General features: G+C 71.8%; 98 protein-coding genes, 2 tRNA genes and 1 riboswitch. Of the genes, 46 read left to right on the top strand and 54 right to left on the bottom strand.

Going from position 1 to position 115343, the window contains the following annotated elements:
• Positions 1-177: 177 nt before the first annotated feature.
• Together IE260_RS29700 and IE260_RS29695 are read left to right on the top strand one after the other, a co-directional pair.
• Complete coding sequence (locus IE260_RS29700) at positions 178-1908, top strand: LCP family protein (RefSeq protein WP_189877404.1); 1731 nt, start codon at positions 178-180, stop codon at positions 1906-1908.
• A 77-nt stretch (positions 1909-1985) separates the two neighbouring features.
• Positions 1986-3602, top strand: coding sequence for an LCP family protein (locus tag IE260_RS29695; RefSeq protein WP_189877402.1), 1617 nt, complete (start codon positions 1986-1988; stop codon positions 3600-3602).
• A gap of 6 nt (positions 3603-3608) precedes the next feature.
• Here the strand turns inward: IE260_RS29695 and IE260_RS29690 are convergent, their stop codons facing one another.
• A complete protein-coding gene (locus IE260_RS29690; protein ID WP_189877400.1) occupies positions 3609-4655 on the bottom strand; it encodes a glycosyltransferase family 2 protein in 1047 nt (348 codons plus the stop codon).
• A 192-nt stretch (positions 4656-4847) separates the two neighbouring features.
• Here IE260_RS29690 and IE260_RS29685 point away from each other — a divergent pair, with 192 nt between their 5' ends.
• Together IE260_RS29685 and IE260_RS29680 are read left to right on the top strand one after the other, a co-directional pair.
• Positions 4848-6356, top strand: coding sequence for an LCP family protein (locus IE260_RS29685; protein WP_444545574.1), 1509 nt, complete (start codon positions 4848-4850; stop codon positions 6354-6356).
• 97 nt (positions 6357-6453) lie between these two features.
• The gene (locus IE260_RS29680; protein ID WP_189877398.1) at positions 6454-6807 is read left to right on the top strand and encodes a four-helix bundle copper-binding protein; all 354 of its coding nucleotides are present in this window, start codon (positions 6454-6456) and stop codon (positions 6805-6807) included.
• A gap of 45 nt (positions 6808-6852) precedes the next feature.
• On the opposite strand, the gene IE260_RS29675 is transcribed toward IE260_RS29680, so the two are convergent.
• Positions 6853-8139, bottom strand: a complete 1287-nt coding sequence (locus IE260_RS29675) for an LCP family protein (RefSeq protein WP_189877396.1) — start codon at positions 8137-8139, stop codon at positions 6853-6855.
• Positions 8140-8258: 119 nt separating this feature from the next.
• On the opposite strand from IE260_RS29675, the gene IE260_RS29670 reads away from it, so the two are divergent.
• Positions 8259-8825, top strand: coding sequence for an acyl-CoA thioesterase (locus IE260_RS29670; protein WP_189877394.1), 567 nt, complete (start codon positions 8259-8261; stop codon positions 8823-8825).
• Positions 8826-8897: 72 nt separating this feature from the next.
• Here the strand turns inward: IE260_RS29670 and IE260_RS29665 are convergent, their stop codons facing one another.
• Positions 8898-10055: an acyl-CoA dehydrogenase gene (locus IE260_RS29665; RefSeq protein WP_268254947.1), complete on the bottom strand. Its 1158-nt coding sequence runs from the start codon at positions 10053-10055 to the stop codon at positions 8898-8900.
• Positions 10056-10253: 198 nt separating this feature from the next.
• Between IE260_RS29665 and IE260_RS29660 the strand changes: the two genes are divergently transcribed.
• Positions 10254-11597 carry a UDP-glucose dehydrogenase family protein gene (locus IE260_RS29660; RefSeq protein WP_189877392.1) on the top strand — a complete coding sequence of 448 codons (1344 nt, stop codon included), beginning with the start codon at positions 10254-10256 and terminating at the stop codon, positions 11595-11597.
• Positions 11598-11708: 111 nt separating this feature from the next.
• On the opposite strand, the gene IE260_RS29655 is transcribed toward IE260_RS29660, so the two are convergent.
• The gene (locus tag IE260_RS29655) at positions 11709-12215 is read right to left on the bottom strand and encodes a CGNR zinc finger domain-containing protein (RefSeq protein WP_189877390.1); all 507 of its coding nucleotides are present in this window, start codon (positions 12213-12215) and stop codon (positions 11709-11711) included.
• A gap of 92 nt (positions 12216-12307) precedes the next feature.
• On the opposite strand from IE260_RS29655, the gene IE260_RS29650 reads away from it, so the two are divergent.
• Together IE260_RS29650 and IE260_RS29645 are read left to right on the top strand one after the other, a co-directional pair.
• Positions 12308-12667 (top strand): VOC family protein, encoded by a 360-nt coding sequence (locus IE260_RS29650; protein WP_189877388.1) that lies wholly within the window; start codon positions 12308-12310, stop codon positions 12665-12667.
• 18 nt (positions 12668-12685) lie between these two features.
• Positions 12686-13078, top strand: coding sequence for a VOC family protein (locus IE260_RS29645; RefSeq protein ID WP_188178704.1), 393 nt, complete (start codon positions 12686-12688; stop codon positions 13076-13078).
• An 11-nt stretch (positions 13079-13089) separates the two neighbouring features.
• Here the strand turns inward: IE260_RS29645 and IE260_RS29640 are convergent, their stop codons facing one another.
• Positions 13090-14217 carry a dipeptidase gene (locus tag IE260_RS29640; RefSeq protein WP_189877386.1) on the bottom strand — a complete coding sequence of 376 codons (1128 nt, stop codon included), beginning with the start codon at positions 14215-14217 and terminating at the stop codon, positions 13090-13092.
• Positions 14218-14473: 256 nt separating this feature from the next.
• Entirely contained in the window at positions 14474-14833 is a 360-nt protein-coding gene (locus tag IE260_RS29635) for a MerR family transcriptional regulator (RefSeq protein ID WP_189877384.1), read from the bottom strand.
• 54 nt (positions 14834-14887) lie between these two features.
• Between IE260_RS29635 and IE260_RS29630 the strand changes: the two genes are divergently transcribed.
• Positions 14888-16027, top strand: coding sequence for an alkene reductase (locus IE260_RS29630; protein WP_189877382.1), 1140 nt, complete (start codon positions 14888-14890; stop codon positions 16025-16027).
• Here IE260_RS29630 and IE260_RS29625 read toward each other — a convergent pair.
• The 3 genes from IE260_RS29625 to IE260_RS29615 are packed head-to-tail and all read right to left on the bottom strand — an operon-like array spanning position 15976 to position 18820.
• Positions 15976-17154 (bottom strand): dipeptidase, encoded by a 1179-nt coding sequence (locus tag IE260_RS29625; protein ID WP_189877380.1) that lies wholly within the window; start codon positions 17152-17154, stop codon positions 15976-15978. The genes IE260_RS29630 and IE260_RS29625 overlap by 52 nt on opposite strands.
• Positions 17155-17159: 5 nt before the next feature.
• A complete protein-coding gene (gene purE / locus IE260_RS29620) occupies positions 17160-17684 on the bottom strand; it encodes a 5-(carboxyamino)imidazole ribonucleotide mutase (RefSeq protein WP_189877379.1) in 525 nt (174 codons plus the stop codon).
• A complete protein-coding gene (locus tag IE260_RS29615) occupies positions 17681-18820 on the bottom strand; it encodes a 5-(carboxyamino)imidazole ribonucleotide synthase (RefSeq protein ID WP_189877377.1) in 1140 nt (379 codons plus the stop codon). Before IE260_RS29615 ends, purE begins: the two co-directional genes overlap by 4 nt.
• A gap of 155 nt (positions 18821-18975) precedes the next feature.
• Here IE260_RS29615 and IE260_RS29610 point away from each other — a divergent pair, with 155 nt between their 5' ends.
• Positions 18976-19575, top strand: coding sequence for a GtrA family protein (locus IE260_RS29610; protein WP_189877375.1), 600 nt, complete (start codon positions 18976-18978; stop codon positions 19573-19575).
• 37 nt (positions 19576-19612) lie between these two features.
• Here the strand turns inward: IE260_RS29610 and IE260_RS29605 are convergent, their stop codons facing one another.
• Both IE260_RS29605 and IE260_RS29600 read right to left on the bottom strand, forming a co-directional pair.
• Complete coding sequence (locus IE260_RS29605; RefSeq protein WP_189877373.1) at positions 19613-20887, bottom strand: sensor histidine kinase; 1275 nt, start codon at positions 20885-20887, stop codon at positions 19613-19615.
• A 69-nt stretch (positions 20888-20956) separates the two neighbouring features.
• Positions 20957-21634, bottom strand: coding sequence for a response regulator transcription factor (locus IE260_RS29600; RefSeq protein WP_048819934.1), 678 nt, complete (start codon positions 21632-21634; stop codon positions 20957-20959).
• A 523-nt stretch (positions 21635-22157) separates the two neighbouring features.
• On the opposite strand from IE260_RS29600, the gene IE260_RS29595 reads away from it, so the two are divergent.
• Positions 22158-23654: an oligopeptide:H+ symporter gene (locus IE260_RS29595; RefSeq protein WP_189877371.1), complete on the top strand. Its 1497-nt coding sequence runs from the start codon at positions 22158-22160 to the stop codon at positions 23652-23654.
• A gap of 680 nt (positions 23655-24334) precedes the next feature.
• Here IE260_RS29595 and IE260_RS29590 read toward each other — a convergent pair.
• Positions 24335-24949, bottom strand: a complete 615-nt coding sequence (locus IE260_RS29590) for an ATP-binding protein (RefSeq protein ID WP_189877369.1) — start codon at positions 24947-24949, stop codon at positions 24335-24337.
• 236 nt (positions 24950-25185) lie between these two features.
• Positions 25186-25563: an STAS domain-containing protein gene (locus IE260_RS29585; RefSeq protein ID WP_189877368.1), complete on the bottom strand. Its 378-nt coding sequence runs from the start codon at positions 25561-25563 to the stop codon at positions 25186-25188.
• A gap of 238 nt (positions 25564-25801) precedes the next feature.
• Here IE260_RS29585 and IE260_RS29580 point away from each other — a divergent pair, with 238 nt between their 5' ends.
• The gene (locus IE260_RS29580) at positions 25802-26728 is read left to right on the top strand and encodes an RNA polymerase sigma factor SigF (protein ID WP_189877366.1); all 927 of its coding nucleotides are present in this window, start codon (positions 25802-25804) and stop codon (positions 26726-26728) included.
• 203 nt (positions 26729-26931) lie between these two features.
• Positions 26932-28509, top strand: a complete 1578-nt coding sequence (locus IE260_RS29575) for an RICIN domain-containing protein (protein WP_189877364.1) — start codon at positions 26932-26934, stop codon at positions 28507-28509.
• A gap of 19 nt (positions 28510-28528) precedes the next feature.
• Here the strand turns inward: IE260_RS29575 and hutI are convergent, their stop codons facing one another.
• From hutI to hutU, 4 genes are read right to left on the bottom strand one after another with little or no spacing between them, the layout of a single operon-like run.
• A complete protein-coding gene (gene hutI / locus IE260_RS29570) occupies positions 28529-29704 on the bottom strand; it encodes an imidazolonepropionase (RefSeq protein WP_189877452.1) in 1176 nt (391 codons plus the stop codon).
• A gap of 53 nt (positions 29705-29757) precedes the next feature.
• The gene (locus IE260_RS29565) at positions 29758-31131 is read right to left on the bottom strand and encodes a formimidoylglutamate deiminase (protein WP_189877362.1); all 1374 of its coding nucleotides are present in this window, start codon (positions 31129-31131) and stop codon (positions 29758-29760) included.
• Entirely contained in the window at positions 31128-32345 is a 1218-nt protein-coding gene (locus tag IE260_RS29560) for an allantoate amidohydrolase (RefSeq protein WP_189877360.1), read from the bottom strand. The genes IE260_RS29565 and IE260_RS29560 overlap by 4 nt, the downstream gene beginning before the upstream one ends.
• On the bottom strand, positions 32342-34006 hold the full coding sequence (gene hutU, locus IE260_RS29555; RefSeq protein ID WP_189877358.1) for a urocanate hydratase: 1665 nt from the start codon (positions 34004-34006) through the stop codon (positions 32342-32344). Before hutU ends, IE260_RS29560 begins: the two co-directional genes overlap by 4 nt.
• A gap of 125 nt (positions 34007-34131) precedes the next feature.
• Between hutU and IE260_RS29550 the strand changes: the two genes are divergently transcribed.
• On the top strand, positions 34132-35586 hold the full coding sequence (locus IE260_RS29550) for a type III PLP-dependent enzyme domain-containing protein (RefSeq protein WP_373303424.1): 1455 nt from the start codon (positions 34132-34134) through the stop codon (positions 35584-35586).
• 337 nt (positions 35587-35923) lie between these two features.
• Here the strand turns inward: IE260_RS29550 and IE260_RS29545 are convergent, their stop codons facing one another.
• From IE260_RS29545 to IE260_RS29535, 3 genes are all read right to left on the bottom strand, one after another.
• Positions 35924-36508, bottom strand: a complete 585-nt coding sequence (locus IE260_RS29545) for a hypothetical protein (protein WP_189877354.1) — start codon at positions 36506-36508, stop codon at positions 35924-35926.
• Between the two features lie 104 nt (positions 36509-36612).
• Positions 36613-37479: a MurR/RpiR family transcriptional regulator gene (locus IE260_RS29540; RefSeq protein WP_189877352.1), complete on the bottom strand. Its 867-nt coding sequence runs from the start codon at positions 37477-37479 to the stop codon at positions 36613-36615.
• Positions 37476-38984: an aromatic amino acid ammonia-lyase gene (locus IE260_RS29535; RefSeq protein ID WP_189877350.1), complete on the bottom strand. Its 1509-nt coding sequence runs from the start codon at positions 38982-38984 to the stop codon at positions 37476-37478. The genes IE260_RS29540 and IE260_RS29535 overlap by 4 nt, the downstream gene beginning before the upstream one ends.
• Before the next feature lie 141 nt (positions 38985-39125).
• Here IE260_RS29535 and IE260_RS29530 point away from each other — a divergent pair, with 141 nt between their 5' ends.
• The 6 genes from IE260_RS29530 to IE260_RS29505 all read left to right on the top strand — a co-directional run bounded on the left by IE260_RS29530 (position 39126) and on the right by IE260_RS29505 (position 44292).
• The gene (locus IE260_RS29530; protein WP_189877348.1) at positions 39126-40157 is read left to right on the top strand and encodes an ABC transporter ATP-binding protein; all 1032 of its coding nucleotides are present in this window, start codon (positions 39126-39128) and stop codon (positions 40155-40157) included.
• Positions 40154-40795 (top strand): ABC transporter permease, encoded by a 642-nt coding sequence (locus IE260_RS29525; protein ID WP_189877346.1) that lies wholly within the window; start codon positions 40154-40156, stop codon positions 40793-40795. Before IE260_RS29530 ends, IE260_RS29525 begins: the two co-directional genes overlap by 4 nt.
• Before the next feature lies 1 nt (position 40796).
• A complete protein-coding gene (locus tag IE260_RS29520; protein WP_189877345.1) occupies positions 40797-41459 on the top strand; it encodes an ABC transporter permease in 663 nt (220 codons plus the stop codon).
• 9 nt (positions 41460-41468) lie between these two features.
• A complete protein-coding gene (locus tag IE260_RS29515) occupies positions 41469-42401 on the top strand; it encodes an ABC transporter substrate-binding protein (RefSeq protein ID WP_189877342.1) in 933 nt (310 codons plus the stop codon).
• Entirely contained in the window at positions 42402-43793 is a 1392-nt protein-coding gene (locus IE260_RS29510; RefSeq protein WP_189877341.1) for a purine-cytosine permease family protein, read from the top strand.
• Positions 43794-43869: 76 nt separating this feature from the next.
• Positions 43870-44292: a hypothetical protein gene (locus IE260_RS29505; RefSeq protein WP_189877451.1), complete on the top strand. Its 423-nt coding sequence runs from the start codon at positions 43870-43872 to the stop codon at positions 44290-44292.
• Between the two features lie 449 nt (positions 44293-44741).
• Here the strand turns inward: IE260_RS29505 and IE260_RS29500 are convergent, their stop codons facing one another.
• Positions 44742-46139 carry a cystathionine beta-synthase gene (locus IE260_RS29500; RefSeq protein ID WP_189877339.1) on the bottom strand — a complete coding sequence of 466 codons (1398 nt, stop codon included), beginning with the start codon at positions 46137-46139 and terminating at the stop codon, positions 44742-44744.
• A gap of 160 nt (positions 46140-46299) precedes the next feature.
• Here IE260_RS29500 and IE260_RS29495 point away from each other — a divergent pair, with 160 nt between their 5' ends.
• The 3 genes from IE260_RS29495 (at position 46300) to IE260_RS29485 (ending at position 49802) form a co-directional block, all read left to right on the top strand.
• Entirely contained in the window at positions 46300-47325 is a 1026-nt protein-coding gene (locus IE260_RS29495) for an SGNH/GDSL hydrolase family protein (protein ID WP_189877337.1), read from the top strand.
• Positions 47326-47510: 185 nt separating this feature from the next.
• The gene (locus IE260_RS29490; protein WP_189877335.1) at positions 47511-48731 is read left to right on the top strand and encodes an acetyl-CoA C-acetyltransferase; all 1221 of its coding nucleotides are present in this window, start codon (positions 47511-47513) and stop codon (positions 48729-48731) included.
• A 288-nt stretch (positions 48732-49019) separates the two neighbouring features.
• Positions 49020-49802: a hypothetical protein gene (locus IE260_RS29485; RefSeq protein WP_189877333.1), complete on the top strand. Its 783-nt coding sequence runs from the start codon at positions 49020-49022 to the stop codon at positions 49800-49802.
• Between the two features lie 19 nt (positions 49803-49821).
• Here IE260_RS29485 and IE260_RS29480 read toward each other — a convergent pair whose 3' ends face one another.
• Positions 49822-50133 carry a hypothetical protein gene (locus tag IE260_RS29480; RefSeq protein ID WP_189877331.1) on the bottom strand — a complete coding sequence of 104 codons (312 nt, stop codon included), beginning with the start codon at positions 50131-50133 and terminating at the stop codon, positions 49822-49824.
• A 103-nt stretch (positions 50134-50236) separates the two neighbouring features.
• Here IE260_RS29480 and IE260_RS29475 point away from each other — a divergent pair, with 103 nt between their 5' ends.
• Positions 50237-50467 (top strand): DUF4287 domain-containing protein, encoded by a 231-nt coding sequence (locus IE260_RS29475; RefSeq protein ID WP_189877329.1) that lies wholly within the window; start codon positions 50237-50239, stop codon positions 50465-50467.
• Positions 50468-50548: 81 nt separating this feature from the next.
• Here the strand turns inward: IE260_RS29475 and IE260_RS29470 are convergent, their stop codons facing one another.
• The 3 genes from IE260_RS29470 to IE260_RS29460 form a co-directional block, all read right to left on the bottom strand.
• Positions 50549-51460, bottom strand: coding sequence for a Bax inhibitor-1/YccA family protein (locus IE260_RS29470; RefSeq protein WP_189877327.1), 912 nt, complete (start codon positions 51458-51460; stop codon positions 50549-50551).
• A gap of 152 nt (positions 51461-51612) precedes the next feature.
• Positions 51613-52788 carry a 4-hydroxybenzoate 3-monooxygenase gene (locus tag IE260_RS29465; RefSeq protein ID WP_189877325.1) on the bottom strand — a complete coding sequence of 392 codons (1176 nt, stop codon included), beginning with the start codon at positions 52786-52788 and terminating at the stop codon, positions 51613-51615.
• A gap of 184 nt (positions 52789-52972) precedes the next feature.
• A tRNA-Leu gene (locus IE260_RS29460) sits at positions 52973-53056 on the bottom strand.
• A 407-nt stretch (positions 53057-53463) separates the two neighbouring features.
• Here IE260_RS29460 and IE260_RS29455 point away from each other — a divergent pair.
• Together IE260_RS29455 and IE260_RS29450 are read left to right on the top strand one after the other, a co-directional pair.
• Positions 53464-54234 carry an ABC transporter ATP-binding protein gene (locus tag IE260_RS29455; RefSeq protein WP_189877323.1) on the top strand — a complete coding sequence of 257 codons (771 nt, stop codon included), beginning with the start codon at positions 53464-53466 and terminating at the stop codon, positions 54232-54234.
• A 44-nt stretch (positions 54235-54278) separates the two neighbouring features.
• On the top strand, positions 54279-56807 hold the full coding sequence (locus IE260_RS29450; protein WP_189877321.1) for an ABC transporter permease: 2529 nt from the start codon (positions 54279-54281) through the stop codon (positions 56805-56807).
• Positions 56808-56871: 64 nt separating this feature from the next.
• Here the strand turns inward: IE260_RS29450 and IE260_RS29445 are convergent, their stop codons facing one another.
• The 14 genes from IE260_RS29445 to IE260_RS29380 all read right to left on the bottom strand — a co-directional run bounded on the left by IE260_RS29445 (position 56872) and on the right by IE260_RS29380 (position 73840).
• Positions 56872-58173: a class I SAM-dependent methyltransferase gene (locus IE260_RS29445; RefSeq protein ID WP_189877319.1), complete on the bottom strand. Its 1302-nt coding sequence runs from the start codon at positions 58171-58173 to the stop codon at positions 56872-56874.
• Between the two features lie 208 nt (positions 58174-58381).
• Positions 58382-59764: an NAD(P)/FAD-dependent oxidoreductase gene (locus IE260_RS29440; RefSeq protein WP_189877317.1), complete on the bottom strand. Its 1383-nt coding sequence runs from the start codon at positions 59762-59764 to the stop codon at positions 58382-58384.
• Positions 59765-60186: 422 nt separating this feature from the next.
• Positions 60187-61128: a Ppx/GppA phosphatase family protein gene (locus tag IE260_RS29435; protein WP_189877315.1), complete on the bottom strand. Its 942-nt coding sequence runs from the start codon at positions 61126-61128 to the stop codon at positions 60187-60189.
• Positions 61125-61715 carry a DUF501 domain-containing protein gene (locus tag IE260_RS29430; protein WP_229881407.1) on the bottom strand — a complete coding sequence of 197 codons (591 nt, stop codon included), beginning with the start codon at positions 61713-61715 and terminating at the stop codon, positions 61125-61127. Before IE260_RS29430 ends, IE260_RS29435 begins: the two co-directional genes overlap by 4 nt.
• A 29-nt stretch (positions 61716-61744) precedes the next feature.
• Positions 61745-62224: an FtsB family cell division protein gene (locus tag IE260_RS29425; protein WP_189877313.1), complete on the bottom strand. Its 480-nt coding sequence runs from the start codon at positions 62222-62224 to the stop codon at positions 61745-61747.
• Between the two features lie 118 nt (positions 62225-62342).
• Positions 62343-63623 carry a phosphopyruvate hydratase gene (eno, locus tag IE260_RS29420; protein WP_188181619.1) on the bottom strand — a complete coding sequence of 427 codons (1281 nt, stop codon included), beginning with the start codon at positions 63621-63623 and terminating at the stop codon, positions 62343-62345.
• Between the two features lie 254 nt (positions 63624-63877).
• The gene (locus IE260_RS29415) at positions 63878-64594 is read right to left on the bottom strand and encodes a transglycosylase family protein (RefSeq protein WP_189877311.1); all 717 of its coding nucleotides are present in this window, start codon (positions 64592-64594) and stop codon (positions 63878-63880) included.
• A 3-nt stretch (positions 64595-64597) separates the two neighbouring features.
• Positions 64598-64764: riboswitch (cyclic di-AMP (ydaO/yuaA leader) on the bottom strand.
• A 182-nt stretch (positions 64765-64946) separates the two neighbouring features.
• The gene (locus IE260_RS29410; protein WP_189877309.1) at positions 64947-65966 is read right to left on the bottom strand and encodes a LysM peptidoglycan-binding domain-containing protein; all 1020 of its coding nucleotides are present in this window, start codon (positions 65964-65966) and stop codon (positions 64947-64949) included.
• 144 nt (positions 65967-66110) lie between these two features.
• On the bottom strand, positions 66111-67418 hold the full coding sequence (locus IE260_RS29405; protein ID WP_373303423.1) for a cytochrome P450 family protein: 1308 nt from the start codon (positions 67416-67418) through the stop codon (positions 66111-66113).
• 61 nt (positions 67419-67479) lie between these two features.
• On the bottom strand, positions 67480-68508 hold the full coding sequence (locus IE260_RS29400; protein WP_189877307.1) for a nucleoside triphosphate pyrophosphohydrolase: 1029 nt from the start codon (positions 68506-68508) through the stop codon (positions 67480-67482).
• A gap of 76 nt (positions 68509-68584) precedes the next feature.
• Complete coding sequence (locus tag IE260_RS29395; protein ID WP_189877304.1) at positions 68585-69232, bottom strand: SurA N-terminal domain-containing protein; 648 nt, start codon at positions 69230-69232, stop codon at positions 68585-68587.
• Between the two features lie 148 nt (positions 69233-69380).
• Entirely contained in the window at positions 69381-70874 is a 1494-nt protein-coding gene (pkaE, locus tag IE260_RS29390; RefSeq protein ID WP_268254948.1) for a serine/threonine protein kinase PkaE, read from the bottom strand.
• Between the two features lie 38 nt (positions 70875-70912).
• Positions 70913-71545, bottom strand: coding sequence for a hypothetical protein (locus IE260_RS29385; protein ID WP_189877300.1), 633 nt, complete (start codon positions 71543-71545; stop codon positions 70913-70915).
• 120 nt (positions 71546-71665) lie between these two features.
• Positions 71666-73840 carry an N-6 DNA methylase gene (locus IE260_RS29380; RefSeq protein WP_189877298.1) on the bottom strand — a complete coding sequence of 725 codons (2175 nt, stop codon included), beginning with the start codon at positions 73838-73840 and terminating at the stop codon, positions 71666-71668.
• A 193-nt stretch (positions 73841-74033) separates the two neighbouring features.
• Between IE260_RS29380 and IE260_RS29375 the strand changes: the two genes are divergently transcribed.
• Together IE260_RS29375 and IE260_RS29370 are read left to right on the top strand one after the other, a co-directional pair.
• Complete coding sequence (locus IE260_RS29375; protein ID WP_189877296.1) at positions 74034-74711, top strand: Rv1352/Rv1906c domain-containing protein; 678 nt, start codon at positions 74034-74036, stop codon at positions 74709-74711.
• Between the two features lie 72 nt (positions 74712-74783).
• Entirely contained in the window at positions 74784-75584 is an 801-nt protein-coding gene (locus IE260_RS29370) for a LolA-like protein (RefSeq protein ID WP_189877294.1), read from the top strand.
• A gap of 12 nt (positions 75585-75596) precedes the next feature.
• Here IE260_RS29370 and IE260_RS29365 read toward each other — a convergent pair whose 3' ends face one another.
• Both IE260_RS29365 and IE260_RS29360 read right to left on the bottom strand, forming a co-directional pair.
• A complete protein-coding gene (locus IE260_RS29365) occupies positions 75597-76340 on the bottom strand; it encodes a GNAT family N-acetyltransferase (protein ID WP_189877292.1) in 744 nt (247 codons plus the stop codon).
• A 50-nt stretch (positions 76341-76390) separates the two neighbouring features.
• A complete protein-coding gene (locus IE260_RS29360; protein WP_189877290.1) occupies positions 76391-77161 on the bottom strand; it encodes an HNH endonuclease family protein in 771 nt (256 codons plus the stop codon).
• A 135-nt stretch (positions 77162-77296) separates the two neighbouring features.
• Between IE260_RS29360 and IE260_RS29355 the strand changes: the two genes are divergently transcribed.
• Positions 77297-77497 (top strand): antitoxin, encoded by a 201-nt coding sequence (locus IE260_RS29355; RefSeq protein ID WP_189877288.1) that lies wholly within the window; start codon positions 77297-77299, stop codon positions 77495-77497.
• Between the two features lie 72 nt (positions 77498-77569).
• Here the strand turns inward: IE260_RS29355 and mfd are convergent, their stop codons facing one another.
• The 3 genes from mfd to IE260_RS29340 form a co-directional block, all read right to left on the bottom strand.
• Positions 77570-81124 (bottom strand): transcription-repair coupling factor, encoded by a 3555-nt coding sequence (mfd, locus tag IE260_RS29350; RefSeq protein ID WP_189877286.1) that lies wholly within the window; start codon positions 81122-81124, stop codon positions 77570-77572.
• Between the two features lie 245 nt (positions 81125-81369).
• Entirely contained in the window at positions 81370-83937 is a 2568-nt protein-coding gene (locus IE260_RS29345; protein WP_189877283.1) for an ABC transporter permease, read from the bottom strand.
• Positions 83934-84722, bottom strand: coding sequence for an ABC transporter ATP-binding protein (locus IE260_RS29340; RefSeq protein WP_189877281.1), 789 nt, complete (start codon positions 84720-84722; stop codon positions 83934-83936). The genes IE260_RS29345 and IE260_RS29340 overlap by 4 nt, the downstream gene beginning before the upstream one ends.
• 454 nt (positions 84723-85176) lie before the next feature.
• On the opposite strand from IE260_RS29340, the gene IE260_RS29335 reads away from it, so the two are divergent.
• The 3 genes from IE260_RS29335 (at position 85177) to IE260_RS29325 (ending at position 89000) form a co-directional block, all read left to right on the top strand.
• Positions 85177-86673, top strand: coding sequence for an MFS transporter (locus IE260_RS29335; protein WP_189877279.1), 1497 nt, complete (start codon positions 85177-85179; stop codon positions 86671-86673).
• Between the two features lie 231 nt (positions 86674-86904).
• Positions 86905-87393, top strand: a complete 489-nt coding sequence (locus tag IE260_RS29330; protein WP_189877277.1) for a DUF485 domain-containing protein — start codon at positions 86905-86907, stop codon at positions 87391-87393.
• Entirely contained in the window at positions 87390-89000 is a 1611-nt protein-coding gene (locus IE260_RS29325; protein WP_189877275.1) for a sodium/solute symporter, read from the top strand. The genes IE260_RS29330 and IE260_RS29325 overlap by 4 nt, the downstream gene beginning before the upstream one ends.
• Positions 89001-89035: 35 nt before the next feature.
• Here IE260_RS29325 and IE260_RS29320 read toward each other — a convergent pair whose 3' ends face one another.
• The 3 genes from IE260_RS29320 to IE260_RS29310 form a co-directional block, all read right to left on the bottom strand.
• Complete coding sequence (locus IE260_RS29320) at positions 89036-89920, bottom strand: coiled-coil domain-containing protein (protein ID WP_189877273.1); 885 nt, start codon at positions 89918-89920, stop codon at positions 89036-89038.
• 239 nt (positions 89921-90159) lie between these two features.
• Positions 90160-92844 carry an SUKH-4 family immunity protein gene (locus IE260_RS29315; RefSeq protein WP_189877272.1) on the bottom strand — a complete coding sequence of 895 codons (2685 nt, stop codon included), beginning with the start codon at positions 92842-92844 and terminating at the stop codon, positions 90160-90162.
• Positions 92845-92852: 8 nt separating this feature from the next.
• Positions 92853-93842, bottom strand: coding sequence for an SMI1/KNR4 family protein (locus IE260_RS29310; protein ID WP_189877270.1), 990 nt, complete (start codon positions 93840-93842; stop codon positions 92853-92855).
• 288 nt (positions 93843-94130) lie between these two features.
• Here IE260_RS29310 and IE260_RS29305 point away from each other — a divergent pair, with 288 nt between their 5' ends.
• Positions 94131-94661, top strand: a complete 531-nt coding sequence (locus IE260_RS29305; protein ID WP_189877268.1) for a YwqJ-related putative deaminase — start codon at positions 94131-94133, stop codon at positions 94659-94661.
• A 40-nt stretch (positions 94662-94701) separates the two neighbouring features.
• Positions 94702-95196, top strand: a complete 495-nt coding sequence (locus IE260_RS29300) for an SUKH-3 domain-containing protein (RefSeq protein ID WP_189877266.1) — start codon at positions 94702-94704, stop codon at positions 95194-95196.
• A gap of 20 nt (positions 95197-95216) precedes the next feature.
• On the opposite strand, the gene IE260_RS29295 is transcribed toward IE260_RS29300, so the two are convergent.
• On the bottom strand, positions 95217-96527 hold the full coding sequence (locus IE260_RS29295; RefSeq protein WP_189877264.1) for a sensor histidine kinase: 1311 nt from the start codon (positions 96525-96527) through the stop codon (positions 95217-95219).
• Positions 96528-96837: 310 nt separating this feature from the next.
• Between IE260_RS29295 and IE260_RS29290 the strand changes: the two genes are divergently transcribed.
• From IE260_RS29290 to IE260_RS29265, 6 genes are all read left to right on the top strand, one after another.
• Positions 96838-96909: transfer RNA gene (locus tag IE260_RS29290), tRNA-Gln, on the top strand.
• Between the two features lie 123 nt (positions 96910-97032).
• Positions 97033-98481 (top strand): bifunctional UDP-N-acetylglucosamine diphosphorylase/glucosamine-1-phosphate N-acetyltransferase GlmU, encoded by a 1449-nt coding sequence (gene glmU, locus IE260_RS29285; RefSeq protein WP_189877262.1) that lies wholly within the window; start codon positions 97033-97035, stop codon positions 98479-98481.
• Between the two features lie 134 nt (positions 98482-98615).
• Positions 98616-99590, top strand: coding sequence for a ribose-phosphate diphosphokinase (locus IE260_RS29280; protein ID WP_189877260.1), 975 nt, complete (start codon positions 98616-98618; stop codon positions 99588-99590).
• A gap of 204 nt (positions 99591-99794) precedes the next feature.
• On the top strand, positions 99795-100391 hold the full coding sequence (locus IE260_RS29275) for a 50S ribosomal protein L25/general stress protein Ctc (RefSeq protein ID WP_189877258.1): 597 nt from the start codon (positions 99795-99797) through the stop codon (positions 100389-100391).
• Positions 100392-100472: 81 nt separating this feature from the next.
• Positions 100473-101075 carry an aminoacyl-tRNA hydrolase gene (gene pth, locus IE260_RS29270; RefSeq protein WP_189877256.1) on the top strand — a complete coding sequence of 201 codons (603 nt, stop codon included), beginning with the start codon at positions 100473-100475 and terminating at the stop codon, positions 101073-101075.
• Positions 101076-101117: 42 nt separating this feature from the next.
• Positions 101118-101630 carry a hypothetical protein gene (locus IE260_RS29265; protein ID WP_189877254.1) on the top strand — a complete coding sequence of 171 codons (513 nt, stop codon included), beginning with the start codon at positions 101118-101120 and terminating at the stop codon, positions 101628-101630.
• 77 nt (positions 101631-101707) lie between these two features.
• Here the strand turns inward: IE260_RS29265 and ppc are convergent, their stop codons facing one another.
• Entirely contained in the window at positions 101708-104443 is a 2736-nt protein-coding gene (gene ppc, locus IE260_RS29260; RefSeq protein WP_189877252.1) for a phosphoenolpyruvate carboxylase, read from the bottom strand.
• Between the two features lie 290 nt (positions 104444-104733).
• Here ppc and IE260_RS29255 point away from each other — a divergent pair, with 290 nt between their 5' ends.
• On the top strand, positions 104734-105744 hold the full coding sequence (locus IE260_RS29255) for an acyl-CoA desaturase (RefSeq protein WP_189877251.1): 1011 nt from the start codon (positions 104734-104736) through the stop codon (positions 105742-105744).
• Positions 105741-106415: a TetR/AcrR family transcriptional regulator gene (locus IE260_RS29250; RefSeq protein WP_189877249.1), complete on the top strand. Its 675-nt coding sequence runs from the start codon at positions 105741-105743 to the stop codon at positions 106413-106415. Before IE260_RS29255 ends, IE260_RS29250 begins: the two co-directional genes overlap by 4 nt.
• Before the next feature lie 24 nt (positions 106416-106439).
• On the opposite strand, the gene IE260_RS29245 is transcribed toward IE260_RS29250, so the two are convergent.
• On the bottom strand, positions 106440-107255 hold the full coding sequence (locus IE260_RS29245; RefSeq protein ID WP_189877247.1) for a trans-aconitate 2-methyltransferase: 816 nt from the start codon (positions 107253-107255) through the stop codon (positions 106440-106442).
• A gap of 127 nt (positions 107256-107382) precedes the next feature.
• Between IE260_RS29245 and tamR the strand changes: the two genes are divergently transcribed.
• Positions 107383-107880 (top strand): MarR family transcriptional regulator TamR, encoded by a 498-nt coding sequence (gene tamR / locus IE260_RS29240; protein ID WP_189877245.1) that lies wholly within the window; start codon positions 107383-107385, stop codon positions 107878-107880.
• 58 nt (positions 107881-107938) lie between these two features.
• On the opposite strand, the gene IE260_RS29235 is transcribed toward tamR, so the two are convergent.
• Positions 107939-108712: a LuxR C-terminal-related transcriptional regulator gene (locus tag IE260_RS29235; RefSeq protein WP_189877244.1), complete on the bottom strand. Its 774-nt coding sequence runs from the start codon at positions 108710-108712 to the stop codon at positions 107939-107941.
• Between the two features lie 298 nt (positions 108713-109010).
• On the opposite strand from IE260_RS29235, the gene IE260_RS29230 reads away from it, so the two are divergent.
• A complete protein-coding gene (locus IE260_RS29230; RefSeq protein WP_189877242.1) occupies positions 109011-109466 on the top strand; it encodes a GNAT family N-acetyltransferase in 456 nt (151 codons plus the stop codon).
• A gap of 22 nt (positions 109467-109488) precedes the next feature.
• Here IE260_RS29230 and galK read toward each other — a convergent pair whose 3' ends face one another.
• Genes galK through galT form a run of 3 tightly spaced genes read right to left on the bottom strand, consistent with a single transcriptional unit; the run spans position 109489 to position 112701 of the window.
• The gene (gene galK, locus IE260_RS29225; protein WP_189877240.1) at positions 109489-110652 is read right to left on the bottom strand and encodes a galactokinase; all 1164 of its coding nucleotides are present in this window, start codon (positions 110650-110652) and stop codon (positions 109489-109491) included.
• 28 nt (positions 110653-110680) lie between these two features.
• Entirely contained in the window at positions 110681-111643 is a 963-nt protein-coding gene (gene galE / locus IE260_RS29220; RefSeq protein WP_189877238.1) for a UDP-glucose 4-epimerase GalE, read from the bottom strand.
• Positions 111640-112701: a galactose-1-phosphate uridylyltransferase gene (gene galT, locus IE260_RS29215; protein WP_189877236.1), complete on the bottom strand. Its 1062-nt coding sequence runs from the start codon at positions 112699-112701 to the stop codon at positions 111640-111642. The genes galE and galT overlap by 4 nt, the downstream gene beginning before the upstream one ends.
• Positions 112702-112879: 178 nt before the next feature.
• On the opposite strand from galT, the gene IE260_RS29210 reads away from it, so the two are divergent.
• On the top strand, positions 112880-114568 hold the full coding sequence (locus tag IE260_RS29210) for a sodium:solute symporter family protein (RefSeq protein ID WP_189877233.1): 1689 nt from the start codon (positions 112880-112882) through the stop codon (positions 114566-114568).
• A gap of 21 nt (positions 114569-114589) precedes the next feature.
• Positions 114590-114895, top strand: coding sequence for a hypothetical protein (locus IE260_RS29205; protein WP_189877231.1), 306 nt, complete (start codon positions 114590-114592; stop codon positions 114893-114895).
• The last annotated feature ends 448 nt before the right edge of the window (positions 114896-115343 follow it).

Below are 115343 nucleotides of genomic sequence, written 5' to 3'. Positions count from 1 at the left end.
CTGTTGTAGGGACGTGGAATTTGTCACCGGCGTCGTTCGACGCTGAACTTGGCGGATAGTGTGAACGCTCCAGTGCCCCCGCCGCGAGGTCCGCCCTGGCGTCGCGCACTCGTAGACCCTTACCGAGCACCTTCCGGCGAAGGTGCCGCGTGGCCCCGACGGAGGATTCGGACGACCGTGGACGCGCAAGGCCGTGGGCGGGCGGACAACATCGACCCCGCAGACCAGTGGGTGCTCAATCCGAACACCGGCGAATACGAACTGCGACTGCCTTCTTCCGCACCGCAGTCGGCCGTCCCGTCCCCCCGCAGCGGTGCCCCCCGCGCCACCGGCAGCACCGGCGGCCGGGCACGCGGCCGTGGAACGCCCGCGCCGGGCCGTGAGGTCCCGGCCCAGCGGCGGCGCCGTGCGGCCCCCGAGGAGCCCCCGCCCGGGCGGCGCGGTCGGCGGCCGGTGAAGAAGAAGTCCAAGGGCAAGAAGGTCCTGCTGTGGACCGGCGGCACCATGGCGTTCGTCGTCCTCACCGCCTGCACGGGCGGCTACCTCTACCTCAAGCACCTCGAGGGCAACGTCTCGACGACGGACGTCGGCAGCGCGGGCAGCAGCAGCTTCAAGAAGGACGAGGCCTTCAACATCCTCATCATCGGCACCGACAAGCGCACCGGCGCCGGCAACGAGGGCTACGGCGACAAGGGCAGCGTCGGGCACGCGGACACCACGATCCTGCTGCACGTCGCCAAGGACCGCTCCAACGCGACCGCGCTCAGCATCCCCCGCGACCTGATCGTCGACATCCCCGACTGCCCGACCACGCAGGAGGACGGCACGAAGACGGTCGTCCCCGGCTCCAGCGGCGTCCGCTTCAACACCAGCCTCGGCGAGAGCGGCCGGGACGCGGGCTGCACCATGCGCACGGTGAAGGAAGCGACCGGGATCCAGCCCGACCACTTCATGATGGCCGACTTCAACGCGGTCAAGACGCTGACCACCGCCGTCGACGGGGTCGAGGTGTGTGTGGAGCACGCCGTCGACGACGAGAAGTCCAAACTCAAGCTGCCCGCGGGCAAGTCCAAGGTCGAGGGCGAGCAGGCCCTCGCCTTCGTCCGTACCCGGCACGCCTTCGGCAACGAGGGCGATCTGGACCGCATCAAGGTGCAGCAGCAGTTCCTGGGTTCGCTCATGCGGAAGATGTCCTCCAGCGACACCCTCACCAGCCCCAGCAAGCTGGTGAAGCTGGCCGAGGCCGCGACCAAGGCACTCACCGTCGACAGCGCCATCGGCAACGTGGGCACCCTCAAGGACATCGCCCTGGAGCTGAAGAAGGTGCCGACGAAGAACATCACGTTCACCACGGTGCCCGTGAAGGACAACCCCGCCGAGAAGGTCAAGGCGACCGTCGTCGTCAACGAGGCGACCGCCCCCCAGGTCTTCGACATGATCAAGAACGACATCTCCTTCACCGAGGTCAAGCAGAAGCAGAAGAAGGAGGCGGCCGCCGTCGCCGCCCGCCTCAAGGGGGAGAAGTCCGACCCCGCCGAGGTCCGCGTCCGCATCCTCAACGGCGGTGCTCCCGCCGGCAGCGCCCAGAAGGAGCTCGCCTTCCTCCAGACCGAGGCCGGCGTCACCAAGTCCGAGAACGCGGGCAACGCTCCGGCGGAGGTGGCGAAGACGACCCTGGAGTACGACCCCGCCCAGGCCGACGAGGCCCGCCGTCTCGCCGACATCCTCGGCCTGTCCGGCTCGGCCATGAAGCCCGGCGAGAGCGTCACCAACGCCCAGGGCCTGCCCACCATGACCCTCACCCTCGGCAAGGATTTCAAGGGCGCCGGAGTCAAGCTCAACGCTGCGTCGATGGAGACGCCGGACGTGGAGAAGTCCACGGCCGACAAGGTGCAGTGCGCCAGTTGACCTGACGGGCCCGTCGTACGTCTCACAGAACGGGCGACGGGCCCGCGCCGTGGTGCAGGGGTGGGGAGGACGCGGAAGTGACGCGGAGCAGTGTGCAGGTGGAGGACGCGCGGCCGGACGCACCGGCCGCCGGGGAGCGGGACGACGCCGCCGAGAGCGCCGGCGACGGCGAGAGCGGGGGTGACGGCGGCAGAGTCCGGCCGCGGCGCGGGCGCCGCGCGCTCCGCTGGACCGCGGTGGCCCTCGCCGTGCTGATGATCGGCACGGCAGGCGCCGGATACCTCTACTACGAGCATCTGAACGACAACATCAAGAAGGACGAACTCAACCTCGGCGACCACAAGGTGGCCGAGCCGACACCGAACGCCGCCGGCCAGACCCCGCTGAACATCCTGGTCATCGGTTCGGACGCCCGGGACACCGAGGAGAACCAGGAACTCGGCGGCGCCCGCGAGACGTTCGGCTCCACGCCGCTCGCGGACGTGCAGATGCTGGTGCACCTGTCCGCCGACCGCAGCAACATGTCGGTCGTCAGCATGCCTCGGGACACCCTGGTGAAGATCCCGAAGTGCACCGACCCGGACGACGGCAAGGTCTACCCCGCGAGCGAGGGGCGGGTGATGACCAACCAGAGCCTCGGCCACGGCGGTCCCGGCTGCACGGTGGCCACCTGGCAGGAGCTGACCGGCATCCACATCGACCACTTCGTCATGGTCGACTTCGCCGGCGTGGTGTCCATGGCGGACGCCGTCGGCGGTGTCCCGGTGTGCGTGGACGCCAACATCCACTCACGCGACGGCCAGGGACACGGCTCCGGCCTGAAGCTGGAGAAGGGCACGCACCCGGTGAAGGGCGAGCAGGCCCTGCAGTGGCTGCGCACCCGGTACGGCTTCGAGGACGGCAGCGACCTGGCCCGCGCCAAGGCACAGCACATGTACATGAGTTCGATGGTCCGCGAGCTGCGCGAGAACGCCACCCTGAGCAACCCGGGCAAGCTGCGCAGGCTCGCCGAGGAGGCCACCCGGGCGCTCACCGTGGACCCCGGCCTGGACACCGTCAAGAAGCTGTACGACCTCAGCGCCGAGCTGCGGAAGGTGGAGCCGGAGCGCATCACCATGACCACGATGCCCAACCGGTACGTGGGTGCGCGCGTGGAGCCGACCGAGGACGCCGAGCAGCTGTTCCGGCTGGTGCGCGAGGACATCGCGCTGGACGGCAAGGACGCGAAGAAGGAGAAGGACCCCGACGAGAAGTCCGAGGTCTCGGACGACCCGGCCGCCGCCGACGGCGAGATCGCCGTCCAGGTGCGCAACGGCACCCGCACGGACACGCAGGGCGCGGCACGCGAACGCGCGAACACGGTCGCCGGGCTGCTGGTGGACGAGGGGTTCGCCAGGGCGGTGGCCGACCCCTCCGTGCTGCCGAGCGAGGAGCGCACGATCGTCCGCTACCCGAGCGCCGACCTGGAGGGCGACGCCCAGCGGGTCGCCGAGTCCCTGGGCATCCCGCTGAGTTCCGTGCGGCGCTCGACCGACGTCTCGGGGGTCACGCTCGTCGTGGGAGCCGACTGGCGCGAGGGTACGGCCTACGAGCCGCCCGTGGCGGACGACCGCACCCCCGAGTCGGCGGACGCCCTCAACGGCGCGGACGAGGCCGCCTGCATGCACGTGAACCCGGCGTTCACCTGGTCATGACGGTCGTCAGCGGCTGCCGGCGGTGTCGGCGTCCGGCCGGACCGCCGGGCGCCGGCTCGCGATCACCTTGCGGGCCAGCGACCGCGGGCTGGTGAGGAAGCCCCACCCCCACGACATGTGCATGGTCGCCAGCGCCACGGGGATCTGCGCCCGCGCCTTCCACGACAGCCCCTTGCCCGCCGGGACCGAGCCGGCGGCGATCGCGGCCAGGTAGCCGCCGGGTATCACGAAGCCCCAGGGGGTCAGCGCCGCGCCGACCACGATCCCCGCCGCGATCGCGCACACCGCGGTCGGCGGGGCGAGGTAGCGCAGGTTGATGGAGCCCGAGTGGTAGCGGGCCACGACGTGCCGCCAGCGGCCGTAGTCCTTGTACTGCTTGGCCAGCGCCCGCACGGAGGGCCGGGGACGGTAGGACACCCGCAGCTCCGGCGAGAACCAGATCAGCCCGCCGGCCTCGCGGATGCGGAAGTTCAGCTCCCAGTCCTGGGCGCGGATGAACTCCTCGTTGTAGCCGCCCTGCCGCTCCAGCGCCTCGCGGCGGAAGACACCCAGGTAGACCGTCTCGGCGGGGCCCGCCTGGCCGCCGGTATGGAAGGCGGCGTTGCCGACGCCGATCTTCGAGGTCATCGCGGCGGCGACCGCGTCCTCCCAGGCGTTCTCGCCCTCGGCGTGCATGATGCCGCCGACGTTCTGCGCGCCGGTCTCCTCCAGCAGGCGTACGGCCGTGGCGATGTAGTTCGGCGACAGCATGCCGTGACCGTCGACGCGGACGACGACCGGATGGCGGGACGCCTTGATCGCGGCGTTCAGCGCGGCGGGGGTACGGCCGGTGGGGTTCGGCACGGTGTGCACGCGCGGGTCCTCACGGACGAGTTCGGCGGCGATCTCGTCCGTGCGGTCCGTGGAGGGACCGAGGGCGATCACGACCTCCATCTCGCCGGCGTACTCCTGGGCGAGGATGGCGCGGACTGCTCCGCGCAGGTGCCGTTCCTCGTTGAGGACGGGCATGATCACGGAAACTGCGGGGTACCGCACGTCGGACTTGGCGTTCATCGGTGCTCACGTTACCGCGAACGGGGGACACCGGTGCGCGCCGCGGGGGCCGCTTCCCCGGGCCGCAGATCGTATCGGCCTACGGTGCTCACGGATCCCACGTCCGGCCAGAGGGCCTGCCTGGGGATGCCCCGTGACGCCACGGGGAATCCCCAGGCAGGCCCTGGATGCGTCCTCGCGGAGGTGCCCCCCTTGCCCATGCCGCCCCGCTCCCCCCGGGTCCCGGTCCCGACCGCCGCGGGCGGCCCCCCGCCGCAGCGGGGCCGCCCACGGCCGTCCGGCCGGTCGCCCCGGCCCCCCGTACGGCGGAGGAAGCCGCGCTGGGCCATGCGGGCGGTGACCGCCCTGTCGGTGGTGGTGCTCGCCTCGGCCGGCATCGGACACGCGGTGCTCTCCGGTCTGGACGCGGACATCACCCGGGTCGACGCCTTCAAGGACATGAAGAACCGGCCGCAGGCCGGGCACGGCATGAACGTGCTACTGGTCGGCACCGACGGCCGGGACCGGATCAGCGAGGAGGAGCGGCGGAAGTACCGGCTCGGCGGCGCGCCCTGCCACTGCACCGACACGATCATGATCGTGCACATCTCGGAGGACCGGGAACGGGCGAGCGTCGTCAGCCTGCCGCGCGACTCCTTCGCGATGACACCCGCGCACACCGACACCACGACCGGTGAGCAGCACGCCGGACATCCCGTCAGGCTCAACGCGGCCTATGCCGAGGGCGGCCCGCAGCTGACCATCCGCACGGTCGAGAACATGACCCGCGTGAAGATCGACCACTACGTGGAGGTCGACTTCACCAGCTTCATGAAGACCGTCGACGTGCTCGGCGGCGTGCGGATCTGCACCGCCCATCCGCTGAAGGACTCCTACACCGGACTCGACCTGCCGGCCGGAACGCACCAGCTGACGGGCGGGCAGGCGCTGCAGTACGTCCGGGCCCGCCACCTCGACGGGGCCGCCGACCTGAGCCGGATGAGACGCCAGCAGCGCTTCCTGGCGGCCCTCATCGACCGGGCGACGTCCTCCGGGATCCTGCTGAACCCCATCAGGTTCCGGGACGTGACCCGGGCGGTGCTGGGCTCGGTGCGGGCCGACAAGGGCTTCGGGACCGACGAGATGCTGGCCCTCGGCCGGGCGATGCGGAACTTCTCGCCCTCCTCCTCGGAGTTCATGACCGTGCCCGTCGGACAGATGGGCCACGTCGTCAAGGGCGTCGGCTCGACCCTGAAGTGGGACCCCGCGGGGTCCGAGCGGCTCTTCGCGGCCCTGCGTGAGGACGAGCCGCTGGCCGCGCACCGGCCGCCGCCGGCCGAGCCGGCCGAGCGCGTCCCGGTGGACCCGAAGCAGATCCGCGTCCAGGTCGAGAACGGCACGGACACGGCCGGGCTCGGCAGGCGGGTGGACGACGCCCTCGCCGCGACCGGGTTCCGCACCACCCGGGTACCGGTGAACGCGGTCGACCGCGCGGTGGAGCGGACCGTCGTCGCCTACGACCCGCGCTGGGACCGCTCGGCGCAGTCGCTGGCCGCCGCCCTGCCCGGCAGCGAGCTCAGGCCCGTGACGGGCCAGGGAGCGACACTGAAGGTGATCGCGGGCGCCGACTTCAAACAGGTCCGCAAGGTCCGGCCCGAGGAGCCGCCGCAGGAGGCGGGGACGGTGGTGCGCGGCGACGAGGTGGTCTGCGGCAAGCCGTGACGGCGGCCGCGGCCGGCTCCCCCGTGGCGGAGTCGCCCGGACGGGCGTACCACGGAAGGACGGGGCCGATGTGCCCTGTCACCCCCGAGGAGGCACCATGCAGCCCACCACCGCCATGAGCAAGGAGATGCAGGACTGCGTCAACGCGTGCATGTCCTGTCACAGCGTGTGCGAGGAGACCATGAGCACCTGTCTGCAGCGGGGCGGCCAGGCCCAGATGCAGATCATGCGGGCGCTCCTGGACTGCTCCGAGACGACTCGCATGTGCGCGGACATGATGATGCGCCTCTCGCCGATGGCCGGCGAGATGTGCGCCCTGTGTGCCCGGGCCTGTGACATGTGCGCGGAGGCGTGTATGTCCATGCCGGACGACGCCCAGATGATGCGCTGCGCCGACGCCTGTCGCCGCTGCGCCGAGCTGTGCCGGACGATGGCGGGCGCCACGATGTGACCCGCGATCGCCGGAGGCCGGGGCAAGCCCGGCCTCCGGGCCCGCTCAGTTGCCCGAGACGGTGACCTTCTCGTCGTTCTTCAGCTGCTCCACCAGCGTCTTCACCTTGGCCTTGTCCCACTGGAGGTTGCCGCCGGTGCTGCCCGAGACGGGCATGTTCATCGAGGTGCCGTCGCCGCCGCTGACGCCCTTCATCGCCCAGAACATGTCGGCCAGGTCGAACAGGCCCATGTCCTTGTCGACGATGAGGGAGTCCAGGCCGGCGCCCATGGTCGGGTACAGCTTGAACGGGTTGAGGACGGTGGACGGGGTGGCCACCTGGCTCGCCAGGGCCGACAGGAACTTCTGCTGGTTCTTCGTCCGGTCCAGGTCGGAGCCGGCCAGCGCGTACCGGGTGCGGACGAAGGCCAGGGCCTCCTGTCCGTTCAGGGTCTGCTTGCCCTTCTTGAAGTCGGCGCCGGACTTGGTGTCCTTGATGTCCTGCGGGATGTCCATCTCCACGCCGCCGACCGCGTCGACGATGTTCGCGAAGCCGGCGAAGCCGATCTCGACGTAGTGGTCGATGCGCAGCCCGGTGTTGTACTCGACGGTGCGAACCAGCAGCTCGGGCCCGTCCTCCGCGTAGGCGGCGTTCAGCTTCACGTGCCGGCCCGTGCCCTGGTAGGTCTTGCCGGAGTCGGAACCGACGAAGGTCGGGATCTCCACGTCCGAGTCACGGGGCAGCGAGATCAGCGTCGACCCGTTGTCCCCGGTGTGCAGGATCATCATCGAGTCGGTGCGCTTGCCCTCGGCGGAGCCGGTGTGCAGGTCCTTCTTCTGCTCGTCGGTCATGCCCTCGCGGCTGTCGGAACCGACGATCAGGTAGTTGGTGCCCTCTCCGGCCTCGGGCCGCTCGATGACCTTGGACAGGTCGACCTCGCGGTTGAGCTTGGAGTCGGCCCAGAAGTAGGTGCCGACGAAGGTGACGACCAGCACGGTCACCAGCGTGATCGCCGTCCACTTGATCCGGCGCCGCCAGTTCGGCGCGGGGCGCGGGCCGCCCGGACCGGCACCGGCGGGGCCACGGCCACCGGGGCTGCCGTAGACCTGCCCGGTGTTGTAGCCGCTGTCGTAGCCGTCCTGGTCACCGTAGCCGTGGCCGTCGACGTACGACGGCTGCCGCGGCACCCCGCCGCCGTACGGCGGTGCCGACGGGCCCGGGCCGGGCGGTACCGCCGGACCGCGGCGGACCTGCCGCATCACGCGGGCGCTCTCGGGCCGTGCGCTCGCGCTGCCGCGTCCGTACCGGTCGCCGCGGTTCTCGCCGGACCATCCCTCGGGCCAATCGTTCATGCGCCCCAGTGTGCAGGTCCCGGCTGTGCCCCATACAAGGGTCGTCGGAAAATAAGGTCAGCGCTGTTGCGAAGCTGACACAAATTACGCCCATGTCGCCTCGGCATAAGGTGGAGGCCATGACAGACCAGGCAGACCAGGCCTCACCCGCCGAGTCGGGAACTCCGGAGATCCCGGGCAAGCCGACCTCGGCATCCCGCACCACCCTCAGCCACATCATGACCCACAGCGACACCAACCTTCTGGGCACGGTGCACGGCGGCGTCATCATGAAGCTGGTCGACGACGCCGCGGGCGCCGTGGCCGGCCGCCACTCCGGCGGTCCCGCCGTCACCGCGTCCATGGACGAGATGGCGTTCCTCGAACCGGTCCGCGTCGGCGACCTCGTGCACGTCAAGGCCCAGGTCAACTGGACCGGCCGGACCTCCATGGAGGTCGGTGTCCGGGTCCTGGCCGAGCGCTGGAACGAATCCGCCCCGGCCACCCAGGTCGGCTCGGCCTATCTGGTGTTCGCCGCGGTGGACGCCGACGGCAAGCCGCGCGCGGTGCCGCCGGTGCTCCCGGAGACCGAGCGGGACAAGCGCCGCTACCAGGAAGCCCAGATCCGCCGCACCCACCGCCTGGCCCGGCGCCGCGCGATCATGGAGCTGCGGGAGAAGCGGGCCGCCGAGGGGTACGAGGACTGACCCCGCGCAGCACGCGAAGGGCGCCCGGGACCGTCGGTCCCGGGCGCCCTCGCTCGTCCGTCGCGTTCCCCGTTACGGCAGGTTGCGCGCCATGACGATGCGCTGGACCTGGTTCGTGCCCTCGTAGATCTGCGTGATCTTCGCGTCGCGCATCATGCGCTCCACCGGGTAGTCACGGGTGTAGCCGTAGCCGCCGAGCAGCTGGACGGCGTCCGTGGTGACCTCCATCGCGACGTCCGAGGCGAAGCACTTGGCGGCGGCGCCCTGGAAGGTCAGGTCGCTGTCGCCGCGCTCGGACTTGGCGGCGGCGGCGTAGGTCAGCTGGCGGGCGGCCTCTATCTTCATGGCCATGTCGGCGAGCATGAACTGGACGCCCTGGAAGTCGGCGATCGGCTTGCCGAACTGCTTGCGCTCCTGGACGTAGCCCTTGGCGTAGTCGAGGGCGCCCTGGGCGATGCCGAGGGCCTGGGCGGCGATGGTGATGCGGGTGTGGTCCAGCGTCTTCATCGCGGTGGCGAAGCCGGTGCCCTCCTCGCCGATCATGCGGTCGGCGGGGATGCGGACGTTGTCGAGGTAGACCTCGCGGGTCGGGGAGCCCTTGATGCCGAGCTTCTTCTCCGGCGCGCCGAAGGAGACGCCCTCGTCGGACTTCTCGACGACGAAGGCGGAGATGCCCTTGGAGCGCTTGGCCGGGTCGGTGACCGCCATCACCGTGTAGTACTCGGAGACGCCCGCGTTGGTGATCCAGCGCTTCACGCCGTTGAGGACGTAGGTGTCGCCGTCGCGGACGGCCCTGGTCTTCATGCCGGCGGCGTCGGAGCCCGCGTCGGGCTCGGAGAGGCAGTACGAGAACATCGCGTCGCCCTTGGCGAGCGGGGTCATGTACTTCTTCTTCAGCTCCTCGGAGCCGGAGAGGATCACCGGCAGGGAGCCCAGCTTGTTCACGGCCGGGATGAGGGAGGAGGAGGCGCACACGCGGGCGACCTCCTCGATGACGATCACCGTGGCGAGCGCGTCGGCGCCGGCGCCGCCGTACTCCTCGGGGACGTGCACGGCGTGCAGGTCGTTCGCGACCAGGGCGTCGAGGGCCTCCTGCGGGAAGCGGGCCTCCTCGTCCACCGCGGCGGCGTACGGCGCGATCTTCGCCTCGGCCAGCGAGCGGACGGCGTCGCGGAGCATGTCGTGCTCCTCGGACGGGCGGTACAGGTCGAAGTCAGCCGATCCGGCCAAGGTCTCTCACGCTCCAAAAAGCAACGATGCTGGCGCTAACTACTGTTAAGTAACCCAAATTTTAGGGCTCGGCCGCTTCGGTGAACAGGTGAGCTTGACGACAGTCGGCCGGCCGCAGGGAAGCTGCCCGCCGAGGCCCCTTCGCATGCCCCGGCTATGCTCGGGCCCGCACCTCCGCCGTACACCTCTGGAGCACCCATGGCCCTCAAGATCACCGTGATCGGCACCGGCTATCTCGGCGCGACCCACGCGGCGGCCATGGCCGAGCTCGGTTTCGAGGTGCTGGGCCTGGACGTGGTGCCCGAGAAGATCGAGATGCTCCAGCGGGGCGAGGTCCCGATGTACGAGCCGGGCCTCGAGGAACTGCTGCGGCGGCATGTCGCGGGGATCGAGGGGTCCAGCGGGCGGCTGCGCTTCACCACCGACTTCGCGGAGGTCGCGGCCTTCGGCGACGTGCACTTCCTGTGCGTGAACACGCCGCAGAAGCACGGCGAGTACGCCTGCGACATGAGTTACGTCGACTCCGCGCTGGCCTCGCTCGCGCCGCACCTGAAGGGGCCCGCGCTCGTCGTCGGCAAGTCGACCGTGCCCGTGGGCTCCGCCGACCGGCTGGCCGCCTACCTCGCCGAGCACGCTCCGGCCGGCGGCGACGCCGAGCTGGCCTGGAACCCCGAGTTCCTGCGCGAGGGCTTCGCCGTGCAGGACACCCTGCACCCCGACCGGATCGTGGTCGGGGTGCGCAGCGAGCGGGCCGAGAAGCTGCTGCGGGAGGTGTACGCGACGCCGGTGGCGGAGGGCTCGCCCTTCGTCGTCACCGACTTCCCGACCGCCGAGCTGGTGAAGACCTCGGCGAACTCCTTCCTCGCCACCAAGATCTCCTTCATCAACGCGATGGCGGAGGTCTGCGAGGCCGCGGACGGCGACGTCGCCAAGCTGGCCGAGGCCATCGGGTACGACGACCGGATCGGGAAGAAGTTCCTGCGGGCCGGTATCGGGTTCGGCGGCGGCTGCCTGCCCAAGGACATCCGGGCCTTCATGGCGCGCGCCGGAGAGCTGGGGGCCGACCAGGCGCTGACGTTCCTGCGCGAGATCGACTCCATCAACATGCGCCAGCGCGGCCAGATGGTGGAGCTTGCCCGGCAGGCACTGGGCGGCGGCTCCTTCCTGGGCAAGCGGGTCGCGGTGCTGGGCGCCACCTTCAAGCCCGACTCCGACGACGTCCGGGACTCGCCCGCGCTGAACGTCGCGGGGCAGATCCACCTCCAGGGCGGCCAGGTGACGGTGTACGACCCCAAGGGCATGGAGAACGCCCGGCGGCTGTTCCCCACCCTCGGCTATGCCGACTCGGCGCTGGAGGCGGTGCGGGGCGCCGACGTCGTGCTGCACCTGACGGAGTGGCGGGAGTTCCGCGAGCTGGACCCGGAGGACCTGGGCGAGGTCGCGGCGGCCCGGGTCGTCCTGGACGGTCGCAACGCCCTGGATCCGGAGGTGTGGCGGCGGGCCGGATGGACGTACCGCGCGATGGGGCGGCCGACGGCCTAGGGCCCGGCGAAGAGGCGGACGCCGGTTCGGCCGAGGCTCAGTCGGCCGAACCGGCGTCCGTCTGCATTGTGCACCACCGGGCGCGTCGGCGACCGGTGAACCCCCGGGGCACTACCCACCCTTGGCCCGGTACCGGCGCATCTTCGCGCGTGCCCCGCACACCTGCATCGAGCACCAGCGCCCCCGTCCGGCGGGACTGCGGTCGTAGTACGCCCAGTGACAGTCGGCGGCCTCGCACGCCTTCAGCCGGGTCCAGGTACCCGCGACCAGGGCCTCGGCGACGGCCGCGGCGACGCGGGAGGGCAGGGGGCGGGCGTCGGCGGGGACGAGCGCGGCGGAGCCGTCGGCCATGTCGGCCGTCAGCACCAGCGGCGCCCGTGCCAGCAGCTCGCCCAGCGGGGTCACCGCACGGTGCGGCGGGTGGCCGGCGTGGGCGAGCAGGGCCGCCCGCAGGGACTCCCGCAGTTCCCGTGCGGCGGGCACCTCGTCCTCCGTCAGCCCGAAACGCGCCCGGCCCTCCGGTGTGTCGAGCCGGTCGCCGCCCGTCTCGATGTCCAGCGTGTTCACCAGGGACTGGACCAGCTCCAGGCCCCCCGGCGCGGGCGATCTGTCACTCATGCTTGCGACGTTACCGCCAATGCGGGAGCATGCAGTAACCGTTACTGGTTACCCGCATCTTGCCGGTAACCGCGGACTTCGAGGAGGAAGTCATGGCTGTCGCCGAACTGGGCGTCGTCGTCCTGGACTGTCCCGACCCCCGCGCCCTGGCCGGTTTCTACTCCGAGGTCCTCGGCGGCTCCGTCGAGGACCAGGGCGAGTGGGTGGACCTGAGGCTTCCCGGCGGTCAGGCACTGGCCTTCCAGGAGGCCCCCGGCTTCGTACCGCCGAAGTGGCCGGCGCCCGACCACTCCCAGCAGTTCCACCTGGACCTGACCGTGCAGGACCTGGACGCGGCCGAGAAGGCCGTGCTGGAGCTGGGGGCGAAGCCGCTGGACACGGCGGACCGCTCGCGGAGCTTCCGGGTTTACGCGGACCCGGCCGGGCACCCGTTCTGCCTCTGCGCCTGCTGACACCGGGAGGACCCTGGCATGGCATCCGTGGCACGTTTTCGTTCCGTCGTCCTCGACTGCCCCGAGCCCCGCGAACTGGCCCGTTTCTACGCGCAGGTCGCGGGCGGCACGCCCGAGGAGGAGGACCCCGACTGGGTGGTGCTCCAGGTGCCCGGCGGGCCGCGCCTGGCCTTCCAGCGCGCACCGGGTCTCACCCCGCCGGAGTGGCCGCGCTCCGACCGCAACGCGCAGCAGTTCCACCTCGACTTCGACGCCGGGTCGACCTGGGAGGAGATCGACGCGGCGCACGAGAAGGTGCTGGCGCTGGGTGCCCGTCCGCTGGACCTGGAGGACCGGGAGAAGAAGGACTTCCAGGTGTACGCCGATCCGGCCGGGCACCCGTTCTGCCTCTGCCGGATCGAGCACGCGTGAGGCGGTGACGGCTAGCCGTCGAGGTCGGCGATCGTCGCCCGCGACGGCTCCCGGCGCAGCTGGGCAGCGCGGGCGGTGAACGCCGCGTCCCGCAGCACGCGCTGGACGTTCCCCCAGGTCAGCAGGGCCACGTCGGACTCGGCCCAACCTCGCCGCAGCAGCTCGGCGATGAGGCGCGGGTAGCAGGAGGCGTCGCCCAGCTCCAGCGGGTGGGCGGCGCCCGTGTCGTACGTGCCGGACAGGCCGACGCAGGCGGGGCCGGCGACCGTGCGGACGTGGTCGAGATGGTCGGCGACGTCGCGGACGGTCGGGCCGGTCTGCTCGGCGGTCAGCGGCACCATGCACAGGCCGCCGGCCGCGCCCAGCTCGACGAGCAGGTCGTCGGGGAGGTTGGCCGGGTGCGGACGCAGGGCACGGGCGGCGGACCGGGTGCACAGCACGGGCGCCTTGGACACGGCGAAGGTGCGCCGGACGGTCTCCGCGGAGGCGCCGGAGAGGTCGGCGAGGACGCCGAGCCGGTTCATCTCACGGACGACCTCCTCGCCGAACCGGGTGAGCCCCGCCTCGCTCGCCCAGCTCGCGCCGGTGAGCGTCAGGACGCGCAGGCCGAGGGCGTGCAGACAGCGCAGGACGCCGAGGCTGTCGCCGAGGGCGGCCGCTCGGGCGGGGCCGGGCACGACGGCGACGCGGCCGCAGTTGCGGGCGTCGGTGGTCTGTCCGGCGTCGTGGGCCAGGCGCAGGCCCTCGGGATGGGTCCGGACGACCGACTCGAGCAGGTCCAGTTGCTCCAGGGTGGCTCCGACGGCCCGGTCGCCGTCGATGCCGTCGGGCAGGTGCAGCGACCAGAACAGGGCGCCGACGTGGCCTTCGCGAAGCCGGGGCACGTCGGTGTCGAAGGAGTACTCGCCGAGTTCCAGGTCGTACGAGGGCAGGGGTCCGAGCACCCGGGGCAGGCCGCAGCAGCCGTCGGCGACCGGGTGGGCGGCGAGCACGGCGTGGGCCCGCGTCAGCGGCTCGTCGTGGTCGGAGACGGGCGCGTACGGCTCGGGCGGAAAGACCTCGGCGGGCAGCCGCACGGACAGGTCGTCGAGCTCGCCGGCCTCGGCGCTGGTGTGCAGGTCGTCCTGGAGATCTGCCATGACGCGGGCTCCGTACGGTCGTCGCGGGTTACCGCCACCGTCGCACGGAGCGCAGGGCGCTTCCTGGTGGGTGGAGCGTTCGGGGGTAGGTGCGTTCGGGCCGCGGCCGCCGCGGTCCTCAAGTCCGACGGGTATCCGCGGGCGTGCCCGCCCGCGTCCGCGGAGAGGGCAGGCGCCCGTCCGGCCGTCGATCAGTCCCACGCCGGCGAACGACCGCCACCGCCCGCCCCGCGGACGACGACACCGGCCCGCCCGTTCAGCGGCCCCGGGCCGCCTCGATCACCTCGTCCAGCGTCTCCCGGGAGCGGACCAGGTCGGCGATCGTGCGGTCGATGCGCTCGCGCTCGGCGGCGAGGTCGGCGACCAGGCGGGGCGTGGCGACGGCCGAGGGGCCGCCGTCGGTGTCCCGCATGCACGGCAGCAACTGCGCGATCTTGCTGCTGGACAGCCCGGCCGCGAACAGTTCCTGGATCCGCACCACCCGGTCGACGGCCGACTCCGGGTACTCGCGGTGGCCGCCGGGCGTACGCTCGGCCGCGAGCAGCCCCTGCTTCTCGTAGTAGCGCAGCGACCGTTCGCTGACGCCCGTGCGCCCGGCCAGTTCGCCGATCCTCATCCGCCGCCCCCAGGACTTGATTCTGACACCAGTGTCAGGTTCTAGCGTACGGACATGTCGCAGACAACAGACCTCTTCGCATCCGCCGCCCTCGGCCCGCTGACCCTCCCCAACCGTCTGGTGATGGCCCCGCTGACCCGCAACCGGGCCGAGGCCGACGGCACCCCGACCCCGCTGATGGCCACCTACTACGCCCAGCGCGCCTCCGCCGGTCTGATCATCGCCGAGGCCGCGACACCCAACGCGGTCGGGCAGACGTACCCCGACATCACCGCGATCCACACCCCGCGGCACGTGGCGGGCTGGCGGCAGGTGACCGACGCCGTGCGGGACGCCGGCGGCCGCATGTTCCTGCAGCTCCAGCACGGCGGCCGGGTCGGCCACCCCGCGACGAGCGGGCTGACGCCGGTGGCGCCCTCGCCCGTGCCGCTCCCCGGGACGATCTTCACGCCGGACGGCCACCGGCCGGCCGTCGTACCGAGGGAGATGACCGTCGAGGACATCCGCGGCACCGTCGCCGACTTCGCGCGCGCCGCCCGGCGCGCGCTCGACGCCGGGTTCGAGGGCGTGGAGGTGCACTCCGCCAACGGCCACCTCCTGCACCAGTTCCTGGCCGCCAACACCAACCGCCGCACCGACGGCTACGGCGGTTCGCTCACCGCGCGGATCCGGTTCACGGCCGAGGTGGCCGAGGCCGTGGCCGCCGAGATCGGGGCCGAGCGGGTGGGGCTGCGGGTCTCCCCCGGCAACACCGTCAACGGCATCGCGGAGGGCGAGACGGAGGAGATCTATCCGGCGCTCGTCGAGCGGCTCGGCGGGCTGGGACTCGCCTACCTGCACCTGGTCTTCGCCGACCCGGACGCACCGGTCTTCCACAGGATCCGCGCCGGGTGGCCGGGGACACTGGTCGCCAACCCGGTGCTCCAGGAGATGTCCGGCCCGGCGATCGAGGAGGCGTCCGCACGGCTGCTGAACGCGGGGGCCGACCTGATCGCCCTCGGCCGGCCGTTCCTCGCCAACCCCGACCTGGTGACCCGGCTGCGCCTGGGCGCGCCCCTGAACCAGGTGCGCGAGCGCTACCTGATGTACGTGGGCGGGGCGACCGGCTACACCGACTACCCCGCCCTCGGCGACGGGGCCGCTCAGCCGTCCAGTGCTTCGAGCGTCGCGTTGGACGGCCCCCGCGTGGCCTGAAGGTCTCGGGCGACGTCCTCGGCGGCGCCCAGCACCCGTACCGCGTTCTTCCAGGTCAGCTTGGCCAGGTCGGCCTTGGACCAGCCACGGTCGAGCAACTCGGCGATCAGGTTCGGGTAACCGGACACGTCGTTCAGGCCGTCCGGGGTGAACGCCGTGCCGTCGTAGTCGCCGCCGATGCCGAGGTGGTCGACGCCGGCGACCTCGCGCATGTGGTCGAGGTGGTCGGCGACCGTGGACACGGTGGCGACGGGGCGCGGGGTGCGCTCCTCGAAGGCGCGGTGGACCTTCATCGCCTCGGGGCTGGTGTCCAGGTGGTGGAAGCCGTGCGCCCGCATGTTCTCGTCGGCGGCGGCCGTCCAGTCCACGGCCGCCTGGAGCACGAACTTCGGCACGAACGTCACCATGGCCATGCCGCCGTTGGCGGGCAGGCGCTCCAGCACGTCGTCGGGGATGTTGCGCGGGTGGTCGCAGACGGCCCGCGCGGAGGAGTGCGAGAAGATCACCGGGGCCGTGGACGTGTCCAGCGCGTCCCGCATGGTCGTCGCCGCCACGTGCGAGAGGTCGACGAGCATGCCCTCGCGGTTCATCTCCCGCACGACCTCGCGGCCGAAGGCCGACAGGCCGCCGACGCCGGGCTCGTCGGTCGCCGAGTCCGCCCAGGCCACGTTGTCGTTGTGGGTGAGCGTCATGTAGCGCACGCCGAGCGCGTACAGGGCGCGGAGCGTGGCGAGGGAGTTGTCGATGGAGTGGCCGCCCTCGGCGCCCATCAGCGACGCGATACGGCCCTCCGCGCGCGCCGCCTCCATGTCGGCGGCGGTCAGGGCGGCACGCAGGTCCTCGGGGTGACGGGCGAGCAGCTGCCGTACGCAGTCGATCTGCTCCAGCGTCGCCGGCACCGCGCCCGGCAGGTCCGAGCGCACGTACACCGACCAGTACTGCGCGCCGACGCCGCCCGCGCGCAGCCGGGGGATGTCGGTGTGCAGGTGGGCGGCCTGGTCGCCGGCGATGTCGCGGGCGTCGAGGTCGTAGCGCACCTGCTCGCGCAGGGCCCAGGGCAGGTCGTTGTGACCGTCGACGACGGGGAACTCCCGCAGCAGCTCGCGGGCCTGGTCCAGTGACGTCATCCCCGTCACTTCCCGAAGCCGAAACCGGCCGCGGATCCCTCGACCTTGGACCGCAGCCGCTTGCCCTTCTCGGTGGCCTGGTCGTTGAGGTCCTGCTGGAACTCGCGCATCCGCGTCAGCAGCTCCTCGTCGTGGGCGGCGAGGATGCGGGCGGCGAGGAGACCGGCGTTGCGGGCACCGCCGACGGAGACGGTCGCGACGGGTACGCCTGCCGGCATCTGCACGATCGACAGCAGCGAGTCCATGCCGTCGAGGTACTTCAGCGGCACGGGCACGCCGATGACCGGCAGCGGGGTGACGGAGGCGAGCATGCCGGGCAGGTGGGCGGCGCCTCCGGCCCCGGCGATGATCGCCTTCAGTCCGCGTCCGGCGGCCTGCTCGCCGTACGCGATCATCTCGTGCGGCATGCGGTGCGCGGAGACGACGTCGACCTCGTAGGCGATCTCGAACTCGTCGAGGGCCTTGGCGGCGGCCTCCATGACGGGCCAGTCGGAGTCCGACCCCATGACGATGCCAACAACAGGGCTCATTCGGTGATGGTGCCTCTCAGGTAGCCGGCTGCGTGACGGGCGCGCTCCAGCACGTCGTCCAGGTCGTCGCCGTAGGTGTTGACGTGGCCCACCTTGCGGCCGGGCTTCACGTCCTTGCCGTACATGTGGATCTTCAGCTGGGGGTCGCGGGCCATGCAGTGCAGGTACGCGGAGTACATGTCCGGGTAGTCGCCGCCGAGGACGTTGACCATCACGGTCCACTTCGCGCGCGGGCGCGGGTCGCCGAGGGGCAGGTCGAGGACCGCGCGGACATGGTTGGCGAACTGGCTGGTGATCGCGCCGTCCATCGACCAATGGCCGGAATTGTGCGGGCGCATCGCCAGCTCGTTGACGAGGATGCGGCCGTCGCGGGTCTGGAACAGCTCGACGGCGAGGTGACCGACGACGTCCAGCTCCTTGGCGATGCTGAGCGCCATCTGTTCGGCCTCGAGGGCCAGGGCCTCGTCGAGGTCGGGGGCGGGCGCGATCACCGTGTCGCAGACGCCGTTCACCTGCCGGGACTCGACGACCGGGTAGGCGACCGCCTGACCGTGCGGGGAGCGTACGACGTTGGCGGCGAGCTCGCGGACGAAGTCGACCTTCTCCTCCGCGAGCACGGGCACACCGGCGCGGAAGGGCTCGGCGGCCTCCTCGACGGAGTCCACGACCCACACGCCCTTGCCGTCGTAGCCGCCGCGGACGGTCTTGAGGACGACCGGGAAGCCGTCCCCCTCCGCCGCGAACGCGGCCACGTCCTGCGGATCGCTCACGATCCGGTGCCGCGGGCAGGGCACGCCGATCGCGTCGAGCTTCGCCCGCATCACGCCCTTGTCCTGGGCGTGCACCAGCGCGTCGGGCCCTGGGCGCACGGGTATGCCGTCCGCCTCCAGGGCCCGGAGGTGCTCGGTGGGCACGTGCTCGTGATCGAAGGTGATCACGTCGCACCCGCGTGCGAAGTCGCGCAGCGTGTCGAGGTCGCGGTAGTCGCCGATGACGACATCGCTGACGACCTGCGCCGCGGAATCCTGAGGAGTGTCACTGAGAAGCTTGAACCTGATGCCCAACGGGATGCCCGCCTCGTGTGTCATACGAGCGAGCTGACCCCCGCCGACCATGCCGACTACCGGGAACGTCACACCCCTAGCGTATCGGCCGCGAGGAGCCCACCGGATTACCGGCCGTTCCGCCGGTCCTCTTCCCGCCCGTGGCCCCCGTCGGCAGGAAGATCGCGCGTGCGGGTGGTTAGCATGACTGGGTTGACGCCAACCGACGGACGGGGGCCTGCACGACCATGGGACATGGTTCCTCGGGGCCTCCAACGGCTCCCCCGGCACCCCGCGGCGCGGTGCGGCAGCGGGTCGACCGGCTGGTCCGCGAGGTCGTGAAGTTCGGCGCGGTGGGCGGCGCGGGGGTTCTGGTCAACCTCCTCGTGTTCAACCTGGTGCGGCACACGACCGACCTGCAGGTGGTGCGGGCGAGCATCGTCGCGACCGTCGTCGCGATCGTCTTCAACTACCTGGGCTTCCGCTACTTCACGTACCGGGACCGCGACAAGAGCGGGCGCACGCGCGAGATGTCGCTGTTCCTGCTGTTCAGCGCGGTCGGGCTCGTGATCGAGAACGGTGTGCTGTACACGGCGACGTACGGCTTCGGCTGGGACAGCCCGCTGCAGAGCAACATCTTCAAGTTCGTCGGCATCGGTCTCGGAACGCTGTTCCGCTTCTGGTCGTACCGCACCTGGGTCTTCCGCGCGCTGCCGGCCCGGGAGCCGGTGGTGCGGGCCGAGTCCTTCCCGGAGCACGAGCAGCCGGCGGCGGTCCCCGCGGCGGACGGCCGCCCCGCCCCCCGTCCCGCCGGAGCGACCCGGGTCGGCGCGGCCCGCAGGCCGTGACCCGCGGTCCAGGGCCCCGCCCGGAGTTCTGCGGCGGCTAGCGGACCGTCTCCCCCGTACCCGTCGACGCCTTCTTCGGCGGAGGGGTGCGGGACAGGAACAGGCCGAACACCGGAGGCTTGGCCTGCAGCAGTTCCAGGCGTCCGCCGTCCGCCTCGGCGAGGTCACGGGCGACGGCCAGGCCGATGCCCGTCGAGTTCCGTCCGCTGATCGTACGCTCGAAGATCCGCGCCCCCAGGTCGGCCGGGACGCCCGCGCCCTCGTCGGTGACCTCGACCACCGCCTGGTTGCCGGTGACCCGGGTGCGCAGGGCCACGGTGCCGCCGCCGTGCATCAGGGAGTTCTCGATCAGCGCGGCCAGCACCTGCGCCACCGCGCCCGGTGTGCCCACGGCCGTCAGGTGCCGCTTTCCGGAGCTGACGATGGCGCGTCCCGCGCTGCGGTAGGCGGGGCGCCACTCGGCGATCTGCTGCTGGATGACGTCGTCCAGCTCGAAGGTGACGGCGGAGCCGCTGCGCGGGTCGCGGGAGTTGGTCAGCAGCCGTTCCACCACGTCCGTCAGACGTTCCACCTGGGTCAGCGCGATCGTCGCCTCGTCCTTCACCGTCTCCGGGTCGTCGGTGAGGGTGATCTCCTCCAGCCGCATGGACAGCGCGGTCAGCGGCGTACGCAGCTGGTGCGAGGCGTCGGCGGCCAGCCGGCGCTCGGCGGTCAGCATCCTGGCGATGCGTTCCGCGGAGGCGTCCAGCACGTCGGCGACCCGGTCCAGCTCGGGGACGCCGTACCGCTTGTGCCTGGGGCGCGGGTCGCCGGAGCCGAGGCGTTCGGCGGTCTCGGCGAGGTCGGTGAGCGGGGAGGCGAGGCGGTTGGCCTGGCGGATCGCCAGCAGCACCGCGGCGACCACCGCCAGCAGCGCCACCAGGCCGATGATCAGCAGGGTGCGGCCGACCTCCCGGGTCACCGAGGACTTGGGCTCCTCGACGAGGACCGTCTCGCCCTCCTCCCCGGTGGCCTCGCCGCGGATGACGTCACCGGTCGGTTCGGTGCCCACCTCGATGACCGGCCGGCCGGGGATGCTGATCTCGGCGTAGCGGTTGCCCTCGACCTGTTGCCGCAGGACGTCCGCGTCGACGGTGCCCGTGCCGAGCAGGCGACTGTCCACGATGCTGGCCAGCCGGGCCGCCTCCAGGTCGACCCGTTCCTGGGCGGTGCTGCTGATCGTCCGGGTCTCGACGATGACCAGGGAGACGCCGAAGACGCCGATCACGACGAGTACCACGGCGAGCGTGGACTGGATCAGTCGACGGCGCATGTCCTCTTACCCGTTGTCACCCGTACTGCCCGTGTTGCCCATCATGCCCGTGACCGGCCCCCCGGGGGCTCAGTTCTTCTCGAAGCGGAAGCCCACGCCCCGCACGGTGGCGATGTAGCGGGGGTTCGCCGCGTCGTCCCCCAGCTTCTTGCGCAGCCAGGAGATGTGCATGTCGAGGGTCTTCGTCGACGACCACCAAGTGGTGTCCCAGACCTCGCGCATCAGCTGGTCGCGGGTGACCACCCGGCCCGCGTCCCGCACCAGGACCCGCAGCAGGTCGAACTCCTTGGCGGTGAGCTGGAGCTCCTCGTCGCCCATCCAGGCCCGGTGCGACTCGACGTCGATGCGCACACCGTGCGTGGCGGGCGGCTGCTGGGGCTCGGCGGCACCGCGCCGCAGCAGGGCCCGGACCCGGGCGAGCAGTTCGGCGAGCCGGAACGGCTTGGTGACGTAGTCGTCGGCGCCGGCGTCCAGACCGACGACGGTGTCCACCTCGTCGGCGCGCGCGGTCAGGATGAGGATCGGCACGGTGTGGCCTTCGGCACGCAGCCGGCGGGCGACCTCCAGGCCGTCCATGCCGGGCAGGCCGAGGTCCAGCACGACCAGGTCGACGCCGCCCTGCATCCCGGCGTCGAGCGCGGTGGGTCCGTCCTCACGCACCTCGACCTCGTACCCTTCCCGGCGCAGTGCGCGGGCCAGCGGCTCCGAGATGGACGCGTCGTCCTCGGCGAGCAGTACACGGGTCATGAGCTGATGGTAGTCCGCTCGGAGCAACGGCCGAGGTGTGATCGACCAGGCCGCTTCTTACCTTCGGACATGCCGGACACCGGTTCCCGGCTGCCCCGTCGACCCCGGTGGGGAACCTGCGGCTGTGAGGTGCCATCCTGGAATGGACCTTCGAAAGATCGTCCGCGGTTCCCTCATCACCTGTGATCCGTGTCTCAAGTGCTTCCATACCGGGCGGTGTCCTGCCGTATGGTGAATCAACGCCTGTAGCACCACGGGGACCTTTGGCGGCTTCGACGCCGAAGGTCTCTTTTGTGTGCGGGCTGGTCCACGGCCAGCCTTGAAAGGAATGACCTGTGGCCGGGCCTCATGACGCGCAGCGACGCGCGCCGAGGCGTGGATCCCGGTGGTCGCCGTCCACCGCTTCGTGATCCGGAGCGGAATCCCTCAGGGCGTGGGGTGGACGGGCGAGGCCGCCGGTGCCGGCCGCCCCCACCGGGCGCGCATCGCCTCATGAGCGCGTCCCGACCAGCAAGGAACGACCATGGCGTCCAGCCTGACGAAGGACTCGGTCCACCCGGGCACCCCCGGTTCCGAGAAGACCTTCTTCGGCCACCCCCGCGGACTGGCCACTCTCTTCATGACCGAGATGTGGGAGCGTTTCTCCTACTACGGCATGAGGGCCCTGCTCCCGCTGTACCTCGTGGCCCCGGGCGGCCTGGGCCTGAGCGCCGGCACCGCCACCGCGATCTACTCGGTGTACCTCTCGCTGGTGTACCTGCTCACGATGCCGGGCGGCTGGTTCGGCGACCGTGTGTGGGGCCCCCGCAAGACCGTCGCCGTCGCGGGCGGCATCATCATGCTCGGCCACCTCACGCTGGCGCTGCCGTCGTCCGGCACGTTCTACGCCGGTCTCGGCCTGGTCGCCATCGGCTCCGGTCTGCTGAAGGCCAACATCTCCACGATGGTCGGCCAGCTCTACGACGGCCCGGACGACCCGCGCCGCGACGGCGGCTTCACCGTCTTCTACATGGGCATCAACCTCGGTGCCTTCGCCGCGCCGCTGATCATCGGAACCATCGGTGAGAACGTCAACTGGCACCTGGGCTTCGCGCTGGCCGCGCTCGGCATGGCGCTGGGTGTGGCCCAGTTCCTGATCGGCAGCCGCAACCTCGCCCCGCACTCCAGCGTCGTGCCGAAGCCGCTGTCGGCCGCCGAGAAGACCTCGACGCTGCGCAAGGCCGCGTTCTGGGCCGCCGTCGCCGTCGTCTTCTACGCCATCGTCGGCTTCTCCGGCCACTACACGCTGAACTGGATCCTGGTCCCGCTGACGCTGCTCGGCGTGATCATCCCGGTGCTGGTGCTGACCCGCATCAAGCGGGACAAGGAACTGGACCGCGCCGAGCAGTCCAAGATGTCCGCGTACATCTGGTTCTTCGTCGCCGCGGCCGTCTTCTGGATGATCTACGACCAGGGCGGTTCGACCCTTTCGATCTTCGCCGACTCCTCGGCCGAGAACAGCGTCTTCGGCTGGGAGTTCCCGGTCTCCTGGTACCAGTCGGTCAACCCGGTCATCATCATGGCGCTGGCCCCGGTCTTCGCCACGCTGTGGCTGGCGCTCGCCCGGCGCGGCAAGGAGCCGAGCACGATCGTGAAGTTCTCGTTCGGCCTGGTCCTGGTCGGCGCGTCCTTCTTCCTCTTCTTGGCCCCGCTGGCGATCGCCGAGGGCGGTCACAAGGCGGCGGCGCTGTGGCTGGTGGCGATCTACTTCGTCCAGACCTGCGGTGAGCTGCTGCTCTCCCCGGTCGGCCTGTCGGTCACCACGAAGATGGCGCCGGTGAAGTACGCCTCGCAGATGATGGGCGTCTGGTTCCTGGCCGTCACCGCCGGTGACGCGACCACGGGTCTGCTGTCCATCGCCGGCGTCGACCTGAACAAGACGGGCATCGTCGCCGCGGAGGCCACGCTCGCCGTGGTCGCCGGTGTCGCGGTGTGGATGTACCGCAAGCGGGTCAAGGAGCTCATGGGCGACGTCCGCTGACGTCTGCCGGTCCGGCCTTGCCGACGGAGGGCCGCCGCATCCCTGGTGGATGCGGCGGCCCTCCGGGCGTTTGCGGGGACGTCCGCGCGCGGGAGAACGCCCGGCAACCCTGCGCGGGCTGCGGCGGAACGGCTCGGGTCGCCCGCCCGGCACCGCGGCAGCCGGCCAGGACCGGGCGTGCGCAAGCCTGACGGCCTTGCGCGACCGCGCAGGCCCGGGCACCCGGCGCGCCCACACCACCGGCCGCCGACCACGGCGTCCCGCACACCGGAACGGGGCGCTCCGGGCCCACGCGTGTGAGGACGGCCGACAACGCCGCTTGGACTCCCGCCGACACGACAACGGCCCCATGAAACGCCGAGGGGCCCCTACGCACACGTCCGGGCCACCACGGTGGCCACCTCAACGGGACGACAGCCAGCCCGGCCCCCGCACGTCCGAAGACGACCGACCACGCCGCAGCACCCCCGCCGACACGACAACGGCCCCACGAAACGCCGAGGGACCCCTACGCACACGTCCGGGCCACCACGGTGGCCACCTCAACGGGACGACAGCCAGCCCGGCCCCGCGCCTGCGAGGGCGGCCGACCCGGTCACGGGACTCGCGCGGGCACGACAACGGCCCCTCGGGATCCCGAGGGGCCGGGCGTTCGTGTGCTGACCGCTGGAGTCGGTGGCCTACGCGGGCGCGCCGAGTTCCGCCCAGACGGTCTTGCCCGCGACGCCCGGGGTCCGTACGACGCCCCAGTCCAGGCAGAGCCGCTGCACGATGAACATGCCGTGGCCGCCGGGGCGCCCGGCGCGGTGCGGGGTGCGGGGTGCCGGCTGGCCCGTGCCGCGGTCGGAGACCTCCAGCCGGATCACCTTCTTGTCGCAGGTGATCCACAGCTCGTCCGGCCCCTCGGCGTGCAGGCAGGCATTGGTGACCAGCTCCGACACGACGAGCAGGACGTCCTCGGCGGCGGCGCGCTGGTCGGCGGTGGCGGAGGGCAGCCAGCCCCAGGCGTACAGCGCCTGGCGGGTGAAGTCCCGGGCGAGCGGGACGACACCGCTCTGACCGTCGAAGCTCAGCCTGCGGACCTGCCGGCCGGCGGCGGGCGCGGACGGCCGGTCCGCGGTCCCCTGGGGCGCGCGGGCAGCCCCGGGGACGGCGGCTTGCCCCGCGGAGACGCCCGCCGCGGGCGGGCCTCCTGCGGGCTCCCCGGTCGCGGGTGCGCCGTCCTCGGACGCCCCGGAAGCGCCGCTGGGCTCCGGACCGCGGTCGCCCGGCGAGTAGGGCCGGGTGGTGCTCATCAGCGCTTCACCTCACCGATTCACCAGTTCACGTTTCAAAGTCGTACACAGTCAGTCACGCCGTACAGGAGTGCGGTCCACCCCGGCGTCCCGCCCGGGCAGCCGACAGGTTCAGGATGTCTCCTGCCCGAGCGGACCGACAGAACACCCCTGTATTGGGCAAGAAACACAGAGCCGGGGACGAACACCGGTCCCAGGGGCCGCACGAGACCCGTCTCCGGCCCGGCGTGGGGCGGTCAGTCGGACTCGTCGGACAGGGCCGCCTCAAGCGTGTCATGGACAGTGAAGACAGCCTCCGCCCCAGTGATCTCGAACACCCGCGCCACCACGGGCTGCATCCCCACCAGGTGCACGCCACCCCCTGCGGCCTCCGCCTTCAGCCGCGCGCCGAGCAGGACGTTGAGTCCTGTGGAGTCGCAGAACTCCAGGCGTGAGCAGTCGACGACGAGGCGGTTGAATCCCTTGGCGAGGCAGTCCTCCAGCGGCTCGCGCAACAGATCGGCGGTGTGGTGATCCAACTCACCCGCCGGAGTCACGACGGCACTGTGGCCCTCTTCCCGCACCTCCACCAGAAGCCGGCCCGACTGTGCGCTGCCGACCGTCCCGCGGTCCATGCCGTCTCTCTCTCCCGGGGTCGTGACTGCTGCTGACGCCCTCGAACACTACGCCTTCCCTACGCCCTTCGACACCCGAACAACCGCACACAAACGGACATACCCACACAGAACACACTTGCGGTGAGCTCGGTAAACCCGGTAGGGCTAGTAGGAACACGTAACCGACACGGCCGGCTTTGGAGGCGCCGCACACCGCAGTGCACGTACTGGCTTCGGCAGCCGTATGCCGAGAACGATGGAGGACATCATGTCACCCCGGCTCGACGGATCGCGTACCCACAAAGCGACGTCGACACCCCCTCCGGAACATCTGGATCCCATCGAGCACCATGACGCGGGCACCGACGTCGACGGCGCCCTCGCCGGGCTTCCGGACATCCCCGCATACGACGAGGTGGCTCCGGCCGACGCCCGGGCCCTGTCCAAGACCCTCTTCGAGCGGCTGGAATCGCTGGAGGAAGGCACCCACGAGTACTCGTACGTACGCAACACGCTCGTCGAGCTCAACCTCGCCCTGGTCAAGTTCGCCGCCTCCCGCTTCCGCTCGCGCAGCGAGCCGATGGAGGACATCATCCAGGTCGGCACGATCGGCCTGATCAAGGCGATCGACCGGTTCGAACTCTCCCGCGGTGTCGAGTTCCCCACGTTCGCGATGCCGACCATCATCGGCGAGATCAAGCGGTTCTTCCGCGACACCTCCTGGTCCGTGCGCGTCCCGCGCCGGCTCCAGGAACTCAGACTCGACCTGGCCAAGGCCGGCGATGAACTGGCCCAGCGGCTGGACCGCGCCCCGACGGTGGCCGAACTGGCCGAGCACCTGGGCCTGTCCAACGACGAGGTCGTCGAGGGCATGGCGGCGTCCAACGCCTACACCGCCTCCTCGCTGGACGCCCAGCCGGAGGAGGACGACGCCGAGGGCGCGCTCGCGGACCGCATCGGATACGAGGACCACGGCCTCGAAGGCATCGAGTACGTCGAGTCGCTGAAGCCGCTGATCGCCGAACTCCCCTCGCGGGACCGGAAGATCCTCTCCCTCCGGTTCGTCGCGGGCATGACCCAGTCGGAGATCGGTGACGAGCTCGGCATCTCGCAGATGCACGTCTCCCGGCTGCTGTCACGGACGCTGGTCCGGCTCCGCAAGGGGCTGACGCTCGAGGAGTGACCGTCACTCGGTGACGTCCGCCCGAGGGGGGCGGTCCGGCCGGACCGCCCCCGTGCTCCCCTCGCAGGGCCGCTTGTTACCCGCGGAAACTCCGGGAACCCCTTTTCTCCCCGGTCCCCTTCCACCACTATGGGCACGCCCAGACCGGCTGGTACGTCAGGACCGGGGGCGGCACGGTGTCGCGGCTGCGAGGAGGCGGGCGGATGACGCGGGGGGACGGGACCGGCGACGGCGACCGGGCCGGGGACGGAACGCACGCCGACGCCTCCGACGCGCGCCTGGCCGAACTGCTGCGCGCCCGGACGCCCACCGCGTACCCGGCGCTCCAGGAACTCCGCGCGCGGCACCAGCCCTCCGTCCTCGCCTACGCCCGCCTGTGCGCCGCCGGCGAGTCGGCGGCGCGGCAACTGGCCGCGCAGGCGTTCACCCTGGCGGCCCGTCAGACCGCCCGGGGCACCGATCCCGGCGGTCCGTGGCGGCACCACCTCCTGTTGCTGACCGGGCAGGTCGCCGCCGAGTGGGCGGCCGACGAACGGGCCGCCGCACTGGACCCGGGCCTGCTCCTCGTCCTCAACGCGGGCGGCACCGGCGACACGGGCGGCCCGGTGCCGACCATGCTCGCGCCGTTCCGCTCCCTGCCGCCCCGGGCCCAGGGCCTGATCTGGTACGGGGTGGTGGACCGGGAGCCCGCGGACCGCACGGCCTCGCTGCTCGGCCTCTCCCGCCATGACGTGACGTACGGCACCGGTCCGGCGCTGCAGGCGCTGGGCCAGGCCTGTCTGCGGTCCCGGCTGGGCGCCTCCGACGACCCCCGCTGCCCGGACTTCCGGCGGCTCATCGAGGAGTCGGTACGGCCCGACAACCCCCGCGAGAGCTCCGACCTGCACAGCCACATGACGACGTGCCCGCACTGCACGGCGGCCCACGAGGAGCTGTGCGCCCTGCGGGACGACCCGCGCACGGCCCTGGCCGAGGGCCTGCTGCCCTGGGCGGGCACGGCGTACGCGGTGCGCGAGCCGGCCGACCCGCACCCGACGTCCCCCGGCGCGCCCGGGCCGTGGCCGCCGTCCCGCCGTTTCGCGCTGGCCTCCGCGGCACTCGGCGTGGCCCTGGCTCCGCTGCTGGTCTTCCTGGTGTCCCAGGGCGGTACGCCGTCCCAGCGGCCGGCGGGCTCGGCGGCCACGCCGTCCGGCCCGCCGCCGGTGACGGTGACCGCGACGGTGTCCGCGGCGCCGCCCGCGCCCTCCCCGCCGGTCTCCGCGTCCCCGTCGGACGCCTCCTCCCCGTCCCCGACCCCGACCCCGACGCGCAGTCCGGCACCGTCGCGCACTGCCCGTCCCACGCCGCCGCCGGCGCGGGACGCCCCGCCGTTCCGGCCGCCGGACGGCTCGTACGCCCAGGTGGTGAACGTCGCCTCGGGCCGGTGCCTGGACATCCGCGACGGCGCCCTGGAGAAGGGCACGGACGTCGTCACGGCGCCCTGCACCTCCTCCCCCACCCAGCTGTGGCGGGTCGACGCCGGGCGCGGGGTGGTCCAGTCGTACGCCGACACCGACTACTGCCTGGACAGCCGCGGCTCCGTGGACCGGGGCGTCGGCATCTGGGAGTGCGACTCCGTCGACGGGCGCAACGGGCAGAACCTCCGGTTCGCGGTGGACGCACGCGGGGTGATCCGCCCGGGCATCGACCCGGAGCGTGCGGTGACGCCGGGCGGAGGCACGTCCGTGGTGCTGGTGACGGAGACGGAGCGGGCCGACCAGCGCTGGCGGGCGGGTTCCTGACCGGGCGCCGGCCAGCCGGTCACACCACCCGCACGCCCCGCCGCCACACCCCGGCGACCAGCGGTACGCCGGGCCGGTAGGCCAGGTGGACGTGGCTCGGGGCGTCGAGGAGGGTCAGGTCCGCGTACGCGCCCGGGGTGAGGCGGCCGATGTCGTCGCGGCGCAGCGCCGCCGCGCCGCCCGCCGTGGCCGCCCACACCGCCTCGTCCGGGGTCATCCCCATGTCCCGCACCGCGAGCGCGATGCAGAAGGGGACGGAGGAGGTGAAGGACGAGCCGGGGTTGCAGTCGGTGGACAGCGCGACCGTGACGCCGGCGTCGAGCAGGCGGCGGGCGTCGGGCCACTCGGCGCGGGTGGAGAACTCGGCGCCGGGCAGCAGGGTCGCGACCGTACGGCTGTTCGCGAGCGCGTCCACGTCGGCGTCGGTGAGGTGGGTGCAGTGGTCGGCGCTGGCCGCGTCGAGTTCGACCGCCAGCCGCACGCCGGGTCCGTGGGTGAGCTGGTTGGCGTGGATGCGGGGGTGGAGGCCCTTGGCCCTGCCTGCGGTGAGGATGGCGCGGGCCTGGTCGCCGTCGAAGGCGCCCTTCTCGCAGAACACGTCGATCCAGCGGGCGTGCGGGGCGCAGGCGTCGAGCATCTCGCCGGTGACGAGGTCGACGTAGGCGGCCGGGTCGTCGGCGAGCTCCGGGGCGACGATGTGGGCGCCGAGGTAGGTGACCTCGTCGGTGTGGCGGGCGGCGATGCGCAGGGCGCGGGACTCGTCGGCGACGGTCAGGCCGTATCCGGATTTGGTCTCGAAGGTGGTGGTGCCCTGCCGCAGTGCCTCCGCGAGGTAGCGGGTGAGGCCCGCCTCCAGTTCCTCGTCGCTCGCGGCGCGGGTGGCGGCCACGGTGGTGCGGATGCCGCCCGCGCCGTAGGGGCGGCCGGACATGCGGGCGTTGAACTCCTCGGTGCGGTCGCCCGCGAAGAGGAGGTGGGAGTGGGAGTCGACGAAGCCGGGCAGGACGGCCCGGCCTTCGGCGTCGAGGCGATTGTCAGTGGCGGGTGCTTTGCTTGATTCACCGGTCCACGCGATGCGGTCGCCGTCGATGACGACGGCCGCGTCCCGGACCAGTCCGAGGGGGGAGTTGTCACCGAGGGAGGGGTCGTTGGTGACCAGCGCGGCGATGTTGGTGATGACGGTGCTGCTGCTCATGGTGTCCGTCTCGTCCTTGGGGATACGGGGTTCGGCGGTCTGCACGTCGGTCCTCATGCGCGCAGGGCGGACACGGCCCGCGCGAGTGCCTGCGGCACGTCGGGGACGAGAGTGTGCGCCCCGTCGCGTACGACGTGCCGCCCGCCCACGATCGTGTGCCGCACGTCGGCCGCCGTCGCGGCGAATACGGCCGTCTCGGCGCCGAGTCTCGGCAGCGGTCCCGCTGTTCTGACCGAGTCCAGCGCGATCGTCGTGAAGTCGGCGCGGGCTCCCGCCTCGATGGTGCCCGTGTCGTCCCAGCCGAGGGCCGCGTGACCGTCGGCGGTGGCGGCGCGCAGCAGGGCGGCGGTCGTCCAGTGGCCGCGGGTGCGGGTGCGCAGGCGCTCGTTCAGCTCCATGGCTCGGGCCTCTTCGAGCAGGTCGATCACGGCGTGGCTGTCGGAGCCGAGGGAGAGCGGGGAGCCGGCGCTCTGCAGGGCGGCGGCGGGTCCGATGCCGTCCGCGAGGTCCCGTTCGGTGGTCGGGCACATGCAGGTGCCGGTGCCGCTGCCGCCGATCAGCGCGATGTCCTCGTCGGTGAGGTGCGTGTTGTGGACGCCGGTGGTGCGCGGCCCGAGGACACCGTGGTCGGCGAGCAGCCGGGCCGGGGTGCGGCCGTGGGCCTCGCGGCAGCCGTCGTTCTCGGCGGTCTGCTCCGACAGGTGCACGTGCAGCGGGGCCCGCCGCTCCTCGGCCCACCGCGCCACGGTCGCCAACTGGTCGGCGGGTACGGCCCGTACGGAGTGGACGGCGGCCCCGATCCGCGCGTGATCCCGTTCCTTGAGAACTGAACAGCGTTCCGCCCACGCCTCGGCCGTCCCGTCGGAGAAGCGGAGCTGGTGGGCGCCCGGGGGTTCGCCGAAGCCGGAGGACAGGTAGCAGGTGTCGAGGAGGGTGATGCGGATGCCGGCCTCGGCGGCGGCCTCGATCAGGGCCTCGCCCATCACGTTGGGGTCGGCGTAGGGGGTTCCGCCGGGGGCGTGGTGGACGTAGTGGAACTCGCCGACGGCGGTGATTCCGGCCAGGGCCATCTCGGCGTACACCGCGCGGGCCAGCTCGTGGTAGCTCTCGGGGGTCAGCCGGTCGGCCACGGAGTACATGACCTCGCGCCAGGTCCAGAAGGTGCCGGAGCCGACCTGGACGGTGCCGCGCAGGGCGCGGTGGAAGGCGTGGCTGTGGGCGTTGGCCAGTCCCGGCAGCGTCAGTCCGCGCAGGATCTCGGCGCCGGGCGGCGGGGCGGGGGTGCCCTGGTGGACGGCGGTGATGCGCCCGTCGCGGCCCGCGGCGGAGCCGCTGACGGACACCGTCAGGGCGACACCCGGCTCGACGTGGGTGCCGAGCCAGGCGTGCTCCAGCCAGTACGTCCGTGTCCGCTCGGTGGTGGTCACGTGCAGGCCAGTCCTTCCAGTACGTCGGCGAGAGCGGTCACCCCGGCCACGCAGTCGTCCTCAGTGGCGGACTCGGCCGGGGAGTGCGAGACGCCGGTGGGGTTGCGTACGAACAGCATGGCGGTCGGGATGCGCCCGGAGAGGATCCCGGCGTCGTGTCCGGCGCCGGTTCCGAGGACGGGCACCTTCAGGTCCGTGTCGCTGCCCAGGATGCGGGCGAGTTCGTCGCGCAGGGCGTGGTCGAACTCGACGACGGGGGTGAAGGACTCGCGTTCGACGTCCAGGTCGACGCCGTGGGCGGCGGCGTGGTCCCGGGCCGCCTTCTGCACCGCGCCGACCACGGTGTCCAGGCTCTCCTGGTCGGCGGCGCGGGAGTCGAGCCAGCCGCGCACCAGGGAGGGGATGGCGTTGACGCCGTTCGGCTCGACGGCGACCTTCCCGAAGGTGGCGACGGCACCGGCGAGTTCGGCCTCCCGGCGGGCGGCGAGCACGGTCTCGGCGTAGCTGAGCATGGGGTCGCGCCGGTCGGCGAGCCGGGTGGTGCCGGCGTGGTTGGCCTCGCCGCGGAAGTCGAACCGCCAGCGTCCGTGCGGCCAGATGGCGCTGGCGACGCCGATGCGGTCGCCCGAGAGGTCGAGGGCGCGGCCCTGCTCGACGTGGAGTTCGACGAAGGCGCCGATGCGGGCGAGCCGGTCGGGGTCGGGGCCGATGGCGTCGGGGTCGTGTCCGGCGGCCTCCATCGCCTGCGGGAGCGAGATGCCGTCGCCGTCGGTCAGGCGGTGGGCCTGTTCGACGGTGAGCTGTCCGGCGGTGAGCCGGGAGCCGACGCAGGCGAGGCCGAACCGGGCGCCCTCCTCGTCGCCGAAGTTGACGATCGCGACCGGCCTGGTGAAGCTCGCTCCCCCAGCGCGCAGTTCGTCCAGCGCCGCGAAGGCGGACACGATCCCGAGGGGTCCGTCGAAGGCGCCGCCGTCGGGCACGGAGTCCAGGTGGGAGCCGGTGACGACGGCGTTGCCCTCGGCCGGGTCGCCGAGCCAGGCCCACTGGTTGCCGTTGCGGTCGACCTCGTGGGCCAGTCCGCGCGCCTCGGCCTGCTGCCGGAACCAGGCCCGGCAGTCGGCGTCGGCGCCGGTCCAGGCGAACCGGCGGTAGCCGCCGGAGGCGGAGCTGCGTCCGATCGGCAGCAGCTCCGCCCACATGCTGTGGAAGCTCAACGCTCGTCACCCTCGCGCATCGGAACCCGCACGCCCCGGTCCTCGGCGACCGACTCCGCGATGTCGTACCCGGCGTCGACGTGCCGGATGACGCCCATGCCGGGGTCGTTGGTGAGGACCCGGCGGATCTTCTCCCCGGCCAGCGCGGTGCCGTCGGCCACGGTGACCTGGCCGGCGTGGATGGACCGGCCCATGCCGACGCCGCCGCCGTGGTGGATCGACACCCAGGAGGCACCGGAGGCCACGTTGACCATGGCGTTGAGCAGCGGCCAGTCGGCGATGGCGTCGGAGCCGTCGAGCATGGCCTCGGTCTCGCGGTACGGGGAGGCGACGGAGCCGCAGTCCAGGTGGTCGCGGCCGATGACGACGGGCGCGGCCAGCTCGCCGCTCGCGACCATGTCGTTGAACCGCTCGCCGGCCTTGTCGCGCTCGCCGTAGCCGAGCCAGCAGATGCGGGCGGGCAGGCCCTGGAAGTGGACGCGTTCGCCGGCCATCTTGATCCAGCGGGCCAGCGACTCGTTCTCGGGGAAGAGGTCGAGGATCGCCTTGTCGGTCCTGGCGATGTCGGCGGGGTCGCCGGACAGGGCGGCCCAGCGGAAGGGGCCCTTGCCCTCGCAGAAGAGGGGGCGGATGTAGGCGGGGACGAAGCCGGGGAAGGCGAACGCCCGGTCGTATCCGGCGAGCTGGGCCTCGCCGCGGATGGAGTTGCCGTAGTCGAAGACCTCGGCACCGGCGTCCTGGAAGCCGACCATGGCCTCGACGTGCCGGGCCATGGACTCGCGGGCGCGCGTGGTGAAGCCGGCCGGGTCCTTGGCGGCGGCGTCGGCCATGTCCTCGAAGGCGACGCCGACGGGGAGGTACGACAGGGGGTCGTGGGCCGAGGTCTGGTCGGTGACGATGTCGATGGGGGCGCCCATGGCGAGGAGCTGCGGGACGAGCTCGGCCGCGTTGCCGAGGACGCCGATGGACAGCGGGCGGCGGGCGTCCCGGGCCTCGGTGGCGAGCTGGAGGGCGTGGTCGAGGGAGTCGGCGCGCACGTCGAGGTAGCGGTGCTCGATGCGGCGGTCGATGGCCCGCGGGTCGCAGTCGACGCAGATCGCGACGCCGTCGTTCATCGTCACGGCGAGCGGCTGGGCACCGCCCATTCCGCCGAGACCGGCGGTGAGGGTGATGGTCCCGGCGAGAGTGCCGCCGAACTTCTTCGCGGCGACGGCGGCGAAGGTCTCGTAGGTGCCCTGGAGGATGCCCTGGGTGCCGATGTAGATCCAGGAGCCGGCCGTCATCTGCCCGTACATGGTCAGGCCGAGGGACTCCAGGCGGCGGAACTCCTCCCAGTTGGCCCAGTCGCCGACCAGGTTGGAGTTGGCGATGAGCACGCGCGGCGCCCACTCGTGGGTCTGCATGACACCGACGGGGCGGCCCGACTGGACGAGCATCGTCTCGTCCTGCTTGAGGGTCTTCAGCGTGCGGACCATGGCGTCGAAGGACCGCCAGTCGCGGGCGGCCTTGCCGGTGCCGCCGTAGACGACGAGCTTGTCGGGGTGCTCGGCGACCTCGGGGTCGAGGTTGTTCTGCAGCATCCGCAGGGCGGCCTCCTGCTGCCAGCCCAGGGCGCTTCGCTCGGTACCGCGTGGCGCTCGGACAGGGCGGGGTCCGGACATGGTCTGCCTCCTGGTGGCTTGCTCCCGGCGGATTGTTACTGCGGTTATTCACATCCTGACTTCATGAATAGAGCTAGTCAATACGTCCGTGTGCCAGCGTCGGCGCGTCGCGAGTGTTTGGCTGGATGCGTCGGGCGGACAGTGACGGGACGGAGGATCGAGTGAGCGACGGCACGGGTATCGGCAGTGACCTCGGCGGCACCGACGGGGAGCGGGCCGCGCGCCGGGACCAGGCGGTGCGGGCGGCCGTGGAAGGGGGCCTCCTCGGGCCCGACGCCCCGGTCGTCGGGCTGCTGGACGTCACCGGGATCCGGGAGTCCGCGGCGGCGCTGCGGGCGGCGTTCGAGGCGGTGACGGCACCCGGGACACCGGTGCTGCACGCCTTCGCGGTGAAGGCGACGCCGCTGGTTCCCGTCCTGCGGCTGCTGGACGAGGAGGGCGTCGGCGCGGAGGTCGCGAGCCCGGGCGAGCTGGCGCTGGCGCGCGCGGCGGGGGTGCCGCCCGAGCGGACGGTGCTGGACTCGCCCGCCAAGACGCCGGGCGAGCTGCGCGAGGCCCTGGCCCTGGGCATCGCCCTCAACGCGGACAACCCGCAGGAGCTGGAGCGCATCGACGCCCTGGTGAAGTCCTCCGGCGGCCCTTCCTCACCCCTGGGCATCCGGGTGAACCCGCAGGTCGGCGGCGGCTCCATCGAGGCGCTGTCGACGGCGACGGCGACGTCGAAGTTCGGGGTGGCGCTGCGCGACGAGGGGGCCCGGGAGTGGGTGGTGCGGGCGTATCTGGACCGGCCGTGGCTGACCCGGCTGCACGCGCACACCGGGTCCCAGGGGATCCCGCTGACGCTGATGGCCCAGGGCGTGCGGGAGACGTACACGCTCGCCGAGGAGATCAACGAACGTGCCGGGCGCCGGCAGGTCGACACGCTCGACATCGGCGGCGGGCTCCCTGTGAACTTCTCCTCGGACGCGACGACACCGACGTACGCCGAGTACGCGCGCGTGCTGCGCGAGGCGGTGCCGGGGCTGTTCGACGGACGGTACGGGCTGGTCACCGAGTTCGGGCGGTCACTGCTGGCCAAGCACGGCACGGTGGTGGCGCGGGTCGAGTACGCCAAGAGCGCCGGGGGCCGGGCGGTCGCGGTGACGCACGCGGGGGTGCAGGTCGCGACGCGGACGGTGTACGCGCCGGGGGCGTGGCCGCTGCGGATCGCCGCGTACGACGGCAAGGGGCGGCCGAAGGAGGGGCCGGCCGTGGTGCAGGACGTGGCCGGTCCGGCCTGCTTCGCGGGCGACCTGTTGGCGGTGGGCCGGTCGCTGCCGCTGCTGGAGCAGGGGGACTACGCGGCGGCGCTGGACACGGGGGCGTACTACTTCGCCCACCACTACGCGTACAACTCGCTGGCGCGGCCCGGGGTGTACGGCTTCGGCCCGGACGGAGCGGGGGGCCTGGCCTTCGCGGTCGTGCGGGAGCCGCAGACGGTCGAGGAGATCGTGGCGGAGTCCGGAGGACCGCACGCATCCGATCTCACGGCCCTGCGACCGGCCCCCCGGCACGAGGGCGCCGCCGGCGCCGGCTCGTGACCGGCCGGCACGACACCGCCCGCGCCCGTCGGTCCGGCGCGGGCACCCGCCACCTGGCCGGAACAGCACAACGCCCCTCCGCCCCGGCGAACCGGCACGGCGACCTTGCGCCTCGACAGCCCAGCGCGGCCGTCATCCACCCGGCCCGACCAGCACGGCCTCATCCACCCGGCCCGACCAGCGCAGCCGTCATCCGCCTCCGTCGGGCCGGCGCGGACGCACCCCGCATCGATGCACGGCGACCCCGCACCGCCTCGATCCGACCAGAACGACGCCGCCCGACCAGCGCAGCCGTCGTCCGCCCCGGCCGAACCGGCGCTGCCGTCACCCGCCCCGGTCAGACCAGTGCGGACGGCTTGCGCCTCGTTCCGCCGGGGGCCGCGTCGCCCGCTGCGACGCCCGTGGTGCGGTAGGCCCTGACCGCCTTGCCCGCCGGGCGGCCGCCGTTCTTCGTGAGCCAGTCCACGCGGACCCACAGCAGGGCGTCCCCGTCCTGCTCGCGGCGGCCGATCCAGGCGGCCTTCAGCCACAGGCCGGCGCCGCAGCCGGCCAGCAGCAGGCCACCGGCGGCGGGTACGGCGAAGGCGCTGCCCAGCACGGCGAGGAAGGCGAGCAACAGCCACCAGCGGTGGCCGCGGCGCCAGGTGCGCACCGACACCGCGCGGTCCTGGAGCACGTCGTGCTTGCCCGCGCGGGCGGCCGAGCGGGCCAGGGCGGCGTACCTCCTGCGCCCCGCGTACGCCACGACGGCCGTCGCGACGACGAACAGCGCGGCCCCGGCCGACAGGCCGATCCGGCGTCCGGTCAGTCCCGGCACCAGCACGCCGATGCCCGCCGCGCACACGCCGAGCCACCACAGCGGTGCCGCCCCCGCCCGTACGACGACGGCGACCCGAGCCAGCCCCTGTCCTCCGCGCGCCACGTTCCTGCCTCCCGTCCCCGGTGTGCGAAGCGTCTGAAAGGTGTGTCAGGGCAGGCACGTTAACGGGACAAGGTGAGACGAGTCTGAGAACGGCGCACCGGCGTTCACTCCACGAACAGCCCCCGCGCCGCCGCCTTCGCGTCGAACTCCTCCAGCCGGGCCTGGGCGTCCGGCAGGTCGTCGCACATCGCCTCCAGCAGCACCCGGCCGAGCAGCATCGGCGCGCAGGCGGTGTCGAAGGCCAGCCCGGTACCGACGGCGGCCGGCAGCAGCAGGTCGGACACCTTGGCGACCGGCGCGAAGGCGGAGTCGGCGACCGTCACCACCGTGAGCCCCGCCTCCTTGCCGTGCGCGAGCGTGTCGACGACCTCGCGGGGATGCCGGGGCAGCGCGAAGCAGAGCAGCGCCGTCGCCCCGGCCCGTACGGCGGCGTCGATACGGTCGTGGATCATCGTGCCGCCCTCGTTCAGCAGCCGGACGTCCGGATGGACCTTGGCGGCGAAGTAGGCGAAGCCGTACGCCTGGGAGGCCGCCGCCCTCAGGCCGAGCACCGGCAGCGGACGCGAGGCGGCCAGCAGCCGGCCCGCCTCCCGCACCGGCCGCGGATCGGCGAGCAGTTCCGCGAGGTGCTTGAGGTTCTCGATCTCGGCCTCGACGGCCTGCTGGTACTCGTTGCACGAAGCCGGGTCCGCGCCCTGTTCGGCGGGCGCCACCTCGCGCAGGTGCCTGCGCAGGGCCGGATAGCCGTCGAAGCCGAGGGCGACCGCGAAGCGGGTGACCGAGGGCTGGCTGACCCCGGCGAGTTCGGCGAGCTCGACGCTGGACAGGAACGGCACGTCGGCGGCCCGCCGCACCATGCTGTGCGCGATCCGCCGCTGGGTCGGCGTGAGCCGGTGCCCCTCGAAGAGCGCCTGCAGCCGCGCGGCAGGGCTGTCGGTACGCCCCTCGGTACGGCTTTCGGTTCCGCTCATGACGTGCTCCCCTTCCAGATGTCCGTGAACCGGTCGAGCAGTTCGGACGCCACCGTCACATCGTGCGTGAGCGGCCGGTCGGCCGGGTCCGCGTCCAGCACCGACTCGGCGAGCTCCAGCGCCCGGCCCGCCGGGAGGTCTGGTTCCAGGCGGAGGTCGCGTTGCCGCAACGCCCGTACGGCGGCCACCAGTTCGCAGCCGACGACGAGTCGGTACGCGCCGCACGCGCGCAGCGTCTGCCGTGCGGCGAGCGAGGCGAAACTGGCCTGTTCCTCGACGCCTCGGGAGAGTACAGCGTGACCGAGCGACGCGGGCGCGGAGAACGCGCGCAGATCGCCGAGGGCGGCGCCGGCGGCGTACTCCAGGATCATCACGCCGGAGGAGGCGGGCTCGTGGTCGGCGAGGAAGGGGCGCAGGCGGGTGTAGGCGGGCTCGTTCAGCGTCGACAGCCGTGACGTGGACAGGCGGGCGACCTGGGTCATGGCGAGCCTGAAGTGGTCCAGGGCGAGGGCGAGCTGCGCCTGGTAGAAGCCGCCGTGGTGGTAGGCCGCCATGTCGTCGGGGGAGATCAGGGGGTTCTCCGCGGCCGCGTTGATCTCCACGACGAGGACCTCTTCCAGGGCGTCGGCGGCGTCGTGCGCCGGGCCGTGGATCTGGGGCAGGCAGCGGAAGCCGTACGGGTCCTGGATCCGGCCGAGCGGTGGGGTGGGCCGGTCGGCGGCACCGATCAGCTCCCGCATCCGCCGGGCGACCTCGGCGGAGCCGCGGTGCGGTCGGGCCGCGTGGACGGGGGCGGCGTACGCCTCGTGGGAGCCGTCGACGGCCAGCAGGGACAGCGCGGCGACGACCTGGGTGGCGGCGAGCAGGCCGCGCAGTTCGTGCAGGGCGAGCGCGGACTGGCCGAGGGTGAGGGCGTTACTGCTGATCAGGGCCAACGCGTCGTTGTTGTCGAGGGGTTGGGGCGTCGGCGCGGCCGGTCCCCGCCACGGGTGCTCCCCGGCGAGCGCCAGCCCGACCTGCGCGAGCGCGGCGATGTCTCCCGTCCCGACCGACCCGAACTCGTTCACGACCGGGTACGCCCCGGACTCCAGCGCCTCGCACAGCGCGGTGACGACGGACGGCCGCAGCCCGGCGCCCCCGGCCAGCAGCTGGTTGGCGCGTACGGCGAGCATCGCGCGTACCTGCCGGGCGGGCAGCTCCTCCCCGATGGCGCCGGCGTGGCTGCGCAGCAGCCTCAGGCCATGGCCGGCGGCCGCATCGGTGGGCACGTCCTCGTTCCGGTTGGCGCCGACGCCGGTGGAGCGGCCGTAGACGCGACCGGTGGCGGCGATCCGGCGGGCGGCATCCCAGGACTCCTCTGCGCGCTTCATCGCCTCGGACCCCGGCACCGGTCGCGCGGCCCCGTCGGCGAGCCGGACGGCGTCCGCGACGCCGAGCCCACGCCCGTCGAGAACGACGAGGCCGGGGGCCACACCCTCCGGGGCGTCCACGATCCGAGACGACATCACGTGCATACCTTCCTCAAATCGGACACATGATCTTGCCCACCGGCCATCCGTAACCGCGGATTAACGCCGGAGCATTGACAAGCTATTCAGACACCAAGAACTCTGCATGACGTTATACAGCCGGGCAAGGGACATCTCATGATCCAGTTCGACGCGGTCCACAAGCTCTTCCCCAACGGCACGACAGCAGTCCACGACCTCTCCCTGGCCCTGCCGGAGGGCGGCGTGACCGTCCTCGTCGGATCCTCCGGTTGCGGCAAGACGACCACCCTGCGGATGATCAACCGGATGGTCGAGCCGACCTCCGGCACCATCCGGGTCGGCGGCAAGGACGTCCAGGAGCAGGACGCCGCCGAACTGCGCCGGTCCATCGGGTACGTCATCCAGCAGTCGGGCCTCTTCCCGCACCGCACGGTGCTCGACAACATCGCCACCGTGCCGCTGCTGCTCGGCTGGGGCCGCCGCAAGGCTCGCGCCCGGGCCGCGGAACTCCTCGAGACCGTCGGCCTCGCCCCCGAGGCCGGCCGCCGCTACCCGCACCAGCTCTCCGGCGGCCAGCAGCAGCGGGTCGGCGTCGCCCGCGCCCTCGCCGCCGACCCGCCCGTCCTGCTGATGGACGAGCCGTTCGGCGCGGTCGACCCGGTGGTCCGCACCCAGCTCCAGGACGAACTTCTCCGGCTGCAGAAGGAGTTGAGCAAGACCATCGTCTTCGTCACCCACGACATCGACGAGGCGGTCCGGCTCGGCGACCGGATCGCGATCTTCCGCACCGGCGGCCACCTGATCCAGTGCGCCGAGCCCGCCGAACTCCTCGCCCGCCCGGCCGACGACTTCGTGGCCGACTTCCTCGGCGCCGAGCGCGGCCTGAAGCTGCTCTCGCTCAGGACCCTCGCGGACGTCCCCCAGGGCGCGGTCCCCGAGGGCGGCACCTGGACCCTCGTCCTCGACGAGGCCCGCAAGCCGCTGCACTGGGCGTCGAAGGACGCCGAACTCCCCGTACGACCACTGCAGGACACCGACTCCCTGCTGTCGGCGCTCAACGAGTCGGTCGCCTCCCCCACCGGCCTGATCGCCCGCGTCGACGCGGCCGGCGTCCTCACAGGGGTCTCCTCCCGCGACGACATCCACGAGCACGCGAACCGGGCGCACACCGAGGTCGTGGCCGCATGACCATCGACTGGTCCTGGATATCCGGCCACACCGACGACCTGACCACCCTGACGGTCTCCCACCTCCAGGCCGCCCTGTCCGCCGTTCTCCTCGGCCTGCTGATCTCGCTCCCGCTCGCGGTGGTCGCCCACCGCGTCCGCCCGCTGCGCGGCTTTCTGCTCGGCCTCTCGAACGTCCTGTTCACGATCCCGTCGATCGCGGTCTTCGTGCTCCTCCTCCCGGTCTCCGGCCTGACCCGCACCACCACGGTCATCGGCCTGACGATCTACACCCTGGTCGTCCTGCTCCGGAACACCGTCGAGGGCCTCGACTCGGTCCCCACGAGGACCAAGGAGGCGGCGAAGGCCATGGGGACGCGCCCGCTGCGCACCCTGCTCACCGTCGAGTTCCCGCTCGCCCTCCCCGTGATCATGGCGGGCGTCCGGATCGCCACGGTCATGTCGATCTCCCTCGTCTCCGTGGCGACCTACATCGGCGACGGCGGCCTCGGCCAGCTCTTCACCGACGGCTTCCAGCGCAACTTCCCGACCCCGGTGATCGTGGGCGTGGTCCTCACCCTCCTGCTGGCCGTGGTGGCGGACGCGTTGCTGGTCGCCGTCCAGTACGTACTCACCCCGTGGACGAGGCGGCGAGCCTGAGATGTACGAACTCTTCAAGAACCTCGGCGGCTGGCTGACCAGCGGCGAGCAGTGGGCCGGACCCGACGGCATCGCCACCCGCCTCGCCGAACACCTCCAGTACTCGCTCCTCGCCACCCTCGTCGCCGCCGCGATCGGCCTCCCCCTGGGCCTGCTGATCGGCCACACCGGCAAAGGCGCGTTCGTCGCGATCAACCTGTCGTCCTTCGGCCGCGCGCTGCCCACCGTCGGCCTGGTCGTGCTGGTCTTCCTCGCCAGCGGCCTGTCGATGTGGCCCGTCTACGTCGCGCTGGTCGCCCTCGCGGTCCCGGCGCTCGTCACCAACACCTACGCCGGAATGACCGCCGTCGACCCGGACGTGAAGGACGCGGCCCGCGGACAGGGCATGCGCGGCCACCAGGTCCTGCTCCAGGTGGAGCTCCCGCTGGCCCTCCCCCTGATCATGACGGGCCTGCGTCTCGCGCTGATCCAGGTGGTGGCCACGGCCACCATCGCCGCGTACGTCTCCTTCGGCGGCCTCGGCCGGTACGTCTTCGACGGCCTGGCCCAGCGCGACCTCGTGCAGGTGATGGGCGGCGCCGTGCTGGTCGCCGTGATCGCGGTCGCCCTCGACGTGACCCTCGCCGCCCTCCAGCGCTTCCTCTTCCGACACCGCACCGCCTAGGGAACGAAAATGAACCGTCGCACTCTCCTCGGCGGACTGTTCGCCGCAGCCTCCGTCCCCGCCCTCTCCGCCTGCTCCAGCGGCATCACGTCCCTCGACGGCGAGGGCACGACCACCTCCGGCGGCGGCTCCAGCAAGGGCGGCCTGACCATCGGCACCGCCAACTTCACCGAGAACCAGGTGCTCGGGTACCTGTACGCGGCCGTCCTCGACGCCGTCGGCGTGAAGACGACCGTCCGCCCCAACCTCGGCACCCGCGAGATCCTCATCCCCGCCCTCAAGGGCGGCGACATCGACCTCCTGCCCGAGTACCAGGGCGCCCTGCTGCACTACCTCGACCCCAAGGCGGCGGCCACGGAGGAGGGCGAGATGCAGAACTCCCTGGCCATGGCCCTCCCCGCCAGCCTCCAGGTCCTGCCGTACGGCCTGGCCGAGGACTCCGACGCCTTCGCGGTGACCCGCGAGACGGCGGAGAAGTACGGCCTGATCTCCCTCGCCGACCTGAAGAAGCACAACGGCAAGCTGGTCATCGGCGCCGCCGCGGAGGTCAAGGCGCGTCAGGTCGGCGCGGTCGGGCTGAAGGACGTGTACGGGGTGGAGTTCAAGGAGTTCAAGTCCCTCGACTCCTCCGGTCCGCTGGTCAAGGGCGCGCTGAAGAAGGGCGACATCGACGTGGCCAACCTCTTCACCACCGACACCGACATCCAGGCCAACGGCTGGGTGGTCCTGACCGACCCGAAGAACCTGATCCCCGGCCAGCACGTCGTCCCCCTGATCGCCGACCGCAAGGCCGACTCCACCGTCCGCAAGGCGCTCGCCGGGCTCGGCAACGTCCTCACGACCGCTGACCTCACCGAACTCAACCGCCAGGTGGACAAGGACAAGAAGGACCCGGAAGACGTGGCCCGGGCCTACGCGCAGCAGAAGGGGCTGGTGAAGTAAGTGGCGGGCCTGGTCGAACTCCGTTCCATCGACGTCGTTCCCGACGACGAACGCCACGGCAGCGCGTTCTCGCAGTTCACGCTCTGGCTCGGCGCCAACCTCCAGATCACGGCCGTCGTCACCGGCGCGCTCGCGGTCGTCTTCGGCGGCGACGTCGTCTGGTCGGTCATCGGCCTGCTGCTCGGCAACCTGCTGGGCGGCGCGGTCATGGCCCTGCACTCGGCACAGGGACCGAAGCTGGGTCTGCCCCAGATGATCCAGTCGCGGGCCCAGTTCGGCGTACGCGGTGCCGTGGTCCCCCTCCTGCTCGTGATCGTCATGTACGTGGGTTTCTTCGCGAGCGGCAGTGTGCTCGCCGGGCAGGCGGTCGGCGAGCTGACCCACACGAACGACACGACCGGCATCGTCGTGTTCGCGCTGGTCACGGCGATCACGGCGACGGTCGGCTACCGGGTCATCCACACCCTCGGCCGGGTGGCGAGCGTGATCTGCGCGCTGGCCTTCGTCTACCTCGGCATCCGCCTTCTGGACCGCGCCGACCTCGGCACCCTGCTGCAGGACGCCCACTTCTCGCTGCCCATGTTCCTGCTGGCGGTGTCCCTCTCCGCGTCCTGGCAGCTGGCGTTCGGCCCGTACGTGGCCGACTACTCCCGCTACCTCCCCCGTACGACGTCGGCGAAGGCCACCTTCTGGTGGACGCTGTCCGGTTCGGCGCTGGGCTCGCAGTGGTCGATGACCTTCGGCGTGCTGGTCGCGGCGACGGCGGGCGAGCGGTTCCTGGCGAGCCAGGTCGGCTATGTCGTCGCGCTCGGCGGCACGGGCCTGGTGGCGTCGTTCATCTACTTCGTGATCGCGCTCGGCAAGCTGACCGTCAACGTGCTCAACACCTACGGCGGCTTCATGTCGATGGTGACGAGCGTGAGCGGCTTCCGGGGGCAACGGGTGCTCTCGCGGCGCGGCCGGACGGCGTACATCGCGCTGATCATGGTGGCGGGCACGGCGGTCGCACTGCTCGGCAAGGACAGCTTCCTGACGGCGTTCAAGGACTTCCTGCTGTTCCTGCTGACCTTCTTCACCCCGTGGTCGGCGATCAACCTGGTCGACTACTACCTGATCTCCAAGGAGCGGTACGACATCCCGGCGCTCTCCGACCCGGGCGGCCGCTACGGAGCGTGGCGCTGGGACGCGCTCGTGGTGTACGGGATCGGGCTGCTGGCCCAGCTGCCGTTCCTGGTCACGCACTTCTACACCGGCCCGCTGGTCGACCCGCTGGGCGGTGCGGACGTGTCCTGGATCGTGGGTCTCGTCGTACCCGCCCTGCTGTACTGGCTCCTCGCACGGCGCACCACGGCGCACACCCCCGAGCGGGCGACGGACGCGCTGGTGGCCTGACACCCCGAGGGCGAACGGGGGGCTAGCCCCAGTGCGGCGACCACCCGCGCTGCCTACCGTGGACGGCATGACCGGAATGGACGCGCGGGACCCCGACCTGAAGAAGGAACTCGACGCCACCCTGCAGGCCCGCAGGGAACTGGGCGAGGAGTACGACTCCGCGCTGGTCGACTCGTTCCTGGAGAAGGTCGACCAGCGCATCGACGGCGTGGTCGAGCGCCGGGTGCGCCGGCAGCTCGCCGAGCAGCAGATGGCGTCGGCCCGGGACTCCCGGTCGCCGCGGCCCACGGACTCCTGGGGCGAGCGTTTCGGCTTCGGCATCGTCTCGCTCGTCCTCGCGATCCCGCTCTCCGCCATCGGCGGCGGCGTCGGGAACCTCTCCGGGCTGCTGGTGGCCTGGGCCGGCATCGTCGGCGTCAACGTCGTCCAGGTGGCCCGCACCAACCCGGGGCTCTTCGGCCGCCGCCGGTCCGGCGAGGACGGCGACTGGAAGGACTGACGGGGAGGCGGTGCCGGAAGGGGCCGGACGGGTCCGCCGACGCTCCCGTACGAGCCGACGGCACCGCTGGGCGGCCGCACGACGGGGCACGCCGGCCGAGAGGCGCTCGACGCCGGCCGGGGAGAACGTGCGCGGGGACCGCCGCACCCCCGTTGCCGGGGGGCGGGACGACGGCGGTCCCCGCGAGGGACGCGGCGCCGGGCGCCAGGGCCGGGCGGTGCGTCCGTGGCGTCCATGGAGGTCCGGGAGCCGCTCCGGAAGGTCCGTGACGCCGTTCGGTGCCGGCCGGGGCGGGGAGCCGCTCCCGCCCTGCCGACATCCCCTACTGTGCCGAACCCGTGTTAAGCGTGTGCTGCGTGAACGTGTCGCGCTCGTACCACTTCCGCGAAGTCCGCGCAGACCGCCGGGCGCGCCCGGACGGGGCCCGGACCCGGCGGTTCACCCGGCGTTCACCGCTGCTTCCCGCCGTCCTTGGCGAGGAAGGCCAGCAGGTCCTGACGGCCGATCACACCGGTCGGCTTGCCCTCGACGAGGACGATCGCCGCGTCCGACGTCCCGAGCACGGACATCAGGTCCGCGACCGGCTCACCGGAGCCGACCTGCGGCAGCGGCGCCGACATGTGCTTCTCCAGCGGATCCCCCAGTGAGGCGCGCCCCGCGAACAGGGCGTCCAGCAGCTCGCGCTCCACGACCGAGCCGACGACCTCGGCGGCCATCACGTCCGGGTGGCCGGCGCCCGGCTTCACGATCGGCATCTGCGAGACGCCGTACTCGCGCAGCACGTCGATGGCCTGGCCGACCGTCTCGTCCGGGTGCATGTGGACGAGGGAGGGGATGGAGCCGCCCTCCTTGTCGTTCAGGACGTCGCCGACGCGGGCGCTGGGGCCGGTGTCCTCCAGGAAGCCGTAGTCGGCCATCCACTCGTCGTTGAAGATCTTGCTGAGGTAGCCGCGTCCGCTGTCCGGCAGCAGCACGACCACCACGTCGTCCTCGCCGAGCCGCTCGGCCACCCGCAGCGCCGCCACGACGGCCATGCCGCAGGAGCCGCCCACCAGCAGGCCCTCCTCCTTGGCGAGGCGCCGGGTCATCTGGAAGGAGTCCTTGTCGGACACGGCGACGATCTCGTCGGCGACGCCGCGGTCGTACGCCGTCGGCCAGAAGTCCTCACCCACGCCCTCGACGAGGTACGGCCGCCCGGAGCCGCCGGAGTACACCGAGCCCTCCGGGTCGGCGCCGACGACCTCGACCCGGCCGTCGCTGACCTCCTTCAGGTAGCGGCCGGTGCCGGAGATGGTGCCGCCGGTGCCGACGCCCGCGACGAAGTGGGTGATCTTCCCCTCCGTCTGCTCCCACAGCTCGGGGCCGGTCGAGTAGTAGTGGGAGAGCGGGTTGTTCGGGTTGGAGTACTGGTCCGGCTTCCAGGCGCCCGGCGTCTCGCGCACCAGCCGGTCGGAGACGTTGTAGTAGGAGTCCGGGTGCTCGGGTGCCACCGCCGTCGGGCACACGACCACCTCGGCGCCGTAGGCGCGCAGCACGTTGATCTTGTCGGTGGACACCTTGTCCGGGCAGACGAAGATGCACTTGTAGCCCTTCTGCTGGGCCACGATCGCGAGTCCCACGCCCGTGTTGCCGCTGGTCGGCTCGACGATCGTGCCGCCCGGCCGCAGCTCTCCGCTCTGCTCTGCGGCCTCGATCATGCGCAGGGCGATGCGGTCCTTGACGGAGCCGCCGGGGTTGAAGTACTCCACCTTGGCCAGGACGGTCGCCCTGATGCCCTTGGTCACGCTGTTGAGCCTCACCAGCGGGGTGTTGCCGACGAGGCTGATCATCGAGTCGTGGAAATGCACCGTTGTCTCCGGATGCTGCAAAAGAGTGTGGTCCTACTGGTTCCGCCAGCCTATGGCCTGCCGATGCCCCGTGACGGTCGTTCACTCCCTGTTGAGATTGGGCGACCGTCCGTACGGGGCAAGCACTGGGTGTACGGGTTCGAGGAGATGGCGGCGACGTATGACGAGCATGTCGAGGGCGAGGGTGGCCCGGCGGATCGCGGCCGGCGCGGCCTACGGCGGTGGCGGCATCGGGCTGGCCGGTGCGGCCACGGTGGGTCTGCTGCTGGCCGAGGTGCAGCTGGCCAGGCGCCGGGTGGGCAACAGCACGGCCGGCCGGGTGCCGAACGCGGAGGGGCTGTACGGCAGCACCCTGCCGACGTCCGGTGAGCCGCCGCTGCGGCTGGCGATGCTGGGCGACTCCACGGCCGCGGGGCAGGGCGTGCACCGGGCCGGGCAGACGCCGGGCGCGCTGCTGGCGTCGGGGCTCGCGGCGGTGGCGGAGCGGCCGGTGCAGCTGGCCTCGGCCGCGCTCCCGGGGGCCTGTTCGGACGACCTGGACCGGCAGGTGGCGGAGGTGCTGGCGGACCCGGACCGGGTGCCCGACATCTGCGTGATCATGATCGGCGCCAACGACGTGACCCACCGCATGCCCGCCACCCGCTCCGTCCGTCACCTCGCGGGGGCGGTCCGGCGGCTGCGCACGGCCGGCGCGGAGGTGGTGGTCGGCACCTGCCCGGACCTGGGCACGATCGAGCCGGTGCGGCAGCCGCTGCGCTGGCTGGCCCGGCGGGCCTCGCGGCAGCTGGCGGCGGCACAGACGATCGGCGTCGTGGAACAGGGCGGGCGCACGGTGTCGCTGGGCGACCTGCTGGGTCCGGAGTTCGCCGAGAACCCGCGGGAGCTGTTCGGCCCGGACAGCTACCACCCCTCGGCCGAGGGGTACGCCACGGCCGCGATGGCGGTGCTGCCCACCGTCTGCGCGGCGCTCGGCCTGTGGCCGGCGGAGGAGGAGCGCCCCGACGCCCTGCGCCGCGAGGGCTTCCTGCCGGTGGCCCGGGCGGCGGCCGAGGCCGCCTCCGAGGCGGGCACGGAGGTCGCGGCGGCGATGCCGACGGGGCCGCGGGGTCCGTGGGCCCTGCTCAAGCGGCGGCGGCGCCGGCGGGTGTCGGAGACGGAGCCGGAGCCTTCGGCGCAGCCGTCGTAGGAACGCACCCGGGAAAGCAAGCGCTTAGTAAATTGCGGCCAGTGTCACACCGCGCGACCCGTGACCCAGCCCATACGTAGGGGTAACTTCCCAACCAGCCCAGCCAACCCCCGTATGTCCGCCCGTCACCCGACCACCACCCCTCAACGAGGCGCTCCGCGCCGCCCCTTTCGACTGGAGCCGTGATGCCCGAAGCCGTGATCGTCTCTGCCGCCCGCTCCCCCATCGGCCGCGCTTTCAAGGGCTCGCTGAAGGACCTGCGCCCCGACGACCTGGCCGCCACGATCATCCAGGCCGCCCTCGCCAAGGTCCCCGGGCTGGACCCCAGGGACATCGACGACCTGATGCTCGGATGCGGTCTGCCCGGCGGCGAACAGGGCAACAACCTCGGCCGGATCGTCGCCGTGCAGATGGGCATGGACCACCTGCCGGGCTGCACCATCACCCGGTACTGCTCCTCGTCCCTGCAGACCTCCCGCATGGCCCTGCACGCCATCAAGGCCGGTGAGGGCGACGTCTTCATCTCGGCCGGCGTCGAGATGGTCTCCCGGTTCGCCAAGGGCAACTCCGACAGCCTGCCGGACACGCACAACCCGCTGTTCGCCGACGCCGAGGCCCGCACCGCGGAGGTCGCGCAGCAGGAGGGCACCACCTGGCACGACCCGCGCGAGGACGGCCTGCTCCCCGACCCCTACATCGCGATGGGCCAGACCGCCGAGAACCTCGCCCGCTGGAAGGGCGTGACGCGGCAGGACATGGACGAGTTCGGCGTCCGCTCGCAGAACCTCGCCGAGGAGGCCATCAAGAACGGCTTCTGGGAGCGCGAGATCACCCCGGTGACCCTGCCCGACGGCACCGTCGTCTCCAAGGACGACGGCCCGCGCGCCGGCGTCACCCTGGAGGGCGTCCAGGGCCTCAAGCCCGTCTTCCGCCCCGACGGCCTGGTCACCGCCGGCAACTGCTGCCCGCTCAACGACGGCGCCGCCGCCCTCGTGATCATGAGCGACACCAAGGCCCGCGAGCTGGGCCTCACGCCGCTCGCCCGGATCGTCTCCACCGGCGTCTCCGGCCTCTCCCCGGAGATCATGGGGCTCGGCCCGGTCGAGGCCTCGCAGCAGGCCCTGAAGCGGGCCGGGCTGACCATCGGGGACATCGACCTGGTCGAGATCAACGAGGCGTTCGCCGCGCAGGTCATCCCCTCCTACCGCGACCTCGGCATCCCGCTGGAGAAGCTGAACGTCAACGGCGGCGCCATCGCCGTCGGCCACCCCTTCGGCATGACCGGCGCCCGGATCACCGGCACGCTCATCAACTCCCTGCAGTGGCACGACAAGCAGTTCGGCCTGGAGACGATGTGCGTCGGCGGCGGCCAGGGCATGGCCATGGTCATCGAGCGCCTGAGCTGAACGGCCCGCTGCTGAAAGACGGTCGGTAGCCCCCGCGGAACCCTGCGTGACCCCTAGGCCCGGAACCCTGGACCCACCAGGGTTCTGGGCTGTTTTGTGACCTAATCTCCCCCAGGATGTGACCTACCTCTCACGCGTCACGATTTACGCAGGTCAGGCCAGTCGCACCCGCACCTTCCGGGCCCAAGGTCCTGTCCGTTTCGTGACGTTACGCACTGACAGGGGGTTAGTCCGCCCTTCAAGCTGATGTAGGAAGTCGGGGGTCGACTTTGAACCGGGAGTACGTCAGTGAGCGCCATGCCGATCGCCCTGCTGCTCACCACGGCCGCCACGGGCGCCGTGGGGGTCGCCGTCCTGCGCAGCGTCATGACGCTGCGCCGCCAGGTGACCGCACTGCGCACCGAGCTGGCCGAGAGCCGTGCCGCCGCCACGCGGGGCCGCGTTCCCGCCGCCCGCAGCACCGCGGACGCCGAGGAGATACGCGCCGCCGTCGCCGAGGCGCTCGCCGAGGAGCGGGAGCGGGAGCTCGCGGAGGCGCGGGCCTTCTGGGCCGCCCAGGAGGCCCGTGACGCCTCCGACGCGCCCCTGCTGCTGGGCCTGCCCGACAGCGAGCTGTTCCTGCCCCGGCAGGCCGATTTCGCCGGCCTGGAGCCGGTGACCGAACCGGGCGCGGACGGCGAGGAGCAGGCCGGGGAGTCCGCCGAGCTGGCCGCGGCCCGCCGCCGTCACCCCTCGCACCCGGACTTCGTCCCCAACCCGTCGCCGGCCGTGAACGACCACGAGCGCACCGTCGCCACCCTGGAGGAGCTGTCCACCACCGGAGTCGCGCTGGCGGACGTCCGCCCGGGCCCGCTCGGCACGCTCGACGTGTACGTCTTCGCCGACGGCACCACCTTGTGCATGACCCCGGGCCACCGCGAGACCGCGGAGCGCCTGGCCGCCGCCCTGCACGCGGGCGAGACGCCGTACCTCCTGGGCGGTTCCGGGATCTCCGGCGCCTACACGCTGACCTTCGCCTGCGGCGAGGAGAACGTGTACATCCTGGCGGACCGGGTCATCGCGTCCCTGTAGTCGCGGTCCGGGCCCCGCGTCACACGCCGGCCCGCCGGCGCGCCTCCTCCACCAGCGCCGCCGCCTCCTCCACCTGGCCCTCGTCCTCGAGGACGAGGGCCAGATCGTGCGCGGCCACGGTGATCTGGTCGGCGGCCGCGAACATCCCGGCGTCCGGCATCTCGCGGGGCTCCGCGCCCGGCTCCTCGACGAGCTGGGCGCGGCGGGCCAACTCCCTGGCCAGCCCCAGTGCCTCGGCGGCGGCCCCGCGTTGCAGCCGGCTCTGCGGAGCGGCCCTCAACCGGTCGGCGAAGTCGTCCACGGCACGGGTCAGAGGCGTCGTATCAACCACGGCGCGAGCGTACGCGCCGTTCCCGGACTGTTGCCAACGGGCGAACGCTCAGGCACGGTGACCTGAAGGACCGGCTTACATCCCCATTCGTCCGGAGGCGCCGATGTCCCATGTCCTCTCCGAGGAGACCCACCGCAACATGCTCGCCCGCATCCCCCACTGCACCGGTCGTGAGATCTCCGACTGGCTGCGCACCGTCGAGGACGGCCCGGCCCTCGCCCGCTTCGAGGAGAAGGTCAGCTGGCTCCGCCACGAATACGACCTCGCGTACGGCCACGCGAAGGCGATCGTCCACGAGTACGACCTGAGGAGGGCCGCACGCAAGCTGCTGTAGGCGTGCCCTGCCGCAACGACGACGAAGGGCCCCGGGCTTGCGCCCGGGGCCCTTCGCATACCCGCGTCGGGGTATCGCGTGCTAGTCGTTGCTGTTGAGGATCGAGATGAGCCGCAGGAACTCCAGGTAGATCCACACCAGCGTCAGCGTGAGGCCGAAGGCCGCGAGCCAGGCCTCCTCGCGCGGGGCGCCGTAGGCGAGGCCGTCCTCGACCTGCTTGAAGTCCAGGGCGAGGAAGCAGGCACCGAGGATGATGCCGACGATGCCGAAGACGACGCCGAGCGCGCCGCTGCGGAAGCCGAGGCCGTCACCGCCGCCGAAGACGGCGAACAGCAGGTTCACCATCATCAGGAACACGAAGCCGAGCGCCGCCGCCATCACGAAGCCGTAGAAGCGGCGGTTGACGCGGATCCAGCCCGCCTTGTACGCGATGAGCACGCCGGCGAAGACCGCCATCGTGCCGATCACTGCCTGCATGGCCGCGCCGTCGGCGATGCGGTTGTCGACGACGCTGGAGACGACGCCGAGGAAGACACCCTCGAACGCCGCGTAGAGAAGGATCAGCGCCGGCGACGCCTTGCGCTTGAAGGACTGGACGAGCGCCAGGACCATGCCGATCAGCGCGGCGCCGATGCCGATGCCGTAGGAACGGCTGATGTTGGCGTCGTCGACGGGCAGCAGGGCCCAGGCGAGCGCGGCCGCGACGACGAGCACGCCGAGCGTGCTCGCCGTCCGCATGACGACGTCGTCCATCGTCATCCGGCCGGTGGTGGCCGGCGCCTGCGGCGGCGCGCCGTACTGCAGGTCCTGCTGGGCGTACGGGTTCTGCGCGTAGGGGTTGCCGGCCGGCTGGGCGTACGGGTTGCCCTGCGCGTACGGATTGCCCTGGGTGGCGACGGCGGGACCCCCGGCCTGCGGCGCGGCGTTGAAGCCCGCGTAGCCGTTGTCGCGGCTGAACCCCCGTCGCGAGAAGACCGGGTTTCTGCTCCTCATTTCACTCCTCCATGGCCACACTGCGCAGCCTTGGCTCAAGAGTAATAGAACGGCAAAGGATTGACCCTACTGCTTGGGGAGGATCTTTCCCTGCTACTGCTGCGGAACACGCTACGCGGGCCCGTGATTCCCCTCACTGGCGGGCAGGGCCTTCACCCGACGGGGAAGCCCGTGTAGCCCTCGGCGAGGTCGGTCTCGGCGGCGCGGGAGGAGGCGAGGCGGTCCAGCCGGGCGAGCTGGATGCGGTCGTCGAACGGGGTGGCGTCGGGGGCGCGGTGCAGCATGGTCGTCATGTCGTAGGAGAACCGCTCGGCCTGCCAGACGCGGCGCAGACAGGTCGCGGAGTAGGCGTCGAGGAGTCCGTCGGAGCCGGTCTCCTCGCGGTGCGTCAGCGCCCGCGCGAAGGTGACGACGTCCCCCACGGCGAGGTTCAGGCCCTTGGCGCCGGTGGGCGGCACGATGTGCGCGGCGTCGCCGGCCAGGAAGAGGCGGCCGTGACGCATGGGCTCGTGGACGTAGGAGCGCATCGGCGTGACGGACTTCTGGGTGATCGGACCGCGCCGGAGCGTCCAGTCGTCGGCGGTCTCGAAGCGGCGCTCCAGCTCGGCCCAGATCTCCTCGTCGCTCCACGACTCGGCGTCCGTGTCCGCGGGGACCTGGAGGTAGAGGCGGGAGACGGACGGGGAGCGCATGGACAGCAGGGCAAAGCCGCGGTCGTGGCGGGCGTAGACCAGCTCGTCGTGCGAAGGGGCGACGTCGGCGAGGATGCCGAGCCAGCCGAAGGGGTACGTCCGTTCGAACGTGCGGCTCAGTCCGGCCGGGATCGCCTGCCGGGCCACGCCCCAGAAGCCGTCGCAGCCGACGACGTAGTCGCACTCCAGGACGTCCTCGGCGCCCTCGTGCCGGAAGCGGACGCGCGGGTGGTCGGTGTCGGCGCCCTCGACGGCCAGCGCCTCCGCCTCGAACAGCAGCGGGCCGCCCTCCTTGAGCTGCAGGGCGATGAGGTCCTTGCAGACCTCGGTCTGGGCGTAGACCATCACGGACTTGCCGCCGGTGAGCGCGGGGAAGTCTACGCGGTGGCGGCGCCTGTCGAACCGCAGTTCGATCCCGTCGTGCCGCAGCCCCTCGCGGTCCATCCGCTCCCCGGCCCCGGCGGCGCGCAGCACGTCCACGGTGCCCTGCTCCAGGATTCCCGCGCGCTGCCGGCGCTCGACGTAGGCGCGGTCCCGGCTCTCCAGGACGACCGAGTCGATCCCGGCGTTGTGGAGCAGCCGGGCGAGGAGGAGTCCGGCGGGGCCGGCCCCGATGATGCCGACGGTGGTGCGCATCGGTCGTTCCCTTCGATTGGCGTCGTTGCCGCTGCGGGCTGGTCGCGCGATGTGCGCTTGTTCGCATGGTGAAATTTCCTTCACCAACTGCTGACGTGAGTTTCCGACCGCGTACACGCCGCTGTCAACGGTCTGCGGCGAAGTAGTTCGAGGAGGGGTGGTGCCGGAACGACGGCGTGGGAAGTGCCCGGAGCCGGACTTGAACCGGCACGCCCGCGAAGGGGCAGCGAGGTTTAAGCTCGCCGTGTCTGCATTCCACCATCCGGGCAGGCCTTGGGCTCCGCGTCGAGTGCCCCGAGCCTATCGGGACGCGTCCTGCGAACAGCGGGAGGGCGAACCGATGTTGTCTTATTTTATTGATGTCTGAGGGTGCATCAGCCACGCGACCGCGCCGTCCGCACTTGCCAACAGCCTTGCGCGCGGCAGGGGGGCCGCGCACGCGGAATGACGGAATTTCACCGTCTCGGCAAGGACGCCCCGCCCGCTCCCGCAGCGGTCGGTGACGCCCCGGCGGCTCAGGGTCGCCCGTCCTCCCCAGGTATGACACGGACCCGTGCCGTGCGACCGAAGTCGCCCCCCGGAACCGGAGCAGCGGCTGACTACACGGCGGCCCGCGGCCGGGACGATGGATGACGTCCCCGAACACACCGCCGTCCCGACAGGAGCGCCTTTCCCGTGACCACCGCACCCATCGCCGACCGGTCCACCACCGTGGCCGCACGCGCCACGGAGCTTTCGAAGATCTACGGCCAGGGCGAGACCCAGGTGGTCGCGCTGGACCGGGTCTCCGTCGACTTCCCGAGGGCCGAGTTCACCGCGATCATGGGCCCGTCCGGCTCCGGCAAGTCCACGCTGATGCACTGCGTGGCCGGCCTGGACACCTTCTCCTCGGGTTCGGTGCGGATCGGCGACACCGAACTGGGCTCGCTGAAGGACAAGCAGCTGACCAAGCTGCGCCGGGACAAGATCGGCTTCATCTTCCAGGCGTTCAACCTGCTGCCGACCCTGACGGCCCTGGAGAACATCACCCTTCCGATGGACATCGCGGGCCGCAAGCCGGACAAGCAGTGGCTGGACTCCGTGATCCAGATGGTCGGCCTCTCCGGCCGCCTCGGCCACCGGCCCTCCCAGCTCTCCGGCGGCCAGCAGCAGCGCGTGGCCGTGGCCCGGGCGCTGGCCTCCCGGCCGGAGATCGTCTTCGGTGACGAGCCGACCGGAAACCTCGACTCGCGCTCCGGCGCCGAGGTGCTGGGCTTCCTGCGCAACTCGGTGCGGGAGCTGGGGCAGACGGTGGTGATGGTGACCCACGACCCGGTGGCCGCCGCGTACGCGGACCGGGTGGTCTTCCTGGCGGACGGGCGGATCGTCGACGAGGTGTACGGGCCGACGGCCGACTCGGTGCTGGACCGCATGAAGCGGTTCGACGCCAAGGGCCGCACCAGCTGACGCCCGCCCGCCCTTCCGCACGTACCTCCGGACAGAGAAGACCCATGTTCCGTACCGCCTTGCGCAACGTATTCGCGCACAAGGCCAGGCTGTTGATGACCGTGCTCGCCGTGATGCTCGGCGTGGCGTTCGTGTCCGGCACCCTGGTCTTCACCAACACCATCTCCGACGCGCTGCAGAAGAGCTCGGCCAAGGGCTTCGACCACGTGGACGTCGCCGTGACGGCGAAGTACCAGGACGCCGAGGGCGACAGGATCGGCAAGGTGCCCGAACTGACCGAGGCCGTGCTCGACCGGAGCGCGCAGGTCCCCGGCGCGGCCTCCGCGATCGGGGTCGTCAGCGGCTTCACCGCGATCGCCGACCAGGACGGCAAGCTGATCGGCGACGGCTTCAGCACGCGGGGCGGCAACTACTGGGGGACCGAGGACCCCCGGTACCCGCTGGTCGAGGGCCACGCCCCGAAGGGCGAGGGCGAGATCCTCATCGACTCCAGGACCGCCGAGCGGGCCGGCTACCGGGTCGGTGACACCGTGCGGATGTCGGTCGACGGGCCCGTCCTGAAGCCGACGGTCACCGGCATCTTCACCACCGACGACGGCACCGTCGCCGCCGGCGGCAGCCTCGCCCTGTTCGACACGGAGACCGCGCAGAAGCTGTTCGGCAAGCCGGGCACGTACGACGAGATCGACGTGCGGGCGAAGGCGGGCGTCACGCAGGCCGCGCTCGAGGCCGAGCTGGACGAGGCGCTGCCGAAGGGCGTCACCGAGACCACCACGGGCGAGAAGCTCGCCGACGACCAGGCGGAGACGATCGCCTCGTCGATGAGCAGCATGAAGCAGGCCCTGCTGGTCTTCGCCGGCATCGCGCTGTTCGTCGGCACGTTCATCATCGCCAACACCTTCACGATGCTGGTCGCCCAGCGCACCAGGGAACTGGCGCTGCTGCGCGCGGTCGGCGCCTCCCGCCGGCAGGTCACCCGGTCGGTGCTGATCGAGGCGTTCGTGGTCGGCGCGGTCGCCGCCGTGGTCGGTCTGGTCGCCGGCATCGGCATCGGGGCCGGGCTGCGCTCCCTGATGGGCGCCCTGGACGCGACCGTGCCCGACGGGCCGCTGGTCGTCAGCCCGGGCACCATCGTCACGGCCCTCGCGGTCGGCGTGCTGGTCACCATGCTGGCGGCGTGGCTGCCGGGCCGCCGGGCGGCGAAGATCCCGCCGGTGGCGGCGATGAGCAGCCTGCACGCCAAGGCCACGGCCAAGTCGCTGGTGCTGCGCAACACGCTCGGCGCCCTGTTCTCGGCCGCCGGCATCGCGGTGGTCCTCGCGGCGACGACGATGAGCGGCTCGGACGGGCAGGCCCCGATGGGGCTCGGCGCGGTGCTGCTGATCATCGGCGTGTTCATCCTGACGCCGCTGCTGTCCCGCCCGCTGATCGCCGCGGCGGCACCGGTGCTGCGCCTGTTCGGCGTCTCGGGGAAGCTGGCCCGGCAGAACTCCGTGCGCAACCCGCGCCGTACGGCCGCCACCGCCTCCGCGCTGATGATCGGCCTCACCCTGATCACCGGCATGACGGTGATGGCGGGCAGTCTGCAGAAGTCGATCGACAAGATGGCGTCGGCGGCGATCGAGGCCGACTACGTGGTCTCCATGGCGAACGGCAACGCGCTCTCGCCGGACGTCGGTGAGAAGCTGCGCAAGGCCGACGGCGTCACCGCCACCAGCCCCCTGCGCAACGCGGCCTCGCGCATCGACGGCGAGACGGAGTACCTCACCGGCGTCACCGGCTCCACGATCGGTGAGCTGACCGACCTGCGGGTCGAGGAGGGGTCCTTCACGGTCGGCGGCACGAAGGTCGTCGTGGACGGCGACACCGCCGAGAGCCACGGCTGGAAGGCGGGATCGGACTTCACCGTCGCCTACGAGGACGGCGAGAAGCAGCGGCTCACGGTGGCCGGGGTCTACGAGGGCAACGACATGATCCGCGGCATCATGCTCGACACGGCGAACCTCGCCCCGCACCAGTCCGACCCGGTCGACATGCAGGTGATGGTGAAGACGTCCGACGGGGCCTCCGGTGCCGTCAAGGACGGGCTGGAGAAGGCCCTCGGCTCCAACCCGGCGATCAAGGTCCAGGACAAGAAGGACATCTCCAACGAGATCGCGCAGATGTTCACGCTGATGCTGAACATGCTCTACGGCCTGCTGGCCATGGCGGTCATCGTGGCGGTCCTCGGGGTCGTCAACACCCTGGCGATGTCGGTCTTCGAACGCTCCCAGGAGATCGGCATGCTGCGGGCGATCGGCCTGGACCGCCGGGGCATCAAGCGCATGGTCCGCCTGGAGTCCCTCGTCATCTCGCTGTTCGGCGGCGTGCTGGGCATCGGACTCGGCGTGTTCTTCGGCTGGGCGGCCGGACAGCTGCTGGGCTCGACGATGCCGACGTACGAGCTGGTCCTGCCCTGGGTCCGGATGGCCGTGTTCCTGCTGCTGGCCGCGGTGGTGGGCGTCCTCGCGGCGCTGTGGCCGGCCCGGCGGGCGGGGCGGCTGAACATGCTGCAGGCGATCAAGTCGGAGTAGCGGTACGCGAGGAAGGGCCCCGTTCCCGGGAGGGAGCGGGGCCCTTTCGCGTGCGGTGCGGAGGTCAGTTCCAGGTGCGGGCGCGCAGCGGCATGCCCGACTCGCCCCGGTCGGGGGTCTTCACGGCGAGGACCTGGTTGACGCCGATGCGGTTGCGTTCGAAGGAGAGCGCGGAGGCCGCCATGTACAGGCGCCAGACGCGGGCGCGGCCCGGGCTGGTGAGCTGGACGGCGCGGGCCCAGCCGGACTCCAGGTTGGCGACCCAGCGGCGCAGGGTGAGCGCGTAGTGCTCGCGGATCGACTCCACGTCGCGCACCTCGAACCCGGCGCGCTCCAGTTGGGTGACGGTGGTGCCGATGGGGGCGAGCTCCCCGTCGGGGAAGACGTAGGAGTCGATGAACTCGTCCACGCTGTAGGCGGACTCGTCCCGCTGGGGGCGGCGGGCGATCTGGTGGTTGAGCAGCCGTCCGCCGGGCTTGAGGAGCTTGAAGAGGTCGCCGGCGTACTCCAGGTAGCGTTCGGCGCCCACGTGTTCGGCCATGCCGATGGAGGAGACGGCGTCGTACGGCCCGTCGGCGACGTCCCGGTAGTCCTGGACCCGGATCTCCACCCGGTCGGTCAGCCCCTCGTCCGCGACGCGCTTGCGGGCGTAGGCGGCCTGCTCCTGGGAGAGCGTGACGCCCACGACGCTCACGCCGTGCTCGCGGGCCGCGTGGATCGCCATGGAGCCCCAGCCGCAGCCGACGTCGAGCAGCCGCTGACCGGGCCTCAGGTCGAGCTTGCGGCTGACGAGTTCGAGCTTGTCGCGCTGGGCGGCCTCCAGGGTGCCGCCCTCGGACTCGGGGGCCGTCCAGTAGGCGCAGGAGTACACCATGGAGGGGCCGAGGACCAGTTCGTAGAAGTCGTTGCCGACGTCGTAGTGGTGGCTGATGGCCCGCCTGTCGCTGCGCTTGGTGTGCAGATGGCCGCGGGCCCGGCGGACCTCCTCGCGGGGCGGGGCGGGCGGCAGCGGCCAGCCGGCCAGCTTCACCAGACCCCGTACGGCGGCCCGGACCTCGGGGTCGCGCAGGGCCTCGGTGAGGGTGCGGGCGTCCTCGCCGCGCTCCCAGATGAGCCCGGCGAGCAGGTCGAGGGCGGTGTAGAGGTCGCCCTCGACGTCCAGGTCGCCGGCCACCCAGGCGCGGGCCAGGCCCAGTTCGCCCGGCTTGAACAGCAGGCGGCGCAGGGCCCGGCGATGGCGTACGACGAGGGTCGGCGCGCCCGGCGGCCCCGCCTGCGAACCGTCCCAGGCGCGGATGCGCACCGGCAGCGGCGCTCCCAGCAACTGTTCGAAGAGGCCCTGCAGCCGCAGCGCGGCATCAGCCATGGCGTACCTCCGTGACGAGCGATCCCGGAATGTCCATCACCACGTAAACACTCGCGGGCCCCCGGCACAGTCCCCGGCACGCGTTACGACTGAGCAAAATGCTTGTACACACCACACATTGGGTCGCCCTGTCGGCGCAACGCGGAAGGGGCCGTCCGCACCACGGATGGCGGACGGCCCCTTCTGGGGTGCTACGGACGACCGGGGGTCAGGAGGCCTTCGCCTTCTCCTCGGTCTTCGGCGCGGCGGCGACGGGCGCCGGCTTCGCGGCCTCGTAGAACTCCTCGCGCGGCGACTCGATCGCGCCGAGCGAGACGACCTCGCGCTTGAGGAACATGCCGAGCGTCCAGTCCGCGAGGACACGGATCTTCCGGTTCCAGGTCGGCATCGCCAGCCCGTGGTAGCCGCGGTGCATGTACCAGGCGAGACGTCCCTTGAGCTTGATCTTCATCTTGCCCATGACGATCATCGCGACGCCCTTGTGCAGGCCGAGGCCCGCGACCGCGCCCTTGTTGGCGTGGCTGTACTCCTTCTGCGGGAAGCCCCGCATGCCGGAGACCACGTTGTCGCCGAGGACCTTGGCCTGACGCAGCGCGTGCTGGGCGTTCGGCGGGCACCAGGCGTTCTCGTTGCCCGCCTTGCGGCTGACGAGGTCCGGCACCTGGGCGTTGTCGCCCGCGGCCCAGATGTAGTCCGTGCCCTGGACCTGGAGGGTGGCGGCGCAGTCGACGTGACCGCGCGGACCGAGCGGCAGACCGAAGCGGGACAGCGCCGGGTTGGGCTTGACGCCCGCCGTCCACACGATGGTGTTGGAGTCGACCTCGAGGCCGTTCTTCAGCACCACGTGGCCGTCGACGCAGGAGTCCATGGAGGTCGACAGGTATACCTCGACACCGCGGCCCTCGAGGTGCTCCTTGCCGTACTTGCCGAGCTTGGGGCCGACCTCGGGGAGGATCTTGTCGGCGGCGTCGACGAGGATGAAGCGCATGTCCTCGCGGGACACGTTGTTGTAGTACTTGGCCGCGTCCCGGGCCATGTCCTCGACCTCACCGATGGTCTCCGCGCCGGCGAAGCCGCCGCCGACGAAGACGAAGGTGAGCGCCTTGCGGCGGATCTCCTCGTCGGTGGTGGAGTCGGCCTTGTCGAGCTGCTCGAGGACGTGGTTGCGCAGGCCGATGGCCTCCTCGATGCCCTTCATGCCGATGCCCTGCTCGGCGAGACCGGGGATCGGGAAGGTGCGGGAGACCGCGCCCATCGCGATGACCAGGTAGTCGAAGGGCAGCTCGTACGCCTCGCCCGTCAGCGGGGCGATCGTGGCGACCTTGCGGTCCTGGTCGATGGTGGTGACCCGGCCGGTGAGGACCTCCGCCTTGGGAAGCACGCGTCGCAGGGGTACGACGACGTGCCGCGGGGAGATGTTGCCGGCGGCGGTTTCGGGGAGGAAGGGCTGGTAGGTCATGTACGACCGGGGGTCGACGACGGTGACGGTCGCCTCTCCGTAACGCATCTTCTTGAGAATGCGTCGAGCTGCGTACAGGCCTACGTACCCACCGCCTACTACGAGGATCCTGGGACGCTCCGTGGTGCTCATGCCATCGAGTATCCACCCGTCGCAGGGGGGTCGTTCGTGCGCCCCTTCACAAGCTCGGGCAGGGGCTGTGCTACTATCCGCGGCCCACGTGACGGAGATCATGGCGCCGACCGGGAACCAGCGTGTAGTGCACCCCGTTGTCAATGCCGCGTGAGCTGCTCCTCCGGGCCGCCGCCGGTGCCCGGCCCGCTTTTCGGAGACGCCCCTCAGGGGCCCCGCAGGGCAGCGTCCTGAACACGTTCAAAGGGCAGTTGAACCCCCAAAAGGGTCAACGGGACCCGGTTCGTCGCCCGTCCGGACCCAATTCCTTGTGAAGAACTTCACGAACTTTCCCGACGGAATGTCGCCGAGGGGCCCCGCAGGGCCCCCTGAAGGCGCTCATTCGTCGTCCGACCTGCTCAGACCGAGAGGACAGCGGGTGCCTACGCCACCGACCACGCGATGCCGTCGAGGATGTCGTGCTCGCTCACGACGACCTCCTCCGCACCGGTCCGCTCCATGATCGCCAGCAGCACGAGGGCCCCGGCCGCGATCACGTCGACGCGACCCGGATGCATGGACGGGACGGCCGCCCGCTCGGCGTGGGTGGAGTGCAGCAGCCAGTCGGCGATCTCGCGGACCCGGTCGTGGGAGACCCGGGAGTGGTGGATGGCCGCCGAGTCGTACTCCGGCAGCTCCTGGGCGATCGCGGACACCGTCGTGACCGAGCCGGCGAGCCCCACCAGCGTGCGCGCCTCGCGCAGCGGCACGGTCTCCTCGGCCAGGTCGAGGGCCGCCTCGATGTCGGCCCGCATCGCCGCGATCTGCTCCTCGGTGGGCGGATCGGTCACCGCACCGTCCCGCACCAGGTGCCGCTCGGTCATCCGGACGCAGCCGACGTCGACGGAGCGGGCGGCGCGCACGTGGTCGTCACCGACGACGAACTCGGTCGAGCCGCCGCCGATGTCCACGACCAGGTAGGGCCTGTCCAGGTGGTCACTGCCCGTGAACTCCTTGGTGGCACCGGTGAAGGAGAACTCGGCCTCCTGGTCGCCGGAGATCACCTCGGGCTCCACGCCCAGGATGTCGAGCACCCCGCGCACGAACTCGTCCCGGTTCTCGGCGTCCCGGGACGCGGAGGTCGCCACGAAGCGCAGCCGCTCGGCGCCGTGCTCCTTGATGATCTCGGCGTACTCCCGGCAGGCGGCGAAGGTCCGCTCCAGCGCCTCGGGCGCCAGCCGCCCGGTGCGGTCGACGCCCTGTCCGAGCCGCACGATGGTCATGCGCCGGTCCAGTTCGACCAGCTCGCTGGAGTCCGGGTCCGCGTCCGCGACCAGGAGCCGGATGGAGTTCGTACCGCAGTCGACGGCGGCGACACGGGTCACTTGGCGTCCTCCTCGTCCGTGACGGTCACGCACGGCCCCTTGCGCCACCACTCGGGCAGCATCGCGAGGGCCTCGTCGCCCAGCGGGTTGACGCCCGGCCCGGCCGCCAGCGAGTGGGCGACCAGCACGTGCAGGCACTTGACCCGGTCCGGCATGCCGCCCGCGCTCGGGAAGCCGGTCAGCTCCTCGATCTCGTCGCGCCGCCGGATGTAGTCCTCGTGCGCGGCGCGGTAGGCGGCGGCCAGCTCGGGGTCGGCGGCCAGCCGCTCGGTCATCTCCTTCATCACGCCGTTCGCCTCCAGCGTGCCGATGGCCGAGGCGGCCTTCGGACACGTCAGGTAGTACAGCGTGGGGAACGGCGTGCCGTCGGGCAGCCGCGGTGCCGTCTCCACGACGTCCGGCTGCCCGCACGGACAGCGGTGCGCGATGGCGCGCAGTCCGCGCGGAGGACGCCCGAGCTGCTGCTTGAAGGCCTCGACGTCCGCGTCGGTGGGCTCGGTGCGCGGGGTGGGCGGCAGATCGAACAGCGACAGCGCGGAGCGCTGTCCTTGAGGGGTGGTGGTCGGGCGACGGGCGGGCGTTTCCATGACTGTCTTCAGTGTGTCTCTCTGTTGGTTCACTGGTCGCGGGCGGCGTCGGCCTTGTCGACCCCGTCCCAGACGTTGCGGTACCAGGGGCGGTCGGCGGAGCCGAGGTCGGTGCGCGACTGCTCGGCCGCGTCCCGGTCGACGACGATGTACCCCGTCTCCCCCGGCATCACATAGTGCAGCCGCAGCCGGATCTGCTGCTCGGCGTAGGCGTCGTCCTGCCAGCGTGCCTTGAGGTCGCGCAGTTGCTCGACCCGCTCCCGGGTCTCCTGCCGCTGCCGCTGCAGGTCGGCGATCTCGGCGCGCTGGGCGACGTACTGCCGTATCGGGTAGGCGAGGGCCACGACGAGCGAGCAGATCACCATCGCCAGCAGCGCCGCCCGGCCGGTCAGCCGGGAGCGGCGGGCCTGGCGTTTGGTCTGCGAGCGGTAGACCCGGGCCGCGGTCTGTTCGCCGATCAGCCGGATCCTGGTCGCGGTGGAGAAACGGTCCCGGTCCTTCACCGCCATGTCCCCGCCTCCCGTTCGCCTTCGTCCGTCGGTACGCCGCCACACGTGCGTACGTCCCCGCACACGGTACGGGACCGAGTACGGGGACGTACGTACGACGCTGCCTCTGAGGGCCGGGTCAGCCCTTGAAGCGCGGGAAGGCGCTACGGCCGGCGTACACCGCGGCGTCGTCGAGGATCTCCTCGATGCGCAGCAGCTGGTTGTACTTGGCGACGCGCTCGGAGCGGGCCGGGGCGCCGGTCTTGATCTGGCCGCAGTTGGTGGCGACGGCCAGGTCGGCGATGGTGACGTCCTCGGTCTCGCCGGAGCGGTGGGACATCATGCACTTGAAGCCGTTGCGCTGGGCCAGCTCGACGGCGTCCAGGGTCTCGGTCAGCGACCCGATCTGGTTGACCTTGACCAGCAGGGCGTTGGCGGCGCCCTCCTCGATGCCGCGGGCGAGGCGCTCGGGGTTGGTGACGAACAGGTCGTCGCCGACGAGCTGGACCTTGTCGCCGAGCTTGGCGGTGATGGTCTTCCAGCCCTCCCAGTCGTCCTCGAACAGCGGGTCCTCGATGGAGACCAGCGGGTAGGCGTCGACCAGCTCGGCGTAGTACTCGGTCATCTCGGCGGCCGAGCGGGTCTTGCCCTCGAAGAGGTAGGAGCCGTCCTTGTAGAACTCGGACGCGGCCACGTCGAGGGCCAGGGCGATCTGCTCGCCGGGGGTGTAGCCGGCCTCCTTGATGGCCTCGAGGATGAGGTCGAGGGCCTCGCGGTTGGAGCCGAGGTTCGGGGCGAAGCCGCCCTCGTCGCCGAGGCCGGTGGCCAGGCCCTTGCTCTTCAGGACCTTCTTCAGCGTGTGGTAGACCTCGGCACCCCAGCGCAGCGCCTCGGAGAAGGACTCCGCGCCGATCGGGGCGATCATGAACTCCTGGATGTCCACGTTGGAGTCGGCGTGCGAGCCGCCGTTCAGGATGTTCATCATCGGCACCGGCAGCAGGTGCGCGTTCGGGCCGCCCAGGTAGCGGAAGAGCGGCAGGTCGCTCGCCTCGGAGGCGGCGTGGGCGACGGCGAGGGAGACGCCGAGGATGGCGTTGGCGCCGAGCGAGCCCTTGTTGTCGGTGGCGTCCAGGTCGAACATGGCCTGGTCGATCAGACGCTGCTCGGTGGCGTCGTAGCCGACCAGCTCGGGGCCGATCTGCTCGATGACGGCCAGGACGGCCTTCTCGACGCCCTTGCCCTGGTAGCGGTTCTGGTCGCCGTCGCGGAGCTCGATGGCCTCGAAGGCGCCGGTGGAGGCGCCGGACGGGACGGCGGCACGACCCGTGCTGCCGTCGTCGAGGCCGACCTCGACCTCGACCGTGGGGTTGCCTCGGGAGTCCAGGATTTCCCGGGCTACGACGACGTCGATGGACGGCACGAGCATCTCCTTCTTGGGATGTGACGCGGTTCGGCAGGGCCGCGGCGGCTCTACGTGACGAACCGCGTGGCTCTGCGGGATGAGCCTAACCGGCTCCGGCCGATCGGCCAGCCGGTCACCCACCCGATGGACAGAACCGAGAGTAAATTGTTTCCGAACGGAACAAAGACGGTTCGGGAAACCCGACGTGAAAAGCCCGCCCCGGTGCGTACGGGGGAACACGCACCGGGGCGGGCCGACCGGGGGGCCGCTGCTTACTTCAGGTGCAGCTGCTGGCCCGGGTAGATCAGGTCGGCGTCGTCGACGATGTCCTTGTTGAGCTCGAACAGCTTCGCCCAGCCGCCCTTGACGGCGTGCTCCTCGGCGATCGAGCTGAGGGTGTCGCCCTTGACGACCTTGTACTCGCCGTCGCCCTTCTCGACCTTCTCGCCGGTCGGGGTGGTGACGGTCTTCTCGGCCGCCGGACGCTCGGCGGAGCGGGAGGCCTTCTGCTCGGTGGAACGCTCGGCGGCGGAGCCGGCGCTCTGGCTCTGGGAGTTCTGCGTGGTCTGCGAGGAGCCGCTGTCCTGGCTCCCGGTGGACCCGCCGCCGTTGTACGCGGCGTTCGACAGGCCGGTGCCGCAGACCGGCCAGGCGCCCTTGCCCTGACCCGCGAGCACCTTCTCGGCGATCTCGATCTGCTGCGCCTTGGTGGCCTGGTCGGCGGTGGCGGCGTACTGCGTACCGCCGTAGGCGGCCCAGGTGGAGGCGGAGAACTGCAGACCGCCGTAGTAGCCGTTGCCGGTGTTGATGGACCAGTTGCCGCCGGACTCGCACTGGGCGACGGCGTCCCACTCGGACGCGGTGGCGGCGGAGGCGTTGCCGGCCGCCATCAGCGGGGCGGCGACGGCGACACCGGTGGCACCGGCGACGGCGATGGCGCGGGTGGCCTTGGACGGACGACGGTGCTTGCCCTTGCCGGAAAACAGCATGGTTGATCCCCTCACCGACGCCTGCGAGGTGAGCTGTCGGGTTCGGGCCGGTTGAGTTGCCCGGCCGTGTCCCTCGCGGAACACGGCTTCACCCCTAGCCGCGGCCGGTCAACTGCCCGGTGCGGCACTTACCTTGGGTCCCCCGCTCCTGCCTGCGGCGCTTGACGCGACGACTGTTCCCGGACGGCCGCTGGCAGGATTCGGCGTTGCGGCAGCCGGGGCTCGCGATGGCGAGCGGTCATGACCGTAGACACGCGCTCCGCGGATTTTCAAAGACGATCAGGGCTTCTGAGACCTATCTCTCACGGCTTTTATACCGGACATTAAGCCCGAACCATGACGTGAACTCCCGCTACTTTTCGCCCGATTCGCCCGCGACCTCAAGTGTCTGACCGGGGACGATGTGGTCCGGGTCGGCACCGACGGTCTCCCTGTTGCCGGCATACAGGGCACGCCATCCGCCGCTGAGGTCAAGGGAGTCGGCGATGCCCCAGAGGCTGTCACCGGTGCGCACGGTGTAGGACCCGTCCACGACGCCGCGCGGTTCGCCCTCGCCGCGCGAGGCGTGCCGGCCGGAGGACTCGGCCGTACGACCGTCCGCCGCGCCCTCTTCCGCACTGTCACCGCGGTGCCGGCCGGTGCCGGGCTCCCCGGTACCGGTGGAGCCCGAAACGCTTTCTTCCCGCGCCGACTTGTCCGAGTCGTCAGCCTTCGGGGGGATCGTGGGCGAGCTGTCGGGATTCGATGCGCCACCGCCCGCCGACGCGTCGCCGGATCCAGGGGACGTGTCGGACTTGGTCGTTTCATCCGCAGTGTCCGACGGCGCGTCAGAGGAGGACTCGGAAGGCGACGAAGGGGATGATTCGGGCGCAGGTTCCGCCGAACCGGCCGATCGACCCGACTCCGCCGAATCGGACGGGAGGGACGAGTCGGGCGAGTCGGGCGTGTCCGACGTCCCGTCATCCGTCGCACCGTTACCGGCACCGGTGGACGCCGAGTCGTTGCCCAGACCCGCGAGCAGGCCGCAAGTCGGCCAGGCCGCGATGCCCTGGTCGGCGAGCACCTTCTCGGCGACTCTTATCTGCTGGGCGCGACTGGCCTGGTCGGCGCTGGACGCGTAGTCCAGACCGCCGTACCGCTCCCAGTCCTCCTGGGACAACTGCAGGCCGCCGTAGTAGCCGTTGCCGCTGTTCTGGCTCCAGGCGCCGCCGGTCTCGCACTCGGCGACCCGGTCCCAGTTCGCACCGTCGGCCGCGTGCGCGCCGGTGGCGCCGAGCAGCGGGATCGCGATGGCCGAGCCGGTCACACCGGCGGCGACGACGAGGGCCGGGGCCTGGCGAGGGCGACGGTGGCGACCGTTCCCGGAGAGCATGCGACAACCTTTCGCGAGACAACGGTGTTCGCGCGACGGGTGATGCTCAGGGGTCGCGCTGATCCGTGAACGTATAGGCAGATGATCGCTTGTCACAAGTTCATGCCGTGCAGATCACATGAAGATCACAGAGGTGAGCATGTGTCACTTCTGCGATGACGGCGTCCCGATGTCGGCCGATCGCGCAACGGGTGTGAACGACACGGGCAGAGTGCGAAGACCCCGCATGATGAGCCCGCCGCGCCAGCGCAGTTCGTCCGGGTCCACGGCGAGACGCAGGTCCGGGAGCCGGGTGAGCAGCGTGGCCAGCGCGGTCTGCCCCTCCAGCCGGGCGAGCGGAGCGCCCAGGCAGTAGTGGATGCCGTGGCCGTAGCCGAGGTGCTGGTTGTCCCGGCGGGCGAGGTCGAGGGTGTCCGGTTCCGCGAACCGCTCCGGGTCCCGGTCCGCGGCGGCGAGGACGACCAGGACGGGGTCGCCGGGGGCGATGTCCTGTCCGCCGATGGTGAGCGGCCGGGTGGCGAAGCGCCAGGTGGCCAGCTCCACCGGGCCGTCGAAACGCAGGAGTTCCTCTACGCCGGTCCCCAGCAGGGCGCGTTCGCCCGCGGCGAGGGACGCCTGCAGGCGGGCCCGCTGCTCGGGGTGGGTCAAGAGGGCGTAGGTGCCGTTGCCCACCAGGTTGACCGTGGTCTCGAATCCTGCGAACAGCAGGATGAAGGCCATGGCCGCGGCCTCGTTCTCGGTGAGGTGCTCGCCGTGGTCGGAGGCGCGGATCAGGCCGGAGATGAGGTCCTCGCCGGGCCCGGGTTCCGCGGGCAGCGCCTCGCGCTTGCGGTGGATGAGGTCGGCGAGGTAGCCCCGCATCTTCTTCACCGAGCGGGCGACCCCGCCCCGTGGTCCGCCGCCGTGACGGATCATCATGCCCGCCCAGTCCCGGAAGTCGTCCTGGTCCTCGCGGGGAACACCGAGCATGTCGCAGATGGCGTAGATGGGCAGCGGGAAGGCGAACTCGTGGATGAGGTCGGCGGAGCCCGCGCCGGCGAACCGGTCGATCAGGCCGTCGGCGAGTTCCTGCACGCGGGGCGCGAACTCGGCGACGCGCCGGGGCGTGAACGCCTTGCTCACCAGTCGGCGCAGCCTGGTGTGGTCCGGTGGGTCGATGTTGAGCAGATGCGTCATCAGCTCGGCCTTGCGCTCGCCCGGAATGCCGGTCTTTCCCTTGGCGTGGGCGGGCTCCGCGTGGTGCGCGGGGTTCTTCGAGAGCCGCTGGTCGGCGAGGGCCTGCCTGGCGTCGGCGTACCGCGTGACCAGCCATGCCTCCACCCCGCTGGGCAGCCGTGTCCGGTGCACCGGGGCGTGCTCGCGCAGCCAGGCGTAGGCGGGGTAGGGGTCGCTCGCGAACTCCCAGGTGAAGAGCTCGGGGGCGGGGCTGTGGGGCATGGGCTGGTCGGTCACCCCTCGACCGTATCCGGGGGCTGACCGGGATGCCGGGGCCCTCCCCGCCCCGCCGCCGGACTCAGACCTCGGGGTCCTCGCCCCCCTCGGCGTCCTCACCGCCCTCGGCGCCGCTGACGCCCTCCGCCTGCCTGATCGCGTCCCGGTACGCCCGGGCCGCCGCCCGCAGGGCCGCCTCCGGGTCCACGCCCTCGGCCTCGGCGCGGGCCGCCATCGCCAGCAGCTCGTAGCCGATGCCCTCGCCGGACGGCAGGGGCACGGACAGGCCCGCCGTGCGTACACGGGAGGCGAGCTTGGTGGCGAGGGCCAGGCCCGGCTGGCCGAGCGGGACGCCCTCCGTGACCGAGGTGCGCCGCTTCTCGACGGCCTTGGTGCGCAGCCAGTGCTCCTTGACCTCCTCGGGGGTGGTCGCCGTCTCGTCGCCGAAGACGTGCGGATGGCGGTGGACGAGCTTGGCGACGATGCCGCCGGCCACGTCGTCGACGGAGAAGGGCGTCTGCGGGTGCTCCTCGGCGATGCGGGCGTGGAAGACGACCTGGAGCAGCACGTCGCCCAGTTCCTCGCGGAGTTCCTCGCGGTCGCCGGCCTCGATGGCCTCGACGAGCTCGTACGCCTCCTCGATGCCGTACTTCGCCAGGCCCTCGTGGGTCTGCCGGGAGGACCAGGGGCACTCGGTGCGGATGCGGTCCATCACCTGGACGAGGTCGAGCAGGCGGGCGCCCGGCAGGTCGTAGGAGGCGGGCAGCAGCTCCAGGTCCGGCATCCGGACGCGGCCGGAGCCCGCGAGGCGGGCCAGGCCGTCGGTGAGGGCCGGGTCGCCCTCCCCGGTCGCCACGACCACCGCCGTCCGGCCGCCGGCGCAGTCGTCGACCAGTTCCTGGGCGGTCGGCGCCGCCTCGTCGACCCGGATCCCCGCCTCGCGCAGATACGGCAGCTGCGGGTGCGCCCCGTCCGCGCACAGCACGCGGTCGGCGGTGCGCAGCGCCTGCCAGGCGGGCCAGGACAGCAGGCCGGGCGCGACGCGGTGGCTGGTGGTGAGCAGGACGATGCGGCCCGGGTCCGGGGCGGTGTCGGGGCTGGTTGCGTTCACGCTTCGAACGTAACGCACGGCACCGGCGGCCCCGGCGGCCGCAGGACCGTTACGCCGCCGGGCCGGCGGGGCGGGTCTAAGCGGTCTGCTGCGTGCCCGCCGCCGTCATCTCACGCACCCACGGCGTCCTGGCGTCGACGCGGCTGCTCTTCTGCACGTCCCAGGCGCCGTAGCGCGGATTGAGGTCGACGTCGAGCTGCTCGGACGCCTCGGACAGGGCCTTCCAGAACGCGGGCCGGCCGGTGTCGGTGCCCAGGTGCTCGGCGAGCTTCTGGGCCTCCAGCTGGAGGCGGAGGTTCTCGTCGAGGCGCTCGGGGGCGACGCCGTACTGCTGCAGCCAGACCGTCTGCAGTTCCTCGGCACCGCCGGCCTGCTGCTCCAGGCCCGTGCGCATCTGCTGGACCTCCTTGCGGGTGACGCTCACGCCCGCGTCCTGGGCGGCGCGGTGCAGCACCCGGTCGAGGACCATGCCGTGCAGGGTGTCGCGGGCGAGGCTGCCGGTCCTGGCGACGACCTGCTCGTACTGGGCCTCGTCCGGCACGGTGGCCCGCTGTGCCTCGCGCACCTCGTCGACCCGGCTCTCCAGCTGGGCGACGGTGATCCGCTGGCCGCCCACGACGGCCGCCGCGCCGGGATGCGCGTCGTTCCCGCAGGCGGTGAGGAGCGGTGCCGCGGCGGCGATCGCGGCGGTGAGGAGGAGCGCGGTGCGACGGCGGCGGTGCAAGGAAACCTCCCGAGGAGATTGTGCGACGGTGCACAAAGTCTTGCGGTGATCGATGGTAGGCAGTGGGCAAGCTCCGGCCAACCCATTCGACCAACGATTCACCGGGACTTCGGGCACCGCCGCGCCGTCCCCGCGGGGGCGGCGGTCGTCAGCCGCGCACCTGGCCCAGCCATTGCAGCGTCCGCCGGATGTCGGCCGCGAGGGGGTGGCCGGGTCCGTGGACGCGTTCCACGTCGTGCAGCAGCCGGGCCAGCGTGTCGTGGGCGGCTGCGCGGTCGCCGAGGGCGAGGAGCAGGTGGCCGATGCGGCGGCGGACGTCGTGGGCGAGGTCCGGGTCGCCGGCGGCGACGTACTGGTTCTCGTAGTACGGCAGCAGCGCCCGGTACTCGGCGAGGGCCGCCGCCGGTTCGCCGAGCTGTTCCAGGCACTGGGCGGCGTCGTAGCGGTGGCGCAGGGACTGCGGGTCCGCCTGGCCGGCCTCTGCGGCGCGTTCGTCGGCGAGGCGGCGCAGCTCGGGCAGGGCACGCCGGTACTGGCCGTCGTCCATGAGGGTGGCCGCGTACTGCTTGCGCAGGGTGCGCACGACCGGGGAGCGCTCGCCGTGCTGCTCGGCGGCGGTGGGCAGGATCGCGCCGAGGATGTCGACGGCCTGGGTGATGCGGCCCTCGCCGAGCAGGCGCTTGACCTCGTCGACGGCTCGGGCGACGTCCGGCTTCTCGGCCTCCGCGACGGGCGGGACCGGGGCCGGCTGGGGCGCCGGGGTGCGCGCGCGGTCCGGCCAGGGCGCGTGCGGGCGCACGAAGGGGCGGGTGGGGTCCAGGGGCCCTCCGGTGGGCATGCCGCGTGCGGGCAGCAGCAGCGCCAGGTGCTCGTAGACCTCCTGTGCGGAGGCGGGGCGGTGCTGCGGGTCCTTGGCGAGCAGGCGCAGGACGAGCGCTTCGAGCGCCTCGGGGACCTCGGGGCGGACGCGGCGCACGGGCAGCGGCGGCTCGTACAGGTGCCGGTGCAGGACGCCGAGCGCGGTGGAGCCCGCGAACGGGACGTCGCCGCTGAGCAGTTCGTGCAGCAGGACGCCGAGCGCGTACAGGTCGGTGTACGGGCCGACCGCGCCGCCCATGGCCTGCTCCGGGGCCATGTAGGCGGGCGAGCCTATCGGGGTGCCGGTGTGGGTGAGGCGGGTGGTGTCGGCGTCCATGACGGAGGCGACGCCGAGGTCGAGGACGGTGACCGTGCCGTCCTGCTTCACCATCACGTTGCGCGGCTTGAGGTCGCGGTGGACGATCGGCACGGCGTGCACGGCGCTCAGGACGGCGCACAGCTGCGCGGCGACCGCGACCGCCCACTGCCAGGGGTACGGGTCGTGTTCGGCGAGGTGGTCGGAGAGGTCGGCGCCGTCGACGTACTGCATGACGAGGAAGAGCTCCTCGCCCTCGCTGCCCGCGTCGTGCACGGTCACCAGGCCGGGGTGGTCGACCTGGGCGGTGACCCGGCATTCGCGTACGAAGCGGCGGCGCAGCTCGTCGGCCTCCTGGCCGGCCACCTTGTCGGGGCGCAGCAGTTTCACCGCCACGCGCCGGTCGAGTCGCTGGTCGTACGCCGTCCAGACCTGTCCCATGCCGCCCTGTCCGATGAGCGTGGACAGCTCGTAGCGGCCGGCGACGACACGTCCCGTCGTCACGGTCACCTTCCGCCCTCGTGGTTGCCGTCGTGCCTGCGCAGGTAGTCACTGAGTTCGTCGAGCTCGGCGCGCACCTGGTCGATGCGGGCGGGGCCCGGCTGCCGGGGCGGCGGCGTGGGGGCGGGCGGCTGCGGCGTCGGGGGCGGGGTGTGGGGGGTGTGCGGGACCGGGGGTGTGTGCGGCGGCGGCCCGGCCGTGTGCGGCATGGTGGTGGCCGTGTAGGGCGCCGGGGGCTGCGGGTGGCCGTACGCCGGTGCGGGCGTCGGCTGCGGGCTGTAGCCGGGGCCGTAGCGGAGCTGGTGGAAGTGGCGCACGTCAGCCGAGAGGTAGTAGGCCATGGCGGCCACGAGGGTGCCGAGGAGCAGGGCCATGCCGGTCCAGCCGCCCACGGTGTGGACCTCGTCGCCGGGCTCGGTGCCGACCAGGACGAGCGCGAGGACGTCGGCCACGAGCGCCGCGACGAAGAGCCCCCAGTCCAGCCCCTTGCGCGTGACGATGGCCAGGCGCAGCAGCATCGTCCAGGCGAGCAGTCCGATGCTGAGGATCGACAGCGCCACGAACAGCACGCGCAGGAAGACCAACCACCCTGTGGGCGGTGGCTGCTTCACCGGCTGCGTGTAGCCGTGGCCGTGCATGGCTGCTCCTGGGACCTCAAGACGGGTGAATGTCGCTTCGAGCGTATAGGCCGACACGGACAAGCGGTCCCTGGTTGTACCGAACCGTTGTCGTGCTGATCACTTCCCGCCTTCGAGCGGTCAGCCGGGCGTGACCGTACCGTCCGTGAGCCCGTCGTACATTCCGCGTACGAGTTGCTCGCCGAGGCGGCCCGCGAGTCTGAGCGCCCGCTCGAACTCGTCGAGCGCGCGGAACCGGTCGCCGTAGCGGCGCTGTTCGTCCAGCGGGAGCCGGGGGAGCTGCAGGCGCCGCACGTCGAGCCGGGTGGCGGTGGAGGCGTAGCTGCTGGCCTGGCGGTTGTTGGCGGTGCCCCGCAGGAAGCCGGCGAGGAACCAGGCATCGAGCGCGGTGGGGTCGGGGCGCAGCAGCACGAGGTTGCGTCCCAGGGCGGCGCCCGCGGTGGCGTCGTCGACCACGCGCGCGACGGAGCCGCCGCCGAGCACGGGGACGACGACGTCACCGGGTTCGGTCAGCACGGGTTCCTCGTCGCTCTCCGGAAGCGTGCCGGAGGGGGCGGTTCCGGCGAGTACGTCGTGGTCGGTGAGCACGGGCACGCGCGCGTGGCCGCCGTTTCCGCCGGTGCGCATCAGCAGGGCGCCTCCGCGCGCGAGTTCGCCGACGGTGGTCAGCGGCCAGCGGGGGGCGGCCTGCACGGCGTCGGCCGGGGCCGGGGTGAGGTCGGCGGTCAGGCGCAGCGTCTCGCCGAGGCGGGTGCGCACGTCCGTGAGCTCTCCGGCGCCGTCGGCGACCGCGGGGGGCGGCAGATGGCGGGCCGGGGCCAGGTCGACGTCGTCGTCGAGGAGTTCGATGACGGGCAGGGAGCGGGCCACGCCCGGCCGTTCGTCGAGCCGTCCGGCCCGGTCGAAGGCCCGCCAGGCGTCCAGGACGGCGTCCCCCACGCCGCGCCAGTCGGGGCCGCCGCGGCCCTCACCGGCGAACTGCCCCACGTCGGCGAGCAGTACCTCCGGCTGCGCGGGCGCCTTCTCGGGACGGCGCAGCACCCACAGGTGGAGCGGGATGTTGTACGGGGGTGCCGCGCCGACCGGCAGCGCGACCACGGCGCGCAGTGCGCCCCGGCGCAGCAGGTCCGCGCGGATCCGGCGGCCGGAGCGGCGGGAGGCGGCGGCGGGCGGCATGAGGAGCACGGCGGTGCCGCCGTCCCTCAGGCGGGCCAGCGCGTGCTGCACCCAGGCCAGTTCGGACTCGGTGCGGGCCGGGAAGCCGTACTCCCAGCGGGGGTCGTAGGCGAGTTCGTCGTGCCCCCAGTTGCGCTCGTTGAACGGCGGGTGGCACAGGACGGCGTCGGCGCGCAGCCCGGGGAAGGCGTCGGCGCGCAGTGTGTCGCCGGCGGCGGCGTGCACGCCGGCCGGGGTGTGCAGGGCGAGGCGGAGCGCGGTGAGCGTGGCGAGGTCGGCTGCGCCGTCCTGGGCGTACAGCTCCTGGCCGGGACGCGGGGCGGCGGCGCGCAGCAGGGCGCCGGTGCCGCAGGCGGGGTCGAGGACGGTGCGGGCGGGGCCGGCCAGGTCGGCCATGAGGCCGGCGAGGTCGGCGGGGGTGAGCGTGTACTGGCGCGGGTTGGCGTCCAGGTGCCGGCCGAGCAGGAACTCGAAGGTCTGGCGGGCGCCCGTACCGGCGGCCAGTTCGGCGGCGCCGCGCAGGAGGGGCGCGGAGGCGAGGAGCGCGGGGCCGGTGGGCGGGTGGACGGCGGGGAACGCCGACGGAGTGTTCACAGCGGGTGAGCCGCTCGCCCCGGCAGGGGCGTGAACGGCGGTGGAGCCGGCGACCGGGGTGTTCACAGCGGCCGGCTCGCCCGCCCCGGGCCCGCCAGGCACGGTCCGGCTCCGGTCGCCACCGGGCACCGCGCCGAAGCGGGGTGTCAGCACCTGCTCCAGCGCGCCCGGCAGCATCGCGGCGAGCCGCTCGTCGGAGCCCGCGCTCAGCTCCAGCCACGCGGTGGGGCGGTCGTGGATGAGCAGCAGCGCGCAGCCGGCGTGGACGAGCGCGGTGACCGGGCCCTCGGGATGTCCGACGAGCTGCTGCCAGACCCGTTCCCGCAGCGGGACCTCGGCGAGTTTGCCGTGCCCGCGCAGCCAGGACTCCACGTCGGTGAGGGCGAAGGACGGGCTGGTCTCGGTGCCGCCTACGGGCTTGGGGAAGTCGGCGTGCCGGCGGCGCCAGTTGCTCACGGCCGCGCGGCCGACGCCGGCGAGCCGCGCGATCCCGGCGGCGGTCACTTCTGTCGCGTTGTCCTGCACCCGCGCGGCTCCCCTCGTCCCATGTGTGACGCCGAGCATACCGACGTGTGTCTGATCGTTTGCATTCACGCTCGTGTACACGCCCCACACTGTGAACCTGGTTGACTCGGTTCACAGTCTCTGTTCTTATTGACCTCGCCAACGAGCAGCCGCCGGCAAGGCGGCGGCTGCCGTATCGGGAGGGGACACAGTCATGGGCATGAAGGGCAAGGTCGCGCTCGGCGCCGTCGTGGGGATCGTCGTCATCGGCGCGGTGTCGGCGAACGGCGGCGACGGGGACGGCGGCTCCGGCGACAAGGGCTCCTCGGCGTCCGCGCAGCGGCAGGCCGGCGGCGAGAAGGACGCGGGCGGGGCGGAAGCCACGGAGAAGAAGGCGGCGTTCGCGGGGGACGGCGACTTCGAGGTGGGCTCGGACGTCAAGCCGGGGACCTACCGCACGAGCGGCAACACCGACGACATGTGCTACTGGGAGCGCGCCAAGGACGCCTCGGGCGAGTTGGACTCGCTGCTGGCCAACGACAACGTGAGCGGCACGAGTTACGTCACCGTCAAGGCCACCGACAAGCTCTTCAAGTCCAGCGGCTGCAACGACTGGGAGGCCGTCGACCCGAAGGCCAAGGGGACCCCCGCCACCAAGATGGCCGGAGACGGCGGCATGTTCGCGGTCGGCACCGACATCGCTCCCGGCACCTACAAGTCCACGGGCAACACCGACGACATGTGCTACTGGGAGCGCTCCAAGGACGCCGAGCACTCGCTCGACTCCATCGTCGCGAACAACAACGTGAGCGGCACGGCGGTCGTGACGATCAGCGCCTCGGACGGCTACTTCAAGACGACCGGCTGCAAGGACTGGCAGAAGACCGGCTGACGGGCCGGCCCCCGGACATCCGGCCCGTCCCACGACTCGGGCTCACCACCGCACCAGGACCCAGGGGAATCCATGCGTCGTACCGCTTTCGCAGCGCTCTGCATCGTCGCCGCGGCGGCCACCGGACTCACCGGCTGTTTGCCCGGCCAGGGCCGGGCGGACGCCGAGCCGGGCACGTCCGGGCAGCAGCCGAGCACCTCGGCGAGTAAGGCGGAGGAGAAGAAGGAGCCGTTCGCCGGGCTGACCGGCGGGGAGATCGTGGAGCGGGCCGTGGAGGCCACCGCCGGCGCCGCCTCCCTCCGGATCACGGGCGACGTCCCGGACGACCGGGGCGGCGGCACCGTCCGGGTCGACCTGGCCATGGACAGGAAGGGCGAGTGCGCCGGGACGGTGAGCGCCGGCGGCGAGGGCGAAGCCCAATTGATCAGGACCGGGGACACCCTCTACCTGAAGTACGACGAGGCGTTCCTGCGCGCCCAGAGCGAGGGCGAGTCCGCCGCGGAGACCGACGCGGCCGTGGCCATGCTGGCCGGGCGGTGGACCAAGATGTCCGTCACCGGGCAGGACGCCCAGGACATCGCGGGCTTCTGCGATCTGGACACGGTGCTGGGCGGCGCGCAGGACGTCGACTCGGACGCCACGCGGGGCAGGACGACCACGGTCGACGGCGCCTCCGCGATCGTCCTGAGCGAGAGGGACGGCGCGGACCGGCAGACGCTCTACGTGGCCGCCGAGGGCACCCCGTACCTGCTGCGGGTCGACAGCACGTCCGCGACGGACCCCGGCTCCCTCACCTTCAGCGACTACGACGTCCCGGTCCCGGCCCGCGAGCCCGACGGCGAGATCGTCGACCTGGACGCGCCGGCCGGCTGACCGGCCGGGGGCTCACAGCGCGTGCCGCATCCACACGTTCGGCTCGACGTACACCGCGTACCCGCGGCCCGGTTCGCAGCGCACCGGCACCAGGGCGCCGGGCACCTCGACGTCGCCCGCGGTGTCGAAGGGCAGCCCCGTCCAGTGGCGCCACTCCTCCAGCGAGGCGGCGACGGTCATGGAGGCCGGCGCCACGCCGTCGAGGGTGGCGCCGGCCCGGGCGTGGACGCGCAGCCACGGGTCGTGCGGCAGCCCGTCGGGGCGCAGGCGACGGGCGTACTCCTCGATCGGGGTGTGCGGTTCGAGGTGCTTGGCGCTGGGGCGGACGGGGGCGACGACCTCCCGGAAACCGTGCGCGCGGGCGTTGTCGCGCATGGCGGCGAGCATCCGGCCGGACAGGCCGCGCCCCTGGGCGTGCGGGGCGACGACGACGGAGATCGCGCTGACGGTGTCGGGGCGCACGCCCCGGCGCAGGTCGCCGAAGGCCCAGACGAGGACCTCGCTCCAGCCGCGCGCGGGCAGCGCACCGCGCCCTTCGGTATGGAGGGCGAACGGCACGCTGTGGCCGTGGGCGACGACCTCGCCGTACTCGTCCTCCGCGAACTGCACGTACTCGGGCAGTTCGACGGGGATGCGCGGGTAGTGGGCGTTGCCCGAGAGGTCCTCGACGGCGAACGCGGGCCAGCTGTCGGCCATCGCGCGGACCCGGTCCAGCATCTCCGGACGCTCGGCGAGGCTCGATATCTTCAGCTCCATGGCGTCACCGTAGGCAGCGCGGGCGGGGACCGGAAAGCCAATTTCCGCCGTCAGCCGCCGCACTGACGCAGCATCGCCCGCCGGTCCGGTGCGGTCACCGCCAGTTCGTACTTGACGGCGACCTGCGCGAAGCGGACGGCGTACGCGCACCGGACCGACTTCCTCGGCGGAAGCCAGGACGCGGGACCGGAGTCGCGCTTGGCCGAGTTGGCGCGGCCCTGGACGGGGAGCAGGTTCAGCGGGTCGTTGGCCAGTTGTTCGCGCTTGCTCTCCGGCCACCGCGAGGAGCCCATCTGCCAGCTGTACGACAGCGGCACGACGTGGTCGATCTGGACCTCGCTCGCCTTCTGCTTGCGCCACTCGATCGTCGAGCCGGTGTAGGGGTCGTCCAGCGTCATGGCGACGACCACACAGCGGGACCCGGACCGGAAGCGCAGCTTCTGACCGTCGCGCCTCAGCAGGTCGTTCCGCGTGTCACAACCGTTGCGGGCCAGCGGCACACCGTCGGCCGAGTCCATCCAGGCGTAGCCGAACTCGTCCCGGTCGTAGCCCGTCCGGGGGCCGCGCCCCTTGGTCTTCAGGCCCTCGATGAGCTTGCGGGCGGTCGCCTCGGGGCTGTCGCCCTCGACCGGGGCGAGGCCGGGTCCGGTGCCGTCCGGGTTGCGCAGCGGGCTGACGGCGTGTCCGCCTGCCGGTGCCTCGTGCCCGCCTCCCGAGGCCGTGGCCCCGTCGTCGCCGAGTCCCTCGCATCCGGTGACCAGGGCCAGAGCGAGGGCCGCGCCCGCGGCCCAACCGGTACGGATCCCCCTGTGCCGCCACATACGCGCCCCTCCCCTTGCCGTCCGCCGGTATCACCGTAGCGAGAGAGAGGTTCAGACCATAGCGGGCTTTGTTGGGCATGCAGGGCATATCTGTCGTACCTTCGACAGTGAGCCACGTCTCGGAAGGAGCTCTGCATGGGCATCCTCGACAAAATGAAGAGCATGGCCGGCAAGGACAAGGGCAGGTCACGAAAGATGTCCGACGCCGCCGAACGCCAGGTCAACGAGAGGACCGGCGGAAAGTACGAGAAGCAGGTCGACACCGCGCAGCAGCAGGCCGAGGACAGGCTCGGCTTCGGGCGCGAGCGGGGCGGCGACCGGCCGGAGCAGCAGTAGCTCGCTCCCGTACCCCGACACATCGAAGCCGTCCACAGGCATGATCCGTGGACGGCTTCTCCGACGGGCGGGTCACGACCCCAGAATCGAGGTCAGGAACTCCCCGACCCAGGCCAGCAGTTCACGCCCGACCAGCGGCTTGCCGCCGACCTTCGCGGTCTTCGGGCGCGGAACCAGCACCTGGTGCGCGGCCGGCTTGACGACCGTCCCGGGGTACAGCCGCTTGAGCCTCAGCTCCTGCGACTCGCGCAACTCCACCGGCGCGAACCGGATGTTGTTGCCCTGCAGGACCACCTCGCCCACGCCGCACGCCCGCGCCAGCATGCGAAGACCCGCGACCAGCAGCAGGTTCTCCACCGGCTCCGGCAACTTGCCGTAGCGGTCGACGAGTTCCTCCCGGACGGCCTTGATGTCCTCCTCGCTGTTGGCGGAGGCGATGGAGCGGTACGCCTGCAGGCGCAGCCGCTCGCCGGGGGCGTAGTCGTGCGGGACGTGCGCGTCGACCGGCAGCTCGATCTTGACCTCCAGCGGCGGCTCCTCCTCGACACCCCCCTCCAGCGAGGCCCGGTAGTCGGCGACGGCCTCGCCGACCATCCGCACGTACAGGTCGAAGCCGACGCCGGCGATGTGGCCGGACTGCTCGCCGCCGAGCAGGTTGCCGGCGCCCCGGATCTCCAGGTCCTTCATGGCCACGTACATGCCCGCGCCCATCTCGGTGTGCTGGGCGATGGTCGCGAGCCGCTCGTGCGCGGTCTCGGTCAGCGGCTTCTCCGGCGGGTACAGGAAGTAGGCGTAGCCGCGCTCGCGGCCTCGGCCGACCCGGCCGCGCAGCTGGTGCAGCTGGCTGAGGCCGAAGTTGTCGCCGCGCTCGACGATGAGGGTGTTGGCGTTGGAGATGTCGATGCCGGACTCGACGATGGTCGTGGAGACCAGCACGTCGAACTTCTTCTCCCAGAAGTCGACGACGACCTGCTCCAGCGCCTGCTCCGACATCTGACCGTGGGCGGTGGCGATGCGCGCCTCCGGGACGATCTCGCGGAGCTTGGCCGCCGCGCGGTCGATGGACTCGACCCGGTTGTGGATGTAGAAGACCTGGCCCTCGCGCAGCAGCTCGCGGCGGATCGCCGCGCCGATCTGCTTCTGCTCGTAGGGGCCGACGAAGGTCAGCACCGGGTGACGCTCCTCCGGCGGGGTGGTGATCGTCGACATCTCGCGGATGCCGGTGACCGCCATCTCCAGGGTGCGCGGGATGGGCGTGGCGGACATCGTCAGCACGTCGACGTTGGCGCGCAGCTTCTTCAGCTGCTCCTTGTGCTCGACGCCGAAGCGCTGCTCCTCGTCGACGATGACCAGGCCCAGGTCCTTGAACTTCGTCTCCGAGGAGAAGAGGCGGTGGGTGCCGATGACGACGTCCACCGAGCCCTCGCGCAGGCCCTCCAGGACCGCCTTGGCCTCCGTGTCGGTCTGGAAGCGGGACAGCGCCTTCACCTTCACCGGGAACTGCGCGTACCGCTCGCTGAACGTCCCGAAGTGCTGCTGCACCAGCAGCGTCGTCGGCACCAGCACCGCCACCTGCTTGCCGTCCTGTACGGCCTTGAAGGCGGCGCGCACCGCGATCTCCGTCTTGCCGTAGCCGACGTCGCCGCAGATCAGGCGGTCCATGGGGACCGTCTTCTCCATGTCCTCCTTGACCTCGGCGATGGTGGTCAGCTGGTCCGGGGTCTCCGCGTAGGGGAAGGCGTCCTCCAGCTCGCGCTGCCAGGGGGTGTCCGAGCCGAAGGCGTGTCCGGGCGCCGCCATCCGCGCGCTGTAGAGCTTGATCAGGTCGGCGGCGATCTCCTTGACCGCCTTCTTCGCGCGGGCCTTGGTCTTGGTCCAGTCGGCGCCGCCGAGGCGGTGCAGCGTGGGGGCCTCGCCGCCGACGTACTTGGTGATCTGCTCCAGCTGGTCGGTGGGGATGTAGAGGCGGTCGCCGGGCTGGCCGCGCTTGGCGGGGGCGTACTCCACGACCAGGTACTCGCGGGTGGCGCCCTGCACGGTGCGCTGCACCATCTCGATGTAGCGGCCCACGCCGTGCTGCTCGTGGACGATGTAGTCGCCCGCCTCCAGGGTGAGCGGGTCGATGGTCTTGCGGCGCCGGGCGGGCATGCGGGTGCCGTCGCGGCCGGCGGCCTTCTGGCCGGACAGGTCCGTCTCGGTCAGGACGGCCAGCTCGAGCGCGGGGTCGACGAAGCCGTAGTCGATCGAGCCGCAGGAGACGTGGACGACGGAGGGGCTGAGCGTGCCGAGGTCGGAGTCCAGACGGGCCGCGATGCCCTCGCCGCCGAGGACCTCGACCGTGCGGGCCGCCGGGCCGTGGCCCTCGGTGACGTAGACCACGCGCCAGCCGTCGGCGAGCCAGCCCTTGGTGTCGGCCAGTGCCTTCGCGGTGTCGCCGCGGTAGGTCTCGGGGGCGTGCATGCCGAGCTTGAGGGTGTCCCCCGCCGCGTCAGCGGCATATGTCCCCGTCAGCTCCTCGTCGGCGGCGAACGGCGACACCGACCACCACATCATGTCCAGCTCGCGGGCCCGCTCCCGGACGTCCGCGATGGACCACAGGGAGGCCGCGCCCACGTCGATGGGCGCCTCGCCGCCGCCGGCGGTGGCCGCCCAGGACGCCTGGAGGAACTCCTGGCTGGTGGCCACCAGGTCGGCGGCCCGCGTCCGTACCCGCTCCGGGTCGCACACGAGCGCCATGGCGCCCTTGGGCAGCACGTCCAGCAGCAGCTCCATGTCGTCGACGAGCACCGGTGCCAGCGACTCCATGCCCTCGACGGCGATGCCCTCGGCGATCTTGCCGAGGAGTTCGCCCAGCTCGGGGTGGAGCTCGGCGAGGGTCCGCGCGCGCTCCCGGACGTCCTCGGTGAGCAGCAGCTCACGGCAGGGCGGGGCCCACAGCCCGTGCTCGGCGACCTCCAGGGAGCGCTGGTCGGCGACCTTGAAGTAGCGGATCTCCTCGACGTCGTCGCCCCAGAACTCGATGCGCAGGGGGTGTTCCTCGGTGGGCGGGAACACGTCGAGGATGCCGCCGCGCACGGCGAACTCGCCGCGCTTCTCGACCAGCTCGACGCGCGCGTACGCGGCGGCGGCGAGCGCCTCCACGACCTCGTTCAGATCGGCGCTCTGCCCGCTCCTCAGCGACACCGGCTCCAGGTCGCCCAGTCCCTTGACCTGCGGCTGGAGCACGGACCGCACGGGCGCGACGACGACGGACACCGGGCCGGTCTCCGGGTCGTCGGGCCGGGGGTGGGCCAGGCGCCGCAGGACGGCCAGGCGCCGCCCCACGGTGTCGCTGCGCGGGCTGAGCCGCTCGTGCGGGAGCGTCTCCCAGGACGGGTACTCCACCACGCCCTCCGGCGGCAGCAGCGAGCGCAGGGCCGCGGCCAGGTCCTCCGCCTCGCGTCCCGTCGCCGTCACCGCCAGCACCGGGCGGCCCGTCTCGCGGGCCAGTGCGGCGACCGCGAAGGGCCGGGCCGCGGGCGGACCGACCAGGTCGACGTGCATGCGGTTGCCGTCGGCGGCCGCCGCGATCGCTTCGGCGAGGGCGGCGTCCTTGGCGACGGCGTCGAGCAGACCGTGCAGGCTCATGAAGGGGCGCTTTCGTCCGGGGTGGACAACACGACGGGCCCGACACGCGGTGCGGGCCGGGGGTGTCCAGCGTACGACGCCGCGCGAGCGAGCGACGGAGGCTGTGGACGACGCCCGGCCGGGGACGGGCGACGCACCGGCGCCGGGGAGTCCTCGTGACTCCCCGGCGCCGCCTTCCTCCGCGCCCCCCGTGCGCGGTGGTCGCACCCCCGTGAGCGGTGGCCGCCGCGACTCGCCGGTCCGGCCTACTCCGTCGCGATCGCGTTCAGTACGTTCATCCGGCCGGCCCGGAACGCCGGGACCAGGGCGGCGAACAGACCCACGAACGCCGAGCCGATGAAGACGCCGATGATCGTCGGCCACGGGATGTCGAGGACGTTCAGGCCCTCCAGGGCGAGCAGCTTCTGCGCCGTGGCGCCCCAGCCCATGCCCAGCCCCAGGCCCAGCAGGGCACCGAAGAGGGCGATGACCACGGACTCCAGGCGGATCATCCGGCGCAGCTGCCTGCGGGAGAGGCCGATCGCCCGCATCAGGCCGATCTCGCGGGTCCGCTCGACCACCGACAGGGCCAGGGTGTTCACCACGCCCAGGACCGCGACGATGATCGCCAGGGCGAGCAGGCCGTAGACCATGTTGAGCAGCTGGCCGACCTGGTCCTTCAGCTCCTGCTTGTAGTCGGTCTGGTCACGGACCTGGTACTGCGGGTACGCGTCCAGCGACTGCTTCAGCGCCGCGTACGCCTGCTCCTCCTGGCCGTCCTCGGCCTTGGCGAACATGATCGTGTTCGGCGGGATCCTGTCGGCGGGGAGGTACTCCCGCATCGTCTCGATGCTGATGTACCGCGCGCCCTGGTCGATGGCCACGTCGTCGTCCGTGATGGCGGCGACCTTCAGCTTCGCCGTCTCGCCGCCCTTGAAGGCGACCGAGATGGTGTCGCCGACGTGCACCCCGTGCTTCTCGGCGTAGTCCGAGCCGACCGACATGGCGTTCCGGCCGTAGGCGGCCGAGAGGGTGCCCTCCGTCGTCGCGCGGCGCACGTCCTCTGCGTAGGTCGGGTCGGCGGCGGTGAGGCCGTCGTCGTCCGTCCAGCCGTCGGGCGAGGTCAGCGTGGCGTCGAGCGTCTTGTAGCGGGTGACGTGCTCCAGGCCCGGTGTGTCCCGCATCTTCTGCTCGGCCTGCGGCACGATCCGCTGGTTGCCCTGGACGATGAAGTCCGCGCCGACCGACTTGTCCAGCTCGCTGGTGGCCGAGGCGACCATGGAGGAGCCGACCACGGACAGGCAGGCCACCAGCGCCAGGCCGATCATCAGGGCCGCGCCCGTCGCACCGGTGCGGCGCGGGTTGCGCAGGGCGTTGCGCTCGGCCATGCGGCCCACCGGCCCGAAGGCCCGCAGCAGCACCGCGCTGATCACCCGCACGACGCCGCCGGCCAGCAGCGGGCCGATGACGACGAAGCCGATCAGGGAGAGCACCACGCCCGCCCCCAGCATCAGCGCACCGTCACCCGCCTTGTCGGCGCCCGCCGCCGTGAACAGTGCCGCGGCTCCGGCGCCGGTCAGCACCAGGCCGATCACTCCGCGGAGCAGGCCGGCCTTGCCGTCGGCGGGCGTCCCGGCGTCGCGCAGCGCGGCCATCGGGGAGACCTTGCCGGCGCGGCGGGCCGGCAGGTAGGCGGCGAGGACGGTGACGACGACACCGAGGACCAGACCGACCACCGGGGTCGTCGTCTTCACGGTCAGGTCGTCCGTGGACAGGTTCATGCCCGCCGCCGACATCAGCTTCATCAGGCCGACGGCGATCCCGACGCCGGCCGCGACACCGAGGATCGAGCCGACGATGCCGAGGAACAGCGCCTCGACCAGCACCGAGCGGTTGACCTGCCGGCGGGAGGAGCCGATCGCCCGCATCAGGCCGATCTCGCGGGTGCGCTGGGCGACCAGCATGGAGAAGGTGTTGATGATGAGGAAGATGCCGACCAGGAAGGCGATCCCGGCGAAGCCGAGCATGGCGTACTTGATGACGTCCATGAACTCGCCGACGTCCTTGCGGTTCTCGTCGGCGCTCTCCTTCGCCGTCTGGACCTTGTACGTGCCGTCCAGGACCCGGGAGACGTTCGTCTTGAGCTGCGCGTCGGAGACACCCGACGCGGCGGTGACGTTGAGCTGGGTGAACTTGCCCGTGCCGCCGAGCAGTTCGCGCTGCGCGGTGGCGGTGTCGAAGTAGACGACGGCCGCGCCGGGGTTGGTCACCGTGAAGGAGGCGATGCCGACGATGCGCGCCTTGAAGTCGCCGGTCTGCGCGATGGTGCGCAGTTCGTCGCCGAGCTTCAGGTCGTGCTTGTCGGCGGTGTCGGAGTCGACCATCACCTCGGTCGGCCCGCGCGGGGCGTGCCCGGAGGTGATCTCCATGGAACGCAGGTCGTTCTTCGTCCAGTTGCCGGCGATCGTCGGGGCGCCGCTGGTGGCGCCCACGTTGTCGTTGTCGCCGTCGACGACGGTCACGTTCAGCGAGGCGACCGCGCCCTCCACCGACTTGACGCCCTCGGCGGAGCGGACCCGCTCCAGCGTGGACGCCGGCAGCGACTCGGGCACCCCGTTCTGCGGCGTGTCCCCGGCCGCCCCGGCTTCCTTCGGGGCGACCGTCACGTCCGACGACGTGACCGCGAAGAGCTTGTCGAACGTCGTGTTCATCGTGTCCGTGAACACGAGCGTGCCGCACACGAACGCCACCGACAACAGCACCGCCACCGCCGACAGCGCCATGCGCCCCTTGTGCGCGAAGAAGTTGCGCAGCGAGGTCTTCACGACGGTCATGACGTGCGCCCCCGGGCGTCGAAGTCCTTCATCCGGTCCAGGACGGCGTCCGCGGTCGGCTTGTGCATCTCGTCGACGATCCGGCCGTCGGCGAGGTAGAGCACCCGGTCCGCGTAGCTGGCCGCCACCGGGTCGTGGGTGACCATCACGATGGTCTGGCCCAGTTCGTCCACCGACCGGCGCAGGAAGCCCAGCACCTCGGCGCCCGCGCGGGAGTCGAGGTTCCCGGTCGGCTCGTCCCCGAAGATGATCTCGGGCCGGGCGGCCAGCGCCCGCGCCACGGCGACCCGCTGCTGCTGGCCGCCTGAGAGCTGGGTGGGCCGGTGCTTGAGCCGTCCGGCGAGCCCCACGGTCTCCACGACCCGGTCCAGCCACGCCCGGTCGGGCCTGCGGCCGGCGATGTCCATGGGCAGCGTGATGTTCTCGATCGCGTTCAGCGTCGGGAGCAGGTTGAACGCCTGGAAGATGAAGCCGATCCGGTCGCGGCGCAACTGGGTGAGCTTCTTGTCCTTCAGGCCGGTGATCTCGGTCTCGTCGAGATAGATCTGCCCGCTGCTGACGGTGTCGAGGCCGGCCAGGCAGTGCATCAGCGTGGACTTGCCCGACCCCGAGGGACCCATGATCGCGGTGAAGTGACCGCGGGCGATGTCCACGTCCACGTGGTCCAGGGCGACCACCCGGGTCTCCCCGGCTCCGTACGCCTTCACGACCTGCCGCGCCCGCGCCGCAACGGCCGTACGCCCTCCAGTGCTTCCGTGCCTGGGAATGGTCACGGCCGATGTCATGTCAAGTCTCCTATGTCGGTCATCAGGTGAGCCGCCGGTGCCGAAGGCGGGTGGTGCTGTCGGGTGCGGCGGCCCGGACCGGCCGGGCCGGGCCGCGCGGATCGCCACGTCTTCGAGTCTGGCGGCAACCAGGGGTCGCCCGCGCTGGTGTTCAGCGCACTCTTCTGCTGGGGAAAACCCCACCCCCACAGGTGCGGTGCGCCGCCCCCCCCCCAGCGGCGTAAAGCCAGATTAAGGAGGGCGCGCGGCCGTCTCGTCCTCCGTCGGTACGAACCCTCCCCGGGCCGTAGTACGGAGGTACCCCTAGGGGCAGTCCACCCTTCGGCGGAGCACGTCTCGGGGTCGGTCTCCTCCCTCCGGCGCATCCAGCGTCCACCCTCCCGCTGCGTCAGGCTCAAGTGCGAAGCTGATCCCGGCAACTGGATGCATGGGGAAACAAAGGGAGGGACCCGGAGTGGGCAGCACCAGACCCGCGGTGGTCGAGGCCGCACAACCCGCCGGGGCGGACCGGCGCGGCGCCGTCGTCGCCGCCCTGATGCTCGCGATGGCGCTGGCGGCGCTGGACTCGACCATCGTCTCCACCGCCGTGCCGCAGATCGTCGGCGACCTCGGCGGGTTCTCCGTGTTCTCCTGGCTCTTCTCCGGCTATCTGCTGGCCGTCACGGTCACCCTCCCGGTCTACGGCAAGCTGTCCGACACCTTCGGCCGCAAACCGGTGCTGGTCGCGGGCGCGGTGGTGTTCCTGATCGGCTCCCTGCTGTGCGCGCTCGCCTGGAACATGGGCGCGCTGATCGCCTTCCGCGTGGTGCAGGGTCTGGGCGGCGGCGCCCTCCAGGGCACGGTGCAGACCCTCGCCGCCGACCTGTACCCGCTGAAGGACCGCCCCAGGATCCAGGCCAAACTGTCCACGGTGTGGGCGGTGTCCGCGGTCGCGGGCCCGGGTCTGGGCGGCGTGCTGGCCGCGTACGCCGACTGGCGCTGGATCTTCCTCATCAACCTGCCGGTCGGCGCGGTCGCCCTGTGGCTGATCGTCCGTCACCTGCACGAGCCGGCCCGGGAGGAGGCGGACACGCGCGCGCGTGTCGACTGGGCGGGCGCACTCGCCGTGTTCGCCTGCGGCGGTGTCCTGCTCACCGCCCTGGTGCAGGGCGGGGTGGCCTGGCCGTGGCTGTCGGCGCCCTCGCTGGTCCTCTTCGGGGCGGGGCTCGTCCTGCTGGCGGCCGTGGTGGTGATCGAACGCCGGGCGGCCGAGCCGATCATCCCCGGCTGGGTGTGGCGGCGGCGCACGATCGCCGCGGTGAACCTCGCACTCGGCGCGCTGGGCCTGCTGATGGTGGCGCCGACGGTGTTCCTGCCCACCTACGCCCAGTCCGTCCTGGGCCTGGCGCCCGTGGCCGCCGGTTTCGTGCTGTCCGTCTGGACGCTCAGCTGGCCGGTGTCGGCGGCGCTGAGCCAGCACGTGTACCGCAGGATCGGCTTCCGCAACACCGCCATGCTCGGCATCGGCACCGCGTCCCTGATCCTGCTCGCCTTCCCCTTCCTCCCCTACCCCGGCGAGGCGTGGCAGCCGACGCTGCTGATGCTGCTGCTCGGCGCCGCGCTCGGCCTGTTCCAGCTGCCGCTCATCGTCGGCGTCCAGTCGACGGTCGGGTGGGCGGAGCGGGGTACGGCGACGGCGTCCGTCCTGTTCTGCCGGCAGACCGGGCAGACGGTGGGCGCGGCCGTCTTCGGCGCGATCGCCAACGGGGTGCTGGCCGCACGGCTCGGCGGGGCGAGCGACCTCGACTCGGTGACGCGGGCGCTGGATCCGGGCACGGCGGACGAGTCCGTACGGCGGGCGATCGCCGACGCCGTCCACGCGGTCTACCTCGGCGCGGCGGGGGCCGCGGCGCTGGCCTTCCTGGTTCTGCTGGTGCTGGCGCCGCGGAAGTTCCCGGTCCTCAAGGACTGAGCGGGGCCGGGCGGCTGCCCGCGCGCGGGCCCGCATCCACTCCCCGTCGCCCCGCGACGGCCCTGGTTAACGCGGGTAACACCACTGATTCACCCCAGCAAGCGCATACCGACCGCCCAGTTTGGCCAAAAGGCAGCGCCTGACCGAACCGGCGAGTAGCGTGCGTGGCTCGCACCCCCCACCTCCCTGCGGTCCGCCGCACCGGACCCGAGCCACGCAAGGAGCACCGGGATGTCCTACGACCCTTCCCCGTCGTATCCCCCTCCGCCGTACCGCCCCCCGTCACACCCGTCCCCGCGTCCTTATCCGCTCCACGACGCACCGCCCGCCTTCCCGCACTACGGCGCCCACCCCTGGCAGCCGGCCGAGCCCGCCCCCGGTCCCGCCGGGCGGCGGGCGCCCCGGCGGGCCGCGCTCGGGCACCACAGCGACCTGCGGATCCTGCGCAGCGCCTACCGGTGGCAGCGCCGCACGGCCACGTTGACCGCGCTCGGCTACTTCACGCTGTTCCTGATCCTGTCGGCCTACGCACCGGAGTTCATGACCGGCGGCGGCGCCGACGGACTGCCCAACGGCCTGGTGCTCGCCCTGCTCCAGCTCCCCGTCACCTGGCTGGCGATCGCGCTGTACGAGCACACCGCCCGCCGCCATGTCGACCCCCTCGCGGACCGCATCCGCAAGGAGGCCGCACTGGACGCCAGGCGGGAGGCCGGACGGTGACGGAGTTCAGCGGCAACGCACAGACCATGTCCCTGGTCGGCTTCACCGCCGTCGCCACCGTCACGCTGCTGCTGTGCGTGATGACCGGCCCGGACCGGGACGACCTGGACGAGTTCTACACCGGCTACAGCTCCCTGTCCCCGATGCGCAACGGCCTCGCGATCGCCGGCGACTACATCTCCGCGGCGACCGTCCTCGGCACGGGCGGCGTCATCGCCCTCTTCGGCTACGACGGCATCGTGCTGGCGCTCAGCACCGCCCTGTCGCTGATGCTGCTGATGTTCCTGCTGGCCGAACCCCTGCGCAACGCGGGCCGGTTCACCATGGGCGACGCGCTCGCCCGCCGCATGCCCGGACGCAGCGTCCGCATCGCCGCCTGCGCGGTGACCATCGCCGCACTGCTGCCGCTGATGCTGGTGCAGCTCGCGGGCACCGGCCAGCTGCTCGCCTTCGTCCTCGGCTTCTCCGGGGAGTCGCTGGAGACCGGCTGCATCATCGGCCTGGGCATCCTCATGATCAGTTATGCGGCGATCGGCGGCATGAAGGGCACCGCCCTCATCCAGATCCTCAAGATCGTGATGCTGCTCGGGTCGGGCATCGTGGTCGCCGCACTGATCCTGAACCGCTTCGACTGGGACCCCGGCGCCCTGTTCAACGCGGCCGCGGACCGCAGCGGCGTGGGCTCGGCGTTCCTGAACTCGGGCCTGGAGTTCGCGGGCGGACCCCACCCCAACGTGGACATGATCACCTCGCAGCTGACCGTCGTCCTCGGCGGCGCCTGCCTGCCCCACGTCACCATGCGCATGTACACCGCGTCCTCCGCCCGCCAGGTGCGCCGCTCGATGTCCTGGGCGGTCTCCAGCGTCGCGCTGTTCGTCCTGGTCATCACGGTCGTCGGATTCGGCGCGACCGCACTGGTCGGGCGGGCGGTCATCGCCGGGATCGACCCGCAGGGCAACACCGCGTACCTGCTCGGCTCCCAGGCCGCGTTCGGCGCGGAGGTGTCGACGGCGGAGACCTTCCTGTTCACGACGGTCACCACGGCCGTCTTCCTCACCCTGCTCGCCTCCGTCGGCGGCATGATCCTCGCCTGCGCCAACTCCCTGGCCCACGACGTGTTCGCCACCCGGGTGCAGGAGATGTCACCGCGCCGCGAGATGCTCCTCGCCCGCGCCTCCGCCCTCGCCGTCGGCATTCCCGCGATCGTCCTGGCGACCCTCGTCCAGCACCGCAGTCTCCAGCCGCTGGTGACCCTGTCCTTCTGCCTGGGCGCCTCCGCCATCGCCCCCGCGCTGGTCTACGGCCTCTTCTGGCGCCGGTACACCCGCGCAGGGATGCTCAGCACCCTCATCGGCGGCTCCCTGGCCGTGCTGCTGCTGATGCCGGGCACCAACCTGGTCTCCGGCTCACCCGTCTCCGCCTTCCCCGAGGCCGACTTCAACTGGTTCCCGTTCACCACGACGGGCCTGGCCTCCATCCCCCTGGGCTTCGCCTGCGGCTGGCTGGGCACCATGCTCTCCGGCCGGCGCAAGGCGGAGGAACAGCGCCACCAGTACGAGGCGGTGGAGGGCTGGATCCTGGCGGGCGCGGTACGCAGGGGCGGCTGAGGCACCGCCGGACGATGAGGGCGGGCCCCGGCGGCTCAGTCCGCGGCCCGCCCCGTCAGCGAACTGAGACTGCTGCGTACGTCGTCCACCTGGGCCTGCACGTCGTCCCACCGCTCCCCGTGCTCGCACAGCACCCGCTCGGTCTCCCGGGTGATCCGCTCCTCCCGCAGCCGGGCCTCGGCGATCACCTCGGCCGCCCGGGCCCGGGCCACTTCCGGCCAGCGCCTGGCCGCCTCCTCGGCGTCGGCAAGGGCCCTTTTCGCCGCGGCCAGCTCCCGTTCCGCGCGGGCCATCGGCTTCGCGAACCGCGCGTCCAGGGCCGTCGCCCCCTCGGCCTCCGCCCGCTCGGCCTGCGCCCGGCGCCCGGCGTGCTCACGGGCCTGCTCGGCGAGCATCCCGGAGGCGCGCCGCCGCATCTCCCGCACCGCGACCAGCGCCTCACCGCGGCACTGCCTCACCTCGCGCCGGACGGCGATCCGCGTCTCGTCGGCCTCCGCCCGGGCCGCGAGCAGCCGCCGGCGGGCACTTTCGTCGGCCTCGGCCCGTACGGCGTCGGCGTGCGCCTGCGCGGCCTCGCGTACGCCGGTCGCGTACGCCCGCGCCTGTTCCATCAGGTCCTCCGCCGCGCGCCGCGCACTCTCCCGCACGGCCTCGGCCTCCTCCTGCCCGAGCTGGAAGATGCGCCGCGCGCGCTCCCCCAGCGCCTCGTAGGTCTGCGGCGCGAGCCCGGCCACCGTCTCCCGCAGCCGGTTCAGCTCCGCCTCCATCTCACGGGCGAGCACGGTGAGCCGGGCGGCCCGCTCCCAGGCGGCGTCACGCTTCTCGGAGAGTGCCTCGACATACGCGTCGACCTGGTCGGGACGGTAGCCGCGTCCCCGTACGGCCACGAAGCCGTGCGGGGACGCCGATGCGCTGCTCATTCCGGAACTCCCGATTCATCCGATTCCATGACAATTCGCGCATATCTTGATGGATCGCACTTGGGCGTTCATAACGCGACACTCCGCAGGACGGTGACGGCAGCGTGGCCACAACCCGGCTCGCGCGCGCCCGCGCCCGCCGCCACGGCCGCCGGAGAAGTCGACAAAAGAGGGCCGGGCCCGGTCGCGTACGAATCAACCGGGCCCGGCCCACCAGGTGAGGGCGCGTCAGCGGCGCCTCACAACAGCCCGTCCCACATCTGCTCCAGCAGCACCGACCACCAGCTCTCCGGCGATCCGAGCGCCGCCGGGTCCAGCGAGGCCAGCTGAGCCTGGAAATCGACCGTCCAGCGGCCCGCCTGCTCCTGGTTCAGCCCGAACCGCAGCCGCCACATCCGGCCCAGCAGCGCCAGGCAGCGCGTGAACTCCGGCAGCCCGGTGTTCACGAACTGCGGCGGTACGGGCGCACCGCCCGGCCCCGCCTCCACCGGCACCGCCACGATGGCCGCCGTGCCGTACTGCACGCAGATCGCCTTGCCGAAGTCACTGCCCACCACGAGGTACGAGCCCGCGTCCGCGGCCGGCTGCACCCCCCGTTCGGCGGCGAGTTCCGCCAGCGTCGGCACCGGCCGCCCCGGCTGGGCCTGCGCCCAGAAGAACGGACCCATGTCCATCGGCAGCCCCGCCGCCACCAGCGTGTGCGCCACCACCGGCGGCACACCCTGCCGCGACACGGCGGCCTGCTCGAACCGGAAGACGCCGGGACCGAACGCCGCCGCCAGCTCCTGCCCGATGCCCTCCGGAGGAATCGGCGGCACCGGCTGCACCGGCGGCAGCGGAGCACGCACCGGCGCGGGACGCGCCGGCCCGTCGGCCACCTGGTGCAGCTCGCCCTGGTGGGCCAGCAGCTGCTGCATGCCCTGCTGCCGGCTCGCGTGGTCCGTGCCGTACGGCGCGATGGACGTGATCCGCGCCTGCGGCCACTGTTCCCGGATCATCCGCGCGCAGTACGCGCCCGGCAGCTCACAGGACTCCAGCTCCGTGTGCAGCTCCAGCACCTGGTCCGGCGGCACGTTCATGGCGCGCAGCTCGTGGAAGATCTGCCACTCCGGGTGCGGCGTGCCCGGCGCCGAACGCCGGATCAGCTGCTGCTCGGAACCGTCCTGCGCGCGGTAGCGCAGCACGGCCTGATAGCCGGGGCCGACGATCGGCTGACCGGCCGGCGGCTGCGGATAGCCGTACGCCGGCGGCTGCCCCGGCAGGGGCTGACCGGGCGGCGGCATCGCACCGGGCGGCATGGGCTGCGCGGCACCGGGGACGCCGGGGGCACCCGGCGGCACGGGCGGGCCCGGAACCCCCGGGGCCTGCGGCGGCGGGGGCATGCCGGGACCACCCACCGAGGGCGAGGCCAGCACGGTCTGCGCGTGGTGAACGGCACCGCTGCCGCCCCCCGACGTGCCGGGAGCGCCGGGAGCGGCCGGGGGCTGCGCCGCGCCGGGCGCACCCGGGGCACCGGGAGGGCCGGGAGGCTGCGGAGCCCCGCCCGTCCGGCCGGGGTCGGCCAGCATCGTCGCGGCGTGGTGCACCCCACCCGGAGGCGTCCCGCCCGGGGCGTTCGGCGGCTGCGGCGCGCTCGGCGGAGGCGGCGTACCGGGACCCTGCGGGCCCTCGGGGCCGAGGGACGACACCAGCTGCGTCGGCACGTAAGCGCCCGACGACCCACCCGGCGCATGGGGCGCGGCGGGCGGCGGCGTGCTCCCCGGCCGCGCACCCGGCGTCCCCGGAGCGCCCGGCGGAGGCGGCGTGGCCGCACCCCCGCCCCGGCGTGGCGGAGGCGCCGCCTTGCTGGTCGCGGCGTCAGCGATGTCCCCGGCGTTCGGCGCGAGCGGCCGGGCCGGCATACCCGGAGCGGCAGGCCCGGACGGCACACCCGGAGCCGGCGTACCCGGAACAGCAGACCCGGAAGGCACACCCGGAGCCGGCGTACCCGGAACAGCAGACCCGGACGGCACACCCGGAGCCGGCGTACCCGGAACAGCAGACCCGGACGGCACACCCGGAGCCGGCGTACCCGGAACAGCAGACCCGGAAGGCACACCCGGAGCCGGCGTACCCGGAGCGGCAGGCCCGGAGGGCGGCGCACCGACCCCGGGCGTGCCCGGCGCCGCGGGCGGCACGGCCGACGCGTTCGGCTCGTCGATCGCCGGGGCGAGCGCCGTCGGCGGGAGCTGACTGCCGCCCGACATCAGCGCCGTCTTGGCGTCCGGCGCCGCGGGCGGCGGCGTGTCGTCGTCGGCACCGCTCAACTGCGGCGCGAACACCGTCTCCGGCAGCGGTACGGAACGGTCGTCACCGGCATCGGCGTTGGTGTCCGTCCCGGCCCAGGGAGTCGCCCCCGCCGGCGCCCCGGCCGCCGGCCACGCCGCACCGCTCCCCGAGGAGGCCGGTGCCGCACCAGGCGAAGCCGAGGGAGCCGACGGCACCCCGGCCTGCGTCCCGGGCAACGCCCCGGACCCGGTGGCGCCGTCCTCCTCCCCCCGCCGCCGATCCGGAACGCCCATCCTGTCGGCCGCTTCCTGCAACCACTCCGGCGGAGTCAGCAGGAACGACGTCTGATTCAGATCCACCCGCGCCGCCGGCGCCGGCTCGGCGGGAGCCGCGTCGGGACGGCCGTACTCCTCCTCGTACCGGCGGATCACCTCGCCCACCGCCAGCGAAGGCCACAAGGTCGCCTCACCGCTGTCCCGGGCGATCACCAGCCGCTGCGAACCCCCGTCCGAACGCGGCCCGTCCGCACGGTCCTCGGCCCACACCACGAACCCGAGCTCGAACTCCCGCACCCGCACCTCACGGTGCTGGTACGACGGCACATCACCGTTGATCCACTCTTCCGCGCGCTCCTGCGCCTGCGCGAACGTCACCATCGCCCAGCTCACTCCCCTACCGACGACGTGGGCACCGCACGCGCGAAACCGCCGTCCACCATCAGGTTCGCCACGGTCTCCAGCTCCGGCGGCGACCCCGCCAGCCGCGACAGAAACGCGTCGAAGTCGTCACCGCACGGCACCAGCAGACGCTCCACCCGCTCCGCCGGCGGCCACGAGGGATCCACGTCCCGCGCGTCGTCGTACGCGCAGAACCACACCGAACCGATCCGGTCGCCCTTCACCTTCACGGCCAGCAGACCGCCCTGGATGAACGCGACGCCCAGGAAGTCCTTCGTCAGATGGTCCCGCAGACACTTGTTGACGTACACCAGGTCATTGACCGCCGCCTCCTCACGCACCGTGAAGAACGGCTGGTCGACCAGCAATCCCAACTCCGCGTCCAGCGCCGTCCCCACCGGCGCACAACCACCCGCCGCCTTCAGGAACGACCGGTAGGCACCCGGCAACCGGTACCCGAGATCCTCCTCGACCCCCTGCACCTGCTGCTCCGTCACCGCCACGCCCGACTTCGGCAGCCCGAAATGCGCCGGACGCGTCTCCTGCAACGGGCGCGTGCCCCGCTTCGCCTGGTCCACCGCCGCCGTCGCGATGCCGCCGTGATGCCGCAGCAACGCCTTCACCTCGACCGGCACCAGCTCCATCCGGCGCGAACCGGCCACGTGATGCCACGTCCAGCCGTGCGGCGTCGCCACCGCCGGCACCGTGTCCCACAACTCGTGACCCGACGCCGACAGCGCCGCGTTCGCCGACACGTAGTCCGTCAGCCGCAGCTCGTCGACACCGAATCCCTCCGGCGGCTCCGCGACCTCCGCGGCCGCCCGCGCATAGGGCGAGAAGTCCGGGTAACCACGCTCGTCCACCCGCACCCCTCTGGGATGACGGGCCGCCCTGACCGGATCCGGGAAATGCACTACCTGCCCGGCGTAGGCCGCGTTCGGCGGCGCGGCTTGCTGCCCGAGCCGACCTGTCGTCATGGCGGTTGCCCCCTGCGGCGTCTGTCCGTCTCGACTGTCCGTCTCGACTGTCTGGCTGTCTGGCTGTCTGGATCACCGCATGGAATCGCGGTGCCGACAGCCTATGCGGTACGACGACACCGGTCACCGGGCACCGGTCGGCAGTCCCTCCGCTTACGTGACCAGCCGTCACCCCGCCGTGACGGACCGCCCATGACCGGGCGTGTCACCTCGCCCCAGCTTCCCCAGCCGCCACGGGATTTGGCAGTCTGTGACCTTCGGGGGGATGCTCAGGAGGGGATGATGATCATGAGTGCGACGCAGACCGGGCCACGCCCCGGCGGTTCCGGCGACCCACGGACCGGCGACCCGCGCATCGGCTGGAGCGCCGCCGAAACCGCCCACGCCCCCGCACTCCGCCACCGCCGCGACGGCATACTGCCCACCGTCGCCGCCGCCCTCTCCGTCCGCGGCACCACGCTGACCGGCACCGCCACCCGCGCCGACGCACCCCCCGCCCTGCACCACCTCGTCCAGGACTTCCTCGACACCCTCACCAGCGGCCAACGCGACCGCTTCACCGGCCGCTGCGCCGAGACCATCCTCATCTCCCGGCACCTCACCACCGCCGACGCGGCCCGCAGCAAACGCGCCTCCCGCAGGCCCATGACCAACGGCGAAGCCCGCAAGGCGCTCAAGAACGCCAAACTCACCACCCGCCGCATCCGCGAGGACGGCGACCCCCTCCACGGCAGCTTCGCCACCCCCTGCCGCGCCTGCACCGCCCTCAGCGCCCACTTCGGCGTGCGCATCGTCGACCCCACCACCCCCGACGACTGACGGCCACCGACCCACCACCACCGAAACGAACCAAGGGCAGATGCACGCCGACCGCACCTCCACCACCCGCTTCCCCGTACCCGTCGACGCCGCCCTGCGCGACGCCGGCTGGCAACCCGGACGCTGGGACATCAAACAGGCCGAGGTCTGGGCCGACACCCTGCGCGAACACACCTCGCCCGCCGGACACCGCCACACCGTCTTCCCCGCAGCCGTGGAAGCCTGGGCCGAGTTCGGCGGCCTGAACATCGCCCCCACCGGCCCCGGCCGCCAGATCGCCCCCGCCGCCCTCCACCTCGACCCGCTCCACGGCCTCCACATGGCCCGCACCCTCGGCGACCTCGGCCGCGCGCTCGACACCGAGGTCTGCCCGCTCGGCACCGAGACCGACAGCCAGGCACTCCTCGCCATCGACGCCGAAGGCCGCGTCTACGCCCTCGACCACACCGGCGACTGGTACCTCGGCCCCGACATCGACCACGCCCTCGCCGCCCTGGTCTCCGGCACCCAGCCCACCCGCCTCACCGTGCACTGAGCCCCGCAGCCGGGACTGACCTAGGAGGCCGGAATCACCGCCGACACCCGGAAACCCCCCGCGTCCGTCGGCCCCGACACGAACACGCCCCCCAGAGCGTTCACCCGCTCCTTCATCCCCACCAGGCCGTTGCCCCCCGAGGGCAACCGCGCCGACGACGCCGCCTCCGGAGGCGGCTCGTTCTCCACCTGCATCGCGATCTCCGACACACGGTGCGCGAGCCGCACATACGTCTTCGCCCCCGCCGCATGCTTGTGGACGTTCGTCAACGCCTCCTGCACCACCCGGAACGCCGTCTGCTCCACCTCCCGCGCATACGACCGTTCCTCTCCCTCCACCGACAGGTCCACGACCATCCCCGCAGCCGCCGACTGCCCGATCAGCTCGTCCAGCTCCGACAGACAGGGACCATCCGCCCGCCCGTCGTCCCCCGCGGCCCGCGAAGCCGCCGCGGCCGCCGCCACCCCCACGGCCGCCAACGGCACCGACGCCCGCTCGCGACGCCCGCTCTCCCCGGCACTGCGCAGCACTCCGAGCATCTCCCGCAACTCGGTCAGCGCCTGCCGGCCCATGTCCCCCACGAGCGCCGCGTTCTTCACGGCCTTCTCGGGATCCTTGCGCGCGACGGCCTGAAGGGCGGCGGCATGCACGACCATCAGACTCACCCGGTGCGCGACCACGTCGTGCATCTCCCGCGCGATCCGCGTCCGCTCCTCGTTACGCGCCCACTCGGCACGTTCCTCCGCCCGCTCCGCGAGCAACTGGAGCTCCCGCTCCAGACTGTCCGCCCGCTCCCGCAGGCTCTCCATCAGCCGGCGCCGGGCCCCCACGTACATCCCCAGCAGAACCGGCGGAGCCGTCACCCCCAGCGAGGTGGTGATCGCCGCGAACGGCACGAACCAGTCCCCCAGGTCCAGGTCGTCCCGCGCCATGTCCTGCCGCAGCCGCACGAACATGACGATGAACGTGCCCAGCAACGACATCCCGGCCAGCGAACCGATGATCCGGCGCGGCAACTCCGACGCCGCCAGCGTGTACAGGCCGACGATGCCCATCAGGAAGCCCATCTGGGCCGGCGTGATGGCGATCGCCACCAGCACGACCGCGATCGGCCACTTCCGCCGCACCACCAGCACCGAACCGGCCAGCAATCCGAAGACGACCCCCGCCGCCCACGGGATCCCCGCATCCCGCGCGAACGGAACCCCCTCCGCCGCGCACTCGAACGCGGACACGACAGCGAGGCTCACATCGAGCACCGCACCGCGCCGCCTGTCCCACCACCAAGGCCCACCCCGGGCCGGTACGTGGTCTTCCCCCGTCGTGGTCATGCCTCCAGCCTACGGGCGGCGCACGGTGCATTTCCGGTGACTTTCGACAAGCGATACGACGCGATATCCCTCGAACAGGCGAACCAGTCCCCGACCAGCACCGGAGCCCGGCGGGCGGGCCACCACCGGAACGGACGAAGCGTGCGCGAACCGAGGACGACCCGCGCGCGAACACCTGCCGCGGCCGCCTCGTCGTCCGAGCCCCACGGGGGGCGGACTTGTACCGTCGCATTCTGGGCTGGTGGTGCGGCATAGTAGGTGCCGCGACCTCAACGGACTGACGGATTGTCTGTTTTGGGCCGCCCTACACTCCCCTGTGGTGTAATTGGCAACACGGGTCACTTTGGATGATTTGTTCCAGGTTCGAGTCCTGGCAGGGGAGCTCTTCTCACATTCGGGCCCTCACCGGCGAACCACCGGTCGGGGCCCGCACTCATGCCCCCCACAAACCCCCCCGGTATCCTGCGGATGTCCACCCCCACCCCTCAAAGCCGAAGGGCATCCCGTGAGCGCCATTCGCCCGGCAGCCGTCGTCGTTCTCGCAGCGGGTGAGGGCACCCGTATGAAGTCGGCCACACCCAAGGTCCTCCACGAGCTGTGCGGCCGGTCCCTCGTGGGCCACGTGCTCGCCGCCGCCGGTGAGCTGGACCCCGAGAACCTGGTCGTGGTCGTCGGCCACGCCCGTGAGAAGGTCACCGCGCACCTCGCCGAGGTCGCCCCGGACGTCCGTACCGCCGTGCAGGAGCAGCAGAACGGCACCGGGCACGCCGTCCGGATGGCCCTGGAGGAGCTGGGCGGTTCCGTCGACGGGACCGTCGTGGTCGTGTGCGGGGACACCCCTCTGCTGACCGCCGAGACGCTGCAGGCCCTCGCCGCCACCCACTCCGCCGACGGCAACGCCGTGACCGTGCTGACGGCCGAGGTGCCGGACGCGACCGGTTACGGCCGGATCGTGCGGGACGGGGCCTCGGGTGCCGTGACGGCGATCGTGGAGCACAAGGACGCGAGCGATTCCCAGCGGGCGATCCGTGAGATCAACTCCGGGGTCTTCGCCTTCGACGGGCAGCTGCTCGCGGACGCGCTGGGCAAGGTGCGGACGGACAACAGCCAGGGCGAGGAGTACCTGACCGACGTCCTCGGGATCCTCCGCGAGGCCGGGCACCGGGTGGGTGCCTCCGTGGCCGGTGATCACCGGGAGATCGCCGGGATCAACAACCGGGTGCAGCTGGCGCAGGCCCGCCGGATCCTGAACGACCGGCTGCTGACCCGGGCGATGCTGGCCGGCGTGACGGTCGTGGACCCGGCGACGACGTGGATCGACGTGACCGTGACCTTCGAGCAGGACGTGCTGGTCCACCCGGGCACGCAGCTCCAGGGGGCCACGCATCTGGCCGAGGGGGCGGAGGTCGGGCCGAACTCCCGGCTCACGGACACCCGGGTGGGCGCCGGGGCGCGCGTCGACAACACGGTCTCCGTCGGGGCCGTGGTCGGTCCGCAGGCGAGCGTGGGTCCGTACGCGTACCTCCGGCCCGGCACGCGGCTGGGGCCGAAGTCGAAGATCGGCACGTACGTCGAGACGAAGAACGCGTCGATCGGCGAGGGCACGAAGGTGCCGCACCTGTCGTACGTGGGTGACGCGACGATCGGTGAGCACACGAACATCGGCGCCGCGAGCGTGTTCGTGAACTACGACGGGCAGGACAAGCATCACACCACCATCGGTTCGCACTGCCGTACGGGTTCCGACAACATGTTTGTGGCGCCTGTCACGGTCGGGGACGGTGCGTACACCGCCGCCGGCTCGGTGATCACCAAGAACGTACCGCCCGGCTCGCTGGCCGTGGCCCGTGGTCAGCAGCGGAATATCGAGGGCTGGGTCGCTCGCAAGCGGCCGGGCAGCGCGGCGGCGAAGGCGGCCGAGGATGCGTCCGGTGAGCCGGGCGGCGAAGGCTGACCGGAAACCGGTGCGTCGAACACGGCGTACCGTGATAAGTGCACATCCGCACCCCACCAGCTGAGACGCCTCCCGCACCCAGCCGGGCAGAGCGTTGTGACGCTCAGCTGCGAAACCTCTGAGGAGAAAGTGCTGTGACCGGGATCAAGACGACCGGCGAGAAGAAGATGATGTTCTTCTCCGGCCGCGCCCACCCCGAGCTTGCCGAGGAGGTCGCCCACGAGCTGGGTGTCGGGGTCGTCCCGACGAAGGCCTTCGACTTCGCCAATGGCGAGATCTATGTGCGCTATCAGGAGTCGGCGCGTGGTGCGGACTGCTTCCTGATCCAGAGCCACACGGCTCCGATCAACAAGTGGATCATGGAGCAGCTGATCATGATCGACGCGTTGAAGCGTGCGTCGGCCCGCTCCATCACGGTCATCGTGCCGTTCTACGGTTACGCGCGGCAGGACAAGAAGCACCGGGGACGTGAACCCATCTCGGCGCGTCTGATCGCGGACCTGATGAAGACGGCGGGTGCGGACCGCATTCTGGCCGTGGATCTGCACACGGACCAGATCCAGGGTTTCTTCGACGGGCCGGTGGATCACCTCTTCGCGCTGCCGCTGCTGGCGGACTACGTGGGTGCCAAGGTGGACCGTTCGAAGCTGACGGTGGTGTCTCCGGACGCCGGCCGGGTGCGGGTGGCGGACCGCTGGTGCGACCGTCTGGGCGCGCCGCTGGCGATCGTGCACAAGCGCCGCGACAAGGACGTGGCGAACCAGGTCACGGTGCACGAGGTCGTGGGTGACGTGAAGGGGCGCATCTGCGTCCTCGTCGACGACATGATCGACACCGGTGGCACGATCTGTGCCGCGGCGGACGCGCTGTTCGCGCACGGTGCGGAGGACGTCATCGTGACGGCGACGCACGGCGTGCTGTCGGGTCCGGCGGCGGACCGGCTGAAGAACTCGAAGGTGAGCGAGTTCGTGTTCACGAACACGCTGCCGACGCCGAACGAGCTGGAGCTGGACAAGATCACGGTGCTGTCGATCGCGCCGACGATCGCGCGTGCGGTGCGTGAGGTGTTCGAGGACGGTTCGGTGACGAGCCTGTTCGACGAGCAGTGAGCGTCGTGCAGTAACCGTTCTTCAGGGCCTCGTCCCTGATCGTTTTGGGTGCGGCCTCCCTGTCCGAGTAGACTGCTGCAGTTGCTCGGCGAGGGAGGCCGTACTCGTTGGTGGGTATGGCGGTCCGTAATCGACGCGCTCTTCGTAGCAGGCCGTTCGTGGCCGGGTGACCACGTCCGTTCCCAGTTTCTACGAGGAGTGATCATGTCCGAGGTGAAGATCGCCGCTGAGACGCGCAGCGAGTTCGGCAAGGGTGCCGCGCGTCGTATCCGTCGTGACAACAAGGTTCCGGGTGTTCTGTACGGGCACGGTTCGGAGCCGCTGCACCTGACGTTCCCGGGCCACGAGCTGCTGCTGGCGCTGCGTACGCCGAACGTGCTGATCTCGCTGGACATCGACGGCAAGTCGAACGAGCTGGCGATCCCGAAGGCCGTGCAGCGCGACCCGCTGAAGGGCTTCCTGGAGCACGTGGACCTGCTGCTGGTGAAGCGCGGCGAGAAGGTCCAGGTCGAGGTTCCGGTGCACGCCGAGGGCGAGCTGGCCCCGGGTGGTTACCTGCTGGAGCACGTGCTGGACGCGCTGCCGGTCGAGGCCGAGGCCACGCACATCCCGGAGCAGGTGACCGTGTCGGTCGAGGGTCTGGAGGCCGGTGCCTCGATCCACGCCAAGGACGTCAAGCTGCCGAACGGCGTGACCCTGGCCGTCGAGGAGGACGCGGTGGTCCTCCAGGTCCTGGCCGCGCAGGCCGAGGAGGCCCCGGAGGGCGAGGCCGCCGAGGGCGAAGAGGCTGCCGAGGCCTGAGCCTCCGGCTGACCTTGCCGGTCATCGTTTCGTCGGCCGCTGTTCCCGTGCGGGGCAGCGGCCGACGCGTATGAAGGAGACATGGACGTGACGACGGACGCGGGTGCCCCGTGGCTGATCGCGGGTCTCGGCAATCCGGGGCCGGAGTACGCGATGAACCGGCACAACGTGGGTTTCATGGTGGTGGATCTGCTGGCGGAGCGGATCGGGGCACGCTTCAAGCGGCACGGCAAGGCGCAGGCGCAGGTGGTCGAGGGCCGGATCGGCCCGCCGGGCCCGGGGAACCGGCGGGTGGTGCTGGCGAAGCCGATGTCGTACATGAATGTGTCGGGCGGGCCGGTGACGGCGCTGCGGGACTTCTACAAGGTGCCGGTCGGCAACGTCGTGGCGGTGCATGACGAGCTGGACATCGACTACGGGGTGCTGCGTCTGAAGTCGGGTGGCGGCGACAACGGGCACAACGGGCTGAAGTCGATCACGAAGGCGCTGGGGTCGGACTACCACCGGGTGCGATTCGGGATCGGGCGGCCTCCGGGGCGGATGCCGGTGGCGGATTTCGTGCTCCGGGATTTCTCGTCGGCGGAGCGCAAGGAGCTGGACTACTTCGTGGACCGGGCGGCGGATGCGGTGGAGTGTCTGGTGATCGAGGGGCTGGAGCGGGCGCAGAGTTCGTACAACTCCTGACTTGTCCCTCACGTGAGTTGACCGGGCGCGCAGGCATGGCCAATGATCCCGGCCATGCCTGCCTCAGCCGCTGCCGCTGCCCGTCCCCGTCAGGCCTCGCGCGCCGCGCTGCGGTTCGGCCGGGTCGCGGCGATGGGCACCGTCACGCTGCTGATTCTGATCGCCGGTGTGTGGGCGTCGTGGGGGACGGCGCAGCACGTGATGCTGACGAAGGGCCGGGAGCACGGCACGGTGCAGGTGACGCGGTGCGCCGAGGGCAGGTGCAGCGGTCCGTACACGCCGGTTTCGGCGGGGTCGCAGGCGCGGGAGCGCGTCGTGATCGAGGATTCGGTCGCCGTGGCGAAGGGGCGGACGTACACGGTGGTGGTGAAGCCCGGCAGCGATGACGTGGTGCGGTCCGGTCCGGCGGGTGTGCTGTACGCGTGGGTGCCGCTGGGCGGTGCGTTGCTGCTGGCGTCGGTGGTGGTGGCGGGCGGACTGCGGCGGACGCGGGCCGGGTGGCTGCTGGCCGGTTCGGGGATGGCGTTGCTGACGGCGGCGTTCGTGGCGGTCTGATTCCCGGGCCCGGAACGTGAGGGTGCCCCCGTGCTCGTGGTGAGCGCGGGGGCACCGTCGTGTCCGTGCGGGCGGGGTCAGCCGGTGTTGCGCAGTCCGGCGGCGACGCCGTTGACGGTGAGCAGCAGGGCCCTGGCGAGCAGCGGGTCGACTTCCTCGCCGGCGGCGGCGGCTTCGCGCTGGCGGCCGAGGAGGGCGACCTGGAGGTAGGAGATCGGGTCGAGGTAGGCGTCGCGGATGGCGAAGGTCTGCTTCAGGACGGGGTCGGCGTCGAGCAGTTCGGTCTCGCCGGTGACCTTCAGGACCTCGGCGACGGTGAGTTCGTGCTCGGCCTTGATCCGGTCGAAGACGTGCTTGAGTTCGTCCGGAACGAGGGTGTCGACGTAGTGCTGGGCGATGCGCAGGTCGGTCTTGGCGAGGGTCATCTCGACGTTGGAGATGAAGTTGCGGAAGAAGTGCCACTGCTGGTGCATCTCTTCCAGGACGGTGTCCAGGCCGGCTTCGCGCAGTGCCTTCAGTCCGGAACCGACGCCGTACCAGCCGGGGACGATCTGCCGGGACTGGGTCCAGCCGAAGACCCAGGGGATGGCGCGCAGGCCGTCGAGCGAGACGCCCGAGCCGGGGCGGCGGGAGGGCCGCGAGCCCAGGTGCAGGTCGGCGAGCTGGTCGACCGGCGTGGAGGCCAGGAAGTACGTCGGCAGGTCGGGGTCCTCGACGAGTTCGCGGTAGGCGGCGTGGGCGGCGTCGGAGACGACGTCCATCGCGGCGTCCCAGCGGGCGAGGGCCTCGTCGGACTGGCGGGGGGCGGTGTGCAGGGCGGACGCCTGGAGCGTGGCGGCGACCGTCAGTTCCAGGTTCTCCCTGGCCAGGGAGGGGATGAGGTACTTGTCGGAGATGACCTCGCCCTGCTCGGTCACCTTGATCTCGCCCTCCAGGGTGCCCCAGGGCTGGGCGAGGATCGCGTCGTGCGAGGGGCCGCCGCCGCGGCCGACGGTGCCGCCGCGGCCGTGGAAGAGGCGCAGGCGTACGCCGTAGCGGTGGGCGACGTCGCGCAGGCGGCGCTGGGCGCGGTGGATCTCCCACTGGCTGGTGGTGATGCCGCCGAACTTGGAGGAGTCGGAGTAACCGAGCATGACCTCCTGGACGTCGCCGCGCAGGGCGACCAGGCGCCGGTAGGACGGGTCGGAGAGCAGGTCTTCGAGGATCGTGTCCGCGGCCTTCAGCTCGTCCGTCGTCTCCAGCAGCGGCACGATGCCGATCTTCGCCCAGCCGGCGTGCAGGTCGATGAGGCCGGCCTCGCGGGCGAGGACGGTGGCGGCGAAGACGTCGTCGGCGCCCTGGCACATGGAGATGATGTAGGACTCGATGACCTCGGGTCCGAAGACCTCCAGGGCGCGGCGGACGGTCTGGAAGACCCCGAGGGTCTTCGCTCCGGCGGCGTCCACGGGCGCCGGGGTCGGCGCGAGGGGGCGGCGGGACCGCAGCTCCTTGGCGAGGAGCTTGGCGCGGTACTCGCGGGGCATGTCGGCGTAGCACCAGGATTCCTCGCCGAGCCGGTCGAAGAGCTGGCCGAGGGCGTGGTGGTGGGCGTCGGCGTGCTCGCGGACGTCCATGGTGGCCAGCTGCAGGCCGAAGGCGGCCAGGGTGCGGATGGTGCGGGCGAGGCGGCCGTCGGCGAAGAGGCCGCCGCGGTGGGCGCGCAGGGAGGTCTGCAGGATTCGCAGGTCGGCGAGGAGTTCCGCGGTGCCGAGGTAGTCGCGGCCGTCCTCGTGGGGGGTGCCCTTGGCGAGGCGCTGCTTGGTGTTCTCCAGCTTCTGCCGGATGCAGGTGGCCTTGAGGCGGTAGGGCTCCTCGGCGTTGAGGCGCTTGTAGCGGGGGCTGATCTCGGGCAGCCGGTCGAGGTCGGCCTGGAGGGAGGTGAGGAGTTCCTCGGTGGCGCCGGTGTAGCGGATGGAGTTGGACAGGAAGCTGCGGAGCTCGTCGATCATCTCCAGGGCGTCGTTGATGCCGTGTTCGTGCTGGAGGATGAGGATGTCCCAGGTGACCTGGGGGGTGACGTTGGGGTTGCCGTCGCGGTCGCCGCCGATCCAGGTGCCGAAGGTGAGGGGGCGGGTGTCGTCGGGGAGCCTGACGCCGGCGCGCTCGAGTTCGGCGGTCAGGTCCTCCAGGACGTCGCCGACCGCGCCCGCGTGCAGTTCGTCGAGGTAGTAGATGGCGTTGCGGGCCTCGTCGGCGGGCTCGGGGCGGACGACGCGCAGTTCGTCGGTCTGCCAGACGAGGTCGATGTTCTCGGCGAGGCGGGTGTCGAGGCGGCGCCGGTCGGACTCGATGACCGGCGTGTCGAGGAGGGCGGCGATGCGGCGCAGCTTGTTGAGCACGGAGCGGCGCGCGGCCTCCGTGGGGTGCGCGGTGAAGACGGGGCGCACGTTGAGGTTGCGGACCGTTTCGCGCAGGTGCTCGGGGTCGGCGTCCTTCAGGCGGTCCGCCGTACGGGCGAGCAGTCCGCCTTCGGCGGCGCGCCGGGCGCGCAGTTCGCGGCCGCGGTGGACCTGCTCGGTGACGTTGGCGAGGTGGAAGTAGGTGGAGAAGGCGCGCACCAGCTTGGCCGCGGTCTGCAGTTCGGTGCCGCGCAGCAGCTCGGCGGCGGCCTCACCGTCCTCGCGGGTGAGTCGGCGCACCCTCTCGACGAGTTCCAGCAGCTCGGGGCCCTCCTGCCGGACGAGGGTCTCCCCGAGGAGATCACCCAGCCGGCGGATGTCGGCACGCAGCTCGCTGCTGGTCGTCGTGGTGCTCTGGTCGTCGGCACTGCTCACAGGTGCGGCTCCTTGCAGTGTTGAAGCTCGTCTGGGAGGGAACCCGGACGGCCGTCTCGCGCGGCGGGTGCCGCTTACCGGGCCGGACGTCCGGGAAGAAAACAGAGCGGACCGCGCTGTCCGACCGACTCCAGGATAGGTGTCGGCCGGGACGCGCAGGTTCTCGGGCTCTTGCCGCGGGGCGACGCGCTGCCATACTTACGTCGCCGTAGGTTACGGAACCGTAGGAAAGTGTGCGTGGTTCCCAGGCCCGGCACCGGACACAACCCTCGACCCCACAGGGGACGCGCATGACCACGAGTTCCGATGTGATTCCTGACGCTCCGAAGGCGCCCGACGACGCTCCTCTTCTCTCCGCGACGCTGGGCGGTGAGCAGAAGCGCTCGATCGAGCAGATCACGCTGCTGCTGTTCATCACCGTTCCGTTCCTCGCGCTGGTGGCGGCGGTGCCGCTGGCGTGGGGGTGGGGCGTGAGCTGGCTCGATCTCGGCCTGCTGGTCTTCTTCTACTTCCTGGGCTGCCACGGCATCACCATCGGTTTCCACCGTCACTTCACCCACGGTTCCTTCAAGGCGAAGCGGCCGCTGAAGATCGCGCTGGCGATCGCCGGGTCGATGGCCGTCGAGGGGCCGCTGGTCCGCTGGGTCGCCGACCACCGCAAGCACCACAAGTTCTCCGACGACGAGGGCGACCCGCACTCGCCGTGGCGCTACGGCGAGACGGTCCCGGCCCTGATGAAGGGGCTGTGGTGGGCCCACATCGGCTGGATGTTCGACGAGGAGCAGACCCCGCAGGAGAAGTACGCGCCGGACCTGATCAAGGACCGGACGATGCGCACGATCTCCCGCCAGTTCGTCCTGTGGACGGTCGTGTCCCTCGCCCTGCCGCCGGTGATCGGCGGTCTGGTGACGATGTCCTGGTGGGGCGCGTTCACCGCGTTCTTCTGGGGTTCTCTCGTCCGGGTCGCGCTGCTGCACCACGTGACGTGGTCGATCAACTCGATCTGCCACGCGGTCGGCAAGCGCCCGTTCAAGTCGCGTGACCGTTCGGGCAACGTGTGGTGGCTGGCGATCCTGTCCTGCGGCGAGTCCTGGCACAACCTGCACCACGCCGACCCGACGTCGGCGCGGCACGGTGTGATGCGCGGCCAGCTGGACTCCTCGGCCCGGCTGATCCGCTGGTTCGAGCAGCTCGGCTGGGCGTACGACGTGCGGTGGCCGTCACGCTCGCGTATCGATTCCCGTCGCAACACGGGGGAAGGCGGCTCCCGGCGCCGGAAGGAAACCGCCGAGGCGGCATGATGGTCGCTGTGGCGACCGACTCCAGCACCCCCAGCAACGACAAGCCGCGGCGTGCGCGCCGCACCCGGATGACCGGTGCCGAGCGCCGCCAGCAGCTGCTGGAGATCGGTCGCACCCTCTTCGCCGCGAAGGGATTCGAGGGCACGTCGGTGGAGGAGATCGCGGCGAAGGCCGGGGTGTCCAAGCCGGTGGTGTACGAGCACTTCGGGGGCAAGGAGGGGCTGTACGCGGTGGTGGTGGACCGCGAGATGCGGCGGCTGCTGGACATGGTGACCAGCTCCCTGACCGCCGGCCACCCCCGCGAGCTGTGCGAGCAGGCGGCGTTCGCCCTGCTGGACTACATCGAGGAGTACACGGACGGTTTCCGCATCCTCGTCCGTGACTCCCCCATCCCCCAGTCGACCGGTTCCTTCGCCTCGCTGATCTCCGACATCGCCACGCAGGTGGAGGACATCCTGGGCCGCGAGTTCAAGAACCGCGGCTTCGACGCGAAGCTGGCCCCCCTGTACGCGCAGGCGCTGGTCGGCATGGTGGCGCTGACGGGGCAGTGGTGGCTGGACGTGCGCCGCCCGAAGAAGGCGGAGGTGGCGGCGCACCTGGTGAACCTGGCGTGGCACGGCCTGGACGGGCTGGAGCAGAAGCCTCGGCTGATCGGGCACCGCAAGAGCTGAGGGCACGGCTCCCGGCCCCGCGGGTCACCCGCTCGTGCGGGCCACCGCGAAGACGCGGCGGAAGGGGAACGGCGTGCCCTGCGGTCCGGCGGGATAGGCGGCGCGCAGGGCGGCCCGGTACTCGCCGACGAAGGCGTCCCTGGCCTCCGGGTCGTCGTCGAGCGCGGTGAGCACGGGCCGCAGCCCGGTCCCCTTGACCCAGTCCAGCACCGGGTCCTCGCCGGTGAGCAGGTGTACGTACGTCGTCTCCCAGACGTCGGCGGTGCAGCCGGCGGCGGTCAGGTGTGCCAGGTAGGCCCCGGGGGTGAGGACGGCGTCGTCGTGGCGCAGGGTGTCGGCGAGACGGGAGCGCCAGCGCGGGGAGTGGGCGAGTTCGCGCATCAGGCGGTGACTGGGGGCGTCGAAGTTGCCGGGCACCTGGAAGGCGAGGGTGCCGCCGGGGGCGAGTGCGGCGATCCAGCCGGCGAAGAGCTCGACGTGCCCGGGCACCCACTGGAGGGTGGCGTTGCTGATGATCAGGCCGTACGGCTCGTCGGGCGTCCAGGTCCGGACGTCGGCGTGGGCGAAGTCGAGGCGCCCGCCGCCGGGGGTGGGGCTGGCGTGCTGCCGGGCCCGTTCGAGCATCTGGGCGGAGTTGTCGTAGCCGGTGATGCGGGCGGTGGGCCAGCGGCCGGCGAGCAGGGTGGTGACGTTGCCGGGGCCGCAGCCGAGGTCGGCGACGCGGGGCGGTTCGCCGGGCAGGTCGGGGACGCGGGCGAGGAGGTCGGTGAAGGGGCGGGCGCGGTGGCCGGCGTGACGCAGGTACTGCGCGGGGTCCCAGGCGGGTGCGGTGGCGGACATGGAGTCTCCCGGGGAAGTGGCCGTACGGGCGGGTACCGAGCATCCAGCGTCACCCCACATATCTCTCGACGTCAAGAAAGTTGACATCAAGAGACTTCACGTCGACACAACCACTACACTGATCGTCATGGAGGACGAGGTCGATCGGCTGGTCGCAGCGTGGCGCCGGGAGCGCCCGGACCTCGACGTGGAACCGCTCGAGGTGCTCAGCCGGGTGAGCAGACTCGCCCGGCACCTGGACCGCGCACGCCGGCTCGCCTTCTCCGAGCACCAGCTGGAGCCCTGGGAGTTCGACGTTCTGACGGCGCTGCGCCGCGCGGGCACCCCCTACCAGCTCTCACCGGGACAGCTGCTCACCCAGACCCTGGTCACCTCGGGCACGATGACCAACCGCATCGACCGCCTGGCGAAGAAGGGCCTGGTGGAACGTCTGCCCGACCCCAGCGACCGCAGAGGCGTACTGGTCCGGCTGACGGACGAGGGCCGGGACCGCGCCGACCAGGCCCTGGCCGGCCTGCTGGCCCAGGAGCGGGCGATCCTCGCCGAACTCTCCCGTGCCCAGCGCAGCGAACTGGCGGCGCTGCTGCGCCAGCTGACCGCCCCGTTCGACAACATCCCCGGCTGAGGGCCTCCCGGGCGGCTCGGGCCGCGGACGCGGGGCCCGCACCCGAGTTCCGCGCCGCTCAGGCGCTGTTGCTCTCCTCCGGCCCGATCCGCCCGGGAGGCCCCAGGTCGACGGGTCCCACCCCGGCCCGCCGGGCCAGCGCCACGGCGGCGAGGGTGGAGTGCACACCCAGCTTCCCCAGGACGTTCTGCATGTGGGTCCGCACCGTGTGCGGCGACAGATACAGCCGTTCGGCGACGGCCTTGCGCCCCAGCCCGGCGACCATGCAGCGCAGCACCTCACGCTCGCGCGGGGTCAGCGACTCCACCAGCCGTTCGCTCTCGGTGCGGTGCTTGCGGGCCGCGGTCAGTTCGCGCAGGACCGCGGTGAGCAGGGCGGGCGGCAGATGCGTCTCGTCGCGCAGGACTCCCCGGATGACGTTGAGGAGCCGGGACAGGGAGCAGTCCTTGGCCACCCACCCGGAGGCACCGGCCTGCAGGGCCAGGGCCGCCCGCCGGGGATCGTCCTTCTCGGCGAGGACGACGATCCGCACCCCGGGCTGTGCCGACCGCACGCCCGCGACCAGCGAGATCCCGTCCACGAGGCCGTCCTCGGTGCCGTCCCGCACGGGCACGGCGGCACGCACCCCGGGCGCGCTGCCGCCCAGGTCGGCGTCGACGAGCAGCACGTCGTACCGCCGCCCCTCGGACGCGGCGCGCTCCAGGCAGCGCAGCGCCGCCGGGCCGCTGCCGGCCGCGGAGACGTCGACGTCGGGCTCGGCGGCCAGGGCCGCGGCGAGCGACTCGGCGAAGATGCGATGGTCGTCGACGACCAGGACACGGATGCGAACCACGAAACCCCCTTCCCCAGGCCCCTCGGCAGGAGCAGGGGATCACCCAACGTCGGAAGACGACACCGGCGCGGGTACGACGCCCGAAGCCCCCGTATCCAGCTCTCGACCCGATGTCCGGGGACGGGTCGCCGCGGCCGCACGGCCGCCGCCGTGCAGTAACCGCTACCCCCGCCCCGGGCGCCGTACCCGGCTGTCTCGCCCCCTGATCGGCACCGGCCCCCACCGGTGCTGTCCATCAGGGTACGGCCGGGCGCCGGGAGCGGAAGGTTATTTGCAGAACTGGCGCTCCGCCGCGTTTATGGTGAGCCGCATGTTTCGTCTTGTGACAGAAGTAGACAAGGCACGGCGTGATCTGCTGCGCACCCGGCTGCGGGAGACGAACACCGCGGCCTCCCCCGTCCTCCGCTCCCTGCGCGGCACCCCTCACGAACGCGAATTCCCGTTGCACGTGTGGGCCGTGGACGGGGAGGGCGGCCTGGCCGGCGGTCTCGTCGGCCACACCTGGGCGACCTGGCTGCACGTGACGTACCTGTGGGTGGACGACCGCCACCGGGGCACGGGACTGGGCACCCGCCTGCTCACCGCGGCGGAGCGCACCGCCCGGGAGGAGCGCGGCTGCGCGGCGGCCCGCGTGGAGACGTGGGACTTCCAGGCGCCGGGCTTCTACACCGGGCGGGGGTACGAGGTGGTGTGCGTGATCCCCGACTACCCGCCGGGGATCACGGAGTACACGCTGGTGAAGCGACTGGGGTGAGGGCCGTCCCCCACCCCGGCACTCACCGGATCCGCCGCGCCCCCGCCGAAGGCACCGCTTCGAACACCCGGGGCGCCGTGAAGCCGGCCGCCGCGAACGCCTCCTCCACCGCCTTGGTGACCGCATCGACGTCCGCGGCCTCCGTCAGCACGATCGCCGACCCGCCGAAACCGCCGCCCGTCATCCGGGCGCCCAGGGCGCCGGAGGCCAGGGCCGTGTCCACGACCAGGTCCAGCTCCGGGCAGGAGATGCGGAAGTCGTCCCGCAGGGAGGCGTGGCCCTCGGCCAGCACCGGGCCGATCGCGCGGGTGTCGCCCGACTCCAGCAGGGCGACGACCCTCTCGACGCGCTCGTCCTCCGTGACGACGTGGCGGACCAGGCGGCGCACCTCCTCCTCGTCGCCCAGCCTCTCCAGCGCCGCGTCGAGTTCGGCGTACGGGACGTCCCGCAGGGCGTCCACGCCCAGCAGCGCCGCGCCCTTCTCGCAGCCCGCGCGCCGCTTGCCGTACTCGCCCTCGCTGTGGGAGTGCTTGACCTGGGTGTCGACGACCAGCAGCCGCATGCCCTCGGCCGCGAGGTCGAAGGGGATCTGACGCTGGGACAGGTCGCGGGTGTCCAGGAACAGGGCGTGGCCCGCCTCGCAGCAGGCCGCGGCGGTCTGGTCCATGATGCCGACGGGTGCGCCGACGTAGACGTTCTCGGCGCGCTGGCACAGCCGGGCCAGCTGCCAGCCTCGCAGTCCCAGGGCGTAGAGGTCGTTCAGCGCCAGGGCGATCACGACCTCCAGGGCCGCCGACGACGACAGACCGGCGCCCGACGGGACCGTCGAGGCGAGGTGGATGTCCGCGCCGGTCACCTCGTGGCCGGCCTCGCGCAGCGCCCAGACAACGCCCGACGGGTACGCCGTCCAGTTCTTGTCCGACTCGGGGGCCAGGTCCGCCACGCGCAGTTCCACGACGCCGGCGTCGATGTCCGCGGAGTGCAGGCGCAGTACGCCGTCCTCGCGCCGGGAGACCGCGGCGACCGCGGTGTGCGGCAGGGCGAACGGCATGACGAAGCCGTCGTTGTAGTCGGTGTGTTCGCCGATGAGGTTCACCCGCCCCGGCGCCGCCCACACGCCTTCCGGCTCGGCCCCGTACAACTGCGTGAACCGCTCGGCGACAGCCCCTGCGACAGCCTCGCTCATGCCCTGACCCCTGACTCTTCCGTATGTTCTACTTCGCGCGGTTCTGCGCGAACTGCCACGCGTCCGCGACGATCCCCGCGAGGTCCGCGCGGGACGGGTTCCAGCCCAGCTTCTCGCGGGCGGTGTCGGCGGATGCCACCAGGACCGCCGGGTCGCCGCCCCGGCGCGGGGCGACCACTTCCGGGATCGGGTGGCCGGTGACCCGGCGGACCGTCTCGACGACCTCGCGGACCGAGAAGCCGTTGCCGTTGCCCAGGTTGCAGATCAGGTGCTCGCCCGGGGCCGCCGCGTCCAGGGCCAGCAGGTGGGCCTCGGCCAGGTCGGCGACGTGGATGTAGTCGCGGACGCAGGTGCCGTCCGGGGTCGGGTAGTCGTCGCCGAAGACCGAGATCGCGTCCCGCCTGCCCTGCGCGACCTGGAGCACCAGCGGGATCAGGTGGGACTCCGGGTCGTGCCGCTCGCCGTACTCCCCGTAGGCGCCCGCCACGTTGAAGTACCGCAGGGACACGGCCCCCAGCCCGTGGGCCGCCGCCTCGCCGCTGATCATGTGGTCGACGGCGAGCTTGGAGGCGCCGTAGGGGTTGGTCGGGGCGGTCGGGGCCGACTCGACGATCGGCACCTCCTCGGGCTCCCCGTAGGTCGCCGCCGTGGAGGAGAACACCAGCCTGCGCACGCCCGCCGTGCGCATGGCCTCCAGCAGCGCCATGGTGCCGCCGACGTTGTTGTCCCAGTACTTCTCGGGCTTCACGACCGACTCGCCGACCTGCGAGAAGGCCGCGAAGTGCAGTACCCCGTCGTACGAGGAGTCCAGCCATTTGGCGGCATCGCGGATGTCGCCCTCGATGAAGGAAGCACCGGCCGGCACCCCCTCGCGGAAGCCCGTCGAGAGGTTGTCCAGGACGACGACCTCGTGGCCGGCCTCCAGCAGGTGCTGGGCCACGACGCTGCCGACGTAGCCCGCGCCCCCGGTGACCAGGTACTTCCCACTCATGAACTCGCTACCTCTCGCAGTCGCTCGGCCGCGCGCTCCGGCGGCACGTCGTTGATGAACACGTTCATGCCGGATTCGGAACCCGCGAGGAACTTCAGCTTGCCGGACGTACGGCGGATGGTGAAAAGCTCGAGGTGAAGCGCGAAGTCGTCACGGGTGACACCGTCGAAGTCCTCCAGCGAGCCGAACGGGGCCTGGTGCCAGGCCGCGATGTACGGCGTCGCCGGCTCGTTCTCACCGAAGATCCGGTCGAAGCGCTTCAAGAGTTCCAGGTAGACCTTGGGGAACTCTGTGCGTGCCGCCTCGTCGAGGCCGAGCAGGTCGGGCACGCGCCGCTTGGGGTAGAGGTGCACCTCGTACGGCCAGTGGGCGGCGTAGGGCACGAAGGCGGCCCAGTGTTCACCCTCCAGGACGACCCGCTCGCCGGCCAGTTCCCGCTGCAGGACGGCGTCGAACAGGTTCTCCCCGCCGATCGCCTCTTTGTGTGCGGCCACTTGGCGCAGCATCAGCGCGGTGCGGGGAGTGGTGAAGGGGTAGGCGTAGATCTGCCCGTGCGGATGACCGAGCGTCACGCCGATCTCGGGGCCGCGGTTCTCGAAGCAGAACACCTGTTCAACGGAGGGCAGATGCGACAGCTCCGCGGTGCGGTCCGTCCAGGCGTCCAGGACGAGGCGGGCCTGCTCCTCGCTCAGGTCGGCGAAGGAGGCGGTGTGGTCGGAGGTGAAGCAGACGACCTCGCAGCGGCCGGAGTCGCCGGCCAGCGAGGGGAAGCGGTTCTCGAAGACGACCACGTCGTACGACGAGTCCGGGATCTCGCTCAGCCGCTCGCCCCGGGAGGGGCACAGGGGGCACTCGTCCGCGGGCGGGTGGTAGGTGCGGCCCTGGCGGTGGGAGGCGACGGCGACCGAGTCGCCGAGCAGGGGGTCACGGCGGATCTCGGAGGTGGTGACGGTCCGCTCCAGCGGCCGGCGGTCCACGGCGTCCCGCACGGTGGCGTCGCTCAGGTCGTAGTAGACGAGCTCGCGACCGTCGGCCAGCCGGGTCGAGGTCTTCTTCACTGCCGCACTCCTCTACACCCGCACCCAATCACTCAACACAATCAAACATAACACTTCACAAACGACCAGCCCGGGGCTCATCACAATCAAACAAAGAACATCACCAAAAGTGTTCAATTCCTGAACGCGGAGGCGTAGGTTCCGCTCCGGATCAGTTCGCGCAACGAAGCGAGTGCTTATGCAGACCCCCACACCCCCCACCTACCTGGCCGCGGAGCTCCGACTCCCCACCAACTGGCTCGACTACACGATCCTCGGGATCTACTTCGTCGTCGTCCTGGGCATCGGCTTCGCCGCCCGCCGTTCGGTCAAGACCAGCCTGGACTTCTTCCTGTCCGGCCGCTCCCTGCCCGCCTGGGTCACCGGTCTGGCGTTCATCGCCGCCAACCTGGGCGCCACCGAGATCCTGGGCATGGCCGCCAACAGCGCGCAGTACGGCGTCTACACGACCCACTGGTACTGGATCGGCGCCATCCCCGCGATGGTCTTCCTCGGCCTGGTGATGATGCCGTTCTACTACGGCTCGAAGGTCCGCTCGGTCCCGGAGTTCCTGCTCCTCCGGTTCGACAAGGCGGCACACCTCCTCAGTTCGGTCCTGTTCGCCTTCGCCGCCATCCTGATCGCCGGGGTGAACCTCTACGCGCTCGCGATCGTCGTCGAGGCCCTCCTCGGCTGGCCGGAGTGGGTGGCCATCGTGGTCGCCGGCTTCTTCGTCCTGGCCTACATCACCCTCGGCGGCCTGTCCTCCGCGATCTACAACGAGGTCCTGCAGTTCTTCGTGATCCTGGCGGCCCTCATCCCGATCACCGTCCTGGGCCTGAAGAAGGTCGGCGGCTGGGACGGCCTGTCCGACTCCCTCACCCGGTCGCACGGCGCCGACTTCATGACCTCGTGGGGCGGCACCGGCATCGGCAACGACAACCCGCTCGGCGCCAACTGGCTGACCATCGTCCTCGGCCTCGGCTTCGTCCTGTCCTTCGGCTACTGGACGACCAACTTCGCCGAGGTGCAGCGCGCCCTGTCGGCGAAGAACCTCTCGGCGGCCCAGCGCACCCCGCTGATCGCCGCGTTCCCGAAGATCTTCATCGTCTTCCTGGTGATGATCCCGGGGCTGGTCGCCGCCGTCCTCGTACCGAAGATCGGCACGCCCGGCTCGGACCTCCAGTACAACGACGCGATCCCGTACCTGATGCAGCAACTGCTGCCCAACGGCGTGCTCGGCATCGCGGTGACGGGTCTGCTGGCGGCCTTCATGGCGGGCATGGCGGCGAACGTCTCCTCCTTCAACACGGTCTTCACCACCGACATCTGGGCGAAGTACGTGGTGAAGGACCGCGAGGACTCCTACTACGTCCGCTTCGGCCGCCTGATCACCGCGATCGGCGTCCTCGCCTCCATCGGAACGGCGTTCCTGGCGGCGTCCTTCTCGAACATCATGGCCTACCTCCAGACGCTGTTCTCCTTCTTCAACGTGCCGATGTTCGTGGTCTTCATCATCGGCATGTTCTGGAAGCGCGCGTCCATGAAGTCCGGCTTCTGGGGTCTGTTCGCGGGCACCACCGCCGCGATGGTCAACTACTTCGTCATCTACAAGCAGGGCCTCATCGACATCCCCTCCGACCAGGGCGCCAACTTCGTCTCGGCGATCGCGGGCTTCGTGGCCGGCGCGGTGGTCATGGTCGCCGTGTCCCTGTTCACCAAGCCGAAGCCGGCCGACGAACTCCAGGGCCTGGTCTACGGCACCCGCTCCCCCGGCATGGCCGAGCCGCCCGCCGCGGGCGACGACGCGTGGTACCGCAAGCCGGCGCTGCTGGGCTGGGGAGCCATCGTGCTGGCCGCCATCTGCTACATCCCGTTCTCGTTCTGATCGCGGGAGGATTGAGAGAACATGTCCGATTCATACTCCGAGAAGGACGTCCAGCGGGAGGTCTCCGAGCTGGAGACCAAGTCCACCACGGCCGCACGCCTGTTCGACATCCGGCGGATCATCGGTGGGCTGTTCGTGATCTACGGCGTCATCGTGACGATCGCCGGCTTCACGGCGTCCGACGACGACATCGACAAGGCGCAGGGGGTGAACATCAACCTGTGGACCGGGCTGGGGATGCTGCTGCTGGGGTTGTTCTTCCTGGCGTGGCTGAAACTCCGGCCGACGGTCCCTCCGGGGGAAGGGCCGGGGAGTGACGCCGGGTAGGTGACCTGACCGGCGTCGGCGAGTGCCGCTCGTCCGGCGTTCACCCGGTGCCCGGCGTGGGTGCGGGCCGGGGGTGCGTCGCGCGGCCCGGCGCTTGCGGGTTGCCGCCGCACCCACCCGTGCCGCCCCTGGGGTACCTCCCAGGCCGTCCAGGCACTGGGGGAGGCACGACTGCCCGCGGTTACGCGGGAAGGCGGCGGCGCGCCCGCGCGGTGACGACGGCGCAGCTGCCCGCGGCGGCGCGGCAGGCGCGTACGGCGAGAAGGGGACGTGCCGGGGGGTGTCCGCCCGCAGCGGTTGGACGGCTGCGACTGCCCGTGGTTGGACGGCGCGGCGCTCCGCGGGCACCGCGACGGACCCGCAGTCGCGTACGGCGAGAAGGGGACGTGCCGGGGGGTGTCCGCCCGCAGCGGTTGGCGCGTCAACGCCGGGCGAGCCGGTCACCCAC

The organism is Streptomyces viridiviolaceus, from assembly GCF_014650995.1.
Taxonomy (GTDB): domain Bacteria; phylum Actinomycetota; class Actinomycetes; order Streptomycetales; family Streptomycetaceae; genus Streptomyces; species Streptomyces viridiviolaceus.
The sequence above is the reverse complement of the archived record's forward strand: the minus strand, read 5'-3'. Positions and strand labels throughout refer to the sequence as shown.

Bases quoted from the DNA above. Each gene is read 5' to 3' on its own strand.
- IE260_RS29690 (WP_189877400.1), bottom strand. From the start codon at position 4,655: ATGAACGCCAAGTCCGACGTGCGGTACCCCGCAGTTTCCGTGATCATG.
- IE260_RS29680 (WP_189877398.1), top strand. From the start codon at position 6,454: ATGCAGCCCACCACCGCCATGAGCAAGGAGATGCAGGACTGCGTCAAC.
- IE260_RS29675 (WP_189877396.1), bottom strand. From the start codon at position 8,139: ATGAACGATTGGCCCGAGGGATGGTCCGGCGAGAACCGCGGCGACCGG.
- IE260_RS29670 (WP_189877394.1), top strand. From the start codon at position 8,259: ATGACAGACCAGGCAGACCAGGCCTCACCCGCCGAGTCGGGAACTCCG.
- IE260_RS29660 (WP_189877392.1), top strand. From the start codon at position 10,254: ATGGCCCTCAAGATCACCGTGATCGGCACCGGCTATCTCGGCGCGACC.
- IE260_RS29655 (WP_189877390.1), bottom strand. From the start codon at position 12,215: ATGAGTGACAGATCGCCCGCGCCGGGGGGCCTGGAGCTGGTCCAGTCC.
- IE260_RS29650 (WP_189877388.1), top strand. From the start codon at position 12,308: ATGGCTGTCGCCGAACTGGGCGTCGTCGTCCTGGACTGTCCCGACCCC.
- IE260_RS29645 (WP_188178704.1), top strand. From the start codon at position 12,686: ATGGCATCCGTGGCACGTTTTCGTTCCGTCGTCCTCGACTGCCCCGAG.
- IE260_RS29640 (WP_189877386.1), bottom strand. From the start codon at position 14,217: ATGGCAGATCTCCAGGACGACCTGCACACCAGCGCCGAGGCCGGCGAG.
- IE260_RS29635 (WP_189877384.1), bottom strand. From the start codon at position 14,833: ATGAGGATCGGCGAACTGGCCGGGCGCACGGGCGTCAGCGAACGGTCG.
- IE260_RS29630 (WP_189877382.1), top strand. From the start codon at position 14,888: ATGTCGCAGACAACAGACCTCTTCGCATCCGCCGCCCTCGGCCCGCTG.
- IE260_RS29625 (WP_189877380.1), bottom strand. From the start codon at position 17,154: ATGACGTCACTGGACCAGGCCCGCGAGCTGCTGCGGGAGTTCCCCGTC.
- purE (WP_189877379.1), bottom strand. From the start codon at position 17,684: ATGAGCCCTGTTGTTGGCATCGTCATGGGGTCGGACTCCGACTGGCCC.
- IE260_RS29610 (WP_189877375.1), top strand. From the start codon at position 18,976: ATGGGACATGGTTCCTCGGGGCCTCCAACGGCTCCCCCGGCACCCCGC.
- IE260_RS29605 (WP_189877373.1), bottom strand. From the start codon at position 20,887: ATGCGCCGTCGACTGATCCAGTCCACGCTCGCCGTGGTACTCGTCGTG.
- IE260_RS29600 (WP_048819934.1), bottom strand. From the start codon at position 21,634: ATGACCCGTGTACTGCTCGCCGAGGACGACGCGTCCATCTCGGAGCCG.
- IE260_RS29595 (WP_189877371.1), top strand. From the start codon at position 22,158: ATGGCGTCCAGCCTGACGAAGGACTCGGTCCACCCGGGCACCCCCGGT.
- IE260_RS29590 (WP_189877369.1), bottom strand. From the start codon at position 24,949: ATGAGCACCACCCGGCCCTACTCGCCGGGCGACCGCGGTCCGGAGCCC.
- IE260_RS29585 (WP_189877368.1), bottom strand. From the start codon at position 25,563: ATGGACCGCGGGACGGTCGGCAGCGCACAGTCGGGCCGGCTTCTGGTG.
- IE260_RS29580 (WP_189877366.1), top strand. From the start codon at position 25,802: ATGGAGGACATCATGTCACCCCGGCTCGACGGATCGCGTACCCACAAA.
- IE260_RS29575 (WP_189877364.1), top strand. From the start codon at position 26,932: ATGACGCGGGGGGACGGGACCGGCGACGGCGACCGGGCCGGGGACGGA.
- hutI (WP_189877452.1), bottom strand. From the start codon at position 29,704: ATGAGCAGCAGCACCGTCATCACCAACATCGCCGCGCTGGTCACCAAC.
- hutU (WP_189877358.1), bottom strand. From the start codon at position 34,006: ATGTCCGGACCCCGCCCTGTCCGAGCGCCACGCGGTACCGAGCGAAGC.
- IE260_RS29550 (WP_373303424.1), top strand. From the start codon at position 34,132: ATGCGTCGGGCGGACAGTGACGGGACGGAGGATCGAGTGAGCGACGGC.
- IE260_RS29540 (WP_189877352.1), bottom strand. From the start codon at position 37,479: ATGAGCGGAACCGAAAGCCGTACCGAGGGGCGTACCGACAGCCCTGCC.
- IE260_RS29535 (WP_189877350.1), bottom strand. From the start codon at position 38,984: ATGTCGTCTCGGATCGTGGACGCCCCGGAGGGTGTGGCCCCCGGCCTC.
- IE260_RS29530 (WP_189877348.1), top strand. From the start codon at position 39,126: ATGATCCAGTTCGACGCGGTCCACAAGCTCTTCCCCAACGGCACGACA.
- IE260_RS29525 (WP_189877346.1), top strand. From the start codon at position 40,154: ATGACCATCGACTGGTCCTGGATATCCGGCCACACCGACGACCTGACC.
- IE260_RS29520 (WP_189877345.1), top strand. From the start codon at position 40,797: ATGTACGAACTCTTCAAGAACCTCGGCGGCTGGCTGACCAGCGGCGAG.
- IE260_RS29515 (WP_189877342.1), top strand. From the start codon at position 41,469: ATGAACCGTCGCACTCTCCTCGGCGGACTGTTCGCCGCAGCCTCCGTC.
- IE260_RS29505 (WP_189877451.1), top strand. From the start codon at position 43,870: ATGGACGCGCGGGACCCCGACCTGAAGAAGGAACTCGACGCCACCCTG.
- IE260_RS29495 (WP_189877337.1), top strand. From the start codon at position 46,300: ATGACGAGCATGTCGAGGGCGAGGGTGGCCCGGCGGATCGCGGCCGGC.
- IE260_RS29490 (WP_189877335.1), top strand. From the start codon at position 47,511: ATGCCCGAAGCCGTGATCGTCTCTGCCGCCCGCTCCCCCATCGGCCGC.
- IE260_RS29475 (WP_189877329.1), top strand. From the start codon at position 50,237: ATGTCCCATGTCCTCTCCGAGGAGACCCACCGCAACATGCTCGCCCGC.
- IE260_RS29470 (WP_189877327.1), bottom strand. From the start codon at position 51,460: ATGAGGAGCAGAAACCCGGTCTTCTCGCGACGGGGGTTCAGCCGCGAC.
- IE260_RS29465 (WP_189877325.1), bottom strand. From the start codon at position 52,788: ATGCGCACCACCGTCGGCATCATCGGGGCCGGCCCCGCCGGACTCCTC.
- IE260_RS29450 (WP_189877321.1), top strand. From the start codon at position 54,279: ATGTTCCGTACCGCCTTGCGCAACGTATTCGCGCACAAGGCCAGGCTG.
- IE260_RS29445 (WP_189877319.1), bottom strand. From the start codon at position 58,173: ATGGCTGATGCCGCGCTGCGGCTGCAGGGCCTCTTCGAACAGTTGCTG.
- IE260_RS29440 (WP_189877317.1), bottom strand. From the start codon at position 59,764: ATGAGCACCACGGAGCGTCCCAGGATCCTCGTAGTAGGCGGTGGGTAC.
- IE260_RS29430 (WP_229881407.1), bottom strand. From the start codon at position 61,715: ATGGAAACGCCCGCCCGTCGCCCGACCACCACCCCTCAAGGACAGCGC.
- IE260_RS29425 (WP_189877313.1), bottom strand. From the start codon at position 62,224: ATGGCGGTGAAGGACCGGGACCGTTTCTCCACCGCGACCAGGATCCGG.
- IE260_RS29415 (WP_189877311.1), bottom strand. From the start codon at position 64,594: ATGCTGTTTTCCGGCAAGGGCAAGCACCGTCGTCCGTCCAAGGCCACC.
- IE260_RS29410 (WP_189877309.1), bottom strand. From the start codon at position 65,966: ATGCTCTCCGGGAACGGTCGCCACCGTCGCCCTCGCCAGGCCCCGGCC.
- IE260_RS29385 (WP_189877300.1), bottom strand. From the start codon at position 71,545: ATGCACGGCCACGGCTACACGCAGCCGGTGAAGCAGCCACCGCCCACA.
- IE260_RS29375 (WP_189877296.1), top strand. From the start codon at position 74,034: ATGGGCATGAAGGGCAAGGTCGCGCTCGGCGCCGTCGTGGGGATCGTC.
- IE260_RS29370 (WP_189877294.1), top strand. From the start codon at position 74,784: ATGCGTCGTACCGCTTTCGCAGCGCTCTGCATCGTCGCCGCGGCGGCC.
- IE260_RS29365 (WP_189877292.1), bottom strand. From the start codon at position 76,340: ATGGAGCTGAAGATATCGAGCCTCGCCGAGCGTCCGGAGATGCTGGAC.
- IE260_RS29360 (WP_189877290.1), bottom strand. From the start codon at position 77,161: ATGTGGCGGCACAGGGGGATCCGTACCGGTTGGGCCGCGGGCGCGGCC.
- IE260_RS29355 (WP_189877288.1), top strand. From the start codon at position 77,297: ATGGGCATCCTCGACAAAATGAAGAGCATGGCCGGCAAGGACAAGGGC.
- mfd (WP_189877286.1), bottom strand. From the start codon at position 81,124: ATGAGCCTGCACGGTCTGCTCGACGCCGTCGCCAAGGACGCCGCCCTC.
- IE260_RS29345 (WP_189877283.1), bottom strand. From the start codon at position 83,937: ATGACCGTCGTGAAGACCTCGCTGCGCAACTTCTTCGCGCACAAGGGG.
- IE260_RS29340 (WP_189877281.1), bottom strand. From the start codon at position 84,722: ATGACATCGGCCGTGACCATTCCCAGGCACGGAAGCACTGGAGGGCGT.
- IE260_RS29330 (WP_189877277.1), top strand. From the start codon at position 86,905: ATGTCCTACGACCCTTCCCCGTCGTATCCCCCTCCGCCGTACCGCCCC.
- IE260_RS29320 (WP_189877273.1), bottom strand. From the start codon at position 89,920: ATGAGCAGCGCATCGGCGTCCCCGCACGGCTTCGTGGCCGTACGGGGA.
- IE260_RS29315 (WP_189877272.1), bottom strand. From the start codon at position 92,844: ATGGTGACGTTCGCGCAGGCGCAGGAGCGCGCGGAAGAGTGGATCAAC.
- IE260_RS29310 (WP_189877270.1), bottom strand. From the start codon at position 93,842: ATGACGACAGGTCGGCTCGGGCAGCAAGCCGCGCCGCCGAACGCGGCC.
- IE260_RS29305 (WP_189877268.1), top strand. From the start codon at position 94,131: ATGAGTGCGACGCAGACCGGGCCACGCCCCGGCGGTTCCGGCGACCCA.
- IE260_RS29300 (WP_189877266.1), top strand. From the start codon at position 94,702: ATGCACGCCGACCGCACCTCCACCACCCGCTTCCCCGTACCCGTCGAC.
- IE260_RS29295 (WP_189877264.1), bottom strand. From the start codon at position 96,527: ATGACCACGACGGGGGAAGACCACGTACCGGCCCGGGGTGGGCCTTGG.
- IE260_RS29275 (WP_189877258.1), top strand. From the start codon at position 99,795: ATGTCCGAGGTGAAGATCGCCGCTGAGACGCGCAGCGAGTTCGGCAAG.
- pth (WP_189877256.1), top strand. From the start codon at position 100,473: ATGGACGTGACGACGGACGCGGGTGCCCCGTGGCTGATCGCGGGTCTC.
- IE260_RS29265 (WP_189877254.1), top strand. From the start codon at position 101,118: ATGATCCCGGCCATGCCTGCCTCAGCCGCTGCCGCTGCCCGTCCCCGT.
- IE260_RS29255 (WP_189877251.1), top strand. From the start codon at position 104,734: ATGACCACGAGTTCCGATGTGATTCCTGACGCTCCGAAGGCGCCCGAC.
- IE260_RS29250 (WP_189877249.1), top strand. From the start codon at position 105,741: ATGATGGTCGCTGTGGCGACCGACTCCAGCACCCCCAGCAACGACAAG.
- IE260_RS29245 (WP_189877247.1), bottom strand. From the start codon at position 107,255: ATGTCCGCCACCGCACCCGCCTGGGACCCCGCGCAGTACCTGCGTCAC.
- tamR (WP_189877245.1), top strand. From the start codon at position 107,383: ATGGAGGACGAGGTCGATCGGCTGGTCGCAGCGTGGCGCCGGGAGCGC.
- IE260_RS29230 (WP_189877242.1), top strand. From the start codon at position 109,011: ATGGTGAGCCGCATGTTTCGTCTTGTGACAGAAGTAGACAAGGCACGG.
- galK (WP_189877240.1), bottom strand. From the start codon at position 110,652: ATGAGCGAGGCTGTCGCAGGGGCTGTCGCCGAGCGGTTCACGCAGTTG.
- galE (WP_189877238.1), bottom strand. From the start codon at position 111,643: ATGAGTGGGAAGTACCTGGTCACCGGGGGCGCGGGCTACGTCGGCAGC.
- IE260_RS29210 (WP_189877233.1), top strand. From the start codon at position 112,880: ATGCAGACCCCCACACCCCCCACCTACCTGGCCGCGGAGCTCCGACTC.
- IE260_RS29205 (WP_189877231.1), top strand. From the start codon at position 114,590: ATGTCCGATTCATACTCCGAGAAGGACGTCCAGCGGGAGGTCTCCGAG.